Annotated in this window: 104 protein-coding genes, 5 tRNA genes, 1 pseudogene and 1 riboswitch (2 of these 111 cut by a window edge); of the genes and pseudogenes, 52 read left to right on the top strand and 58 right to left on the bottom strand. The window is 57.9% G+C overall.

The genetic code is table 11. The features are described from left to right. Positions 1-151, bottom strand: partial view of a serine-type D-Ala-D-Ala carboxypeptidase gene (gene dacC / locus BFV67_RS06665; RefSeq protein WP_008501207.1) — the 5' portion only. 1,055 nt of this gene lie to the left of the window's left edge; the window shows 151 of its 1,206 coding nt (coding positions 1-151); its start codon is at positions 149-151; its stop codon lies beyond the left edge, outside the window. 241 nt (positions 152-392) lie between these two features. Here dacC and BFV67_RS06660 point away from each other — a divergent pair, with 241 nt between their 5' ends. Beyond that, positions 393-1,019 (top strand): glutathione S-transferase family protein, encoded by a 627-nt coding sequence (locus BFV67_RS06660; protein ID WP_023326978.1) that lies wholly within the window; start codon positions 393-395, stop codon positions 1,017-1,019. Here BFV67_RS06660 and BFV67_RS06655 read toward each other — a convergent pair whose 3' ends face one another. Both BFV67_RS06655 and bssR read right to left on the bottom strand, forming a co-directional pair. Continuing rightward, positions 1,020-2,138: a PQQ-dependent sugar dehydrogenase gene (locus tag BFV67_RS06655; RefSeq protein WP_021240946.1), complete on the bottom strand. Its 1,119-nt coding sequence runs from the start codon at positions 2,136-2,138 to the stop codon at positions 1,020-1,022. It lies immediately after the preceding gene. Positions 2,139-2,244: 106 nt separating this feature from the next. Further along, the gene (bssR, locus tag BFV67_RS06650) at positions 2,245-2,628 is read right to left on the bottom strand and encodes a biofilm formation regulator BssR (protein WP_021240947.1); all 384 of its coding nucleotides are present in this window, start codon (positions 2,626-2,628) and stop codon (positions 2,245-2,247) included. Positions 2,629-2,844: 216 nt separating this feature from the next. On the opposite strand from bssR, the gene rimO reads away from it, so the two are divergent. Next, a complete protein-coding gene (rimO, locus tag BFV67_RS06645) occupies positions 2,845-4,170 on the top strand; it encodes a 30S ribosomal protein S12 methylthiotransferase RimO (RefSeq protein WP_008501203.1) in 1,326 nt (441 codons plus the stop codon). Between the two features lie 63 nt (positions 4,171-4,233). Here the strand turns inward: rimO and gsiD are convergent. The 5 genes and pseudogenes from gsiD to iaaA form a co-directional block, all read right to left on the bottom strand. After that, a pseudogene (gsiD, locus tag BFV67_RS06640) lies at positions 4,234-5,144 on the bottom strand (glutathione ABC transporter permease GsiD). A 1-nt stretch (position 5,145) separates the two neighbouring features. Continuing rightward, positions 5,146-6,066 (bottom strand): glutathione ABC transporter permease GsiC, encoded by a 921-nt coding sequence (gene gsiC / locus BFV67_RS06635; RefSeq protein ID WP_069598035.1) that lies wholly within the window; start codon positions 6,064-6,066, stop codon positions 5,146-5,148. Between the two features lie 5 nt (positions 6,067-6,071). Further along, on the bottom strand, positions 6,072-7,610 hold the full coding sequence (gene gsiB / locus BFV67_RS06630; protein ID WP_069598034.1) for a glutathione ABC transporter substrate-binding protein GsiB: 1,539 nt from the start codon (positions 7,608-7,610) through the stop codon (positions 6,072-6,074). 23 nt (positions 7,611-7,633) lie between these two features. Then, complete coding sequence (gene gsiA / locus BFV67_RS06625; protein WP_048961939.1) at positions 7,634-9,505, bottom strand: glutathione ABC transporter ATP-binding protein GsiA; 1,872 nt, start codon at positions 9,503-9,505, stop codon at positions 7,634-7,636. Between the two features lie 11 nt (positions 9,506-9,516). Next, on the bottom strand, positions 9,517-10,455 hold the full coding sequence (gene iaaA / locus BFV67_RS06620) for a beta-aspartyl-peptidase (protein ID WP_032622895.1): 939 nt from the start codon (positions 10,453-10,455) through the stop codon (positions 9,517-9,519). Positions 10,456-10,642: 187 nt separating this feature from the next. Here iaaA and moeA point away from each other — a divergent pair, with 187 nt between their 5' ends. Continuing rightward, a complete protein-coding gene (moeA, locus tag BFV67_RS06615) occupies positions 10,643-11,875 on the top strand; it encodes a molybdopterin molybdotransferase MoeA (RefSeq protein ID WP_063418322.1) in 1,233 nt (410 codons plus the stop codon). A gap of 1 nt (position 11,876) precedes the next feature. Beyond that, positions 11,877-12,629 carry a molybdopterin-synthase adenylyltransferase MoeB gene (gene moeB / locus BFV67_RS06610; protein ID WP_045417403.1) on the top strand — a complete coding sequence of 251 codons (753 nt, stop codon included), beginning with the start codon at positions 11,877-11,879 and terminating at the stop codon, positions 12,627-12,629. 85 nt (positions 12,630-12,714) lie between these two features. Here moeB and fsa read toward each other — a convergent pair whose 3' ends face one another. Further along, positions 12,715-13,377, bottom strand: coding sequence for a fructose-6-phosphate aldolase (gene fsa, locus BFV67_RS06605; protein ID WP_023326972.1), 663 nt, complete (start codon positions 13,375-13,377; stop codon positions 12,715-12,717). Positions 13,378-13,505: 128 nt separating this feature from the next. Between fsa and BFV67_RS06600 the strand changes: the two genes are divergently transcribed. The 4 genes from BFV67_RS06600 (at position 13,506) to BFV67_RS06585 (ending at position 19,232) form a co-directional block, all read left to right on the top strand. Further along, positions 13,506-14,405 (top strand): glycyl-radical enzyme activating protein, encoded by a 900-nt coding sequence (locus BFV67_RS06600; RefSeq protein WP_069598033.1) that lies wholly within the window; start codon positions 13,506-13,508, stop codon positions 14,403-14,405. A 4-nt stretch (positions 14,406-14,409) separates the two neighbouring features. Further along, positions 14,410-16,842: a formate C-acetyltransferase/glycerol dehydratase family glycyl radical enzyme gene (locus BFV67_RS06595; RefSeq protein WP_069598032.1), complete on the top strand. Its 2,433-nt coding sequence runs from the start codon at positions 14,410-14,412 to the stop codon at positions 16,840-16,842. A gap of 166 nt (positions 16,843-17,008) precedes the next feature. Then, positions 17,009-17,824, top strand: a complete 816-nt coding sequence (locus tag BFV67_RS06590; RefSeq protein ID WP_008501192.1) for a Cof-type HAD-IIB family hydrolase — start codon at positions 17,009-17,011, stop codon at positions 17,822-17,824. A 151-nt stretch (positions 17,825-17,975) separates the two neighbouring features. Beyond that, complete coding sequence (locus BFV67_RS06585) at positions 17,976-19,232, top strand: DUF1479 domain-containing protein (RefSeq protein WP_069598031.1); 1,257 nt, start codon at positions 17,976-17,978, stop codon at positions 19,230-19,232. Here the strand turns inward: BFV67_RS06585 and BFV67_RS06580 are convergent. Next, entirely contained in the window at positions 19,229-20,302 is a 1,074-nt protein-coding gene (locus tag BFV67_RS06580; protein WP_069598030.1) for a LacI family DNA-binding transcriptional regulator, read from the bottom strand. The genes BFV67_RS06585 and BFV67_RS06580 overlap by 4 nt on opposite strands. Positions 20,303-20,590: 288 nt before the next feature. Between BFV67_RS06580 and BFV67_RS06575 the strand changes: the two genes are divergently transcribed. Both BFV67_RS06575 and BFV67_RS06570 read left to right on the top strand, forming a co-directional pair. Next, positions 20,591-21,892, top strand: a complete 1,302-nt coding sequence (locus BFV67_RS06575; RefSeq protein ID WP_045909413.1) for an MFS transporter — start codon at positions 20,591-20,593, stop codon at positions 21,890-21,892. Between the two features lie 17 nt (positions 21,893-21,909). Beyond that, complete coding sequence (locus BFV67_RS06570) at positions 21,910-24,273, top strand: glycoside hydrolase family 31 protein (protein ID WP_069598029.1); 2,364 nt, start codon at positions 21,910-21,912, stop codon at positions 24,271-24,273. Positions 24,274-24,356: 83 nt separating this feature from the next. Here BFV67_RS06570 and BFV67_RS06565 read toward each other — a convergent pair whose 3' ends face one another. Continuing rightward, positions 24,357-25,952, bottom strand: a complete 1,596-nt coding sequence (locus BFV67_RS06565; protein WP_008501187.1) for an ABC-F family ATPase — start codon at positions 25,950-25,952, stop codon at positions 24,357-24,359. Positions 25,953-26,174: 222 nt separating this feature from the next. Between BFV67_RS06565 and ldtB the strand changes: the two genes are divergently transcribed. Next, on the top strand, positions 26,175-27,095 hold the full coding sequence (gene ldtB / locus BFV67_RS06560) for a L,D-transpeptidase (protein ID WP_044596939.1): 921 nt from the start codon (positions 26,175-26,177) through the stop codon (positions 27,093-27,095). Positions 27,096-27,136: 41 nt separating this feature from the next. Here ldtB and BFV67_RS06555 read toward each other — a convergent pair whose 3' ends face one another. From BFV67_RS06555 to BFV67_RS06545, 3 genes are read right to left on the bottom strand one after another with little or no spacing between them, the layout of a single operon-like run. Continuing rightward, positions 27,137-27,853, bottom strand: coding sequence for a GntR family transcriptional regulator (locus tag BFV67_RS06555; RefSeq protein ID WP_021240962.1), 717 nt, complete (start codon positions 27,851-27,853; stop codon positions 27,137-27,139). A gap of 15 nt (positions 27,854-27,868) precedes the next feature. Further along, positions 27,869-29,191: a PTS sugar transporter subunit IIC gene (locus BFV67_RS06550; protein ID WP_023292937.1), complete on the bottom strand. Its 1,323-nt coding sequence runs from the start codon at positions 29,189-29,191 to the stop codon at positions 27,869-27,871. Positions 29,192-29,242: 51 nt separating this feature from the next. Beyond that, positions 29,243-30,619 carry a glycoside hydrolase family 1 protein gene (locus tag BFV67_RS06545; RefSeq protein WP_069598028.1) on the bottom strand — a complete coding sequence of 459 codons (1,377 nt, stop codon included), beginning with the start codon at positions 30,617-30,619 and terminating at the stop codon, positions 29,243-29,245. A gap of 300 nt (positions 30,620-30,919) precedes the next feature. Between BFV67_RS06545 and BFV67_RS06540 the strand changes: the two genes are divergently transcribed. After that, the gene (locus BFV67_RS06540; protein WP_058654710.1) at positions 30,920-32,023 is read left to right on the top strand and encodes a succinylglutamate desuccinylase/aspartoacylase family protein; all 1,104 of its coding nucleotides are present in this window, start codon (positions 30,920-30,922) and stop codon (positions 32,021-32,023) included. A 114-nt stretch (positions 32,024-32,137) separates the two neighbouring features. On the opposite strand, the gene BFV67_RS06535 is transcribed toward BFV67_RS06540, so the two are convergent. The 6 genes from BFV67_RS06535 to mntR form a co-directional block, all read right to left on the bottom strand. Beyond that, a complete protein-coding gene (locus BFV67_RS06535) occupies positions 32,138-33,178 on the bottom strand; it encodes an aldo/keto reductase (RefSeq protein WP_069598027.1) in 1,041 nt (346 codons plus the stop codon). Between the two features lie 104 nt (positions 33,179-33,282). Next, positions 33,283-34,806, bottom strand: a complete 1,524-nt coding sequence (locus BFV67_RS06530) for an efflux transporter outer membrane subunit (protein WP_069598026.1) — start codon at positions 34,804-34,806, stop codon at positions 33,283-33,285. After that, positions 34,806-36,377 carry a DHA2 family efflux MFS transporter permease subunit gene (locus BFV67_RS06525; protein ID WP_069598025.1) on the bottom strand — a complete coding sequence of 524 codons (1,572 nt, stop codon included), beginning with the start codon at positions 36,375-36,377 and terminating at the stop codon, positions 34,806-34,808. Before BFV67_RS06525 ends, BFV67_RS06530 begins: the two co-directional genes overlap by 1 nt. After that, positions 36,374-37,468: an HlyD family secretion protein gene (locus tag BFV67_RS06520; RefSeq protein ID WP_021240968.1), complete on the bottom strand. Its 1,095-nt coding sequence runs from the start codon at positions 37,466-37,468 to the stop codon at positions 36,374-36,376. Before BFV67_RS06520 ends, BFV67_RS06525 begins: the two co-directional genes overlap by 4 nt. A 101-nt stretch (positions 37,469-37,569) precedes the next feature. After that, on the bottom strand, positions 37,570-38,679 hold the full coding sequence (locus BFV67_RS06515) for an anion transporter (RefSeq protein WP_021240969.1): 1,110 nt from the start codon (positions 38,677-38,679) through the stop codon (positions 37,570-37,572). Next, positions 38,676-39,149, bottom strand: coding sequence for a manganese-binding transcriptional regulator MntR (gene mntR / locus BFV67_RS06510; RefSeq protein ID WP_008501176.1), 474 nt, complete (start codon positions 39,147-39,149; stop codon positions 38,676-38,678). The genes BFV67_RS06515 and mntR overlap by 4 nt, the downstream gene beginning before the upstream one ends. Positions 39,150-39,332: 183 nt before the next feature. Between mntR and mntS the strand changes: the two genes are divergently transcribed. Together mntS and BFV67_RS06500 are read left to right on the top strand one after the other, a co-directional pair. After that, positions 39,333-39,461 carry a manganase accumulation protein MntS gene (mntS, locus tag BFV67_RS06505; RefSeq protein WP_008501175.1) on the top strand — a complete coding sequence of 43 codons (129 nt, stop codon included), beginning with the start codon at positions 39,333-39,335 and terminating at the stop codon, positions 39,459-39,461. 283 nt (positions 39,462-39,744) lie between these two features. Continuing rightward, complete coding sequence (locus tag BFV67_RS06500; RefSeq protein ID WP_069598024.1) at positions 39,745-41,328, top strand: phosphoethanolamine transferase; 1,584 nt, start codon at positions 39,745-39,747, stop codon at positions 41,326-41,328. A 159-nt stretch (positions 41,329-41,487) separates the two neighbouring features. On the opposite strand, the gene ompX is transcribed toward BFV67_RS06500, so the two are convergent. Then, a complete protein-coding gene (ompX, locus tag BFV67_RS06495; RefSeq protein WP_008501173.1) occupies positions 41,488-42,006 on the bottom strand; it encodes an outer membrane protein OmpX in 519 nt (172 codons plus the stop codon). Positions 42,007-42,359: 353 nt separating this feature from the next. Between ompX and rhtA the strand changes: the two genes are divergently transcribed. The 6 genes from rhtA to ybiO all read left to right on the top strand — a co-directional run bounded on the left by rhtA (position 42,360) and on the right by ybiO (position 48,966). Next, positions 42,360-43,247 (top strand): threonine/homoserine exporter RhtA, encoded by an 888-nt coding sequence (rhtA, locus tag BFV67_RS06490; RefSeq protein WP_021240972.1) that lies wholly within the window; start codon positions 42,360-42,362, stop codon positions 43,245-43,247. Positions 43,248-43,546: 299 nt separating this feature from the next. After that, the gene (gene dps / locus BFV67_RS06485) at positions 43,547-44,050 is read left to right on the top strand and encodes a DNA starvation/stationary phase protection protein Dps (protein WP_008501171.1); all 504 of its coding nucleotides are present in this window, start codon (positions 43,547-43,549) and stop codon (positions 44,048-44,050) included. A 362-nt stretch (positions 44,051-44,412) separates the two neighbouring features. Then, entirely contained in the window at positions 44,413-45,156 is a 744-nt protein-coding gene (glnH, locus tag BFV67_RS06480; protein ID WP_069598023.1) for a glutamine ABC transporter substrate-binding protein GlnH, read from the top strand. Positions 45,157-45,249: 93 nt separating this feature from the next. After that, positions 45,250-45,909 carry a glutamine ABC transporter permease GlnP gene (glnP, locus tag BFV67_RS06475; RefSeq protein WP_003858462.1) on the top strand — a complete coding sequence of 220 codons (660 nt, stop codon included), beginning with the start codon at positions 45,250-45,252 and terminating at the stop codon, positions 45,907-45,909. Further along, positions 45,906-46,628 (top strand): glutamine ABC transporter ATP-binding protein GlnQ, encoded by a 723-nt coding sequence (gene glnQ, locus BFV67_RS06470; RefSeq protein WP_008501169.1) that lies wholly within the window; start codon positions 45,906-45,908, stop codon positions 46,626-46,628. Before glnP ends, glnQ begins: the two co-directional genes overlap by 4 nt. A gap of 124 nt (positions 46,629-46,752) precedes the next feature. Beyond that, entirely contained in the window at positions 46,753-48,966 is a 2,214-nt protein-coding gene (ybiO, locus tag BFV67_RS06465; RefSeq protein ID WP_025912873.1) for a mechanosensitive channel protein, read from the top strand. Positions 48,967-49,014: 48 nt separating this feature from the next. Here the strand turns inward: ybiO and rlmF are convergent, their stop codons facing one another. Then, on the bottom strand, positions 49,015-49,926 hold the full coding sequence (gene rlmF / locus BFV67_RS06460; protein WP_039024388.1) for a 23S rRNA (adenine(1618)-N(6))-methyltransferase RlmF: 912 nt from the start codon (positions 49,924-49,926) through the stop codon (positions 49,015-49,017). Between the two features lie 243 nt (positions 49,927-50,169). Between rlmF and mcbA the strand changes: the two genes are divergently transcribed. From mcbA to ybiJ, 3 genes are all read left to right on the top strand, one after another. Next, a complete protein-coding gene (gene mcbA / locus BFV67_RS06450; RefSeq protein WP_021240977.1) occupies positions 50,170-50,436 on the top strand; it encodes a DUF1471 family periplasmic protein McbA in 267 nt (88 codons plus the stop codon). Positions 50,437-50,557: 121 nt separating this feature from the next. Beyond that, on the top strand, positions 50,558-50,824 hold the full coding sequence (locus tag BFV67_RS06445; RefSeq protein ID WP_023292949.1) for a DksA/TraR family C4-type zinc finger protein: 267 nt from the start codon (positions 50,558-50,560) through the stop codon (positions 50,822-50,824). A 285-nt stretch (positions 50,825-51,109) separates the two neighbouring features. Then, on the top strand, positions 51,110-51,370 hold the full coding sequence (gene ybiJ, locus BFV67_RS06440; protein WP_013097471.1) for a DUF1471 family protein YbiJ: 261 nt from the start codon (positions 51,110-51,112) through the stop codon (positions 51,368-51,370). Positions 51,371-51,488: 118 nt separating this feature from the next. Here ybiJ and ybiB read toward each other — a convergent pair whose 3' ends face one another. Then, complete coding sequence (ybiB, locus tag BFV67_RS06435; protein ID WP_069598022.1) at positions 51,489-52,451, bottom strand: DNA-binding protein YbiB; 963 nt, start codon at positions 52,449-52,451, stop codon at positions 51,489-51,491. Between the two features lie 256 nt (positions 52,452-52,707). Between ybiB and BFV67_RS06430 the strand changes: the two genes are divergently transcribed. From BFV67_RS06430 to BFV67_RS06410, 5 genes are all read left to right on the top strand, one after another. Then, entirely contained in the window at positions 52,708-53,244 is a 537-nt protein-coding gene (locus BFV67_RS06430; RefSeq protein ID WP_021240980.1) for a fimbrial protein, read from the top strand. Between the two features lie 69 nt (positions 53,245-53,313). Beyond that, positions 53,314-53,988, top strand: a complete 675-nt coding sequence (locus BFV67_RS06425) for a fimbrial biogenesis chaperone (RefSeq protein WP_008501161.1) — start codon at positions 53,314-53,316, stop codon at positions 53,986-53,988. A 26-nt stretch (positions 53,989-54,014) separates the two neighbouring features. After that, positions 54,015-56,558 carry a fimbria/pilus outer membrane usher protein gene (locus tag BFV67_RS06420; RefSeq protein ID WP_157888815.1) on the top strand — a complete coding sequence of 848 codons (2,544 nt, stop codon included), beginning with the start codon at positions 54,015-54,017 and terminating at the stop codon, positions 56,556-56,558. A gap of 22 nt (positions 56,559-56,580) precedes the next feature. After that, positions 56,581-57,570 (top strand): fimbrial protein, encoded by a 990-nt coding sequence (locus BFV67_RS06415; RefSeq protein ID WP_045336697.1) that lies wholly within the window; start codon positions 56,581-56,583, stop codon positions 57,568-57,570. A 5-nt stretch (positions 57,571-57,575) separates the two neighbouring features. After that, complete coding sequence (locus tag BFV67_RS06410; RefSeq protein WP_021240983.1) at positions 57,576-58,079, top strand: fimbrial protein; 504 nt, start codon at positions 57,576-57,578, stop codon at positions 58,077-58,079. Here the strand turns inward: BFV67_RS06410 and dinG are convergent. Continuing rightward, on the bottom strand, positions 58,066-60,243 hold the full coding sequence (gene dinG / locus BFV67_RS06405) for an ATP-dependent DNA helicase DinG (RefSeq protein ID WP_069598021.1): 2,178 nt from the start codon (positions 60,241-60,243) through the stop codon (positions 58,066-58,068). The two genes, BFV67_RS06410 and dinG, sit on opposite strands and share 14 nt — an antisense overlap. 97 nt (positions 60,244-60,340) lie before the next feature. Continuing rightward, entirely contained in the window at positions 60,341-61,720 is a 1,380-nt protein-coding gene (gene rhlE / locus BFV67_RS06400) for an ATP-dependent RNA helicase RhlE (RefSeq protein ID WP_069598020.1), read from the bottom strand. Between the two features lie 205 nt (positions 61,721-61,925). On the opposite strand from rhlE, the gene cecR reads away from it, so the two are divergent. Genes cecR through BFV67_RS06375 form a run of 5 tightly spaced genes read left to right on the top strand, consistent with a single transcriptional unit; the run spans position 61,926 to position 67,566 of the window. Continuing rightward, positions 61,926-62,603, top strand: coding sequence for a transcriptional regulator CecR (gene cecR / locus BFV67_RS06395; protein WP_069598019.1), 678 nt, complete (start codon positions 61,926-61,928; stop codon positions 62,601-62,603). Next, on the top strand, positions 62,600-63,595 hold the full coding sequence (gene hlyD, locus BFV67_RS06390) for a secretion protein HlyD (protein WP_069598018.1): 996 nt from the start codon (positions 62,600-62,602) through the stop codon (positions 63,593-63,595). Before cecR ends, hlyD begins: the two co-directional genes overlap by 4 nt. Continuing rightward, a complete protein-coding gene (locus BFV67_RS06385; RefSeq protein WP_069598017.1) occupies positions 63,588-65,327 on the top strand; it encodes an ATP-binding cassette domain-containing protein in 1,740 nt (579 codons plus the stop codon). Before hlyD ends, BFV67_RS06385 begins: the two co-directional genes overlap by 8 nt. Further along, positions 65,317-66,450, top strand: a complete 1,134-nt coding sequence (locus BFV67_RS06380; RefSeq protein ID WP_025912866.1) for an ABC transporter permease — start codon at positions 65,317-65,319, stop codon at positions 66,448-66,450. Before BFV67_RS06385 ends, BFV67_RS06380 begins: the two co-directional genes overlap by 11 nt. Positions 66,451-66,459: 9 nt before the next feature. After that, complete coding sequence (locus BFV67_RS06375) at positions 66,460-67,566, top strand: ABC transporter permease (protein WP_008501150.1); 1,107 nt, start codon at positions 66,460-66,462, stop codon at positions 67,564-67,566. On the opposite strand, the gene BFV67_RS06370 is transcribed toward BFV67_RS06375, so the two are convergent. Then, positions 67,528-67,938, bottom strand: a complete 411-nt coding sequence (locus tag BFV67_RS06370; protein WP_008501149.1) for a YbhQ family protein — start codon at positions 67,936-67,938, stop codon at positions 67,528-67,530. The genes BFV67_RS06375 and BFV67_RS06370 overlap by 39 nt on opposite strands. Positions 67,939-68,071: 133 nt before the next feature. Here BFV67_RS06370 and BFV67_RS06365 point away from each other — a divergent pair, with 133 nt between their 5' ends. From BFV67_RS06365 to BFV67_RS06355, 3 genes are read left to right on the top strand one after another with little or no spacing between them, the layout of a single operon-like run. Next, positions 68,072-68,833 (top strand): endonuclease/exonuclease/phosphatase family protein, encoded by a 762-nt coding sequence (locus tag BFV67_RS06365; protein ID WP_008501148.1) that lies wholly within the window; start codon positions 68,072-68,074, stop codon positions 68,831-68,833. Then, on the top strand, positions 68,830-70,068 hold the full coding sequence (clsB, locus tag BFV67_RS06360; RefSeq protein WP_023343620.1) for a cardiolipin synthase ClsB: 1,239 nt from the start codon (positions 68,830-68,832) through the stop codon (positions 70,066-70,068). Before BFV67_RS06365 ends, clsB begins: the two co-directional genes overlap by 4 nt. Continuing rightward, a complete protein-coding gene (locus BFV67_RS06355) occupies positions 70,068-71,030 on the top strand; it encodes a lysylphosphatidylglycerol synthase domain-containing protein (protein ID WP_069598016.1) in 963 nt (320 codons plus the stop codon). The genes clsB and BFV67_RS06355 overlap by 1 nt, the downstream gene beginning before the upstream one ends. A gap of 89 nt (positions 71,031-71,119) precedes the next feature. On the opposite strand, the gene BFV67_RS06350 is transcribed toward BFV67_RS06355, so the two are convergent. From BFV67_RS06350 to moaA, 6 genes are all read right to left on the bottom strand, one after another. Then, a complete protein-coding gene (locus tag BFV67_RS06350) occupies positions 71,120-71,827 on the bottom strand; it encodes a Bax inhibitor-1/YccA family protein (protein WP_008501145.1) in 708 nt (235 codons plus the stop codon). Between the two features lie 64 nt (positions 71,828-71,891). Next, entirely contained in the window at positions 71,892-72,344 is a 453-nt protein-coding gene (gene moaE, locus BFV67_RS06345; RefSeq protein ID WP_021240989.1) for a molybdopterin synthase catalytic subunit MoaE, read from the bottom strand. A 1-nt stretch (position 72,345) separates the two neighbouring features. After that, the gene (gene moaD / locus BFV67_RS06340; protein WP_069598015.1) at positions 72,346-72,591 is read right to left on the bottom strand and encodes a molybdopterin synthase sulfur carrier subunit; all 246 of its coding nucleotides are present in this window, start codon (positions 72,589-72,591) and stop codon (positions 72,346-72,348) included. Then, the gene (gene moaC, locus BFV67_RS06335) at positions 72,584-73,069 is read right to left on the bottom strand and encodes a cyclic pyranopterin monophosphate synthase MoaC (RefSeq protein ID WP_021240990.1); all 486 of its coding nucleotides are present in this window, start codon (positions 73,067-73,069) and stop codon (positions 72,584-72,586) included. The genes moaD and moaC overlap by 8 nt, the downstream gene beginning before the upstream one ends. Positions 73,070-73,072: 3 nt before the next feature. Further along, entirely contained in the window at positions 73,073-73,585 is a 513-nt protein-coding gene (gene moaB, locus BFV67_RS06330; RefSeq protein ID WP_021240991.1) for a molybdenum cofactor biosynthesis protein B, read from the bottom strand. A 24-nt stretch (positions 73,586-73,609) separates the two neighbouring features. Continuing rightward, complete coding sequence (gene moaA / locus BFV67_RS06325) at positions 73,610-74,599, bottom strand: GTP 3',8-cyclase MoaA (RefSeq protein ID WP_008501140.1); 990 nt, start codon at positions 74,597-74,599, stop codon at positions 73,610-73,612. Continuing rightward, positions 74,587-74,721: riboswitch (molybdenum cofactor riboswitch) on the bottom strand. (Overlaps the previous gene by 13 nt.) Positions 74,722-74,946: 225 nt before the next feature. Here moaA and yvcK point away from each other — a divergent pair. Beyond that, positions 74,947-75,855 (top strand): uridine diphosphate-N-acetylglucosamine-binding protein YvcK, encoded by a 909-nt coding sequence (yvcK, locus tag BFV67_RS06320; RefSeq protein WP_008501139.1) that lies wholly within the window; start codon positions 74,947-74,949, stop codon positions 75,853-75,855. An 89-nt stretch (positions 75,856-75,944) separates the two neighbouring features. On the opposite strand, the gene uvrB is transcribed toward yvcK, so the two are convergent. Continuing rightward, positions 75,945-77,960: an excinuclease ABC subunit UvrB gene (gene uvrB, locus BFV67_RS06315; protein WP_008501138.1), complete on the bottom strand. Its 2,016-nt coding sequence runs from the start codon at positions 77,958-77,960 to the stop codon at positions 75,945-75,947. 751 nt (positions 77,961-78,711) lie between these two features. Between uvrB and BFV67_RS06310 the strand changes: the two genes are divergently transcribed. Further along, on the top strand, positions 78,712-79,434 hold the full coding sequence (locus BFV67_RS06310) for an ABC transporter ATP-binding protein (protein ID WP_008501137.1): 723 nt from the start codon (positions 78,712-78,714) through the stop codon (positions 79,432-79,434). On the opposite strand, the gene bioD is transcribed toward BFV67_RS06310, so the two are convergent. Genes bioD through bioB form a run of 4 tightly spaced genes read right to left on the bottom strand, consistent with a single transcriptional unit; the run spans position 79,397 to position 83,024 of the window. Next, positions 79,397-80,098, bottom strand: a complete 702-nt coding sequence (gene bioD, locus BFV67_RS06305; RefSeq protein WP_063617879.1) for a dethiobiotin synthase — start codon at positions 80,096-80,098, stop codon at positions 79,397-79,399. The two genes, BFV67_RS06310 and bioD, sit on opposite strands and share 38 nt — an antisense overlap. Further along, positions 80,091-80,846, bottom strand: a complete 756-nt coding sequence (gene bioC / locus BFV67_RS06300; RefSeq protein WP_069598013.1) for a malonyl-ACP O-methyltransferase BioC — start codon at positions 80,844-80,846, stop codon at positions 80,091-80,093. The genes bioD and bioC overlap by 8 nt, the downstream gene beginning before the upstream one ends. Continuing rightward, the gene (gene bioF, locus BFV67_RS06295) at positions 80,830-81,987 is read right to left on the bottom strand and encodes an 8-amino-7-oxononanoate synthase (RefSeq protein WP_069598012.1); all 1,158 of its coding nucleotides are present in this window, start codon (positions 81,985-81,987) and stop codon (positions 80,830-80,832) included. Before bioF ends, bioC begins: the two co-directional genes overlap by 17 nt. After that, positions 81,984-83,024 carry a biotin synthase BioB gene (bioB, locus tag BFV67_RS06290; protein WP_008501133.1) on the bottom strand — a complete coding sequence of 347 codons (1,041 nt, stop codon included), beginning with the start codon at positions 83,022-83,024 and terminating at the stop codon, positions 81,984-81,986. The genes bioF and bioB overlap by 4 nt, the downstream gene beginning before the upstream one ends. Before the next feature lie 86 nt (positions 83,025-83,110). Between bioB and bioA the strand changes: the two genes are divergently transcribed. The 3 genes from bioA to BFV67_RS06275 all read left to right on the top strand — a co-directional run bounded on the left by bioA (position 83,111) and on the right by BFV67_RS06275 (position 86,232). Further along, entirely contained in the window at positions 83,111-84,400 is a 1,290-nt protein-coding gene (bioA, locus tag BFV67_RS06285; RefSeq protein ID WP_039265999.1) for an adenosylmethionine--8-amino-7-oxononanoate transaminase, read from the top strand. Positions 84,401-84,448: 48 nt separating this feature from the next. After that, positions 84,449-84,925 carry a kinase inhibitor gene (locus BFV67_RS06280; RefSeq protein ID WP_069598010.1) on the top strand — a complete coding sequence of 159 codons (477 nt, stop codon included), beginning with the start codon at positions 84,449-84,451 and terminating at the stop codon, positions 84,923-84,925. A 173-nt stretch (positions 84,926-85,098) separates the two neighbouring features. Then, the gene (locus tag BFV67_RS06275; RefSeq protein WP_235610607.1) at positions 85,099-86,232 is read left to right on the top strand and encodes an integrase core domain-containing protein; all 1,134 of its coding nucleotides are present in this window, start codon (positions 85,099-85,101) and stop codon (positions 86,230-86,232) included. A 75-nt stretch (positions 86,233-86,307) separates the two neighbouring features. Here BFV67_RS06275 and hutH read toward each other — a convergent pair whose 3' ends face one another. The 5 genes from hutH to hutI all read right to left on the bottom strand — a co-directional run bounded on the left by hutH (position 86,308) and on the right by hutI (position 92,552). Continuing rightward, positions 86,308-87,828: a histidine ammonia-lyase gene (hutH, locus tag BFV67_RS06270; RefSeq protein WP_023326936.1), complete on the bottom strand. Its 1,521-nt coding sequence runs from the start codon at positions 87,826-87,828 to the stop codon at positions 86,308-86,310. Continuing rightward, entirely contained in the window at positions 87,825-89,513 is a 1,689-nt protein-coding gene (gene hutU / locus BFV67_RS06265) for a urocanate hydratase (RefSeq protein ID WP_008501128.1), read from the bottom strand. Before hutU ends, hutH begins: the two co-directional genes overlap by 4 nt. A gap of 126 nt (positions 89,514-89,639) precedes the next feature. Continuing rightward, the gene (locus BFV67_RS06260; RefSeq protein WP_045417467.1) at positions 89,640-90,374 is read right to left on the bottom strand and encodes a histidine utilization repressor; all 735 of its coding nucleotides are present in this window, start codon (positions 90,372-90,374) and stop codon (positions 89,640-89,642) included. 19 nt (positions 90,375-90,393) lie between these two features. Next, complete coding sequence (hutG, locus tag BFV67_RS06255; RefSeq protein WP_069598009.1) at positions 90,394-91,332, bottom strand: formimidoylglutamase; 939 nt, start codon at positions 91,330-91,332, stop codon at positions 90,394-90,396. After that, positions 91,329-92,552 carry an imidazolonepropionase gene (gene hutI / locus BFV67_RS06250; protein ID WP_047748691.1) on the bottom strand — a complete coding sequence of 408 codons (1,224 nt, stop codon included), beginning with the start codon at positions 92,550-92,552 and terminating at the stop codon, positions 91,329-91,331. The genes hutG and hutI overlap by 4 nt, the downstream gene beginning before the upstream one ends. A gap of 224 nt (positions 92,553-92,776) precedes the next feature. On the opposite strand from hutI, the gene BFV67_RS06245 reads away from it, so the two are divergent. After that, positions 92,777-94,060: a putative acyl-CoA thioester hydrolase gene (locus BFV67_RS06245; protein WP_008501124.1), complete on the top strand. Its 1,284-nt coding sequence runs from the start codon at positions 92,777-92,779 to the stop codon at positions 94,058-94,060. 123 nt (positions 94,061-94,183) lie between these two features. On the opposite strand, the gene pgl is transcribed toward BFV67_RS06245, so the two are convergent. Next, complete coding sequence (gene pgl / locus BFV67_RS06240) at positions 94,184-95,179, bottom strand: 6-phosphogluconolactonase (protein WP_023292974.1); 996 nt, start codon at positions 95,177-95,179, stop codon at positions 94,184-94,186. 140 nt (positions 95,180-95,319) lie between these two features. Between pgl and BFV67_RS06235 the strand changes: the two genes are divergently transcribed. Then, positions 95,320-96,138: a pyridoxal phosphatase gene (locus BFV67_RS06235; RefSeq protein ID WP_008501122.1), complete on the top strand. Its 819-nt coding sequence runs from the start codon at positions 95,320-95,322 to the stop codon at positions 96,136-96,138. On the opposite strand, the gene modC is transcribed toward BFV67_RS06235, so the two are convergent. From modC to BFV67_RS06215, 4 genes are all read right to left on the bottom strand, one after another. Next, the gene (modC, locus tag BFV67_RS06230) at positions 96,139-97,197 is read right to left on the bottom strand and encodes a molybdenum ABC transporter ATP-binding protein ModC (RefSeq protein WP_008501121.1); all 1,059 of its coding nucleotides are present in this window, start codon (positions 97,195-97,197) and stop codon (positions 96,139-96,141) included. It lies immediately after the preceding gene. A 2-nt stretch (positions 97,198-97,199) separates the two neighbouring features. Then, positions 97,200-97,889 carry a molybdate ABC transporter permease subunit gene (gene modB / locus BFV67_RS06225; RefSeq protein WP_032656276.1) on the bottom strand — a complete coding sequence of 230 codons (690 nt, stop codon included), beginning with the start codon at positions 97,887-97,889 and terminating at the stop codon, positions 97,200-97,202. Continuing rightward, on the bottom strand, positions 97,889-98,662 hold the full coding sequence (gene modA / locus BFV67_RS06220) for a molybdate ABC transporter substrate-binding protein (protein WP_023326930.1): 774 nt from the start codon (positions 98,660-98,662) through the stop codon (positions 97,889-97,891). Before modA ends, modB begins: the two co-directional genes overlap by 1 nt. 178 nt (positions 98,663-98,840) lie before the next feature. Then, complete coding sequence (locus BFV67_RS06215; RefSeq protein WP_008501118.1) at positions 98,841-98,990, bottom strand: AcrZ family multidrug efflux pump-associated protein; 150 nt, start codon at positions 98,988-98,990, stop codon at positions 98,841-98,843. Positions 98,991-99,117: 127 nt separating this feature from the next. Here BFV67_RS06215 and modE point away from each other — a divergent pair, with 127 nt between their 5' ends. From modE to gpmA, 7 genes are all read left to right on the top strand, one after another. Beyond that, the gene (gene modE / locus BFV67_RS06210) at positions 99,118-99,906 is read left to right on the top strand and encodes a molybdenum-dependent transcriptional regulator (RefSeq protein ID WP_046092325.1); all 789 of its coding nucleotides are present in this window, start codon (positions 99,118-99,120) and stop codon (positions 99,904-99,906) included. A 67-nt stretch (positions 99,907-99,973) separates the two neighbouring features. Then, positions 99,974-101,446 (top strand): molybdate ABC transporter ATP-binding protein ModF, encoded by a 1,473-nt coding sequence (modF, locus tag BFV67_RS06205; RefSeq protein WP_069598008.1) that lies wholly within the window; start codon positions 99,974-99,976, stop codon positions 101,444-101,446. A gap of 201 nt (positions 101,447-101,647) precedes the next feature. Then, positions 101,648-102,664, top strand: a complete 1,017-nt coding sequence (gene galE / locus BFV67_RS06200; protein ID WP_008501115.1) for a UDP-glucose 4-epimerase GalE — start codon at positions 101,648-101,650, stop codon at positions 102,662-102,664. Between the two features lie 9 nt (positions 102,665-102,673). After that, a complete protein-coding gene (gene galT / locus BFV67_RS06195) occupies positions 102,674-103,720 on the top strand; it encodes a galactose-1-phosphate uridylyltransferase (protein WP_069598007.1) in 1,047 nt (348 codons plus the stop codon). Positions 103,721-103,723: 3 nt separating this feature from the next. Next, entirely contained in the window at positions 103,724-104,872 is a 1,149-nt protein-coding gene (gene galK, locus BFV67_RS06190) for a galactokinase (RefSeq protein WP_021241009.1), read from the top strand. After that, the gene (gene galM / locus BFV67_RS06185) at positions 104,866-105,906 is read left to right on the top strand and encodes a galactose-1-epimerase (RefSeq protein ID WP_021241010.1); all 1,041 of its coding nucleotides are present in this window, start codon (positions 104,866-104,868) and stop codon (positions 105,904-105,906) included. Before galK ends, galM begins: the two co-directional genes overlap by 7 nt. Before the next feature lie 206 nt (positions 105,907-106,112). Then, on the top strand, positions 106,113-106,865 hold the full coding sequence (gene gpmA, locus BFV67_RS06180) for a 2,3-diphosphoglycerate-dependent phosphoglycerate mutase (protein WP_008501111.1): 753 nt from the start codon (positions 106,113-106,115) through the stop codon (positions 106,863-106,865). A 61-nt stretch (positions 106,866-106,926) separates the two neighbouring features. On the opposite strand, the gene aroG is transcribed toward gpmA, so the two are convergent. After that, the gene (aroG, locus tag BFV67_RS06175; protein WP_008501110.1) at positions 106,927-107,979 is read right to left on the bottom strand and encodes a 3-deoxy-7-phosphoheptulonate synthase AroG; all 1,053 of its coding nucleotides are present in this window, start codon (positions 107,977-107,979) and stop codon (positions 106,927-106,929) included. A gap of 304 nt (positions 107,980-108,283) precedes the next feature. Between aroG and BFV67_RS06170 the strand changes: the two genes are divergently transcribed. Continuing rightward, on the top strand, positions 108,284-108,661 hold the full coding sequence (locus tag BFV67_RS06170; RefSeq protein ID WP_008501109.1) for a YbgS-like family protein: 378 nt from the start codon (positions 108,284-108,286) through the stop codon (positions 108,659-108,661). A 106-nt stretch (positions 108,662-108,767) separates the two neighbouring features. Beyond that, positions 108,768-109,700: a CDF family zinc transporter ZitB gene (gene zitB, locus BFV67_RS06165; protein WP_069598006.1), complete on the top strand. Its 933-nt coding sequence runs from the start codon at positions 108,768-108,770 to the stop codon at positions 109,698-109,700. Here the strand turns inward: zitB and pnuC are convergent. From pnuC to tolB, 10 genes are all read right to left on the bottom strand, one after another. After that, positions 109,697-110,416 (bottom strand): nicotinamide riboside transporter PnuC, encoded by a 720-nt coding sequence (gene pnuC, locus BFV67_RS06160; RefSeq protein ID WP_069598005.1) that lies wholly within the window; start codon positions 110,414-110,416, stop codon positions 109,697-109,699. The two genes, zitB and pnuC, sit on opposite strands and share 4 nt — an antisense overlap. Positions 110,417-110,437: 21 nt before the next feature. Further along, complete coding sequence (nadA, locus tag BFV67_RS06155) at positions 110,438-111,481, bottom strand: quinolinate synthase NadA (protein ID WP_069598004.1); 1,044 nt, start codon at positions 111,479-111,481, stop codon at positions 110,438-110,440. Positions 111,482-111,672: 191 nt separating this feature from the next. Next, positions 111,673-111,748 (bottom strand) — tRNA-Lys (locus tag BFV67_RS06150). A gap of 24 nt (positions 111,749-111,772) precedes the next feature. After that, a tRNA-Lys gene (locus BFV67_RS06145) sits at positions 111,773-111,848 on the bottom strand. Positions 111,849-111,895: 47 nt separating this feature from the next. After that, positions 111,896-111,971, bottom strand: a tRNA-Lys gene (locus tag BFV67_RS06140). 3 nt (positions 111,972-111,974) lie between these two features. Further along, positions 111,975-112,050: transfer RNA gene (locus BFV67_RS06135), tRNA-Val, on the bottom strand. 27 nt (positions 112,051-112,077) lie between these two features. Beyond that, positions 112,078-112,153 (bottom strand) — tRNA-Lys (locus BFV67_RS06130). A gap of 161 nt (positions 112,154-112,314) precedes the next feature. Continuing rightward, positions 112,315-113,112, bottom strand: coding sequence for a cell division protein CpoB (gene cpoB, locus BFV67_RS06125; protein ID WP_021241013.1), 798 nt, complete (start codon positions 113,110-113,112; stop codon positions 112,315-112,317). 9 nt (positions 113,113-113,121) lie between these two features. Continuing rightward, positions 113,122-113,643: a peptidoglycan-associated lipoprotein Pal gene (gene pal / locus BFV67_RS06120; protein ID WP_003858578.1), complete on the bottom strand. Its 522-nt coding sequence runs from the start codon at positions 113,641-113,643 to the stop codon at positions 113,122-113,124. 35 nt (positions 113,644-113,678) lie between these two features. Beyond that, a protein-coding gene (tolB, locus tag BFV67_RS06115) for a Tol-Pal system beta propeller repeat protein TolB (RefSeq protein ID WP_008501103.1) crosses the window boundary here: on the bottom strand, positions 113,679-114,642 show its 3' portion. It continues 329 nt past the right edge of the window; only the last 964 of its 1,293 coding nucleotides appear in the window; its start codon lies off the right edge, out of view — the gene reads right to left on this strand; the stop codon is at positions 113,679-113,681.

Here is a 114,642-nt window from a genome sequence, read left to right as displayed (position 1 = left end):
CGCTGGCGTAGTCCATCAGGATCCAGGCGCGCGCATCCACAGGCGGCGCTTCGGGCGCAGCCTGTTCAGCTGCGTAGAGCGTTGGTGCAAACAGGAAAAGAAGCGCAGAGCCTGCCGCCAGGCTGCGCAGAGAAGTCATTTTACGCGTCATAAATGCCACCCGAGTGTCCATTCAAAAATTACGTCACATCACCGTGTCGCAAGAAGCGATGAGTAATAGCGCACTAAAACCGTTAAAGAAACCCAACGAGGGTAAAGTTATTAAAGTTTATGCAATAACATTCAGATACGCTTTGATTAAGGCGATTTTTTTGTCTTCTGTTGCGTAATTGTTAGGTTTATCTCACCATGGCGAAAAGCTGATTCGGATTCACATCTCATCGGGAGTAAATATGATTACGCTGTGGGGCAGGAATAATTCGACCAACGTTAAGAAAGTGCTCTGGACGCTGGAAGAGCTGGATTTACCGTTCAATCAAATCATGGCAGGCATGGCGTTCGGCGTGAACAAGGAGGCCGACTATCTGGCCATGAACCCGAATGGCCTGGTGCCACTGCTGCGCGATGATGAAACGGACGCGACGCTTTGGGAGTCCAACACGATTGTGCGTTACCTCGCCGCCCAGTACGGTCAGGGCCGCCTTTGGGTAGAAAACCCGGCCCGCCGCGCCCAGGGCGAAAAGTGGATGGACTGGGCGAACCAGACGCTGTCCCCAACCCACCGCGTGATCCTGATGGGGCTTATCCGCACGCCGGAAGCGGAACGCGATTATCCCGCGATTCACGCCGCGCAGGATGCCTGCGAAAATCTGTTTGCGATGATGGATGACGAGCTGGCGAAGCACGCCTGGTTCTCCGGCGAGGCGTTCGGCACCGGCGATATCGCCGTGGCGCCGTTCGTCTGGAACCTGACCAACATGGGCCTGAAGTGGACGCCGCGCCCGCACCTGGAGCGCTGGCTTAAACAGCTGAGCGATCGCCCGGCGTACCGTAACGTCGTGATGATCCCGGTTACCTGATTACGCGCCGGACGGGCTGACTTTCAACAGCTGCCCGTCCGTCTCGTCGGTCAGGACATACAGATACCCATCCGGCCCCACCCGCACATCCCGAATACGCTGATCCCGGTCGCCCAGAATGCGCCCGTCCTCTGTCACCTTGTTACCCTCCACGCTCAGCACGATCACGTCCTTCTCCTTCAGCGCGCCGATAAACAGCTTGTTTTTCCACTGCGGGAAGACGTCGCTGTTGTAGAACGCCATGCCGCTTACCGCGGGTGAGACTTTCCAGACGAACAGCGGCTTCTCGGTGCCCTCAACGTGCTCGCCTTTGGCTTCCGGGATTTTCAAACCGCTGTAGTTAATGCCGTGCGTTGCCAGCGGCCAGCCGTAGTTCTTACCCTTCTCCGGGATATTGATCTCATCCCCGCCGCGCGGGCCGTGCTCGTTCAGCCACAGCGTGTCGCTCCAGGGGTTCATCGCCATCCCCTGCGGGTTGCGAATGCCGTAAGACCAGATTTCAGGTCGCGCACCGGGGGTATTCACAAAGGGGTTATCCGGCGGGACTTTTCCGTCTTCGGTGAGGCGCACCACTTTCCCCTGCAATTTATCCAGATCCTGCGCCGTGGGACGCTGGTTATTCTCGCCGAGTCCGATAAAGAGGGAGCCTTTGCCGTCGAACACCAGCCGTCCGCCGAAATGGTTACCGGTTGAGAGTTTCGGCATCTGGCGGAACGCCACCTGGAATCCCTCGATGCGGGAATAGTCGTCGCTCAGGCGGCCAAAGCCTACCGCCGTTCCGGCTTTGCCGTCATGCCCGGCCTCGGCGTAGCTCAGCCAGACGCGGCGCGACGTTTCAAAATCCGGCGCCAGCACCACATCCAACAATCCTCCCTGCCCGTTTGCCCAGACCTTCGGTACGCCGACAATCGGATCGGAGAGCCCTTTTCCGGCCTGCCAGCGTTTGAGCTGACCGCCCTTCAGGGTCACCAGCAGCCCGTTATTATCCGGCAGGAACGCCAGGGACCAGGGGTGATCGAGTCTGTTTTGCAGCACCTCGACCTTCACCGCCTCTGGCGCAGCAAGAAGTGAAAACGGAATGAATAACGCAGGCAGGAAAATCAGCGAGGATCGAGGCATAATGCGCTCCTTTATCGGCATATGGCATAAAGATTAGCCACTGCGTCCGGGCGCGTTACCACTTTTACAAAAGCTTAAGCAGAAGGGGGAGTTGCCTCCCCCGGGATCAGTGCTGTTCAAGCTGTTTGTGCTCGTTCAGGCACATGATGCATAGAGAGAGCGTTGTCAGGCAGTTTTCAAGCTTCTCCGCGTTTACGGCGATAAAATTCGGGCAGTCGTGGCGTCCGTTCATCAGACACACCCCTGCAATGGAGAGCACCTCGGCGGCGCGGCGCAGCGCGACTTCTTCACTTTCGCCGTAGTTCGCCTGCAGGGCCGGTGCTTTTTCACGCATGAAATTGCAAAGTTCAAACAGGTTATCACGCAGATGTTCGCTTTCGCTGACTGACATATACCCTTTTGCCTTCCTCAACTGCAGGTACGCGGCCAGGTCGATTCGGGCGTTGATCAGCTTGTTCAGCAGATCGCGTTTTAGTCTGTCAACGGTCATGCTCTTTCCTCCTCTGTCAGCCATTGTGCATAGTCAGGATAAGTACATTTTTTGTACAGTTTAATGCCTGGGATCAATTTTTATTAACTGATTAACATTATTTACAATGTTACAACCTCTGCCCGGCGCATCCGCCTTGCAAAGAGTGTATAAATCCCCCGCGATACGCTGTAAAATCCCGCCCTGATAACTCCATAATTGATGAATTTTTAACCTATGAGCAATGTTACGCACCAGCCGAAAATCGGCTTCGTCTCCCTGGGCTGCCCGAAAAACCTGGTGGATTCAGAACGCATCCTGACCGAACTGCGCACCGAGGGCTATGACGTGGTGCCAAGCTACGACAACGCCGATATGGTGATCGTTAACACCTGCGGGTTTATCGACAGCGCGGTCCAGGAGTCACTGGAAGCCATCGGTGAAGCGCTGACCGAAAACGGCAAAGTGATCGTGACCGGCTGTCTGGGCGCGAAAGAAGACCAGATCCGCGAAGTGCACCCGAAGGTGCTGGAGATTACCGGCCCGCACAGCTACGAGCAGGTGCTGCAACATGTTCATCACTACGTGCCAAAACCCAAGCACAACCCGTTCCTGAGCCTGGTGCCGGAACAGGGCGTGAAGCTGACGCCGCGCCACTACGCGTACCTGAAAATTTCCGAAGGCTGCAACCACCGCTGCACCTTCTGCATCATCCCGTCCATGCGTGGCGATCTGGTGAGCCGTCCAATCGGCGAAGTGCTGGCGGAAGCCAAACGTCTGGCCGATGCGGGCGTGAAGGAACTGCTGGTCATCTCCCAGGACACCTCAGCTTACGGCGTGGACGTTAAGCACCGCTCCGGTTTCCACAACGGCGAGCCGGTGAAAACCAGCATGGTCGGCCTGTGCGAGCAGCTGTCCAAACTCGGTATCTGGACGCGTCTGCACTACGTTTACCCGTACCCGCACGTTGACGACGTGATCCCACTGATGGCGGAAGGCAAAATTCTGCCGTACCTGGACATCCCGCTGCAGCATGCCAGCCCGCGTATCCTGAAGCTGATGAAACGTCCTGGCTCCGTTGACCGCCAGCTGGCGCGCATCAAACAGTGGCGTGAGATCTGCCCGGACCTGACCCTGCGCTCGACCTTCATCGTCGGCTTCCCGGGTGAAACCGAAGAAGATTTCCAGATGCTGCTCGACTTCCTGAAAGAAGCGCGTCTGGACCGCGTAGGCTGCTTCAAGTACAGCCCGGTGGAAGGCGCAACCGCCAACGAGCTGGCGGACCAGGTGCCGGAAGAGGTGAAAGAGGAGCGCTGGAACCGCTTCATGCAGCTTCAGCAGCAGATTTCTGCCGAACGTCTGCAGGAGAAAGTGGGCCGCGAGATCATGGTTATCATCGACGAAGTGGACGAAGAAGGCGCGATTGGCCGCAGCATGGCGGACGCCCCTGAAATCGACGGTGCGGTGTACCTGAATGGCGAAACCAACGTTAAGCCGGGTGATATTATTCGCGTGAAGGTTGAAAACGCGGATGAGTATGACCTGTGGGGTAGCCGGGTTTAATCTCCCCACTCCGCTTTTGTAGGCCGGGTAAGGCGTAGCCGCCACCCGGCACATTTCACTGCACTACCCCTTTATCCTCGGATCCAGCGCGTCGCGCAGCCCATCCCCCAGCAGGTTAAACGCCAGCACGGTCAGGAAAATCGCCAGACTCGGGAAGATCGCCACGTGTGGCGCAATCACCATATCGGCCCTCGCCTCGTTCAGCATCGCGCCCCACTCCGGTGTCGGAGGCTGTGCCCCAGCCCCAGAAACGACAGGCTGGCCGCCGAGATTATCGACACGCCGATACGCATGGTGAAGTAGACCACGATAGACGACACCGTCCCCGGCAGAATATGGCTGAAGAGAATTGTGGCGTCGCTGGCCCCCATACTGCGGGCCGACTCGATAAAGGTCTGCTGTTTCAGCACCAGCGTGTTGCCGCGCACCAGGCGGGCAAAGGCCGGAATCGAAAACACCGCGACCGCAATGATGACGTTGGCCATGCCGCTGCCCATGATCGCCACCACGGCAATCGCCAGCAGAATGCCGGGGAAGGCAAACAGCACGTCGCAGATGCGCATGATGATGCGGTCCCACCAGCCTTCGTAATAGCCGGCGACCAGCCCCAGCACGATCCCAATGGTCGCGCCGATCAGCACCGCAAACACCCCGGCGGCGAGCGAGATCTGCGCCCCCACCAGCACCCGGCTAAAGATATCCCGCCCGAGAGAGTCCACGCCGAACCAGTGGAGCATTGAGGGCCCGTCGTTCAGGCGGTCGTAGTCAAAATAGTTTTCCGCATCAAACGGCGCCACCCACGGCGCCACGATCGCCACCACGATCAGCAGCAGCACGAACAGCCCCGCGGTCATCGCGACCGGCTGACGGCGAAAGCGCCGCCAGAATTCAGACCACGGGGTGCGGATGTGGTCCGGTTTTAGCCCCGGCATGGCGTTTAATACGGCCTGACGCCGCCAGTTCAATAATCGCATCTTACTTATACCTGATGGCCGGGTTAATGGCGGCGTAGAGCACGTCCACCACGAGGTTGATAAGAATAAACTCCAGCGAGAAAAGCAGGACTTCCGCCTGAATCACCGGATAGTCGCGCATCTCGACGGAATCGACCAGCAGACGTCCCAGCCCCGGCCAGTTGAAGACCTTTTCCACCACGATAGAGCCGCCCAGCAGGAAGCCAAACTGCAGCCCCATCATCGTCACCACCGGGATCATCGCATTGCGGAACCCGTGCTTGAGGATGACCCACTTCTCGCTGACCCCTTTCGCCCGCGCGGTGCGAATATAATCTTCGCTCAGCACGTCAACGAACGAGGCGCGGGTAAAGCGGGCCATCACCGACGACACGGCAGCCCCCAGCGTCATTGAGGGCAGAATGTAATGCTTCCAGGTATCGGCCCCGACGGTGGGCAGCCAGCCCAGCTCAACGGAGAAGATCTGCATCAGCAGCATCCCCAGCGCGAACGCCGGGAAGGAGATGCCGGTCACCGCCAGCGCCATGCCGAGCTTGTCCGGCCAGCGGTTACGCCAGACGGACGCCACAATCCCGGCGCCAAGTCCGAACACCACGGCCCAGCTCATGCTGGCTATCGTTAACCAGAACGTGGGCATAAAGCGGGTGGCGATCTCTTCCGACACCGGACGACGCGACACCATCGAGATACCAAAGTCACCCTGCAGAACGTTGCCAATATAGTGCAGAAACTGCCTATACAGAGGCTGGTCAAGACCCAGCTGTTTACGCACCAGCTCAATGACCGTGGCATCCGCTTCGGGCCCGGCAACCAGACGCGCCGGATCGCCCGGCAGCATATGGACAAACAAAAACACCAGCACCGCCACAATCAGCAGCGTCGGGATAAGCCCCAGCAGGCGTTTACAAACATAGTTCAGCATGGGCGTTATTTTAAATCCGCATCGTCAAAGCTAAAGCCCGTATCCGGCATGATGTAGAACCCGGTCAACGCTTTGTTATGGGCTGACACCAGTTTCTCCACCACCAGCGGCACCCACGGCGACTCTTTCCAGATGATGTCCTGCGCGTCCTTGTAGAGGCGTGCTTTCTCCTCCGGTTTGGTGGTTTTCAGCGCATCGGCCAGGTCTTTGTCCACCTGCGGGTTGCTGTAGAACGCGGTATTGAACAGGGTTGGCGGCCAGTTCTGTGAGGCAAACAGCGGCGACAGCGCCCAGTCGGCTTCACCCGTCGAGGCCGACCAGCCGGTGTAGAACATCCTCACCCCGCTCTCTTTCTGCCCTTTCCCCTCGACCTCTGCCGCACGCTGTCCGGCATCCATGGCGGTAACCTGCGCCTTAATCCCCACCTGCGCCAGCTGCTGCTGGGTAAACTGCAGCACCTTCTGGGCGGTACTGTGGTTATGCGACGACCACAGCGTGGTGCTAAAGCCGTTCGGATAGCCCGCCTCTTTCAGCAGCTCGCGCGCTTTGGCCGGATCGTACGGCCACGGCTGATAGCTTTGCGCATACGCGATAGCCGGCGGCAGCACGCCGGTGGCCGGGGTGGCATAGCCCGCAAAAGCGACCTTCACCAGCGCCTGGCGGTTAATGGCATAGTTAATGGCTTCGCGCACCTTCGGATTATCGAACGGCTTTTGCGTGACGTTCATGCTGATGTAGCGCTGCATGATCGACGGGCTGGCGACCAGCTCCAGCTTGCTGTTTTTCTCCAGAATGGCGGCCTGCTCGTACGGGACCGGGAAGGCAAACTGCGCCTCGCCGGTTTGCAGCATCGCCGAACGGGTGTTGTTATCCACTACCGGACGCCAGGTGATGGTGTCCAGCTTCGGCAGCCCTTTCTGCCAGTATCCCGCGTATTTCTTCACCTTCACAAAATCGGTCTGATTCCAGGTGACCAGCTCGTACGGACCGGTACCCACCGGGTGGAAGCCGATCTCCTTGCCGTATTTCTTCAGTGCGGCAGGGGAAATCATCGCCGTCGCCGGGTGCGCCAGGATATTGATAAACGCGGAGAACGGCTCTTTCAGGGTGATTTTTACCGTCGCCGGGTCGACCACCTCGGTTTTGGCGATGTTTTTATAGAGGTTATAACGCTTGAGGCTGTTCTCAGGATTGCTGGCGCGATCCAGGTTTACCTTCACCGCGTCGGCAGTAAAGTCGGTGCCGTCCTGGAACTTCACCCCGGTTTTGAGCTTAATGGTGTACACCAGCCCGTCATCCGAAACGGTGTACCCCTCCGCCAGCACGTTTTTAAGCTTCATCTCTTTATCCAGGCCAAACAGGCCCTGGTAGAACGATTTCGCCACCGCCTGGGAGAGCGTGTCGTTAGCGTCATACGGATCCAGCGTGGTGAAGTTAGAGCCGACGGCGACCACCACATCTTTGGCAGCGAACGCGGGGGCAGCGGCCAGGGCTGCCGTCACGCTCGCGGCTAACAACCATCTACGCGCTACAAATGTAACCATTATGTTCTCCTGCCTGTTGAAAGTTATAACCGCGAAAAGGCATTGTCCTGACGCGGGGGAGCCACGAAATGACCCGGACCGACCTCACGCAGCGCCACGCGCTCCACGGCCTCGCCGCGTTTACGAATATTGCTCGGCATTTCATCCTGCAACAGCACGCGCTGGCCGTGACGATGCGCCGGATCGGCGACCGGGACCGCCGCGATGAGCTTGCGGGTGTACGGGTGCTGCGGGTTCTCAAATACCGCCCTTCGCGGCCCGATTTCCACGATTTGCCCCATAAACATCACCGCCACGCGATGGCTGATGCGCTCAACCACCGCCATGTCGTGCGAGATAAACAGGAAGGCGATCCCCATATCCCGCTGTAAATCCAGCAGCAGATTGATGATTTGCGCCCGGATAGAGACATCCAGCGCCGAGACGGATTCATCCGCAATCACCACTTTTGGGTTCAGCGCCAGCGCGCGGGCGATGCAGATACGCTGCCGCTGCCCGCCGGAAAACTCGTGCGGATAACGCCAGGCGTGTTCCGGCTTCAGGCCAACGCGCTCCAGCAGCCAGGCCACGCGACGCTGCGCCGCCTCGCCGTCGAGCAGGTTATGCACCCGCAGCGGCTCCATGATCGAATACCCCACCGTATGTCGCGGATCGAGGGAGGCATACGGATCCTGAAAAATAAACTGAATATCCCGCCGCACCGCCTGCAGCCTGCTGTCAGGAAGGGTATCAATGCGCTCGCCGTTAAAGGTAATGCTCCCCTCCTGCGCGTCCACCAGACGGAGCAACGCGCGCCCGGTCGTGGATTTACCGCAGCCGGACTCCCCTACCAGCGCCAGCGTTTCGCCCGGCCAAAGGTCGAAGCTGACGTTTTCCACCGCGTGCACTTCGCGCTTTACGCGGTTCAGTACGCCGCTGCGCAGCGGAAAACGCGTGACCAGATTGCGCACTTCCAGAATGGGCTTGCCCGGCACCACGGTGTCCTGCTCGCGTTCCTCCTCCTGCGGCTCAGACGCCTCCAGGGAAATCAACGGAAAACGACGCGGCAGATCGCTGCCGTTCATCGCCCCCAGGCGCGGAACCGCCGCCAGCAGCGCTTTGGTGTAAGGATGCGCGGGCGCGTGAAAAATCTGCTCGACCGGGCCGGTTTCCACCGCGCTGCCCTTGTGCATCACCAGCACCCGATCGGCGATATCGGCGACCACGCCCATATCGTGGGTGATGAAAATCACCCCCATCTCCATCTCCTGCTGCAACACCTTGATGAGCTGCAGGATCTGCGCCTGAATCGTCACGTCCAGCGCCGTCGTTGGTTCATCGGCAATTAGCACGGCTGGACGGCACGAGAGCGCCATGGCAATCATCACCCGCTGGCGCATGCCGCCGGAAAGCTGATGCGGATAGCGGCTCAGGATGGCCTGCGCCTCCGGAATGCGCACCAGCTCCAGCATCCGTCGGGCCTCGTTGAGCGCTTCATCACCGCTTAGCCCCTGATGCAGGCGGATGGACTCGGCGATTTGTTCCCCGACCGGGAAAACCGGGTTCAGGGAGGTCATCGGCTCCTGAAAGATCATCGCAATGTCCGCCCCGCGCACGCCCTGCATCTGCGAACCGCTCAACTCATTTAAATCAATGACCTGACGGTTACGGCGGCGCAGCAGCATTTTCTCGCTGCTGATTTGCCCGCCCGTCTGTTCCAGCAGGCGCATCAGCGCCAGCGCGGTGACCGATTTCCCGGAGCCGGATTCGCCAACAATCGCCAGCGTCTCGCCGCGCCTGAGCGTGAACGATAAATTCTGTACTGCGGGGATGAACTGCCGCTCTTCCTGAAACGCAATATTCAGCTGATGGACAGCCAGCACTTCGCGGTTGTCCAGCTCTTCACTGTGCGGCACGCGCTGCCCCCTTATTCACGATAGATCCCCGTGCTCGGCTCATCGCCGGCATAGCCCCAGGCGCGGTACATGCCTTCGCTGTTGAACGGCAGGGCCACGTTGCCCTCGCGATCCACCGCAATCAGCCCGCCGACGCCGCCCAGGGCAGGTAATTTCTCCATCACTACGCGCTCGCAGGCTTCGCTGAGGCTTAAGCCGCCGTAATCCATCAGCGCGGTAATGTCGTAGGCCGCGAGGGCGCGAATAAAGACTTCCCCGGTGCCGGTACACGACACCGCCGCCGTCGCGTTATTGGCATAGCAGCCGGCGCCCGGCAGCGGGCTGTCGCCCACGCGTCCGGGGAGCTTGTTGGTCATCCCGCCCGTGGAGGTTGCCGCCGCGAGGTTGCCCGCTTTGTCGAGCGCCACCGCGCCGACCGTGCCCATTTTGCTGCGCTCATCCAGCGGCGCAGTATGGTCAAGCTGCGTCATACCCGCCGAACGGGCGTCCAGCAGCTGCTGGTAGCGCGCCTCTGTGGAAAACAGATCGGGCGATACCGGCGCCATTCCGTGTTCGAAGGCAAACCTCTCTGCCCCCGCGCCCGTCAGCAGCACGTGCGGGCTCTCTTCCATCACCAGACGCGCGGCCAGCACCGGGTTACGCAGGTGGCTGACGCCTGCCACGGCCCCCGCTTTCAGGGAGATACCGTCCATGACGCAGGCATCCAGCTCGTGGGTTTCATCCCGGGTAAAGACCGAACCTATCCCCGCATTAAATAACGGGCACTCCTCCAGCAGGCGTACCGCCTCGGTGACCACGTCCAGCGCGCTCTCGCCCGCTTCCAGCATTTTCTGGCCCGTTTCGACAATGGCGTACAGCGCGTCGATGTAGCGCTTTTCCTGCTCAGGAGTGAGCTGTGCACGGGTGATTGCCCCGGCCCCGCCATGAATTGCGATTACCGCCTTAACCATTCGCATCACCCGTTAGCCTGTTTTGCGGCTTTTTCTATAAATATCATTATCGTCGACGAAACTTCAGATGATTTTTGAATATAGAAAGACGTAACAGTGATGTAAAGCGTACACCCTCCGGTCATACAGTTAGCCGCACTTTTCTGCCATAATGGACGCTTTCGTTGTTACTCCGCAGGAGCCCACCATGGATTTTACCGCCGGACTGATGCCGCTTGAGACGGCACTCACGCAGATGCTTGACCGAGTTTCCCCGCTGCATGACGTTGAGACGCTGCCCCTCGTGCGCTGTTTTGGCCGTATTGCCGCACGCGATATCGTCTCCCCGCTCAACGTGCCGGGGTTTGATAACTCCGCGATGGACGGTTACGCGGTACGCCTGGCGGATCTCCAGACGGGTAACGCCCTGCCGGTGGCGGGTAAAGCCTTTGCGGGTCAGCCGTTTAGCGGGGAATGGCCTGCAGGCACCTGCGTGCGCATCATGACCGGCGCGCCGGTTCCGGCTGGCTGCGACGCTGTCGTCATGCAGGAAGAGACCGAACAGACCGACGACGGGGTGCGTTTTACCGCCAGCGTCAAAGCGGGCCAGAACATCCGCCGCACGGGCGAAGACATCACCCTCGGCGCGACCGTTTTTGCCGCCGGGCAAAGGCTGACGGTGGCGGAGCTGCCGGTGCTGGCCTCGCTCGGCATCGCGGAAGTTGACGTTATCCGCAAAGTGCGCGTCGCCGTTTTCTCCACCGGCGACGAGCTGCAGCTTCCGGGCCAGCCGCTGCAGGACGGCCAGATTTACGACACCAACCGCCTGGCGGTACACCTGATGCTGGAGCAGCTGGGCTGCGAGGTGATTAACCTCGGCATCATTCCTGACGACCCGGAAAAACTGCGCGCGGCGTTTATCGAGGCGGATAAATCCGCCGACGTGGTCATCAGCTCCGGCGGCGTCTCCGTGGGCGAAGCGGATTACACCAAAACCCTGCTTGAAGAGCTGGGCGAAATCGCCTTCTGGAAGCTGGCGATCAAGCCGGGCAAACCGTTCGCGTTTGGCAAGCTTCCACACAGCTGGTTCTGCGGCCTGCCGGGTAACCCGGTCTCCGCCGCGCTGACCTTCTACCAGCTGGCGATCCCGCTGCTGGCGAAGCTTTCCGGCAACAAGGCCAGCCCGCTGCCGGAACGCCTGCGCGTGCGTGCCGCCACGCGGCTGAAAAAATCGCCGGGCCGTCTCGACTTCCAGCGCGGCATTCTGGCGCGCGGTGCGGACGGCGAGCTCGAAGTGAGCACCACCGGACATCAGGGCTCGCACATTTTCAGCTCCTTCAGTCTGGGCAACTGCTTCATCGTGCTGGAGCGCGAGCGCGGCAACGTGGAAGCCGGCGAATGGGTTGAGGTCGAGCGCTTTAACCACCTGTTCGGAGGCTGACATGACGGTGGAGCTGAGCGACCCGGAGATGATGCGCTACAACCGCCAGATTGTGCTGCGCGGGTTTGATTTCGAAGGTCAGGAAGCGCTCAAGGCGGCCAGCGTGCTGGTCGTCGGGCTGGGCGGGCTGGGCTGCGCCGCCGCGCAGTACCTTGCCGCGGCGGGCGCAGGAAGCATGACGCTGCTGGATTTCGATACCGTGTCGGTGTCCAACCTGCAGCGCCAGACGCTGCACAGCGACGCGACGGTGGGCCAGCCGAAAGTGGAATCCGCAAGGGCTGCGCTGGCGCGCATCAACCCCCACGTTCAGTTCACGCTGATTGACGCAATGCTGGATGACGACGCGCTCTCCGCGCAGATTGCCCGGCACGATCTGGTCCTGGACTGCACGGATAACGTCACCGTCCGTAATCAGCTCAACGCGGGCTGTTTTGCTCATAAAACGCCGCTGGTTTCCGGGGCGGCGATCCGCATGGAGGGGCAAATCAGCGTCTTCACGTACGCTGAGGGTGAACCCTGTTACCGCTGCCTGAGCCGTCTGTTTGGCGAGAATGCGCTGACCTGCGTTGAGGCGGGCGTGATGGCGCCGCTCGTCGGCGTGATTGGTTCACTGCAGGCAATGGAAGCGATCAAGGTGCTGACGAATTACGGCACGCCCGCCGCGGGGAAAATCGTGATGTATGACGCGATGACCTGCCAGTTCCGCGAGATGAAGCTGATGCGTAATCCGGGGTGTGAGGTGTGTAGTCAGTAAAAAGTCGGGTGGCGGCTTAGCCATACCCGACCTACAACGGCTCGAACGTAGGCCGGGTAAGCGTTAGCGCCACCCGGCAACCGCGTCAGATGGACGTCCGTCCAAACGCCCCCTGCCAGTCCTGCTCAAACTTCACGATCGCCGCATCCACCGCAGGGGAAGTAATAAACTGCTGCGCCACGTCCAGCGGCAGCGTGATGGACTCGCAGCCTGCCAGCAGGCAGTCCAGCGCCTGACGCGGGGTTTTAAAGCTCGCGGCCAGCACCTTTGACTGCGGCGCGTGCAGCGTCAGCAGCTGCTGTAATTCCACCACGGTCTGGATCCCGTCCCCGCCCTGCGCGTCCACGCGGTTAACGTAAGGGGCCACATACTCTGCCCCCGCCAGCGCGGAGAGCATCCCCTGCGCGGCACCGTAGACCGCCGTGCCCAGCGTCGGGATCCCTTCCGCTTTCAGCATCTTAATAGCCGCCAGCCCTTCCGCGGTCACCGGCACCTTCACCACCAGATCGTTAATGATGGCGCGCAGCTTGCGCGCGTCTTCCACCATCCCTTCGGCGGTGGTTGCCATTACCTGCGCAAACAGACGGCCCTTGCCGCCCAGCGCGTCGTGCAGCGCGGGCAGCAGTTCGTCGAGCGGCGTTTTACCGGCCGCCACAATGCTTGGGTTGGTGGTCACGCCCGCCAGCGGGAAGATTCGCGCCAGCTTTTTGACTGCCGCAACGTCAGATGTGTCGAGATAAAGTTCCATGATGTCACCCTCAAATTAGCCTGCACTTACCCTATCACGACAAAACCTGCTCAAGAGTTGACCTGCATCAAGATAACTTTCATTCGAAAGTAATTTAATCTTCATATGCAAGATGAGAGGCGGAAAACATGATCTTCAATATTCAGCGTTACTCTACCCACGACGGCCCCGGTATACGTACCGTGGTGTTCCTGAAAGGCTGCTCGCTGGGCTGTCGCTGGTGCCAGAACCCGGAAAGCCGCTCCCGCAGCCGGGACGTGCTGTTTGATGCGCGTCTGTGCCTGAACGGCTGCGACCTGTGCCAGCAGGCGGCACCGGGCTGCATCGAACGCGCGCTGAATGGCCTGGTCATCCACCGCGAAAAGCTGAGTGAAGAGACGCTTGATGCCCTCACCGACTGCTGCCCGACGCAGGCGCTGACCGTTTGCGGCGAAGAAAAGCAGGTCGAGGAGATCATGGCGACCGTACTGCGCGATAAACCCTTTTACGACCGCAGCGGCGGCGGGATCACCCTCTCCGGCGGCGAACCGTTTATGAACCCGGAGCTGGCGCACGCGCTGTTTAAAGCCAGCCACGACCAGGGTATCCACACCGCCGTCGAAACCTGCCTTCACGTGCCGTGGCACTATATCGAGCCGTCATTACCGTACGTCGATCTGTTCCTCGCCGACCTGAAGCATGTCGACGGAGACGTTTTCAAGCAGTGGACGGACGGTTCGGCTAAGCGCATCCTGGACAACCTGAAGCGCCTGGCCGCCGCCGGGAAAACGATCGCCATCCGCGTGCCGCTGATCCAGGGCTTCAACGCGGATGAAGCCTCCATCACCGCCATTACCAACTTCGCTGCCGATGAACTCGGCGTCGACGATATTCATTTTCTGCCGTATCACACGCTGGGCATGAACAAATACACCCTGCTCGGCCAACCCTACTCTGCCCCTGACAAACCGCTGGATAACCCTGCCCTGCTGGACTTCGCGCAGCAGTACGCCTGCCAGAAAGGGTTAACCGCGACCTTACGAGGATAAACCTATGACCACCCTGAATCTCAACACCCTCAGCGAGCGCATTAAGGCGCACAAAACGGCCCTGGTGCATATCGTGAAGCCGCCGGTCTGTACCGAGCGCGCCCAGCATTACACCGAAATGTACCAGCAGCACATGGACAAGCCGATCCCGGTGCGCCGCGCCCTGGCGCTGGCGCATCACCTGGCCGAGCGTACCATCTGGATCAAGCACGACGAGCTGATCATCGGGAACCAGGCAAGCGAAGTGCGCGCCGCGCCGATCTTCCCGGAATACACCGTCTCCTGGATTGAGAAAGAGATTGACGACCTGGCGGACCGTCCGGGCGCGGGCTTTGCGGTGAGCGAAGAGAACAAGCGCGTGCTGCATGAAATCTGCCCGTGGTGGCGCGGCCAGACGGTGCAGGACCGCTGCTACGGCATGTTCACCGACGAGCAGAAAGGCCTGCTGGAAACCGGCATCATCAAAGCCGAAGGCAACATGACCTCCGGCGACGCGCACCTGGCCGTTAACTTCCCGCTGGTGCTGGAGAAAGGTCTCGACGGCCTGCGCGCCAAAGTGGCCGAGCGCCGCTCACGCATCAACCTGACGGTATTGGAAGACCTGCACGGCGATCAGTTCCTGAAGGCAATTGATATCGTGCTGGAAGCGGTGAGCCTGCACATCAAACGCTTTGCCGACCTGGCGCGCGAAATGGCCGCGACCGAAACCCGCGTAAGCCGCCGCGACGAGCTGCTGGCAATGGCGGAAAACTGTGACGTAATCGCCCACGAGCCGCCAAAAACCTTCTGGCAGGCGCTGCAGCTGTGCTACTTCATTCAGCTGATCCTGCAGATTGAGTCCAACGGCCACTCCGTCTCCTTCGCGCGTATGGACCAGTATCTCTATCCGTACTACCGCCGCGACGTGGAGCTGAACCAGAGCCTGGATCGCGAACACGCCATCGAGCTGCTGCACAGCTGCTGGCTGAAATTGCTGGAAGTGAATAAGATCCGCTCCGGCTCGCACTCGAAGGCTTCCGCCGGTAGCCCGCTGTACCAGAACGTCACCATCGGCGGCCAGAAGCTGGTCAACGGTGAGCCGATGGACGCGGTGAACCCGCTCTCGTACGCGATTCTGGAATCCTGCGGCCGTCTGCGCTCCACCCAGCCGAACCTGAGCGTGCGCTACCACGCGGGCATGAGCAACGACTTCCTCGACGCCTGCGTGCAGGTGATCCGCTGCGGCTTCGGGATGCCGGCGTTCAACAACGATGAAATCGTCATTCCGGAATTCATCAAGCTCGGCGTTGAGCGCGACGACGCCTACGACTACGCGGCCATTGGCTGCATCGAAACCGCGGTGGGCGGCAAGTGGGGCTACCGCTGCACCGGCATGAGCTTCATCAACTTCGCCCGCGTGATGCTGGCCGCGCTGGAAGGCGGCCGCGACGCCACCAGCGGCAAGGTGTTCCTGCCGCAGGAGAAAGCCCTCTCTGCCGGTAACTTCGATAACTTCGAGGAGGTGATGGCGGCGTGGGATACCCAGATCCGCTACTACACCCGCAAATCCATCGAGATTGAGTACGTCGTGGACACTATGCTGGAGGAGAACGTCCACGATATTCTCTGCTCGGCGCTGGTGGACGACTGCATCGAGCGCGCGAAAAGCATCAAGCAGGGCGGCGCGAAGTATGACTGGGTGTCCGGCCTGCAGGTGGGCATCGCCAACCTCGGCAACAGCCTGGCGGCGGTGAAGAAGCTGGTGTTCGAACAGGGCACTATCGGTCAGCAGCAGCTGGCGGCGGCGCTGGCCGATGATTTCGATGGCCTGACCCACGAGCAGCTGCGTCAGCGCCTGATCAACGGCGCGCCGAAGTACGGCAACGACGACGACAGCGTGGATATGCTGCTGACCCGCGCCTATCAGACCTACATTGAAGAGCTGAAGCAGTACCATAACCCGCGCCACGGCCGCGGCCCGATTGGCGGTAACTACTACGCGGGCACCTCTTCCATCTCCGCGAACGTGCCGTTTGGCGCGGCGACGATGGCGACACCGGACGGACGTAAGGCGCATACCCCTCTGGCGGAAGGGGCCAGCCCGGCTTCGGGTACGGACCACCTCGGCCCGACGGCGGTAATTGGCTCGGTGGGCAAACTGCCGACGGAAGCGATTCTCGGCGGCGTGCTGCTGAACCAGAAGCTGAACCCGTCAACGCTGGAAAACGACAGCGATCGCCAGAAGCTGATGGTGCTGCTGCGCACCTTCTTCGAGGTGCATAAGGGCTGGCATATCCAGTACAACATCGTCTCGCGCGAAACGCTGCTGGAGGCGAAGAAACACCCGGACCAGTACCGCGACCTGGTAGTGCGCGTCGCGGGTTACTCGGCGTTCTTCACCGCCCTGTCGCCGGATGCGCAGGACGATATTATCGCCCGTACTGAGCATACGCTGTAAGAAAACGCCCGGTGGCGCTGCGCTTACCGGGCCTACAGAGTCTCCCCGTAGGCCGGGTAAGGCGAAGCCGCCACCCGGCTTTCTGACTTTCATTCGAAATTAAATTTGTGCTCCTCGTCACCTTGTTATTAGAATGTTTCAAAACGCAGTGACCCAGGAGCACAGTATGACCGTTAAAGTTATCGTCACCGATATGGACGGAACTTTCCTTGATGATGCCAAGCAGTACGATCGTGACCGCTTCCAGGCACAGTTTGAACAGCTTAAAGCCCGCGACATTGAATTTGTTGTCGCCAGCGGCAACCAGTATTACCAGCTCATCTCCTTCTTTCCGGAGCTTAAAGATCGGATCTCCTTCGTGGCGGAAAACGGCGCGCTGGTGTTCGATCGCGGCGAGCAGATTTTTCACGGCGAGCTGACCCGCCATGAATCACAGATCGTGATTGGCGAACTGCTGAAAGACAAAGGGCTGAACTTCGTGGCCTGCGGGCTGGAGAGCGCCTACGTCAGCGATAAAGCGCCAGACGCGTTCGTGGCGCTAATGTCAAAGCACTACCACCGCTTAAAGCGCATCAGCGATTACCGCGACATTGACGACGTGCTGTTTAAGTTCTCCCTGAACCTGCCGGACAGCGATATTCCTAATCTGGTGGATAAACTCCACGTCTCCCTGGACGGCATCATGAAGCCGGTCACCAGCGGCTTTGGCTTTGTCGATTTAATTATCCCCGGCCTGCACAAAGCGAACGGCATCAGCCGTCTGCTGAAGCGCTGGAAAATTTCTCCGCAAGAGTGCGTGGCGATTGGCGACAGCGGCAACGATGCCGAGATGCTGAAGCTGGTGAAATATTCCTTTGCTATGGGTAACGCGGCAGAGAGCATCAAAGAAATCAGCCGCTACAGCACCGATGACAACAACCATCACGGCGCGCTGAACGTCATTCAGGCCGTGCTCGACAACCATTCCCCGTTCGACGCCTGATCCTCTTCTCGCCGGAGCCCTGCTCCGGCACCCTCACTCATTTTCCCGTCCTGTGGCGCAGGTCAAGTTTTTAAACTTGCATTAACTTATTTTTAACTTAAAGTATCACTTGTAGACACTTTTACTTTCGAATGAAAGATGCGAGGCAGTTATGACCTTTACCAGTGAAACCTTGCCAGCGGATCACAAAGCGGCAATCCGTCAGTTGAAACGTGAGTTACGCGCGCAGATCGGTGACGTGCAGGCGGTGTTCAACAAGCTCAGCGACAGCATTGCCACCCGAGTGGCGGAAATTAACGCCCTTAAAAATAAAGGTGAATCCGTCTGGCCGGTGATTCCGCTTAACGATGTGAAAAACGGCACGATTACCGACGCACAGCGCGAGGCCGTTAAGCGCCGCGGCTGCGCGGTGATTAAAGGTCACTTCCCGCGCGAGCAGGCGCTGGCGTGGGATCAGTCGATGCTCGACTACCTCGATCTGAACAAGTTTGATGAGGTGTACAAAGGGCCAGGCGATAACTTCTTCGGCACCCTGAGCGCTTCCCGTCCGGAGATTTACCCGATCTACTGGTCGCAGGCGCAAATGCAGGCGCGCCAGAGCGAAGAAATGGCGCAGGTGCAGTCGTTCCTGAACCGCTTATGGACGTTCGAGAGCAACGGCAAGCAGTGGTTCGACCCGGACGTGAGCGTGATTTACCCGGATCGTATCCGCCGCCGTCCGCCGGGAACCACCTCGAAAGGGCTGGGCGCGCATACCGACTCCGGCGCGCTGGAGCGCTGGCTGCTGCCGGCATACCAGCAGGTTTTCGCCCGCGTGTTTGACGGCAACGTCGACAAGTACGACCCGTGGAACGCCGCGCACCGTACCGAAGTGGAAGAGTATACCGTCGATAACACCACCAAATGCTCGGTGTTCCGCACCTTCCAGGGCTGGACGGCGCTGTCGGACATGATCCCCGGCCAGGGGCTGCTGCACGTGGTGCCGATCCCGGAAGCAATGGCGTACATTCTGCTGCGTCCGCTGCTGGACGACGTGCCGGAAGACGAGTTGTGCGGCGTGGCGCCGGGGCGCGTGCTGCCGGTTTCCGAGAAGTGGCACCCGCTGCTTATCGAGGCGCTGACCAGCATTCCGGCGCTGGAGGCGGGTGATTCGGTGTGGTGGCACTGCGATGTGATCCACTCCGTCGCGCCGGTGGAAGATCAGCAGGGCTGGGGCAACGTGATGTACATCCCCGCCGCACCGATGTGCGAGAAAAACCTCGCCTATGCGAAGAAGGTCAAGGAAGCGCTGGAAACCGGCGCGTCGCCGGGAGACTTCCCGCGCGAGGATTATGAAAAAACCTGGCAGGACCGCTTTACCGTGAACGATCTCAACATCCACGGCAAACGCGCGCTGGGCATGGTCTAGCTGTCGTACAGCCCTTCCCGCTCCACGGCGGTGCGTCGTTTCCCCTGACGTATCCGCCGTACCGATTCCCGCACGGCCAGCGTGCCGTTCAGCAGCAATGTGCCTACCGGCGCGTCCAGGCGCATGAGCCGCTGCTGGAGCATGTGTACCGCTTCCGTTCCCAGCTCATCGCGGGGAACATGCACGGCCGTTAATGGAACATCCTGAATCGCCGCCAGGTTAAAGCCGTCGATGCTCATCACCGAGACGTCCTGCGGCACGCGCAGGCCGTGGTTTTGTAAGGCGCTGATGGTGCCCGCCGCCATAAAGTCGCCGCCAACCAGGAACGCCGTCGGCAGGTCTTTTCCCTGCTGCTGATTTAGCCAATCGCTCACCAGCTGCTCCGTCTCTCTGGCGCTGAAGCTCGGCACCACCAGCAGATCGCGCCTGTCGTTGAACGCCAGGTTGTGAGACTGCCACGCGTCGCGGATCCCCGACAGGCGCTGCTCCATGGTGTAGCGCCGCAGGCACAGCACGTTCATTACCTCCCGGTGCCCCATCTCGAACAGGTACTCCGCCGCCCGCTCGCCGATGGCGCGGTGATCCGGGGCGACGGCAGGCAGGCGCATGCGGCGGTCCCGGCAGTTAATCAGCATGCAGGGTTTGCCCACGTCTACCGCCAGATCGTGGATATGCGGATCGTCAATACCGAGAAGAATGGCCGCCTGGGTGTCCGGCTCGTTCATCCGCGTCAGAAACAGCTGGGCGTCGCTGTCGTTCTCCTCCAGCGCGCAGTAGCGCAACCGGACCTCGTGGGAGGCAAGTGCTTTGCTTACGCTCTGGATCACGCGGTAGTAAAAGATGTCGGACCGCTCGTCAAACGCCCGCTGAGGGGCAAAAACCACCAGGCTGTTAAGCAGCAGACGCCCTGCCGCCATGCCGTCCATTACCCCCAGCTCGCGCGCGCACGCCAGCACCTTTGCACGCGCTTTTTCGCTGGTATTCGCTTTCCCCGCCAGCACCCGCGAAACGGTGCTGATCGAGAGCTGCGTGCGGGCCGCGATTTCGGTGATTTTTAGCCTTTTGTCCATTTTGTGATCTGGCTCCATTTGCGAAATGAAAAAATTTTCATAGCGTGTTTGTCAGGCAATAACTGGCATGAATGCCATCATGCCAGAGTGTTTTCGTCGGTTATGAGAAATTTTGCACAAAATCCACTTTTGCCCACTCATTTTCTTCCTTAAGGTGAACTTGTCACACAGCTTCCATACTAGTTGTATAGCAACTTAAGCATTATAAGCGGATAGAAATCAAAGGCATAACAATCTGTGTGACACCTGAACCTCCGTCCCCTTACCGTCCGTCTTGTGGAGAGTAAAATGAGTCAGGACATCAATAACACCGTTGCGACAAGCAAAACCCGTCGCGTCATCAAGAACCTGCGCTGGTACGTGCTGGTGCTGTTTTTGCTGGGCGTCACCGTTAACTACATCACCCGAAATTCCTTAGGTATTCTCGCTCCGGAGCTAAAAGAGAGCCTCGGGATCACCACCGAGCAATACTCCTGGATCGTCGGCGCGTTTCAGATCGCCTATACCATTTTCCAGCCCCTGTGCGGCTGGCTGATTGACGTCATTGGCCTGAAGATTGGCTTTATGGTCTGCGCCGGGATCTGGGCGCTGATGTGTATCTTCCACGCGGGCGCCGGAAGCTGGCTGCACCTGGCGATTCTGCGCTTCTTTATGGGGGCTTCAGAGGCCGCCGCCACCCCGGCGAACGCCAAAACCATCGGCGAATGGTTCCCGAAATCAGAGCGTCCCGTTGCCGCCGGCTGGGCGGGCGTGGGCTTCTCCATCGGCGCAATGCTGGCTCCGCCTATCATCTACTTTGCTCACGCCTCGTTCGGCTGGCAGGGGGCGTTTATGTTTACCGGCGTGCTGGCGCTGCTGTGGGTGATCCTCTGGTGGGCGTTCTACCACAACCCCGAGCAGCACCCGAACCTGAGCAAGGACGAGCTGGCGTTTATCAAGCAGGATAACGAACCGCCTGCCGTCAAACTGCCCTTCCTGACCGCGCTGAAAACCGTCTCGAAGAACAAACGCTTCTACGGTATCGCCATCCCGGCCTTTATGGCGGAACCGGCCTGGGCGGTGCTGAGCTTCTGGGTGCCGCTGTATCTTGCCAAAGAGCACGGCATGGACCTGAAGCAGATTGCGATGTTTGCCTGGCTGCCGTTCCTCGCCGCCGACCTCGGCAGCGTGGCAAGCGGCTACCTGACGCGTCTGTACACCCGTCTGTTCGGCTGCTCCCGCGTGAACTCTGTCGTCGCCAGCTCCGTGACGGGCGCGTTCCTGATGATCTCGCTGGCCATCGTGGCCATTACCCGCGACCCGTATATCACCATCGTGCTGATCTCCATCGGCGGCTTCGGGCACCAGATCATCTCCTGCATGCTGAGCGCCCTGGTCGTGGAGTCGTTCGACAAAGGCCAGATGGCGACCGTCAACGGCATGCGCGGCTCGGCGGCGTGGATCGCCAGCTTCCTGTTCTCGCTGTTAATCGGTGTGACCGCCGACAAAATCGGCTTTAACCCGCTCTTTATCGCCATGGGCTTCTTTGACCTGATTGGCGCTCTCTTCCTGGTAGCATTTATTGCTGAACGTCGCGCCAAGCGCGCCTGATAGTGGATGTATTGCATATGAAAACCCTGAAAAACTGGACCGTTGATACGCAGTCGGCAAACCATCTTGAACTGCTGGTCGATAACCAGCACCGTCTGTGCCTGTATGTGCTGGAAGAGAACCTGTTCCGCGTGCTGATCAAACGCAAAGGCGAGCTGGCGCTGGACCGCACCTGGAGTATCGCCCCGGAACAAGACGTGCCGTGGGAAGGTCGCCGTCGTGACGATCTGAGCGGCTTCACCTGCCCGGCCTGGATGCTGACGCAGCAGGACGACACGTTAACCGTGGCAACCGAACAGCTGCGCGTCACCGTGCACCAGCCGCTGTGGCTGGAGTGGCACTACCGCAATGACGCGGGCGAGTGGCAGCCGCTGGTCAACGACCGCCCCACCAGCGCCTACCTGCTGAACGCCCACGGCGACGGCGTGGCGCACTACCTGAGCCGCCGCAAGGACGAGCGTTTCTACGGCCTGGGTGAGAAAGCGGGCGATCTGCAGCGCAACGGTAAACGCTACGAGATGCGCAACCTCGACGCGATGGGATACAACGCCGCCAGCACCGATCCGCTGTACAAGCACATTCCGTTCACCCTCACCCGCCGCGACGACGTGAGCTACGGCCTGTTCTACGACAACCTGAGCAGCTGCTGGCTGGATCTGGGTAACGAGATCGACAACTACCACACCGCCTATCGCCGCTGGCAGGCGGAAGCGGGCGATATCGACTACTACCTCTTTACCGGCAGACGCGTGCTGGACGTCACTAAAGCCTTTGTTCGCCTGACCGGAAAAACGCTGTTCGGACCGAAATGGAGCCTGGGCTACAGCGGCTCAACCATGCACTACACCGACGCGCCGGACGCGCAGAATCAGCTGATGAACTTTATTCGCCTGTGCGAAGAGCACGCCATTCCGTGCGACTCGTTCCAGCTTTCGTCTGGCTATACCTCCATCAACGACAAGCGCTACGTTTTCAACTGGAACTATGACAAGGTGCCGCAGCCGAAGGTGATGAGCCAGGCCTTCCACGACGCGGGAATGAAGCTTGCGGCGAACATCAAGCCGTGCCTGCTGCAGGACCATCCGCGCTACAGCGAAGTGGCGGAACGCGGGCTGTTCATTCGCGATTCAGAAACCGATGCACCCGAACGCTCCAGCTTCTGGGATGACGAAGGCTCACACCTCGACTTTACCAACCCGCAAACGGTGCAGTGGTGGCAGAACGGCGTCACCACGCAGCTGCTGGAGATGGGCATCGACTCCACCTGGAACGACAATAACGAATATGAAGTGTGGGACGGGGAAGCCCGCTGCTTTGGCTTCGGCAAGGAGATCGCCATCAAACATATTCGCCCGGTGATGCCGCTGCTGATGATGCGCGCCTCGCTGGAAGCGCAGCAGCGCTTTGCGCCGGAAAAGCGTCCGTATCTGATCTCCCGCTCCGGCTGCGCCGGGATGCAGCGCTACGTCCAGACCTGGAGCGGCGACAACCGCACCAACTGGGACACCCTGCGCTATAACATCCGCATGGGGCTGGGCATGAGCCTGTCCGGGCTGTTCAACGTCGGGCACGACGTCGGCGGTTTCTCCGGCGACAAGCCGGACGCCGAGCTGTTCGTGCGCTGGGTGCAGAACGGCGTGATGCACCCGCGCTTTACCATTCACTCGTGGAACGATGACCACACGGTGAACGAGCCGTGGATGTATCCGGGCGTCACGCCTGCCATTCGCGGCGCGATTGAGCTGCGCTACCGCCTGCTGCCGTATCTCTACACCCTGCTCTGGCAGGCGCACGCCGACGACGAGCCGATGCTGCGCCCGACCTTCCTCGACCACGAGCACGACGCGCAAACCTTCAAAGAGTGCGACGACTTCCTGCTGGGCCGCGACCTGCTGGTCGCCAGCGTCGTCGAAGCCGGGCAGCGCGAGCGCCGCGTCTGGCTGCCGGATAACGAAACGGGCTGGTACGATTTTTACACCCACGCGTGGTATGCGGGCGGACAATCCATCGCCCTGGATGCGCCGCTGGAAAAACTGCCGCTGCTGGTGCGCGCCGGGGCCGGTCTGCCGCTCAGCGAGCGCATCACGCATGTGAGTGCCGAAAAAGATACGACCCGCGAGCTGAAGCTGTTCCCGGTGAAAGGCGTGGGCACAACCACGGGGCTGCTGTTTGAAGACGACGGTGAAAGCTGGGGCTACCTGAACGGCAATGCGCTGTGGGTGGAATGGGAGATGGTGTGCGACGGCGCAACCATCAACCTGAAGGTGAACGCGCGCGGCGACTATTGTCCGGCATGGAAGGCGCTGAAGGTATCATTACCGGCGGGGGAAAAACGTACGCTGCGGGTGAACGGGGTTGAAAGGAGTGAGTGGGTGCTCTGAACATTGCCGGGTGGCGGCTTCGCCTTACCCGGCCTACAAAGTCACCCGTAGGCCCGGTAAGCGAAGCGCCACCGGGCTTTTTTTTAGCCGTCGATACCTTTGCTGCGCAGGTAATCTTCGTAGTTACCGGTGAAGTCCACCACGCGCTCTGGCGTAATCTCGATCACGCGGGTTGCCAGCGAGCTGACGAACTCACGGTCGTGAGAGACGAAGATCAGGGTGCCCTGATACATCTCCAGCGCCATGTTCAGCGATTCGATCGATTCCATGTCCAGGTGGTTAGTCGGTTCGTCCATCACCAGGATGTTTGGTTTTTCCATCATCAGCTTGCCGAACAGCATGCGGCCTTTCTCGCCACCGGAGAGCACTTTAGCAGGCTTTTTGATGTCGTCCTGGCTGAACAGCAGACGGCCCAGGATGCTGCGCACCGCCTGCTCGTCGTCGCCTTCCTGCTTCCACTGGCTCATCCAGTCGAAGACGGTGAGGTCATTTTCGAATTCGTACTCATGATCCTGCGCGTAGTAGCCAATCTGCGCGTTCTCGGACCATTTCACGGTGCCGTTGTCCGGCTGCAGTTCGCCGACCAGGGTTTTCAGCATGGTGGATTTACCCACGCCGTTGGCGCCCAGAATGGCAATCTTCTCGCCCACTTCCAGCAGCAGGTTGAAGTTTTTAAACAGCGGGCCTTCATCGAAGCCTTTGGTAAGGGCCTCCACTTCCAGCGCGTTACGGAACAGCTTCTTGTCCTGCTCGAAGCGGATGAACGGGTTCTGACGGCTGGAGGCTTTAACCTCTTCCAGCTTGATTTTGTCGATCTGACGCGCGCGCGAGGTCGCCTGACGCGACTTAGAGGCGTTAGCGCTGAAGCGGCTAACAAAGGACTGCAGGTCCGCAATCTGCGCTTTCTTCTTGGCATTGTCCGCCAGCAGACGCTCGCGCGCCTGGGTGGCCGCCGTCATGTATTCGTCGTAGTTGCCCGGATAGACGCGCAGCTCGCCGTAGTCCAGATCCGCCATGTGCGTACAGACCATGTTCAGGAAGTGACGGTCGTGCGAGATGATGATCATGGTGCTGTCGCGGTCGTTGAGCGTCTGCTCCAGCCAGCGGATGGTGTCGATGTCCAGGTTGTTCGTCGGTTCGTCGAGCAGCAGGATGTCCGGGTTAGAGAACAGCGCCTGAGCCAGCAGCACACGCAGCTTCCAGCCTGGCGCGACTTCGCTCATCGGGCCGTAATGCTGTTCAACCGGAATGCCGACGCCCAGCAGCAGCTCGCCCGCACGCGCTTCCGCAGAGTAACCGTCCATCTCGCCGTACTGCGTTTCCAGATCGGCCACCTTATAGCCATCTTCTTCGCTCATTTCGGCCAGCGCGTAGATGCGATCGCGCTCCTGCTTCACTTCCCACAGCTCCGCGTGCCCCATGATCACGGTGTCCAGCACGGTGAACTCTTCGAAGGCGAACTGATCCTGACGCAGCTTACCGATACGCTCGTTAGGGTCGAGCGAGACGTTGCCGAGGGTCGGCTCCAGATCGCCGCCAAGGATCTTCATGAAGGTGGATTTTCCGCTACCGTTGGCGCCAATCAGGCCGTAACGGTTGCCGCCGCCAAATTTGACGGAAATGTTTTCGAACAGCGGCTTACTGCCAAACTGCATAGTGACGTTGCTGGTAACTAACACGGGGAGATTCCTGCGAAAAGTGTGATAAACACGGCATTATGCCACAATTCCGAATTGAGATCCCGTGTTGCGGCAATCCACTAAACTTTAACAAAATCGAAAAAAATGTGATTTCGTACACATCTGAATTCCCTGTTAGCGGGAATGCACATATAATGCGCTCCCATCACAGATTCAGACTTATCAACTCATCGCCTGAATGGCTTAGATACCTCGCACAACATGAACATGAAATTAACAGCGCTTTTTGCGGCGGCGTTAGCCGTAGTAGGTTTTTGTAAGACCGCGTCTGCGGTGACGTATCCCCTGCCGACCGACGGAAGCCGTCTGGTGGGTCAAAACCAGGTGGTGACGGTGCCTGAGGGTAACTCTCAGCCGCTGGAGTATTTCGCCGCGCAGTACCAGCTGGGCCTGTCTAACATGCTGGAAGCGAACCCGGGCGTTGACCCGTATCTGCCAAAAGCAGGTACCGTGCTGAATATTCCTCAGCAGCTGATCCTGCCGGATACCGTTCATGAAGGTATCGTGATCAACAGCGCCGAAATGCGTCTGTATTACTACCCGAAAGGCACCAACACCGTTATCGTGCTGCCAATCGGTATCGGCCAGCTGGGTAAAGACACCCCGCTGAACTGGACCACCAAAGTTGAACGTAAGAAAGCGGGCCCAACCTGGACCCCAACCGCCAAAATGCACGCGGAATACATCGCTGCGGGCGAACCGCTGCCAGCCGTTGTGCCAGCCGGCCCGGATAACCCGATGGGTCTGTATGCCCTGTACATTGGTCGTCTGTACGCGATTCACGGCACCAACGCCAACTTCGGTATCGGTCTGCGCGTAAGCCACGGCTGCGTGCGTCTGCGTAACGACGATATCAAGTTCCTGTTCGAAAACGTGCCGGTCGGTACGCGCGTGCAGTTCATCAACGAACCGGTGAAAGCGACGTCTGAGCCAGACGGCAGCCGCTACATCGAAGTGCACAACCCGCTGTCCACCAGCGAAGACCAGATCAACAACAACGAGATCGTGCCGATTACGCTGAACAGCGCGGTGCAGTCCGTGACCTCTCAGCCTGACGTGGAAACCACCATCGTCGACCAGGCGATTCAGAACCGTTCCGGTATGCCGGTGCGTCTGAATTAATCACGCGCATTAAAAAAGCGGGCTTCAAGGCCCGCTTTTTTTTATCCGTTATTCACGATAACAATCCCGCCGTGGTCGTACCGATAGTGGCAGTGGGCATACTCCAGCGCGGTGCCGTCCTCCAGATAAATGACCTGCTCCACCTCCAGCACCGGATCGGTTTCCTCACAGACCAGATGCTCCCTGTCCAGCGCGCTGGGCTTAAGCGCCCGCACCACCCGATATGACCCCATAATTTTCAGCCCCAGGGTTTCCTGAACGTACTGAAACACCGAACCTTCAAGATGGCTTTTCGTCAGGCCCGGCACCAGATTCATCGGCATCACCGTGGAATCCAGCGACATGGGTTCGCCGTTTAATAAGCGCAGACGAATAAAGTCATAGACGGGCGCATCGGCGTTAATCATCAGCGACGCCTGCTCTTTTTCGTTCGGGAAGCGCAGTTCAAAATGCACCACCTGGCTGGTAACCGTGCCCAGATGTTCCCAGGTTTTGGTGGCACCGAAATAGTCGCTGCCGGAGAGATCCCACTGCGAGAGCTGGAGGAAGTTTTTGCGGATGAACGTCCCTTGCCCCTGGCGGGTGTAGACCAGCCCTTCGACGATCAGCTGACGCATCGCCTGCTGGATGGTCATCCGGCTGGTGCTGAACTCCGCCGCCAGCGCAAACTGGTCCGGGAGCGGTTCATTGGCGGCGTACTGCTGGCTGATAATGCGTTTCTTGATTTCCCGCGCTATGGTGATGTACTTCGCCGCCATCGTCCTTCCTTACAGTTAGTTTTCTATCCCGCTGTTTTTCAACGCCACTCGCTCGGCAATCTTGAGGAAAGGCAGGTAGAAGAATACACCAAATACAATGATTGCCAACTGCACTACCACCGCCCGCCAGTCCCCTGCCGTCGCCAGCCAGGCGCTGAGAATCGGCGGCGTGGTCCACGGGATCATCACCACGCAGCGCGACATGAATCCCAGCGTGGTACAAAGCCAGGCGAAGTAAATGCCGATGGCGGGCAACAGCACAAACGGGATCATTAGCGGCAGGTTAAAGACAATCGGCAGGCCGAAGATCACCGGCTCGTTGATGTTGAATAAGCCCGGCGCCAGCGACAGACGCGCTACCTGCTTCGCCGACTGCTGTCGGGAGAAGATAAAGATGGCGATCAGCAGCGAGATCGTGCTGCCGGTTCCGCCCACCATGCCAAACGTCGGCACGAAGATGTTGTTGATGATGTGCGGAATGGGCTGGCCGTTGGCGAAGGCCAGCATGTTCTCGTTGGTGTTGATCAGCAGAAACGGCTCCAGCACCACGCTGTTGACCACCGACTGATGGATACCGAGCGTGAACAGAAAGTTGCCGAAACTGTAGATGAAAATCGTCCCCGGCAGGCTGGTGTTGATCAGCCGCAGCGGCTGCTGGATAAAGGTGGTAATGAGATGGATCAGATCCGTGTGCAGCACGTTTGCCAGCACGGCCGCCAGCACCGCGAACAGGGAGAGCGTGAGGATCGTCGGGATCAGCGCGGTAAAGGATTTGCTGACCGCTGGGGGCACATTTTCCCCGAGCGATATGTGCAGCGCCTTCAGGCGCGAAATCGCGATAAACACTTCCGTTGAGAGCAGCCCAATCAGCACCCCGGCGAAAATCCCGGTGGAGCCGATATTGGCGAAGGTCAGCACCTGCGTGACGTTCACCGCAGCGTCGCTGCCAACGGGCGTAACCTGTAAGCGCATCGGCATCATGATGATAAAACTGCTGACGGCGATAACCACTGCCGAAACCGGGTTGTCGAAATCTTTGTTGCGCGCCAGTGACCAGGCGATCATCGGGGCCAGCAGCAGCGCGGCGATGTTAAGCGTGCCGTTGATAATCGCCTCGCCCCACACTTTGAAGTGTGCCAGCGTATCGCCGTGAAAAATCCACGGAAACACCACATTGTTCACCAGCACCGCCAGGCCAGCGAGGATGAAAATCGGCATCACCGTGGCGAAGGCGTCGCGCAGGGAGCGCAGGTGCACCTGGTTTGCCAGGCGCGCCGAGAACTCGACAAACTTATCGACAAAGGACTGCATATGCGGTGTGATTTTTGTTTCAGACATAGCGGATAGTTCCCATCAATCAGTCACAAAAACGGCCCGGCAGCGTACGGCTTACATCTCGCGTCCGTTGGTATGGATAACCTGTTTTAACCACGCGTAGCTCTTCTTCGGCACGCGCCTGAGGTCTTTCAGGTCGTGGTTTTCCCGGTTGACGTAGACCACGCCGTAGCGCTTACGCATGTCGCCCTGGGAGCTGAGAATGTCGATTAACCCCCAGCCGAGGTAGCCCATGACCTCTGCCCCATCCTCGAATATCGCCGCTTTCATCGCCTCGATGTGCGCCCGGTGGTAGTCGATGCGGTAGGTATCCTCGATGGGGTTGACGCCATCCCAGGACTCAATCACGCCAATGCCGTTTTCAATCGGGAACACCGGCATGCGCCAGTCGTTGGCGTAGCGGGTAATGATGGTGCGAAAACCGAGCGGGTCGATCTGCCAGTTCCACTCGGTGGCTTTCAGGTAGGGGTTATTTTTCTCGCCGTGCAGCAGGTAATAGTTGACCGGCGTGCCTTCCGGGATCGCATCGCTGTCCAGCGTTTTGCTGGCGTAGTAGCTAAAGGCCATATAGTCGTTTCTGGTGCGCGCCAGTAGCGCTAAATCTTCGGCGCGGTAGATATCACCAAAGCCTTCCTGCTCCACCACCGCCATCACCGCCGGGCTGTAGCCCTGCCCGGCAAAGACGCGCAGCAGGTTCTGGTTGAGGAACTCGTCATACTGCTGGGCGCAGAAGATATCGCGCGGTTTGCAGGTGGCCGGGTAAACCAGCTGGTGCGCCAGCATGCCGCCCATCAGCTGGCCCGGTTTTGTCTGGTGCAGGTATTCGGTCAACGCCATGTGCGCCACCATGGTGTGATGCTGCAGCTCGTACAGCTCGCGCAGGGTTTGATCGCCTTTCATGTAGCCGGAAATACGAAACGCTTCCGGCATATGGAAGATGTTCTGCTCGTTGAAGGTTAGCCAGTACTTCACGCGGTCGCCAAAGCAGTCGATCATCTTTTTACCGTAGCGGATAAAGGCGTCCATTACGCGGCGGTCATTAAAGCCGTTGTACTCCTGCGCCAGCGCCAGCGGCATATCGAAGTGGTAGAGGCAGATCATCGGCTCAATACCGCGGGCGATGAGATCGTCAATAAAGCGGTCGTAAAACGCGATGCCCTCGTCGTTGAACGCGCCGTCACCCTGCGGACAGACGCGGCTCCAGGAGATCTGGAAGCGGTAGCAGTTCATGCCCAGATCCTGCATCAGGTCGAAATCTTCCCGGTAGCGATGGTAGGAGTCGGTCGCCACTTTCCAGTCGGAGATGTTCTCCCCAGCCTCACGAATGTCGTACACCGACATCCCCTTCCCGCCCTCGTTCCAGGCCCCTTCCGTCTGCATGCTCGATACCGAGTTGCCCCATAAAAAGTTGGACGGCAGCTGATTGCTCATGTTTCCTCCCTATATGACTAGTCATTTAAAATTTCATGACTAGTCATATAGGCGAAGATGGCATGTCGATCAAAGTGGAGGATCGTTTTTTGTGAGGTAGGTTAGAAAGAAGACGCCGGGCAGGAAAAATGAATCGCGCAAACCCTGTTATTGAGGCCGGTGCGTTAGCCTATGCAAAATCACATTTCCCGATCGTGCCGCTGGCTGGCCTCATAAAATCACTATTAACTTAATGAGCACGAACCACGGCCCAGGCCGAAAAATAAAAATCTCAACCCTATCAAATGGAAAATGACGCTCATGAAGATATCTACTAGCCGTATCGCATTCGCTCTCAGCTTAGCGTTGCCATGCTCAATGACTCACGCGGCAACGGTGTATACGGGTGATAAGGTGCAGGGGGTGCCGGTTATCTCGACTCTGGATGTATCAGACCTGACAGCAGGACAACATCGCTTCATGTTCGAGGGGGTTGAGACAGGAACAGGACAGCGCTGGTATGTCCCCATCATGGTGGCAAAAGGCAAAACGGACGGGAAGAACGTTCTGCTGCAGGCGGGCGTCCACGGGGATGAGCTAAACGGAGTGCGCATCGTACAAAAAGTGATGGAACAACTGGACCCCGCAAAAATGAACGGCAGCGTTATTGGCATTATAGGTCCAAACCGTTCTGGACTTGAAAGGGTCTCCCGGACATGGTCCGTTTCAACCGATGGGGGCGAGACGATCGACTACAACCGCGTGCATCCAGGAAAAGAAACGGGTAACCCTGCCGAGCGTCAGGCATGGATGATGTGGAATAAGGTTTACAAGGGAAATGTCGACCTGGCGATTGACTATCACACCCAGTCTACCGGAACGGCTTATCCGCTGTTCATTTATGCCGACTACCGCAATGCGGATGCCCGGACGATTGCAGAACTTTTTCCGGCCGATCAAATTAAGAAAGATCCCGGCGAAGCCGGCTCAATGGAGACAACCTTTATTCAAAATGGTATCCCGGCGATAACGGCCGAGACGGGAGAGCCGAGGATTTACCAGCAGGATATGATTGCCAGGGGTGTAGAGGGTGCCCTCAATGTACTGATTCATTACAAGGTGATTGAAGGCAAAATCGGCGCAACCGCCATCAGCAATAAAACGTATATTGGTAATGCGATCAGTTCAATACGAGCGACCACGGGCGGGTTTGCGGAAGTTTTCGTTAAACCCGGCGACACGGTAAAAGCAGGACAAGAGGTCGCCCTGCAGCGAAATGCATTCGGTGATGTTGTCGCGAAGTATTCAGCAGAGCGGGACGGCAAAGTACTGTCAGTTGGAACAGATGTCGTGAGAGAACCCCGAGCCCTGCTGGTAAGAATCCTTGAGCAAAACCCAGCGGCAACCTGCAAAGACGGTTGCTGATTCCCACCACAGCCCATCGTTGAATCGGCAAAAGCGTGCTCAGTGAAATAAGCCGCTTTTGCCGATTTCTGTACCGATGGTCAAACAAATTTAAAAATTACCTGATGCGGAGTGTTACTGTTGCGCGAGCTGATTACGGCGATACTCCCCCTGACGCTCCAGCATCCAGCCCGGATACTCGCGCGGCAGCGCGCTCACCGCATCCAGCTGCTTAAGCTCGTCTTCGCTGAGGAGGATCCCGGTGGCGGCAATGTTGTCGTCCAGCTGCTCAACGCGTTTCGCGCCAATGATGACGCTGGTCACCGCCTTCTGGTGCAGCAGCCACGCCAGCGCGATTTGCGCGACAGAGACGCCCTTGCTTTCGGCAATCACGCGCATCACGTCCACGCAGTCAAAGGCGCGCTCTTTGTTCACCGGCGGGAAGTCAAACTCCAGACGGCGGCTACCGGCTTCGCTCTGCCCGTCGCGGCCATATTTTCCGCTCAGCAGGCCGCCCGCCAGCGGGCTCCAGACCATCAGCCCGACGCCTTCGCTCTGCATCATGGGGACCAGCTCGCGCTCAAGATCGCGTCCGGCGATGGTGTAATACGCCTGGAGGGATGCGAAGCGCGCCAGCCCGAGGCGCTCGGAAATACCCAGCGCTTTGGCAATCTGCCACGCCGCCCAGTTCGAGACGCCGATATAGCGCACGTGGCCGTGCTGCACCAGGTTATCCAGCGCATACAGCGTCTCTTCAATCGGCGTGGCCGGGTCGAAGCCGTGCAGTTGATAGAGATCGATATGATCCAGCTGCAGGCGGCGCAGGCTCTCCTTCACGCTGCTGATGATGTGATAGCGCGAGCTGCCGCGCGAGTTCACTCCTGCCGTTCCGGTTTCGCCGAACACTTTGGTGGCGACGACCACGTTCTCGCGCGGAACGTTCAGGTTTTTCAGCGCCTGCCCGAGGATCGCCTCCGAACGGCCTTCCGAGTAGACGTCGGCGGTGTCGATAAAGTTGATGCCCGCGTCCAGCGCGCGGCCCACCAGCTGCTCGGCTTCATTTTGCTGGAGCTGGCCAATCTTGCCCCACATGCCGCCTTCACCGCCGAACGTCATGGTGCCGAGGCAGAGTTCAGAAACGAACAGTCCGGTATTGCCCAGTTTTTGATAACGCATAACGCTTTCCTCGCATGTCGATTGGGTGTCTGTTAGTTATACCCGCCCCTCTGCCATCGCGAATGTGGCGTTCCTGTCCGTTTCTTGCCCAATCCTCTGAATATTTATCCGCGCGGGGCGTCGCCAAAGACGCTGTAGTCCGGCAGCTGCACCTGCTGATACGGCTCCCAGCCGCCGCCGAGCGCCTTGTAGAGCGCCACCAGATCGAGTGCGCTTTGCACCTGCGCCTGCGCGCGCTGCTGCTGGGCCTGCGCCAGCTGCCGCTGGGCGTCCAGCACGTCGATAAAGCTGGCGATCCCCTGCCGATAGCTGTCGCTCGCCAGGTCAAAGGCGTTTTGCAGGGCATCAATGGTTTTCGCCAGGCCCGCTTCACGCTGCTGGTCGGTGCGATAGCTCACCAGCGCATTTTCGACATCGCCGAGCGCGGTGAGCACCGTCTGCCGATAGTCCAGCACCGCGGCTCCCTGCTGCGCGCGCGCCACCTTCACGCTGGAAACCAGTCGACCGCCCTGGAAAATCGGAATGGAGACCTGCGGGCCAAAGCTGTAGAAGTGGCTGCTCCAGTCGGTCAGCCAGTTGGTTTCACTGTTGCGCAGGCCAAACTGCCCGGAGAGGGTAAAACTCGGGAACAGCTGGGCCACCGAGACGCCAATCTGCGCCGTGGCGGCATGAAGATTCGCCTCCGCTTCGCGCACGTCCGGACGGCGTCGCGCGAGCGCAGACGGAATGCCGGTTTGCACGATATCCGGCAATGCGGGCATCGGCTGCACGCTTTGTAACTCCGCATCGAGCGCACCCGGCGGCTTGCCAAGGAGAATTGCCAGACCGTTCATCGCCTGCCGCGCCTGCGCCTGGTACTGCGGCAGCTGCGCCTCCAGGTTACCCAGCTGTGCCCGCGCATTTTCTACATCCATCTGCGGGGAAAGCCCGCCCCGCTGGCGGCTTTCGGTCAGATCCAGCGTCTGCTGCGCGCTTTTAATCTGGGTGTTCAGCGTGGCGATAATACTCTGCGCCCCGCGCAGTTGGAGCCACGCGCGCGCCACTTCCGCCTCCAGCGACACCAGCGCGTCGTTACGCTGCTCGATAGCCGCTTTCTGCTGCGCCTCGGCGGCTTCCACCTGTCGGCGCACCTTGCCCCAGAGGTCAATTTCCCACTGGGCGTCGAAGCTGCCCTGGTAGAGGTTGATCGGCTGCGTCAGGGGGCCTAACGCGCCCCGCAGCTCAGGATCGACATTATCCAGCTGGTCATACACGCCGTGGGATTTCAGCTCCCCTTCCAGCCCGAGCTGCTGGCGCGTCGCCTGCAGATTGCCGTTCACCGACGGGTAAAACGCCCCGCCCGCCTGGTTAATCTGCTCGCGCGCGCCGGCGATGCGCAGCACCGTCTGCTGCAGCGTCAGGTTTCCGGCGATGGCGCGCTCAACCAGGCTGTCGAGCTGCGGCGAGCCGAAGGTCTTCCACCAGCGCGGGTTGGTCGCGGCGGAGGTCGTCTGCGATTTTACCCCGCTGTCGCCCTTATCGTTCCAGTGCGTCACGGCAGGCGGCGCGGGCGGCTGATAGTCCGGCCCGACGGCGCAGCCTGCCAGCAGCATCATTATCATCAGGGGGTGTAAACGTCTGTGTATCATCAATGTGCTCCTGCACTCCCCTCGCTCTTAACCGGCGAGAGCAACAAACAAAACGGAATCAATAGCAAGGCCACGGCGCTCAGAAGGGTGAAGACGTCGATGTAGGCCAAAAAGCGCGACTGCTCGATCATGGTCTGGTACAGGCGTCCGGTGGCAATCCCGGTGGGATCGCCCACCTGGGTCGTGAAGTTCTGGATCGCATGGGCGCTTTCGCGTATTGCCTGCTGAAACTGTTCGTTAAACGGCGAGGCGTGGTACGCAAGGTGCGCGCTATGCGCCTGAGACCGTTCGGTGATGGCCGCCGTCGACAGCGAGATCCCGACCGAGCCCGCGACGTTACGGAACATAGTGAACAGCGCCGCCGCGTCGGCATTCAGCCGTCTTGGAATCGAAATAAAGGCAATGGTGGTCAGGGGCACAAACAGGAACCCCAGCCCCAGCGACTGGGCGCTGCGGAACAGCACCAGGGTTTCAAAGTCGATATCCGGGGTCAGCGTGCGCGACCAGAAGAACGACACCGCCAGGCAGGTAAAGCCAAAGGCGATAATCCAGCGCGTCTGCACCACCGGCATCAGCTTCAGCACCAGCGGGATCGTTAATACAATCAGCACCGCCCCGGGCGACAGCACCAGCCCGGACCAGGTGGCGGTATAGCCTAAATCCTGCTGCGCCAGCTGGGGGATCACCACCGAACTGCCGTACAAAATCATCGCCATCCCCGCCATCAGCAGGCTGGAAATTGCAAAGTTGCGGTCCTTCATGCAGTGCAGATCCACCACCGGCTTTTTGGCATACACCAGCCAGTAAATGGCACCGATAATGCCGATTAGCGTTAACACCGCGAAGGTACGGATAAAGTTCGAGTAGAACCAGTCCTCATCTTCTCCCCGGTCAAGCATCACCTGCAGGCAGCCAAGCCCTAAAGCGATCAGGCCGATCCCCGTCCAGTCGATGGTCAGCTTCTCTTTAGACTTGCTCTCCCACGGCGGATCTTCCAGCAGCTGGTAGATCGCCAGCACCGTAACAATCCCCACCGGGATGTTGATAAAGAACACCCAGCGCCAGGAGTAGTTGTCGGTGATCCAGCCCCCCAGCGTCGGGCCGAGGACCGGTGCAACAATAATCGCGATGGAGGAAAGGCCGAACGCTTTGCCCCTGTCCTCCGGCTTGAAGTAGTCGAGCAGTACCGACTGCTGCGTGGGCTGCAGCCCGCCGCCAAAAAAGCCCTGCATCACGCGGAACAGGATGATCTGCCACAGCTCGGTGGCGATGCCGCAGAGGAACGAGCAGACGGTAAACATGACGATGCAGATCAGGAAGAACTGCTTGCGGCCAAATACCCGGCTCAGAAACGCCGAGATGGGCAGCACGATGCCGTTCGCGACCAGGTAGCTGGTTAATACCCAGGTGGATTCGTCATAGCTGGACGAGAGCGAACCTGCCACGTGGGGCAGCGCCACGTTCACGATGGTGGTGTCCAGAATTTCCATAAACACCGCCAGGGTGACGACAATCGCCACCGCCCACGGATTGCTGGCGGGCTTCCAGCTGTCGTGGCTGTGATCCGTCATTCCACCGTCACCTTCGGCGCGACCGACAGCCCCAGCGGCAGCGGTTTGTTCGGATCGAGCCCCTTATCAATCACGATTTTCACCGGCACGCGCTGCACAATTTTGACAAAGTTACCGGTGGCATTTTCAGCCGGGAAGGCGGAGAAGCGCGAGCCGCTGCCCTGCTGGATACTGTCAACGTGGCCCTCAAGCGCCATATCCGGCCACGCGTCGACCGACACGGTGACCTTATCGCCGGGCTTCATGCGCTCAAGCTGGGACTCTTTGAAGTTCGCCACCACCCACACGTTCGGCGAAACCAGCGAGAACAGCGCCGTTCCCGCCTGCACCAGCGTACCGGGCTGCACGTTGCGTTTGGTGACAAACCCGTCGAACGGGGCGCGGACTTCGGTGTAAGAGAGGTTCAGATTGGCCGTTTCCAGCTGCGCTTTGGCCTGTTCGACCTGACGCTCGCGCGCTTCAACGTTGGTTTCCTGCTGGCGGATTTGCAGCTGTACCTGCTCTGCCACTTCCAGCTGCGCCTGGGCGCTGGCCAGACCCGCCTGGGCGCTGCGCAGCTGTGCGTTCGCGGAATCAATACTTTGCTGGGTGGTCGCCCGCGGATCGACGCCGCGCTGGCGGCGATACTCCGCCTGCGCGTTCGCCAGATCGGCCTGCGCTTTCAGCACCTGCGCTTTGGCTTCGTCACGCTGGGCGGGATACTGCACTTTGGAGAGTGCGAGCTGCGCCTGGGCCTGGTGCAGCTGCGCGATAGCCAGCCCAAGCTGGGCCTGAGCCTGATCGCGCTGCGCGGTGGTATCCCGCGGATCGATGACCACCAGCAGATCGCCTTTTTTCACGCGCTGGTTATCGCGCACCCGCAGCTCGGTGACGTAGCCTGCCGTTTTCGGGGCAATCGTCACCACGTCGCCGTCGGTAAAGGCGTCGTCGGTCGTCTCTTCGTTACGGGTTAAAAACCACCAGACCAGCGCCACGACGACCATCACCACCACGACAATGCCGAGGATAATTAACGGTTTTTTGCCCGGGCGCTTACGCTCATTATTGTTTTTGTCCTGCTCGTCAGCAGGCGGATTTTGATCTTCAGCCATAGTTCAGCAACAGTCCTGTCAGTGAGCGGCATCACACTATGCCGTTCACTAAAGCTAGGACGTTGCTATACGTTTGCCAGGAAAAACTGACAAATTGCGCACTATATGAGAAGGAATATTCCGAAACCGATCGCCGCGGCCCAAACCAGCATCGGGATTGACCAGAGATGGAAGCGCCACCAGATGCGGCGATCGTTGGCCATGCGCAGGGCAATCAGGTTGGCCAGCGAGCCGGGCAGCAGCCCAAACCCGCCGATATTCACCGCCCAGGCCAGCAGCGTGTCCGGCGGAACATAGTTGAGCAGCAGAATGGTGGAAGGCACGTTGCTGATAAACTGCGACAGGCCAATCGCCGTCAGCCACAGTCCCGGCTGAGACAGCGTGCTGACGCTGTGGAGCACGTTTTGCAGCACCGGAAGCTGAATAAGCAGATGCACATCAATAAACATCACCATAAAGACCAGCAGCAGCGTCCAGTCCACGCTGACCAGCACGCGTCGCGCGAGGACGACAAAGCCCGCGGCGACAAGCAACACGCCCGCCACCTCATACTTCAGCTCCAGCGCGAACAGAAAGACGATGTATAACCCGAGGCAGCTCCAGACCAGACGCGGCTGCCACTGCGGGCCCGTGGTGCCGCTGTGGTACTGCAGTTTTTTATCCGGAAAGGCAAACCAGCAGACCGCCAGCAGCGACAGCATCATCACCAGCGCCAGCGGCGCCATCTGCCAGGTAAAAGCGGCGAACGATAGCCCGGAACGGCCCCAGAGGAGGATATTTTGCGGGTTACCGATGGGCGTTAACAGAGAACCGGCGTTAACGGCGAGCGCTTCGAAGATGATCAGCCGGCTTACCGGGATCTCGCAAAGCTTACGCAGCGTGAGGGTGAGGGGCACGATGATAAACAGCGCCACGTCGTTGGTCAGAAACGTCGACAGCACCGCGGCGGAAAACACCATAAACAGGGACAGCCTGCGCTCGGTGGCAAAGCGGCGCACCATTTTACGGCCCAGAACGTCAAAATAGCCGCTCAGCTCAACCCCTTTGGTGAGCATCATCAGGCCGCTCAGGGTAATGATGGTGCGCCAGTCAATGGCAGCGGGCCAGGCCTGCGGCGCAAACGGCACAAAGAGGCTTAACCCTGCGCCAATGAGTAATAAGAGATGGAAGAAACGATCGCGTGCCAGGGCCTGCAGTCCAGGGATTTTCATTCAGCGGAGGGACCATATTTAAGGGTAAATTCGCGAAACTTCACCAGCGTCTCTTCGCTGACGTGGTGTTCCATGCCTTCCGCATCCCGGCGGGCAATCTCCGGGCTGACGCCCAGCACCAGTAAAAAATTCTCGACAAGCTGGTGGCGCTCGCGGCTCTCCTGCGCGAGTTTCTCCCCTTCCGGCGTCAGAAAGACCCCGCGCCAGGGGATCATTTCAATTAGGCCCACGGAGGCGAGACGTTTTAACATTTTTGCGACAGTTGGCTGCGACACCCCCAGCCTGGCGGCCATATCGACCTGACGCGCTTCCCCGACCTCACGAATCAGATCGGAAATGAGTTCAACATAATCATCAATCAGTTCACGCCGGTGCGCTTCTCGGACCTGGCGAAAACCTTCGACATGCTCTTCAACATTCACCAGTTGCGTCGTTTTTTTAATGGTTGGCTTACCTGCGCGACGGTTCATTGTACTTCCTCAGTGGGGTGACGCTTCCAGCGCCCGGTATCGAGAGCGCACATTGTAAACCATCCCTCCACAAGCACAAAAAATTAACGAAATAGCCATAGCTATACAATATAGCCTGTGCTATATCTGTATGTAATGCAGTCACCCTTCACGGATCGAAGGGATCAAAAATCAGGAGGTCTTATGAACGAATTCAAGAGGTGCATGACCGTGTTTACCCACTCCCCCTTTAAAGTGCGCTTAATGCTGCTGAACATGCTGTGCGACATGTTTAACGGCAAACCGCATCAGGATGATAAACCTTCCCACTAAGCGGCGTTGCGGTACGCCGCTTCATTTTCCCGTCACAATCTCGCTCTAAACTGGCTCCCAGCCGCCTTATTCCCGATCTTTTTTACGGATTTGCAATCCCCTTCGCAAAACATCTGCTTAGCAACTGTTGATATTATTTAGCGCTCGCACTATCTTCTTGCAGCCCTGCACAATTTGCGGCTCGCTGAAGCGGACCCTCATTCCCTCTCCACGCACTGTCAGGCAGGTTATGACCCTTGACGCCAGGGTGAGCACATGGCGTTTTCATCCATGATAGTGACCTATGAATGTAACCCTGATAGATACCGTTGTGACCCGCAGCCGGGCCTTAAGCCCGTGGACGGGTTTTTACTTTTTGCAGTCATTACTGATTAACTTTGCGCTGGGTTATCCCTTTAGTCTGCTCTACGCGGTGGCCTTCACCTGCATTCTGCATGTGCTATGGCGCGCCGCCCCGCGCGCGCAAAAAGCGTTAATCGGCATCTGTTCACTGGTTGCTGCACTCTATTTCCCGTTTGGTCAGGCGTACGGCTCACCAAACTTTAATACCCTGCTGGCGCTGCACTCGACCAATATGGAAGAGTCGACGGAGATCCTGACGATCTTCCCGTGGTACAGCTACGTGGTCGGGCTCTTTATCTTCGCATTGGGCGTTATCGCCATCCGTCGTCAGCCGGGCGAGAAAAAATCCTGGGGTAAGATCGAAATACTCTGTCTGGTGTTCAGCGTTGCCGTGGCGTTTGTCGCCCCCATCCAGAACATTCCCTGGGACGGTAAGCTAAGACTTATTAACATCGGCTATCCGGTTTTCCGCTTCGTGAAAGACGTCGTTGTAAATAATAAAGAGGTTCTCGACGAACAGGCCCGCATGGCTGAGCTTTCCAATATGAAAGACACCTGGAACGTGCTGGCCGTGAAGCCGAAATATCACACCTATGTGGTGGTGATTGGCGAAAGCGCGCGTCGCGATGCAATGGGCGCGTTTGGCGGCCACTGGGACAACACCCCGTTTGCCAGTTCGGTCAAAGGCACCCTGTTTACCGATTATGTCGCGGCCAGCGGCTCAACGCAGAAATCGCTCGGCCTGACCCTTAACCGGGTAGTGGATGGCAAACCTCAGTATCAGGATAATTTCGTCACCCTGGCAAACCGCGCGGGTTTTCAGACGTGGTGGTTCTCTAATCAGGGGCAAATTGGCGAATACGATACGGCGATTGCCAGCATCGCCAAGCGGGCTGACGAAGTGCAGTTCCTGAAAAACGGCGACTTTGAAGCTGACAAAAACACCAAAGACGAAGCGCTGCTGAAAATGACGGCGCAGGTCTTCGCCACCCCGCGCACCCAGCCGCAGCTGATCGTCCTGCACCTCATGGGGTCGCACCCACAGGCCTGCGATCGGACAGGCGGAAAGTACGCGGAGTTTGTGCAGTCCAAAGAGACCTCCTGCTATCTCTACACCATGACGCAAACCGACGACCTGCTGAGCAAGCTGTACGATCAGTTGCGCAATACGGGCGACAGCTTCTCCATGGTCTATTTCTCGGATCATGGGCTGGCGTTTAAAGAGCGCGGTAAAGAGGTGCAATATCTGGCGCACGATGACAAGTTCCAGCAGAACTTCCAGGTGCCGTTTATGGTGCTGTCGAGTGACGATAAAACGCATCGCGTCATTAAAGCACGCCGTTCAGCAAATGATTTCCTGCAGTTTTTCTCGCAGTGGACGGGAATTACCGCCGGGCAGATAAAAAATGTTTATCCGTTTGTCTCTAACAAGAAAGCTCCCCCAGTGTACGTTACCAACTTCAAGTTACAGAAAGTTGACTACAACCATCTGGGTACGGATATTTTTGATATTAAGAATAAGTAATTGCCGTCTCGTGCGGACCGATGCCCTCACCCTGGCCCTCTCCCACGGGGAGAGGGAACCAACACTCAAAACGGCAACCTCAGGTTGCCGTTTTGCTTTTATCTTCGACAAAAAAAATCCGCCACAGTGGGCGGATTTTTTATTTAATCACCGAAGTGATTAGAAGCGGTAACCTACGCCCGCGATCCAGGTGCCAACGTCAACGTTGCGGATACGGCTCTGCTCATAGGAGAAGTCCAGAGCAACGTCCTGGATTGGGTTGAACTGCAGGCCTGCGCCATAGGAGAAGCCGTAGTCGCTGTTGCTTGCAGTGCGGTTCAGACCTTCGTTTTCGGTCTGCTGGAATTTACCGTAGCCAACACCTACAACACCGTAGATGCTTGCCCAGTCGTTCAGACGGTAAGCTGGACCAGCAGTGATACCGTAGTACTGGCCTTTGTTGTATGCGCCGTTTTCAGAACGATCTTTCTCGGTGTAGGTGAAAGAACCGATCACGCCCAGTGGGTTGTTATCCTGCTCGTAACGATACTTCAGGTTGAAACCGTTAGCTTTGTTCATCACGCCCTGATAGTCGCTCTGAGCGTAACCACCAGTAACAGTAGAAGTAGCAGCTACAGCGGTACCTGCGGAAACAGCCAGTACAGCGGCCAGTGCTGAAAGACATGCAATTTTTTTCATAACCACCTCAAATGTGATCCAAGTAAGTCCGTAAGTTTTAAATATATCAAAAAAATTTGCGAAACTCTTTGTGATTCGTGATGTCTAATGAAGCCTTTCCTGTAACAGAACGTTTCCAGCGTAAGCTATCTCTTTCAAATCACATGCAATTTTCACTACTAAATGCGCATAGTGCGCGTCTGCGCCGTTACATTCATCCAGATTATTCCTAATCTGACAGGCGATAAATCCACCAGCGCTTATCCATTTTACGGATTTCACCTGCTTTTTTTCAACAGCGCCTCAACCGTCGCCGCATATTTCCTTTACACTGCAACCTTTACCTCATTTGACATAAGCTGACAGGAGAAAGGATGCCTGGGTTATCCCGCACGTCGTCGGTCTGGTTGCCGGTTGCAGTCATACTGATTGCCATGTTGTCCATTCAAAGCGGCGCCTCGCTGGCAAAATCGCTTTTTCCACTGGTTGGCGCGCCCGGGGTGACCGCCCTGCGTATTGTTCTGGGCACGGCGATACTGGTGGTCATTTTTAAACCGTGGCGACTGCGCTTTAAAAAGGAGCAGCGTATACCGCTGCTGTTTTATGGACTCTCCCTGGGGGCGATGAACTACCTGTTCTACCTCTCCATCCAGACGATACCGCTGGGTATTGCCGTCGCGCTGGAGTTTACCGGCCCGCTGGCGGTGGCGCTGTTCTCCTCCCGACGTCCGGTCGATTTTATCTGGGTCGTGTTGGCCGTACTGGGCTTATGGTTCCTGCTGCCGCTGGGCCAGAGTGTTTCTGAGATTGACCTGACGGGCGCAGCGCTGGCGCTGGGCGCAGGTGCCTGCTGGGCTGTCTATATCCTCACCGGCCAGCGCGCAGGGGAAGAGCACGGACCGGCAACGGTGGCGCTGGGTTCCCTGATTGCGGCCATCGTGTTTGTGCCCATCGGCATGGCGCAGGCGACAGAATCGATCTGGCAATGGTCCGTCATGCCCATCGGGCTGGCGGTTGCGATTCTCTCTACCGCACTCCCCTACTCTCTGGAGATGATTGCCCTTACGCGTCTGCCGACGCGCATATTTGGCACCCTGATGAGCATGGAGCCTGCGCTTGCAGCCATTTCCGGGATGGTGTTTCTCGGTGAAACCCTGACATTGACCCAGACGCTGGCGCTCTGCTCGATTATCGCGGCATCAATGGGATCGACGCTCACCATGCGCCCCGAACCTAAAGTTGAGAAAGTGGATATCAACTAAGGCCATATATTCTGCATGGCTTCCGCGCCATGCAGAATAAAGGCCAAAAAGACAGTCGTTATAATTTCTTACACTCTGATTCCTGCCAGCGAAATATCCCTCTGCGCTGACTTCCTCATTCAGCAATTAAGATTGATCTGTATCAATTTAAAAATTATTCAATATTTTCAATACATTAATTTCTCAACCTCCTTCTCGCTATTAAACCGATAGGCACAGCCAAACCGCAGAGAAAAAATCCGGTGCTATACTTAGTTCCGTAATTACCTGGGACATAAACATCAAGAGGATATGAGATTATGAGTACCGCTAAACTGGTGAAAACGAAAGCGTCTAATCTGCTTTATACCCGTAACGATGTATCGGACAGCGACAAAAAAGCGACCATTGAGTTGCTGAATCGCCAGGTGATCCAGTTCATCGATCTTTCGCTGATCACCAAACAGGCCCACTGGAATATGCGCGGTGCAAACTTTATTGCCGTTCATGAAATGCTGGATGGCTTCCGCACAGCACTGGTTACCCACCTCGATACGATGGCTGAACGTGCCGTTCAGTTAGGCGGCGTGGCGCTGGGTACCACACAGGTGATCAACAGCAAAACCCCGCTGAAAAGCTATCCGCTGGATATCCATACCGTTCAGGATCACCTGAAAGAGCTGGCGGACCGCTACGCGATTGTGGCGAACGATGTGCGCAAAGCGATTAGCGAAGCGAAAGACGAAGATACCGCAGATATCTTCACCGCCGCGTCCCGCGATCTGGATCAGTTCCTGTGGTTCATCGAATCTAACATCGAATAATTCATACGAATTTTCTATCAAACCCTCGCCTGCCGGTGAGGGTTTTGCACATCTATGGTGCACGTTTTTTGCCTGAGAACGTGCAAAAGTGAAGAAATTGTAATAATCACCTCACACAACCGTTAACGGAAGATTGTTTTTTCGTCAGAATTTACGCTAAATATCTCCCCGTCAGTTGAGCCAAACGAGGCGCACCAAAACAGTGCTCCACTTTGGTGCAATAAAACCTCATTGCCCCATTTATTGTGCAATGCATGACATCATCCCCTTTGCAAAACAACAGCTTGTAAAGTTGGCACGATTTTTTCATTGTGCCACCTGTTCTCGCAGGGGATCGCCCCGTGGATATAAAAGGAAATGCTATGAAGTCTGTATTAAAAGTTTCACTGGCTGCACTTACCCTCGCTTTTGCGGTGTCCTCTCAGGCTGCCGACAAACTGGTTGTGGCGACCGACACGGCGTTCGTTCCGTTTGAATTCAAACAGGGTGATAAATACGTTGGTTTTGATGTGGATCTGTGGGCCGCAGTCGCAAAAGAACTCAAGCTGGATTATACCCTGAAGCCGATGGACTTCAGCGGCATCATCCCGGCACTGCAAACCAAGAACGTTGATCTGGCGCTGGCGGGTATCACCATTACCGACGAGCGTAAAAAAGCGATCGACTTCTCTGACGGCTACTACAAAAGCGGCCTGCTGGTGATGGTCAAAGCCGATAATAACGACGTAAAAAGCGTGAAAGATCTCGACGGCAAAGTGGTGGCAGTGAAGAGCGGCACCGGGTCAGTTGATTACTCGAAAGCGAATATCAAAACCAAAGACCTGCGCCAGTTCCCGAACATCGACAATGCGTACATGGAACTGGGTACCGGCCGCGCTGACGCAGTGCTGCACGACACGCCAAACATCCTTTACTTCATCAAAACCGCGGGCAACGGCAAGTTCAAATCTGTGGGCGAATCTCTGGAAGCTCAGCAGTACGGTATCGCCTTCCCGAAAGGCAGCGACGACCTGCGCACGAAAGTTAACGGCGCGCTGAAAACGCTGAAAGAGAACGGCACCTATAACGAAATCTACAAAAAATGGTTCGGTACCGAGCCTAAATAATTTCACCTGAATTCAGGTTTGTAACGCCCGGTGGCGCTGCCGCTTACCGGGCCTACGTTTTTCGTTTTTCACCACGGTATACAGGAATACATCATGCAGTTTGACTGGAGCGCCATCTGGCCTGCCATTCCACTCTTGCTTGAAGGCGCTAAAATGACCCTGTGGATTTCGGTCCTGGGTCTGGTTGGCGGGTTGATTATCGGTCTTGTCGCCGGTTTCGCCCGCACCTACGGTGGCTGGATTGCAAACCACATCGCACTGGTTTTCATCGAAGTGATCCGCGGCACCCCCATTGTCGTGCAGGTCATGTTCATCTACTTCGCCCTGCCTATGGCATTCACCGACCTGCGCATCGACCCGTTCAGCGCCGCCGTCGTCACCATTATGATCAACTCGGGCGCCTACATTGCGGAAATTACCCGCGGTGCGGTGCTGTCGATTCATAAAGGGTTCAGTGAAGCCGGTCTGGCATTAGGCCTTTCACGTCGCGAAACGATCCGCCACGTTATTCTGCCGCTGGCGCTGCGTCGCATGCTGCCACCGCTGGGTAACCAGTGGATCATCAGCATTAAAGATACGTCGCTGTTCATTGTTATCGGCGTGGCCGAACTGACCCGTCAGGGGCAGGAGATCATTGCTGGCAACTTCCGCGCGCTGGAAATCTGGAGTGCGGTGGCCGTTGTCTACCTGATCATTACTCTGGTTCTGAGCTTCGTTCTGCGTCGTCTTGAAAGAAGGATGAAAATCCTGTGATTGAATTTAAAAACGTTTCCAAGCACTTTGGCCCAACCCAGGTGCTGCACAATATCGATCTGAACATCAAACAGGGTGAAGTGGTGGTGATTATCGGGCCATCCGGCTCCGGTAAGTCGACCCTGCTGCGCTGCATCAACAAGCTGGAAGAGATCACCAGCGGCGACCTGATTGTCGACGGTCTGAAGGTGAATGACCCGAAAGTGGATGACCGTCTGATTCGTCAGGAAGCGGGCATGGTGTTCCAGCAGTTCTACCTGTTCCCGCACCTGACGGCGCTGGAGAACGTGATGTTTGGCCCGCTGCGCGTGCGCGGTGCCAACAAAGCGGCGGCAGAAGCGCTGGCGAAAGATCTGCTGGCGAAGGTCGGCCTCGCAGAACGCGCCCATCACTACCCTTCCGAGCTGTCCGGTGGTCAACAGCAGCGCGTGGCGATTGCCCGTGCGCTGGCGGTCAAACCGAAGCTGATGCTGTTTGATGAGCCTACGTCCGCACTCGACCCGGAGCTGCGTCACGAGGTGCTGAAGGTCATGCAGGATCTGGCGGAAGAAGGGATGACGATGGTTATCGTGACCCACGAAATCGGCTTCGCGGAGAAAGTGGCGTCCCGCCTGATCTTTATTGATAAAGGCCGTATCGCGGAAGACGGTAACCCGCAGGAGTTGATTGCGAACCCGCCGAGCCCGCGTTTGCAGGAGTTCCTGCAGCACGTCTCCTGATCCCTCGCGTTACGCTAAGCCGGGCCTGCCCGGCTTTTTTACGCCAGATTGTTCCCAAAAATCCCCCTCCGCGTCCCGACTTCTATACTTATCATTTTGTTCGACATTTTCACCGGAGGACGCCGTGCCGTGGATCCTGTTGCTGTTGATTAGCCTGTTTAGTGCGCCATCGTTCGCCGTCGCGATCCCCGGTGTGACCACCGGAACAACCGCCAGCCAGCAAAGTACGCCCCCGCCGGAACCGGATGTTGAACAGAAGAAAGCGGCTTACGGCGCGCTTGCCGACGTTCTTGAGAACGACACCTCCCGAAAGGAATTAATCGAGCAGTTGCGCAAAGCCGCCGCCACGCCGCCCCAGGAAACCGTTCCGACCCTCACCCCTCCGCAGGAGGAGGAGCAAAAAACGGTGCTGGAAAATGTCACCGACGTGAGCCGCCACTATGGGGAAGCGCTCTCCTCGCGCTTTGCCCAGCTCTACCGCAACCTGATTGGCTCACCGCATAAGCCGTTTAACCCACAAACGTTTACCGCCGCCGCCATGCAGTTCCTGATGCTGGCCGGTGCAGTCTTCCTTTTTTACTGGCTGGTGCGCCTGTGCGCGTGGCCGCTGTACCGCAAAATGGGGCAATGGGGACGCAGAAAGAATCAGCAGAAAAGCAGCTGGCTGCACCTCCCGCTGATGATCGCCTCAGCGTTTATCATCGATTTACTGCTGCTGGCGCTGACGCTGTTTTTAGGCCAGATGCTGGCTGACAGGCTGAACGCGGGTAACAAAACCATCGCCTTCCAGCAGTCGCTTTTCCTGAATGCCTTTGCCCTGATTGAGTTCTTCAAGGCGCTGCTGCGGTTACTCTTTTGCCCCCACGTGCCGGCGCTGCGTCCCTTCTCCATTCGGGACGAGAGCGCGACATACTGGGCGCTGCGCCTGAGCGTGCTCAGCGGGCTGATTGGCTACGGTCTGCTGGTTGCCGTGCCGATCATCTCCAACCAGGTGAACGTGCAGTTTGGCGCGCTGGCAAACGTCATTATCATGCTCTGCATTACCGTCTGGTCGCTGTACCTTATCTTCCACAATAAAAAGACCATCACTGAGAGCCTGCTGCATCTGGCCGATCGTTCCCTCTCGTTCTTCAGCCTGTTTATTCGCGCATTCGCCCTGGTGTGGCACTGGCTGGCAAGCGCCTACTTCATCGTATTGTGCTTCTTCTCGCTGTTCGACCCGGGAAACAGCCTGAAATTTATGATGGGGGCAACATTCAAAAGCCTGGCCATTATCGGCATCGCGGCATTTGTCTCGGGGCTGCTGTCGCGCTGGATCTCGAAAACCATCACCCTGTCGCCGCAGGTACAGCGTAATTACCCGGAACTGCAAAAACGGGTGAACGGCTGGATGTCGGTATCCCTCAAGGTGGCGCGCATTCTCACCGTCTGCGTGGCGATCATGCTGCTCCTTAACGCGTGGAGCCTGTTTGATTTCTGGAACTGGCTGCACAACGGCGCAGGTGAAAAAACGGTCGACATTCTGATTCGCATCGCGCTGATTTTGTTCTTCTCTGCCGTCGGCTGGACGCTGCTGGCGAGCCTCATCGAGAACCGTCTGGTATCAGATATTCACGGCAGGCCCCTGCCCAGCGCGCGGGCCCGCACCTTGCTGACGCTGTTCCGCAACGCGCTGGCGGTCATCATCAGTACCATCACCATCATGATTGTGCTGTCGGAAATCGGGGTGAATATCGCCCCGCTGCTGGCCGGTGCAGGTGCCCTGGGGCTGGCGATCTCCTTCGGGTCGCAAACGCTGGTGAAGGATATTATTACCGGCATCTTTATCCAGTTTGAGAACGGGATGAACACGGGCGATCTGGTGACCATCGGGCCGCTGACCGGCACGGTGGAGCGGATGTCGATTCGCTCGGTGGGCGTGCGTCAGGATACCGGGGCGTACCACATCATCCCCTGGTCTTCGATCACCACCTTTGCCAACTTTGTGCGCGGCATTGGTTCCGTGGTGGCGAACTACGATGTGGACCGTCATGAGGATGCCGATAAAGCGAAGCAGGCGCTGCGCGATGCGGTAGAAGAGCTGATGCAGATGGAGGATATTCGCGGGCTGGTGATTGGCGAGCCGTCATTTGCCGGCATTGTCGGGCTGACGAACACGGCCTTTACCCTGCGCGTGTCGTTCACCACCCAGCCGCTGAAGCAGTGGACGGTGCGCTTTGCGCTCGACAGCATGGTGAAAAAGCACTTCGATCTGGCGAACGTGCGGATGCCGGTACAGACGTATCAGGTCCTGCCGCCGCCCGCAGCGCCGCTCCCTCCGCAGGAGCCGACGCTGTAGCCGGGTTGCCGGATGGGGGCTTCGCCTGACCCGGCCTGCGACGCAGCGCTATTTGCGGCGTTTGTTATCGTCCATAAATGACCAGGCGATAAAGCGGCTTTGCTTCTGGCCCTGCGCCATCTCTTTTTTCACTACTTTCGCCGCGCCCGCTTCGGTGAGCGCGCGGTAAAGTGGCGGCAGGTTATCTCCGCGGGAAACCAGCGTCGTAAACCACTTCACCTGACGGCCAAACTGTTTGCTTTCCGCAATCATGCGCAGGATAAAGGCCACTTCGCCGCCTTCACACCACAGCTCCTGCTGCTGACCGCCGAAGTTCAGCGCGGCGTCTTCAGCCTGACCCAGGTTGCGGCGCTTGCGCTCGCTGCCCGCGCGGGCCGCTGCCGCCGAATCGTGGAACGGCGGGTTGCACATCGTGGCGTCATAGGTTTCATTTTTATGGATAATGCCGTTGAAGATTGAGGCGGCCTCTTTCTGACGACGCAGGCGAATGGCGCGGCTTAATCCCGGGTTCGCGTTGATAATCGCCTGGGCGCTGGCGAAGGCCTCGGCACCGATTTCGCTTCCGGTAAAGCGCCAGTGATACTCATGCGCGCCGATCAGCGGGTAAATCAGGTTCGCCCCGGTGCCGATATCCAGCACGGTCGCCTGCTGAGGAATAATGCCATCACGGTCTTCAGCCAGAAGATCGGCAAGGTGATGAAGGTAATCCGCGCGGCCCGGAACGGGTGGGCAGAGAAAGCCTTCCGGAATATCCCAGTTCGCCACACCGTAGTAATGTGCGAGCAGCGCTTTGTTCAACATTTTAACCGCCTGGGGGTCAGCAAAGTTGACCGAAGGTTCACCCGCGGGGGTCTGGACAATATAGTCCTTTAACGGCGGGCAGCTCAGGCATAACGCATTCATGTCGTAGCGGCTGCGGTGGCGGTTTCGTGGGTGCAATCCCGGCTTTTGGGAAGTCATGGCGTTCTCCTTTAAACAGCGGCGTAAGATACCCTTTGCTGGCCCAACGGTAAATCTTTCTCTGCGGCGCTGAAAAAGCCGCCATAAATCAAACACCTTTATGTCTATGATCTGTCAGCGCAATGTCAATTTTTATCGTTCAAAAAATAAGCAGATCATCATCAAATATTTGCGCTAAGTCACACTCGTCAGGCTTCTAAACTTAAGGGGAATCACCTGTTGTTTCCTCATGAGGATGTGATTATGAAAAAGTACCTGACCCTTGTTGTTATCGCCGCCGCCCTGACGACCGCGTCATTTTCTGCGATGGCCGTTCAGTCGCTGACCCAGAGTACCGACACCAGCCAGCTTCAGCCTGCAGGCACCGTCTCCGTAAGCCGCGCAAGTAACCTGGACGATCTGCAGAATAAACTGGCGGAAAAAGCCCGCCAGGAAGGTGCAAAAGGCTTCGTGGTGAATTCCGCTGGCGGAGATAACCATATGTACGGCACAGCGACCATCTATAAATAATCTGCCCCACCCCATGACTGCATCTGCCTGCCAGATGCAGTTTGCTCTCTTCCTCGCCTTGATTGTTCATTTTTTAACCCCACATTAAAAGCAGGGCATAACACCATTTCAGGAGGATGCTATGGCTTCCGGTTGGGCGAATGATGACGCCGTAAACGAACAGATCAACAGTACGATTGAAGATGCGGTTGCGCGCGCTCGCGGTGAAATCCCGCGCGGCGAAAGCCTGGAGGAGTGCGAAGAGTGTGGAGAACCGATCCCGGAGGCGCGGCGAAAAGCCATTCCAGGGGTAAGGTTATGCATCACCTGCCAGCAGAATAAAGATTCAAAAAATGCTTCACATTCAGGTTATAATCGCAGAGGTTCGAAAGACAGCCAGTTACGTTGACTTTCCTTTACCTAAGTTAACCGCCGGGGCGCTTACCTTTACGCTCACGATTTTTAGCGAACCGCGTAGCAAAATGTGCCCTTCATTTTTGTTCTGTAAAGCGCATCCACAAGAAGTGTAAAGCGCCACTTTGAATTTATTAGTAATCAATAAGTTATTTGTCATTCAATTTTTTTGATTGACCACGTCAATTCTCTTCGATTTTATCTCTCAAGAAAAAACGTGATACTCATCACATCGACGGAACATCGTCCCCTTAACAGAAACACCTGCGAGAGATTACTTATGAAAACCATCAAATATGCTGTAGCTGCTGTTGCCCTGTCCGCTCTGTCTTTCGGCGCTTTCGCCGTAGAGCCAGTCTCTTCTGCTCAGGCACAGAACATGAACAAAGTCGGTGTGGTGAGTGCTGATGGCGCGACCACCCTGGACGGTCTGGAAGCCAAACTGGCTGAGAAAGCGGCTGCTGCCGGTGCAAGCGGATACACCATTACCTCCGCTAACGGCAATAACAAGCTGAGCGGTACCGCGGTTATCTACAAATAATCGCCTGAATGAATGCTGTCCCCTCGCCAAACCCTCTGGTGAGCTGCTCCAACCCTCATTGACCCTGTTGTTTGTTACCCTTGCTTGCCCGTCCGCCACTGGACGGGCTTTTTTTTGCCTAAAACGCCGCGTCCACGCGTTTGAGACCGGCCTCGATCGTATCAACTTCCCCGGTTGCCAGCAGGCAGCAGGCCATCTGCAGCTTAATGGACTGCGGCACAGGCACGTTTCCGGCGAGGCACTGTTCAATCCAGTGCGCGGTGGTGTGCGGGTCTTTCGCTTCAGGGAGAATGACGTTCGTATTCTCTTCCCCGCGCGCCAGAACAGCGCGCGTACCGGCAGAATCGATCAGCATCAGCTGAGGGCAGCGGAGTGGATTGGCATACACCTCACCTTCTGTACCGTGCATCAGCAGCGCCCTGCCGCCAATCTCCTCAAAAAATTTCCCGACACGCCCCACGTATTCCGGGTGCGATACGCTGGAAAGGCGCAATGCGGCATCTTCTGCAAACGGCGTCGCCAGCTTCGCCAGGGTGTGGGCGCTGTTGCGCACGCCCATGCGCCAGCGCATATCCAGCTGCTTTTCCAGCGGCGGGCACAGGGCTCCGACGGGGATGTAAACCGGCTGATGGCCATCCAGCTTCGCCTGCGCCTGTCCTGCATGACGCGTTGGCTCAATCCCCAGCATGCCGAAAATGGTCTCCGTCAACACGCGGGTGGGATCTTCGCTGACCCCGTGAACCACCACCGGGAACCCCAGCTTATGCAGTAAGATCGCCAGCAGCGGAGTGAGGTTTGCCTGCTTGCGCGCGCCGTTATAGCTCGGGATGACAATCGGCATCGGTTTTGCCACCGGCGGCGTCAGGCGCAGCGTTTGCGCCTGCATCGCCTCGTAAAAACCGCGCATCTCCGCTTCGCCTTCGCCTTTGATACGCAGCGCAATCAGGATGCCGCCCATCTCCAGGTCAGGTACCTCGCCATCGAGCATTCGGGTATACAGGGCGCGAGCAGTTTCATGGTCCAGATCGCGGGCGTGGTTTTTGCCCCTGCCTACCTCTTTGATAATCTTGCGATAATCCACGACATCTCTCCTGAAAATATCCTTCTGGTAACAATATAGCCCTGTTAAACGTTCGGACGTTAGTTTTTTTCTACATCATCAACGTTCTGTTTTTAAGGATAAAAATGAAACTCAAGCATTATTTCAATTATTTGTGATTCCAGCAGAAGATTCTTAATGCACCATTATTTGTTTAAATAACCAGCGGAAAGTCATTAAGGGTCAACGGTGAAAACGTCCAGGCAACGCTCTCACCAGAAACATATCAGGATTTGTTATGAACAAGGTTGCTTTAGGTTTAATCATCGCCGCAGCGGTGGGATGTTCTGCATCCACGTTTGCGGCAACAAACGGTGAAGGTCAGATCAATTTCACCGGTGAAATTATCGATTCTGCTTGTCAGGTCGTGAATGGATTAAGTAATCCATTAAATGTTCAGCTGGGAAAAGTGTCTAAAACGGTATTTACCGGCGCTGGCTCTACCAGCACATTAACGAAGTTTGATATTCAGTTAACGAATTGTCCTGACACGGTCACCTCCGCAGCCATTAATTTCGGCGGTACGCCAGATGCGAATAACAACGCTACGCTGGCCTTAACGCCAGATAGCGATGCGGCGACCGGTGTGGCGATTCAGCTGGTTGATGCCTCAGAGCAGCCTGTCAGCCTGTATACGCCATCGCAGCAGTATCAATTAACCTCCGGTACGGCGGTTAACGATCTGGAATTTGGTGCCCGTTATATCCAAACCGGCGCTGCGATCACCGCAGGCCCTGCTAACTCTGTATCGACCTTCACCGTTATTTATAACTGATCTTATCAATCCTGAGATATTAATGCTTTTGCGGGCATTAATATCTCATCTATTTATTGAGAAATCTGTATGCGCCACGGTTATTTACTGAGCACGCTTTTACTGGTAGCCGCCACTGCACATGCGGGCGTCATTATTAATGGCACCCGTCTGGTCTACCAGGGAGATAAAAAGGAATCATCTCTTGGTCTTTCAAATCCAGATGCGACGGATTATCTGGTGCAGTCCTGGGTTGATTCCGGCGGCAAAAACCTGGCCAAAGCCCCGTTCCTCATCACCCCGCCGCTTTTCCGTCTGGATGCCAAAGAAGATAACGTTCTGCGCGTGGTACGTACGGGCGGAAATTTGCCTGAAGACAGGGAATCCCTGTACTGGTTGAATATTAAAGCGATCCCTTCCTCAAAGCAGGTGGAAGGCGTGAATACGCTGCAAATTGCGATTAATACCCGTATTAAATTGCTGTATCGCCCGTCTGCGGTAAAAGGCAGACCAGAAGACGTGGCCGATAAGCTTGAATGGCGTCGCGAAGGTAACGAGCTGGTGGTGAATAACCCCACGCCGTTTTATATGAATTTCCAGGCGGTCACCCTGAATGGTCAGAAAGTGACGAAAGCGACCTGGGCCGTTCCAAAAACAGAAACGCATTTTGCCATACCGGGTAATGTCAGAGGCTCGAACGTGACGTATTCCATTATTACTGATTACGGCAGCATCAGCCATACCTGGTCGAAATCCGTTCATTAATACTTTTCCCCGGTAATAAAATAATCATGTACAGCCATAAAAAGCCGTTCACCTGCCGATTTTCGTCATTGCTGGTCATTCTTTTTGGCCTGGCGATGGCGATCTTTACGCATCAGGTTATGGCTGATGATTATTTTAACCCTGCCCTGCTGGATATTGATAATCCCCAGCAGGGAAAAACCGATTTATCCGTCTATGAAAAAGGCCCAGGCCAGGCGCCGGGTAAATATCAGGTTACGGTGTTTATCAATAATAATAAAATTGATACCCGCGATGTCACCTTTACGCTGCAGAAAGACGATCAGGACAACAGCACGCTGCAACCTTGCTTTACCGTGGACGATTTAAAAAGCCTCGGGATCAAAACCCAAAAATATCCGCAGCTGAAAGCCAAAGGCCAGTGCGCCGATTTACACGCCATCCCTGCGGCATCCGCGACCTTCCGCGTTCGCAACCAGCAACTGCTGCTGAGCATTCCCCAGTCGGCGCTCGGTCAGGTGCCTCGCGGCTACATTGACCCAAAAGAGTTTGACGAAGGAATTAACGCGGGCCTGCTTAACTACAGTGCAAATGCCAGCCAAAGCCATGCGCGCCAGCCGGGTGAACAGGATAACAGCAGCCAGTACGTTAACCTGCGTCCGGGTTTGAACATTGGCGCATGGCGCATTCGCAACTATTCCACCTGGAATCGCAGCACCACGGGTAATGAGGAGGACCAAAAATTCACCTCCGTATATACCTACGCGCAACGCGATATTGTGGCGATGAAAAGCGACCTCACCGTCGGCCAGAGTTCCTCGCCTTCCGACGTTTTTGACAGCGTACCCTACACCGGCGTGGAGCTGAAATCCGATAACGACATGCTGCCGGACAGTGAAAAAGGCTACGCCCCCATTATTCGCGGCACCGCCCACAGTAACGCGCAGGTGGTGGTACGCCAGAACGGTTACATCATTTATCAGAACACGGTCGCCCCCGGCGCGTTCGAAATTAACGATCTCTACCCCACCGGCAGCAGCGGCGATCTCCAGGTCACCGTGAAAGAGACCGACGGCAGCGAAAGCCATTTCGTCGTGCCGTTTGCCTCCGTGCCGGTATTGCAGCGTGAAAAAAATCTGCGCTACAGCGTGACTGCCGGACGCTACCGTTCTTATGACAACGACGTCGAGAAGACCCCGTTTGCCCAGGGCAGCGCCATCTACGGTTTACCCTACGGTTTCACCGCCTACGGTGGCGTGCAGCAGAGCAGCCATTACCAGTCTCAGGCGGCTGGCGTCGGGAAAAACATGGGCGATTTAGGCGCCTTTTCCATTGACGTGACCCGCGCAAAGGCCCTGTTGAAAAAACAGCAGGCCAGCAAAGGCCAGTCGTGGCGCGTGCGCTATAGCAAAGACATCGCCCGGTCAGGCACCAACTTCTCGCTGGCCGGCTATCGCTACAACAGCAAAGGGTTTTACACCCTTGAAGACACCATGGAGTCATATACCCGCTCCGACGACTGGTCTGCACCGCAGCAGCGCCGCGCCCGAACCGAAGCCACCATCGACCAGACGCTGCCGGAAGGCTGGGGATCCGTCACCCTGAGCATGGTGAAAGAGACGTACTGGAGTCAGAGCCAGAACATGACCTCGATGAGCGTCAGCTACAACAATAGCTGGCACGGGGTGAGCTACAGCCTCAGCTACAGCATGAACAAAAACACCCAGGACAGCGATGAAGACGGTAACGAGGTGACAAACGACAACCAGTTCTCGCTGAGCGTCTCGGTGCCGCTGGACCGCTGGATGCATAACACCTGGGCCACCTACAACCTGAACAACACCAAAGACGGCACGACGCAGAACATCGGCCTGAACGGCACGGCGCTGAAAGAGGACAACCTGAACTGGAACATCCAGGAAGGGCTGAGCAGCACCGGCAGCGGTAACTCCACCAGCATCAACGCCGATTATAAAGCGACCTATGGTGAAGTGAGCGCAGGCGTCAGTCAGGATAAATATCAGCAGACCGTGAACGTCGGTTTGCAGGGCGGCGTGGTTGCCCATGCGAACGGAATAACCCTGAGCCAGCCGCTCGGTGACACCATCGCGCTGGTGAAAGCGCCGGGCACGCACGGAACCCATATCACAAACCAGACGGGCGTCGAGACCGACTTCCGCGGCTACACCGTCGTGCCGTTTGTTACCGCGTATCGCCACAACACCATCGCGCTGGATACCGAAACGCTACCGGACAACGCCGACGTCACCCACGCGGCGCAGATCGTGACGCCAACCCGCGGGGCCGTGGTGCGCGCCAGCTTTAACACCCGCGTGGGTAACCGCGTCCTGATGACGCTTACGCAAAAGGGTAAACCGCTGCCCTTCGGCGCAACGGTCACCACCGAGGATAAGGACAGCGAATTTATTGTCGGGAATGACGGCCAGACCTACCTCTCTGGTCTGCCGCAGCAAGGGCATCTCAACGTTTCCTGGGGACAGGGGGCGAACGAGCACTGCGTCGCTGACTATGCGCTAACGGATGAGAAAGAGAAAACCAGCATCATTAACGCTGCCGCGCAGTGTCACTGATCCACCGTTCAGGCTAACGATTATGCAAATGATTAAACAGTGCTTTTTCTTACTGGTTCTGGGAACCGCCGCGTTATTTATGCCGCATGCGAAGGCGACCTGTACTACGCCAGATCTGCCGAAAATGATCAACGTGGCCTCTATCTCCGTTCCCACGACGCTGGCCGTTGGCGAAACGATCCCAGGTACAGAGCAAACCGCCCATATCGCCGGTAATTGTGACAATGCGGAAGATAAGGGACTGGAAATTGTCTCTTGTTACTACGGCACAGGGGCTGAGATTCCAGGCCTGAAAGGTGTCTACGATTCGGGCGTTCCTGGGATCGGTGTGGCCCTGATGAACGATCAGGGGCAGCGCATCAGCGGAGCCGGAGGCGTTAACTGCATTTCCACAGGAACGCCGTTGGGTTATGTTTCCAGCGATGGCAAACAGACCTTTAATTTCGACGTTACGCTGGAGTTGGTCAAAACCAGCGATACCGTAGCGTCAGGCACGCTGAATCAAAGTCAGACCCGTTTTGGGATCGGGGTTTATCACCACGAAGGGCTGGGCGATCCCAACACCATCTCCTATGCAGGCAACGTTATTCTGAAAGAGGTCACCTGCTCCGTCCTGCCGAAAAACCTGACGGTCAATCTGGGGGATTTCCCGGTCAGCGACTTTATCAGCGTGGGGATGCTCTCTTCCCCGGCACGAAACTTTGACGTCACGGTGAACTGCAACAGCACCGTACAGCCTGAAGTGAAAATTACCAGCTCAAACGGCTATGAAACGGCCTTCGAAGGGGTGCTGAAACTCACGCAGCAGACCGGCGTCGCGACGGGCGTCGGTGTCCGAATGCTGTTCGACGACAATATTGCCACCTTTGATACCTACGTTAACACCCGAAGCGAAGCCATTGCCAACGAAACGCTGACCATACCGTTTGAGGTGCGCTACGAGCAGGTCAGCGACGTGGTCACTCCCGGTCCGGCCAACACCGTTGCCACCATCACGCTTGCTTATAAGTAACTGACATGAAGAAGATAATTGCGTTTCTGGCGCTGGGACTGATCGCCCAGGCACACGCCGAGGATATTCAGATCCAGATGACGGGCAACATTTACGCTAATACCTGCATCATCGACAGCGCCAGCCGGAACCTGACGGTGGATTTAGGTCAGGCGGCATCCGGTGATTTTAAAGACGTGGGCGATACCGGCCAGTGGAAAGACTTTTCCCTGTCAGTATCCCACTGCCCGCCAAGCCTCGCGCTTGCCACCGCCTACTTCTACGGCCAGGCGGACAGCACGCACCCCACTAAATTCGCCAATATCGGCAGCGCAAAGGGGCTGGCGCTGGAGCTGGCAGACCGGCAGGACAATATTCTCATCGCTCCGCAGGCGAGCTTTAACGCGGTGATTAATCAAAACGATCATACGGCCACCTTCCCACTCGCCGCACGCTACTACGCCACCTCCATGCCGGTGAGCGCAGGGACGTTCAGCAGCGTGGTGCAGGTGACCTTCACTTACCAGTAGGACCGCGCCCCTTAGCACGGATGCTTTTCCTGCGCCCGGCGGTCAGTGTTGCCGGGCGTTTTTTTACCTCGGGGACCTCTGGCTGTTCAATCGGAAAGATCGGCAGCGCGTTTAACAACCGTTGGCCGTAATTTTTAGTGAGCAGACGCTTGTCATAAATCACCACCTCCCCCCAGCAGCCGTGGCTACGGATCAGACGCCCGACCTGCTGAATAAGATTAAACGACGCCGCAGGTAAACTCTGCACCTCAAACGGATAACGGTTGAGGCTCTTCAGCCACTCGCCCTCGGTGATAACGACCGGGCTGTCGATGGGCGGGAAGGCAATTTTATGAATATGCACCTGCGTCAGGTAATCGCCCTTCAAATCCAGACCTTCCGCGAAGGACTGCAATCCTACCAGCACGCTGCGCTCGCCGTTATCGATGCGCTTGCGATGGGTTTCCACCAGCCGGTAACGGGGCTGGTCGCCCTGGACCAGCAGAAGCAGGCGCAGGTCGGTCACATGTTCCAGAAAACGCTGCATCGCCCGTCCGCTGGCAAACAGCACCAGCATACCAGGGTACTTTCTGCTCTCAACCTGTTCGCGGAAGTAGGCCGCCATCTCCGCAATGTGCTGCTCTTCGTTGTCGATAAGCGGCTCATACTTCATGCGCGGGATCACCAGCTTACCCTGCTCGCAGTGGTTAAACGGCGAATCCAGCGCGACAAAACGATCGCCCGCTTTCTCTTTCAGGCCGCTCATCTCCTGCAGCCGCGAGAAGCTGTTCAGGGAGCGCAGCGTGGCGGAGGTCACGACCACGTGCGGCACGCTGCGCCAGATGAGCTTTTCCAGCTGATCGGCCACGCGGATGCCCACGCAGTGGAAAAACAGGTGGACCTGGCCGTCGCGCACTTCACGCGTGGCCCATTTGGTGACCGGCGCGCCCGACGCCTGCGCCATCGAGGCCAGCCGCCAGAGCTTGCTCTGGGCTTCGAACATGCCGAGCGCACGGTTCATTTGCAGCAGAATGCGGTGCAGGCGAACAACGTCATGGGTGCCGGTTTTCTCGCTGAGATCGTTTAAGAACATCTCCGCCAGCCCGCGCAGCTTTTCCAGATGCTTCGCCAGCTGCTGGCAAATCTCCATCACCTCCTCCGGCAGTTCGCCCATCACAAAGCGGTGTTCCGCCTCCTGGGCTGCGGGAAGATAAAGATTCAGGATGTTGTTCAGAGACGAGATAAGGCTGTAAACCTCTTCGCAGTGATCGCTCAGACGCTCCGGCACCGCCAGCGGCGGCGTGGTTTTCGGGCGGAACTGCTCCATGCAGGTGGCGACAAGCTTGCAGAAGAGATCCAGCTGCAGGCGGAACCAGGGCGCGGTAATTTCTGCGCTCATCTCCAGCGCGTCGCGCGCCACGTCGGGCAGATGGTGGCCTTCGTCGAGCACCAGCAGCAGGTTTTTCGGCTCCGGCAGCACCGCTTCGCTCTCCAGCGCCGCCATCACCAGCGCGTGGTTAGCCACCACCACTTCGGCTTCCTGAATTTCGCGCCGCGCGACGAAGAACGGGCATTCGCGGTAGTAGTGACAGTTGCGGTTCAGACAGCTGGCCTTGTCGGTGCTGAGCCTGCGCCACAGATCGTCGCTGATGGCTTTATCGGTGTGATCGCGCAGGCCGTCCCATTTATAACCATCAAGATCGCCTTTCAGCGTTGCGCAGAGCTCCTGCTCGGCTTTGTTGTTGGGCGTGAGATCGTCGTCGAGGAACGCCAGCAGATCCTGTTGCGACGCCTCGCTGCTGGCAAGCCCTGCCAGGTTACGCGGGCAGACGTAGCGCCCGCGGCCAAAGGCGGCCGTAAACCGCAGGTCGGGGATGATTTTGCGCAGCAGCGGCAAATCTTTGCTGAAGATCTGGTCCTGCAAGGCCACGTTGGCGGTGCTGACCACCAGCGTTTTGTCCTCCTCCCGCGCGATGGCGATGCCGGGAATGAGATACGACAGGGTTTTCCCGACGCCGGTCGGGGCTTCAATCGCCAGATGTCGCCCGTCGTCCCCGGCGAGCGTTTTTGCCACGTCGGCAATCATCTGCCGCTGCGGCGCTCGGGGGATAAAATCGGGGATCTGCTGCTGTAGCGCCTTATACCAGGCGCCTATTTGCGCTTTCAGCGCCGCGGTTAAAGCCATTGGAAAACCTGAAATACTGTATAAACAGCCACTATTGTGGCACTTTCTCTTCGCTGCCGCAAAAAGAAAAGCCCGGCTTTACGACCGGGCTTCCAGATTACTGCGGGTTAGCAGGCTTGCGCGGGCGGCGTCGGCGCTGCCCTTCCCCTGCCGGCTTGCCTTCGCCGCTGCGCCACGGATTGTCACCGGCCGGTTTGCTGTCGTTGCCACGACGCGGCGGTTTGCCCGCTGACTTCGGCGCGCCGCCTTCGGCACGACGCGGCTGCTGGCCGCGACCACCGCCGCCCTGACCGCGACCGCCCTGACGACCGTTCTGAATCGGCTCGGCTTTGATCGACGGATCCACTTCATAACCTGGGGTTTCGATGCGCGGGATCTCTTTCTTCAGCAGGCGTTCGATGTCGCGCAGGAGCTTATGTTCATCCACGCACACCAGAGAGAGCGCTTCACCGGTGGCCGCCGCACGACCGGTACGGCCGATACGGTGCACGTAGTCTTCCGGCACGTTTGGCAGCTCGTAGTTCACCACGTGCGGCAGCTCTTCAATGTCGAGGCCACGGGCGGCGATGTCGGTCGCCACCAGCACGCGGATGTCGCCAGACTTGAAGTCCGCCAGCGCACGGGTACGCGCCCCCTGGCTCTTGTTGCCGTGGATCGCCGCGCTGCGGATGCCGTCTTTGTTCAGCTGTTCCGCCAGGTGGTTCGCGCCGTGCTTGGTGCGGGTAAAGACCAGCACCTGCTGCCAGTTACCCTGGCCGATCATCTGGGAGAGCAGTTCGCGCTTGCGCTTTTTATCCACAAAGTGAACGTGCTGCGTCACCTGCTCAGAGGCGGTGTTGCGGCGCGCCACCTCTACTTCCAGCGGGTTATGCAGCAGCTTTTCCGCCAGCGCCTTGATCTCGTCGGAGAAGGTCGCGGAGAAGAGCAGATTCTGACGACGCGGCGGCAGCTTGGCCAGCACGCGACGAATGTCGTGAATAAAGCCCATGTCGAGCATGCGGTCGGCTTCGTCCAGTACCAGAATTTCGATGTTATCCAGCTTCACCGCGTTCTGGTGTTCCAGATCCAGCAGACGGCCCGGCGTTGCCACCAGCACGTCCACGCCGCCGCGCAGCTTCATCATCTGCGGGTTGATGCTGACCCCGCCGAACACCACCAGCGAGCGAATGTTGAGATAGCGGCTGTAGTCACGCACGTTCTCACCAATCTGCGCGGCCAGCTCGCGGGTTGGGGTGAGGATCAGGGCACGAACCGGACGACGGCCTTTGGCGTGCGGCTGATTTTTTACCAGCAGTTCTAACAGCGGCAGCGTAAAGCCCGCGGTTTTACCGGTGCCGGTCTGGGCGCTGGCCATCAGGTCACGGCCCTGAAGAACGGCAGGAATAGCCTGCTGCTGGATTGGGGTTGGCTCAACGTAGCCCTGCTCTGCGATCGCGCGCAGAATTTCCGGGTTCAGGCCAAGGGAATCAAAAGACATAAAAACTCCGAACCGCCCCGACCATCACAGGTGTAGTTTTCAGGGAGATATAACAATTGAGAGGACAAAAACCACAATGTCGCGAAGGGGCGGAGTGTAGCAGCTTTTGTGACGTGGCGCATAAAATATCCCTCCGCGTTCCCTCGACGGGGATGCGAATCAGGCATAATCTTAATCAATCGATTGATTAATTTTTAATGCCGTCATGAATACAACACCCACAACAACCAAAGGTGAACAGGCCAAAAACCAGCTTATTGCCGCCGCGCTGGCGCAGTTTGGTGAGTACGGGCTGCACGCGACCACGCGCGATATCGCCGCGCTGGCCGGGCAAAACATTGCGGCGATTACCTACTATTTTGGCTCAAAAGAGGATTTATATCTCGCCTGCGCCGAGTGGATCGCCGATTTTATCGGCACGCAGTTTCACCCGCACGTTGAGGAGGCCACCGCGCTGCTCGGCCAGCCGTCGCCCGATCGCGAGGCCATCCGCCAGCTGATCCTCAATGCCTGCCACAACATGATCCGCGTGCTGACGCACGACGATACGCTCAACCTGAGCAAGTTTATCTCCCGCGAGCAGCTCTCCCCCACTGCCGCCTATCAGCGGGTACACGATCGGGTCATTGCCCCGATGCATACCCACCTGACCCGGCTGATCGCCGCCTATACCGGGCGGGATGCCAACGATACCGAGACAATTTTGCATACCCACGCCCTGCTGGGTGAAATCCTTGCCTTCCGTCTGGGCCGGGAAACCATCCTGTTACGCACCGGCTGGACACAATTTGATGAGGATAAAGCCGCGCAGATCGGTGAGGTGATCGCCTGTCATCTCGATCTGATCCTGCAAGGCTTAACGCAAAGGAGCCTGAAGTCATGAAAAAACCTGTCGCCATCATTCTGGTGGTCATTGTTTTGCTTGCCGCGGGCGTCGGTGGATGGCTGTGGTATCAGAGCCATCAGGATAAAGGCCTGACGCTGTACGGTAACGTGGATATTCGCACGGTGAACATGAGCTTCCGCGTCGGCGGACGTCTCGCCTCGCTGAACGTGGACGAAGGCGATGCCATTAAAACCGGGCAGACTCTGGGGATGCTGGACAAAGCGCCCTATGAGAACGCGCTGCTGCAGGCCAAAGCGGGCGTCTCCGTTGCGCAGGCACAGTATGACCTGATGCTGGCCGGCTATCGCGACGAAGAGATCGCCCAGGCCGCTGCCGCCGTCAAACAGGCACAGGCGGCCTATGACTACGCGCAGAACTTCTATGCCCGCCAGCAGGGGCTCTGGAAAAGCCGCACCATTTCCGCGAATGACCTGGAAAATGCGCGCTCCTCCCGCGACCAGGCGCAGGCAACCCTGAAGTCCGCGCAGGATAAATTAAGCCAGTACCACACCGGTAACCGCCCGCAGGATATCGCCCAGGCGAAAGCCAGCCTTGAACAGGCGCAGGCCCAGCTGGCGCAGGCAGAGCTGGATCTGCACGACACCACGCTCATCGCACCGTCTGACGGCACGCTGATGACCCGCGCCGTCGAGCCAGGCAGCATGCTCAGCGCCGGAAGCACCGTTTTAACCCTGTCGCTCACCCGTCCGGTGTGGGTGCGCGCCTACATTGATGAGCCCAATCTCGGCCAGATGCAGCCGGGCCGCGAGCTGCTGCTCTATACCGACGGTCGCCCGGACAAGCCGTATCACGGCAAGGTGGGCTTTGTCTCCCCTACCGCCGAATTCACGCCGAAAACGGTAGAAACGCCGGACCTGCGTACCGACCTGGTGTATCGCCTGCGCATCATCGTGACCGATGCGGACGACGCCCTGCGCCAGGGCATGCCCGTCACCGTAAAAGTGAACAGCGGGGAACGACATGAATGACGCGGTTATTCAGCTCAACAGTCTGGTTAAACGCTTTAAGGGGATGGATAAGCCTGCGGTCGCGCCGCTGAACTGCACCATCCGGAAAGGCTACGTGACCGGGCTGGTCGGTCCGGACGGCGCGGGGAAAACCACGCTGATGCGGATGCTGGCGGGGTTGCTGAAGCCGGATGAAGGATCGGCCCGCGTGCTGGGCCTGGATCCGATAAAAGACGACGGCCCGCTCCACGCCATGCTCGGCTATATGCCGCAGAAGTTTGGCCTGTATGAAGACCTGACGGTGATGGAAAACCTGAACCTGTACGCCGACCTGCGCAGCGTCACCGGAGAAACCCGGGAGAAAACCTTCGCCCGCCTGCTGGAATTTACCTCGCTCGGCCCGTTCACCGACCGGCTGGCGGGCAAGCTCTCCGGCGGGATGAAGCAGAAGCTGGGGCTGGCCTGCACGCTGGTGGGCGAGCCGAAGGTGCTGCTGCTGGACGAGCCCGGCGTGGGCGTAGACCCGATTTCCCGCCGCGAGCTGTGGCAGATGGTGCACGAGCTGGCGGGCGACGGGATGCTAATCCTCTGGAGCACCTCCTACCTCGACGAAGCGGAGCAGTGCCGGGACGTGCTGCTGATGAACGAAGGCGAGCTGCTCTATCAGGGCGAGCCGACGACGCTGACGCAGAGCATGGCCGGGCGCAGCTTCCTGCTGCACAGCCCGCAGGCGTCCAACCGCAGGCTGCTGCAGCGGGTGCTCAGGCTGCCGCAGGTCAGCGACGGGATGATTCAGGGCCGCTCGGTGCGGGTCATCCTCAAAAAAGAGGCCACCGTCGACGATATTCGCCGGGCGCCTGGAATGCCGACGATTGAGATGGAAGAGACGGCGCCGCGTTTTGAAGATGCGTTCATCGACCTGCTGGGCGGCGCGGGGACCTCCGAGTCGCCGCTTGGGGCGATCCTGCACACGGTGGAAGGTACGCCAGGCGAAACGGTGATCGAAGCCAAATCCCTCACCAAAAAATTCGGGGATTTCGCCGCCACTGACAACGTGAATTTTGCCGTGAAGCGCGGCGAGATTTTTGGTCTCCTCGGACCGAACGGCGCGGGAAAATCGACCACCTTTAAGATGATGTGCGGCCTGCTGGTGCCGACGTCCGGCAAGGCGCTGGTGCTGGATATGGATCTGAAGGTCAGCTCCGGCAAGGCGCGCCAGCACCTGGGCTATATGGCGCAGAAGTTCTCGCTGTACGGCAACCTGACGGTCGAGCAGAATCTGCGCTTTTTCTCCGGCGTGTACGGCCTGCGCGGGCGGGCGCAGAACGAGAAAATTCGCCGCATGAGCGACGCCTTCGGGTTAACGACGATTGCTTCCCACGCCACCGACGAACTGCCGCTCGGCTTTAAGCAGCGACTGGCACTGGCCTGCTCGCTGATGCACGAGCCGGATATTCTGTTTCTGGACGAGCCGACCTCCGGCGTTGATCCCATTACCCGCCGCGAGTTCTGGCTGCATATCAACAGCATGGTGGAAAAAGGGGTGACCGTGATGGTGACCACCCACTTCATGGACGAGGCGGAGTACTGCGACCGCATCGGGCTGGTGTATCGCGGCAAGCTGATTGCCCACGGCACGCCGGACGACCTGAAAAACCAGGCCGCCGACGATGAGGTCCCGGACCCGACCATGGAGCAGGCGTTTATCACCCTCATCCACGACTGGGATAAGGAGAATGCCCATGCGCAGTAACGCCCTTTCCTGGCGCCGGGTGCGCGCGCTGTGCGTTAAAGAGACGCGGCAGATCGTGCGCGATCCCAGCAGCTGGCTGATTGCGGTGGTGATCCCCCTGCTGCTGCTGTTTATCTTTGGCTACGGCATTAACCTGGACTCCAGCAAGCTGCGGGTCGGGATTTTACTCGAACAACAGAGCGAAGAGGCGCTGGACTTTACCCACGCCATGACCGGTTCGCCCTACATTGACGCCACCATCAGCGACAATCGTCAGGAGCTGATCCAGAAGATGCAGGCCGGGAAGATTCGCGGTCTGATCGTCATTCCGGTGGATTTTGCCGCCAACATGGCGCGGGCGAATACCGATGCGCCGATCCAGGTCATCACTGACGGCAGCGAGCCAAACACCGCGAACTTCGTGCAGGGCTACGCGGAGGGGATCTGGCAGCTCTGGCAGATGCAGCGCGCCGAAGACCGGGGTGAAGAATTTAAGCCACTTATCGACGTGCAGACGCGCTACTGGTTTAACCCCGCCGCCATCAGCCAGCACTTTATTATTCCGGGCGCGGTAACGATTATTATGACGGTGATCGGCGCGATTCTGACCTCGCTGGTCATCGCCCGCGAGTGGGAGCGCGGCACCATGGAGGCGCTGCTTTCCACCGAAGTGACGCGCGTCGAGCTGCTGCTGTGCAAGCTTATTCCCTACTACTTCCTCGGCATGCTGGCGATGCTGCTCTGCATGCTGGTGTCCGTCTTTATCCTCGGCGTGCCGTATCGCGGCTCGCTGATCGTGCTGTTCTTTATCACCAGCCTGTTTTTACTCAGCACGCTGGGGATGGGGCTGCTCATCTCCACCATCACCCGCAACCAGTTTAACGCCGCGCAGGTGGCGCTGAACGCCGCTTTCCTGCCGTCGATAATGCTCTCAGGGTTTATCTTCCAGATAGACAGCATGCCTGCCGTCATCCGCGCCGTGACCTACGTAATTCCGGCGCGCTACTTCGTGAGCACGCTGCAAAGCCTGTTCCTGGCGGGGAATATTCCGGTAGTGCTGATTATCAACACGCTGTTTTTAATGGCGTCGGCGGTGATGTTTATCGGGTTGACGTGGATGAAAACCAAACGGCGGTTAGATTAAGGAGCGCGCATGTTTCACCGTTTATGGACGTTAATACGCAAAGAGCTGCAATCCCTGCTGCGCGAGCCGCAAACCCGCGCCATTCTGGTGTTGCCGGTGCTGATCCAGGTTTTACTGTTCCCGTTTGCCGCCACCCTTGAGGTGACCAACGCCACCATTGCCATTTACAACGAAGACAACGGCAAACATTCCGTCGAGCTAACGCAGCGCTTTGCGCGTGCGAAGGCCTTTACCCACATCCTGCTGCTGAAAAGCCCGCAGGACATTCAGCCCACCATCGACACGCAAAAAGCGCTGCTGCTGGTGCGGTTCCCGGCGGATTTCTCCCGCAATCTGGATACCTTCCAGACCGCGCCGATGCAGCTGATCCTCGACGGGCGCAACTCCAACAGCGCCCAGATCGCGGCCAACTACCTCCAGCAGGTGGTTAAGGATTACCAGCAGGAGCTGATGGACGGCAAACCGAAGCCCAACAACAGCGAACTGGTGGTGCGCAACTGGTATAACCCGAATCTGGACTACAAGTGGTTTGTGGTGCCGTCGCTGATCGCCATGATCACCACCATCGGGGTGATGATCGTCACCTCCCTCTCCGTCGCCCGCGAGCGCGAACAGGGCACGCTGGATCAGCTGCTGGTCTCCCCGCTCGCCACCTGGCAAATTTTCGTCGGCAAAGCGGTGCCGGCGCTGATTGTCGCGACCTTCCAGGCCACCATCGTGCTGGGGGTGGGAATTTGGGCCTACCAGATCCCGTTCGCCGGGTCGCTGGCGCTGTTTTACTTCACGATGGTGATTTACGGACTGTCGCTGGTGGGGTTTGGGCTGCTGATTTCCGCACTCTGCTCGACGCAGCAGCAGGCGTTTATCGGGGTATTCGTCTTTATGATGCCCGCGATCCTGCTCTCCGGGTACGTCTCGCCGGTTGAGAATATGCCGGTGTGGCTCCAGGATCTGACGTGGATAAACCCGATACGCCACTTTACGGATATCACCAAGCAGATCTATCTGAAGGATGCGAGTCTGGATATTGTCTGGGGAAGTTTGTGGCCGCTACTGGTCATCGCGGCCACGACAGGCTCAGTGGCCTATGCGATGTTTAGACGCAACATCGCGTAGCTTTTTCTCTTTGGTCAGCAACGAGACCACCGCAGGCCCTGCGAGGATGGCCAGACCCGCCAGGGCCAGCAGCAGGTTGTTTTGCAGCACGCGTGACAGGAGCCACAGAACAATCATCGCCGCACCAAAGTACCAGGTGGTGGTGAGTTCTTCGAGCACGTCACCCACCTCGCGCCAGCGCGCGTCATGGTGGCGCTGTAAAAACAACATCGACAGCACGGTGACGCCGTAAAGGACGCATAGCCCCAGGCCAACACGTACCAGCGTGCCGCTCATCCAGCCCATCACCAGTACGGCCACGACCAGTAAATGCAACATTATCTGCCAGCAACTCAGGCCAGTTGCGACACGAACACGTTGTTGCCACTTCATGGCTTCTCTCCTGAAGGATTTTTCTCTGCTTAATCAGACTACCGCACTTTACGGAAAATTCCGTAACGCCGCATCTTTTTGTGACGACGACTACACTTTATTTTCATCGGGATAGTCACTCAGGAAGGAGCTTATGACGAAAAAAATGCAGCATTTCTCGCTTAAAGTGCTGACGATAAACATTCATAAGGGCTTCACAGCATTTAACCGCCGCTTCATTTTACCGGAGCTGCGCGACGCGGTGCGCACCGTCAGCGCGGATATTGTCTGCCTGCAGGAGGTGATGGGCGCACACGAAGTACATCCGCTTCACTTTGAGAACTGGCCCGACACGCCGCACTATGAATTTCTGGCCGACACCATGTGGAGCGATTACGCCTACGGCCGCAACGCGGTCTATCCTGAAGGTCATCACGGCAACGCGGTGCTGTCGCGTTATCCCATTGAACATTATGAAAACCGCGACGTTTCCGTCGGGGAGAGCGAAAAACGCGGCCTGCTCTACTGCCGCATTACCCCGCCCGACCTTGAGCTGCCCATCCACGTCGGCTGCGTTCATCTGGGCCTGCGCGAAGCCCATCGTCAGGCGCAGCTGAAAATGCTGGCCGAATGGGCCAACGCGCTGCCTGACGGTGAACCTGTTGTCGTGGCAGGCGATTTCAACGACTGGCGCCAGCGGGCAAACCATCCGTTGAAGGTGGATGCCGGGCTGGAGGAGATCTTCACCCGGGCGAACGGCAGGCCTGCGCGCACGTTCCCGGTCCGTTTCCCGCTGCTGCGGCTTGACCGCATCTACGTTAAAAATGCCCACGCCAGCAGCCCGACCGCCCTGGCGCTTCTCAACTGGCGGCATCTTTCCGACCATGCCCCGCTCAGCGCGGAGATCCACTTATGAAATGTTCCTGGCAGGAAGGCAACCGGATCACGCTGCTGGTCAACGGGGACGAGTATTACCCGGCCGTGTTTAAGGCAATTGATAACGCCCAGCAGAAAGTGATCCTCGAAACCTTTATCTGGTTCGAAGACAACGTCGGCAAGCAGCTGCACAGCGTGCTCCTGCGCGCCGCACAGCGCGGCGTCAAAATTGAAGTTCTGCTGGATGGCTACGGCTCGCCGGACCTCAGCGATGCGTTCGTCAATGAACTGACCGCCGCAGGCGTGGTATTCCGCTACTACGATCCCGGCCCTCGCCTGTTCGGCATGCGGACCAACCTTTTCCGCCGAATGCACCGCAAAATTGTGGTGGTGGATGAGACGGTAGCGTTTGTCGGCGGCATTAACTACTCGGCGGAACATATGTCCGACTACGGCCCGGAAGCGAAGCAGGATTACGCCATTCGCATTGAAGGCCCGGTGGTGCAGGATATCTTGCTGTTTGAGCTGGAGAACCTGCCGGGGAAAGAGGCCGTTCGCCGCTGGTGGCGACGCCGCCATCGCCCGGAAGAGAACCGGAAGCCCGGCGAAGCGCAGGCGCTTTTCGTCTGGCGCGACAACGGCGAGCACCGGGACGACATTGAACGTCACTATCTCAAGATGCTGGCCAACGCCAAGCGCGAAGTGATCATCGCCAACGCCTACTTTTTCCCGGGCTATCGCCTGCTGCATGCCATGCGCAATGCTGCAAGACGCGGCGTGCGCGTGAAGCTGATTGTCCAGGGCGAGCCGGATATGCCGATCGTCAAAGTCGGGGCGCGGCTGCTGTACAACTACCTGGTGAAGGGCGGCGTCCAGATCTACGAATACCGCCGTCGACCGCTGCACGGCAAAGTCGCGCTGATGGACGATCACTGGGCCACCGTGGGCTCCAGTAACCTCGATCCGCTGAGCCTGTCGCTTAACCTTGAAGCCAACCTGATCATTCACGACCGCCAGTTTAACCAGACCCTGCGGGATAACCTGCAGGCGTTGATCGTTAACGACTGCGTGCGCGTGGATGAGTCTATGGTTCCCAAACGCACCTGGTGGAACCTGGGCATCAGCGTGGTGGTGTTCCACTTCCTGCGGCATTTCCCGGCGATGGTCGGCTGGCTGCCGGCGCATACGCCGAAGCTGGCGCAGGTGGACCCGCCGGTACAACCCGAAATGGAAACCCAGGACCGCATAGAAGCGGAAGACGGAGGCAAACCCTGATGTCAAAATCGCATCCACGCTGGCGTCTGGCAAAAAAGATCCTCACCTGGGTATTCTTTATTGCCGTCGCGGTGCTGCTGGTGGTCTACGCGCAGAAAGTGGACTGGGAAGAGGTGTGGAAGGTCATCCGCAACTATAACCGGATGGTGCTGCTGGGCGCGACGGGGCTGGTTATCGTGAGCTACCTGATGTACGGCTGCTATGATCTGCTGGGTCGGGCCTACTGCGGCCACAAGCTGGCCAAACGTCAGGTGATGCTGGTGTCGTTTATCTGCTACGCCTTTAACCTGACGCTGAGCACCTGGGTCGGGGGGATTGGCATGCGCTATCGCCTCTACTCGCGGCTCGGCCTGCCGGGCGGGACCATCACGCGTATTTTTTCCCTGAGCATTACCACCAACTGGCTGGGCTATATCCTGCTCGGCGGGGTGATCTTCACCATCGGCATCGTGCAGCTGCCCGCGCACTGGTATATCGACGAGGCCACGCTGCGCATTCTGGGCATCGTGCTGCTGCTGATTATCGCCGTATATCTCTGGGCCTGCGCGTTTGCAAAGCGCCGCCATATGACCATCAAAGGGCAAAAGCTGGTCCTGCCCTCGTGGAAGTTTGCGGTGCTGCAGATGGCGGTCTCCAGCGCCAACTGGATGGCCATGGGGGCGATTATCTGGCTGCTGATTGGCGAGGACGTCAATTACTTCTTCGTGCTGGGCGTGCTGCTGGTGAGCAGCATTGCCGGGGTGATTGTGCACATTCCGGCGGGGATCGGCGTGCTGGAGGCGGTGTTTATTGCCCTGCTGGCCGGGGAGCATGTTTCTCAGGGAACGATTATCGCCGCCCTGCTGGCGTACAGGATGCTGTATTACTTCCTGCCGCTGGCGCTGGCAACGGTCTGCTATCTGGTGCTGGAAAGTCGGGCGAAAAAGCTGCGGGCGAAGAATGAGAGGATGCTAGCGAAGTGAATAAGTCGGGTGGCGGCTTCGCCTTACCCGACCTACGGTTCGCGATTCGCAGGACGGGTAAGGCGAAGCCGCCACCCGGCAAAGCAACCTTAGCGACGGTTACCTAAAATCCGCAGCAGCATCAGGAACAGGTTGATGAAGTCCAGATAGAGCGTCAGCGCGCCCAGAATCGAGTATTTGCGCAGGTTGGAACTGTCGCGCACGTCGATCTGCTCGCCGATGTTTTTCAGCTTCTGGGTGTCATAGGCCGTCAACCCGACGAAGAGCACCACCCCGATATAGGTCACGGCCCACATCAGCGCGTCGCTCTTAAGCCACAGGTTCACCAGCGATGCCAGCACAATCCCGATCAGCCCCATAAACAGCATGCTGCCGAAACCGCTCAGATCGCGCTTCGTGGTGTAGCCGTACAGGCTCATCGCGCCAAACATCCCGCCGGTGACCACGAAGGTGCTGGCGATGGAGGAGTAGGTGTAAACGATGAAAATACTGGAAAGCGTCAGCCCCGTTAGCGCCGAATAGAGCATAAACAGGGTCGTTGCCATGCCGGCACTTAGCTTATGCACCAGACCCGAAAGCACAAACACCAGCGCCAGCTGCGCAATAATCAGCCCAAAGAAGGTGATTTTGCTGGAGAAGATAAACATCATCAGCTCCGGTGTATTCGCCGCATACCACGCGATAAACGCGGTAAGCAGCAGGCCAACCGTCATCCAGCCGTACACCTGAGCCATATACGTCTGCAGGCCGCTACGGGTCTGCTGCACTATTGAATCGGAACGCGGAAATCGGTCCATGATTCACTCCTGATTAAGATTAAGTAGACACACTCTTTAAGAGTAACACATCCACGTAAACCGACTACCAACGGCTGGCGGCCTGTTTATCGCTGTCGCGAGATTCTACCCAGCGATCGCCTTCCGGCGTGGCTTCGCGCTTCCAGAACGGTGCTTTGGTTTTGAGGTAATCCATAATGAACTCCCCTGCCGCAAACGCGCTGCCGCGGTGCGCGCTGGTCACCCCGACAAAGACAATCTCCTCGCCGGGCCACATCTCGCCGATGCGGTGAATCACCGTGACGCGTCCGAGCGGCCAGCGGCCTCGCGCCTCGTCCACTATCTCCGCCAGCGATTTCTCCGTCATGCCGGGATAGTGCTCCAGCGTCAGCGCCTTCACGCTGTCACCGAGGTTGTGATTGCGCACTTTGCCGGTAAAGGTCACGACCGCACCGTCTTCGTCGCGTTCCGCCAGCCAGCTGTATTCTGTCCCTACGTTAAAGCGCTCAGGGCCAACCAGAATGCGGGTTTCACTCATATTAGCCCCCTGTGACCGGCGGGAAGAAGGCCACTTCATCGCCTTCCTTCAGCGGATGAATGAACTCCACCAGCGTCTGGTTAACGGCGGCCAGCAGCTTGCCTTCGTCGAGCGCCAGCGCCCAGCGGTCGCTCTGTGCCGCCAGATGCGCACGCAGGGCCGCAACGTTGTCAAAAGACGCATCCAGCGTCAGGCTGTCGGTATTCACCAGCTCGCGCACCTGCGCAAAAAAGAGCACCTTAATCATGGCTGTCCACCTTAAAATCTCCGGATTTGCCGCCGCTTTTTGCCAGCAGGCGAACCGGGCCAATCACCATGTCTTTCTGCACCGCCTTGCACATGTCGTAGATGGTCAGCGCGGCCACGGACGCTGCCGTCAGCGCCTCCATCTCCACGCCGGTTTTGCCGGTTAAGCGGCACAGCGATTCAATCCGCACGCGATTGTGCTCCGGCTGCGCCTGCAGGTTTACCTCCACCTTGCTCAGCATCAGCGGATGGCACAGCGGAATTAAGTCCCAGGTGCGCTTGGCGGCCTGAATACCGGCGATGCGCGCGGTGGCAAAGACGTCTCCCTTATGGTGGCTGCCGTCGATGATCATCGCCAGCGTTTCCGGCAGCATGGTGACGTACGCTTCGGCGCGCGCCTCGCGCACCGTTTCCGCTTTGGCGGAGACGTCCACCATATGCGCTTCGCCAGCGGCGTTAATGTGGGTCAGTTGTGACATAGCTTATTTCTTTAAATGGGGATGGAAATTACACGGACGGGTACGGGCATCCAGCTGCGGAGCGATGATGTTTTCCCACGCGGTGCGGCAGGCTTTGGTCGAGCCCGGCATGGCGAAAATCAGGGTGTTGTTCGCCACCCCGGCAACGGCGCGCGACTGCAGCGTGGAGGTGCCAATCTCTTCAAAGGAGAGCATGCGGAACACCTCGCCGAAGCCTTCCACCTCGCGGTCGAACAGCGGGAGCAGCGCTTCAGGCGCCTGATCGCCCGCGGTAAAGCCGGTGCCGCCGGTGATCAGCACCACCTGCACCTCATCGCTGGCGATCCACTGAGAGACCTGCGCGCGAATGGCGTAGCGGTTCTCCTTCACGATCGCTTTATCGACGATGTGATGTCCCGCGTCATGGGCCGCCTCGCGCAGCCAGTGGCCGGAGGTATCATCCTCTTCGCCACGGCGGTCGGAAACGGTAAGGATAGCAATGCGTGTCGGGATAAATTCTGCGCTTACCTGACTCATCTTCTGATTCCTTCTTAAGCCTGATTACCCGCCGATGTAAGACAGGTTCTGAGTAATGCCGGTATTGCCCTGATGCAGGAAGTGGGTCTGTTTTTTATGCGTCAGCGCTTCAGAAATGCGCGCTTCAAGCGCCTCCTGCTGGGCATCGTCTGCCAGCAGATCGCGCAGGTCCACGCCGCCGTCCCCGAACAGGCACAGGTGCAGCTTGCCGACGGAAGAGACGCGCAGGCGGTTACAGCTGGCGCAGAAGTCTTTCTCGTAAGGCATAATAAGCCCAATTTCGCCTTCGTAATCAGGATGGCAGAAGACCTGCGCCGGGCCGTCGCTGCGCTGGCGGATCTGGTGGATCCAGCCGCGTTTCAGCAGCGCGTCGCGCAGCACCATGCCGGAGATGTGATGACGGCGGAACAGCTCGCTGCCCTCGCCGGTTTCCATCAGCTCAATAAAGCGCAGCTGAATGGGGCGGGATTTGATCCAGGCGAGGAAGGTGTCCAGCTGATGGTGGTTGACGTCGCGCATCAGCACCGTATTGACTTTGACCTTCTCGAACCCGGCGCTGAACGCCGCGTCGATGCCGTCCATCACCTGGCGGAATTTATCCTGGCCGGTAATGGCGTGAAACTGGCGGGCGTCGAGACTGTCCACGCTGACGTTAATGGCGGTTAAGCCCGCATCGCGCCAGGTGGCCACGTCGCGCGCCATGCGGTAACCGTTGGTGGTCACGGCAATCTGGCGAATGCGGTCGTTTTCACGCACGGCAGCAATGATGTCCGGGAAATCACGGCGCAGAGAGGGTTCACCGCCGGTCAGACGCACTTTTTCGGTGCCGAGCTCAGAGAAGGCGCGCGTGACGCGGCGCACTTCATCCACGGAGAGAAAGCCGTTATTGGTGACGCTGCCCGGTTTGTAGCCGTCGGGCAGGCAGTAGGTGCAACGGAAGTTGCACACATCGGTAATCGACAGACGTAAGTAATAAAACTTACGCGCGAAAGCATCAGTAAGTTGTGAAGCCATGTACACCTTTCCAGATACGGGAGGCACAGTCATTTCTTTCTGTACCCTGGTGGCAAATTCGCCACGGCCAGAGCGCCATATCTTTCGACACAGGCACAAGGGCTAGAGTGTATGTTTTCAGTGTTGAAAACGTGGTTAAGGCGATAGTAGCGCGGAAAGTCTGACAGCGCCATTATCGCTTTTCGCTATATAATTATGTATATAGCGAATCAATCCTGCATTTTCGCTACAGAATACCTAAAAACTGCACTTTCACATTGATATACGTCATTTTGCTTCGGGTGAGGCATCGTCTTTTAGGGGTAGTTAGGTTACTGTTACGCGATCGAACGTGATAAGGAATACGTATGCGCAATCGCACTTTTGCGGATCTTGACCGAGTGGTCGCTCTTGGCGGAGGCCACGGCCTGGGCCGCGTTATGTCCTCTTTGTCGTCACTCGGCTCAAGGCTGACAGGGATAGTGACCACCACCGATAACGGCGGCTCAACCGGGCGGATCAGACGTGCCGAAGGCGGCATTGCCTGGGGCGATATGCGCAACTGCCTGAACCAGTTAATTACCGAGCCGAGCGTCGCGTCGGCGATGTTTGAGTACCGTTTTGGCGGCAATGGCGAACTTTCCGGACATAACCTCGGAAATCTGATGTTAAAGGCGCTGGATCACCTGAGCGTAAGGCCTCTCGAAGCCATCAATCTGATCCGTAACCTGCTCAAAGTGGACGCATTCCTGATCCCGATGTCTGAACAACCGGTCGATTTGATGGCCATCGACGCCGAAGGGCATGAAGTGTACGGCGAGGTGAATATTGACCAGCTTCTGCTGCCGCCCAAAGAGCTGATGACTTACCCGAGCGTGCCGGCGACGCGTGAAGCCGTAGAAGCAATTGGCGATGCGGATTTAATTCTGATCGGCCCGGGCAGCTTTTATACCAGCCTGATGCCGATCCTGCTGGTGAAAGAGCTGGCGCAGGCGCTGCGCCGCACCCCGGCGCCGATGGTCTACATCGGCAATTTAGGGCGTGAGCTGAGTCCGGCCGCGGCGAGCCTGTCGCTGGCGGACAAGCTCGACCTGATGGAGCAGTACGTCGGTAAGAAAATTATCGACGGTGTCGTGGTTGGGCCAAAAGTGGATGTGACAGGGATTGGCGATCGCGTGGTGGTGCAGGAGCCGCTGGAGGCCTCAGACATCAAGTACCGTCACGACCGCCACCTGCTGCGCGAGGCGCTGGAGAAAGCAATTCAGGCTTTGGGTTAACAAAAACCCCGGTGGCGCTGCGCTTACCGGGGTGACAAAAGACGCTAAACCTGTAGGCCCGGTAAGCGCAGCGCCACCGGGCAAAAAACTCACGATGCCGCGATAAACAGATCCCGCAGCTGATGAAGTTGGTCGCGGATCTGCGCCGCCTCTTCGAACTCCAGGTTCTGCGCGTGCTGCATCATCTGCCCTTCCAGCTCGTGGATCTTCTGCTGCAGCGCCTTCGGCGTCAGCACGACGGTATCTTCTTCCACCACTGAACGCGCCTTGCCGCGGCCTTTCGCTTTGGTTTTGGCAATGTTCTGGCCCAGCGCCAGAATATCCACCACCTTCTTGTTCAGCCCCTGCGGGGTAATGCCGTGTTCTTCGTTGTAGCGCTGCTGTTTCTCGCGGCGGCGCTCCGTCTCACCGATCGCTTTCGCCATCGACGGGGTAATTTTGTCACCGTACAGAATCGCTTTACCGTTGACGTTACGCGCGGCGCGGCCGATGGTCTGAATCAGCGAACGCTCGGAACGCAGGAAGCCCTCTTTATCCGCGTCCAGAATCGCCACCAGGGAGACTTCCGGCATATCCAGACCTTCCCGAAGCAGGTTAATCCCCACCAGCACGTCAAACTCGCCCAGACGCAGGTCGCGGATAATCTCCATGCGCTCCACGGTATCGATATCCGAGTGCAGATAACGCACCTTCTCGCCGTGCTCTTCGAGATACTCGGTCAGGTCTTCCGCCATACGCTTGGTGAGCGTGGTCACCAGCACGCGCTCGTTAATGGCGGAACGGGCGCGGATCTCAGAGAGCAGGTCGTCTACCTGCGTCGCCACCGGACGCACCTCGATAATCGGGTCCAGCAGCCCGGTCGGACGCACTACCTGGTCAACCACCTCATCGCCCGATTTTTCCAGCTCGTAGTTGCCCGGCGTGGCCGAGACGTAGATGGTTTGCGGCGCCAGCGCCTCAAACTCTTCAAACTTCATCGGACGGTTATCCAGCGCTGACGGCAGGCGGAATCCGTACTCCACCAGCGTCTCTTTACGCGCCCGGTCGCCGCGGTACATTCCGCCGATCTGCGGGATCGTGACGTGGGATTCGTCGATCACCAGCAAACCGTCTGCTGGCAGGTAATCAAACAGCGTCGGCGGCGGCTCGCCCGGCCCGCGCCCGGAGAGGAAGCGGGAGTAGTTTTCGATGCCGGAGCAGTAGCCCAGCTCGTTCATCATCTCCAGGTCGAACTGGGTACGCTGGCTGAGGCGCTGCTCTTCCAGCAGCTTATTGTTCGCCAGCAGCACCTTGCGGCGCTCGGCCAGCTCCACTTTGATCTCTTCCATCGCCTGCACGATACGCTCGCGCGGCGTCACGTAGTGTGTTTTCGGGTAGATGGTGAAGCGCTGGATCACTGACTCAACGTGTCCGGTCAGCGGGTCGAAGAGCGACAGGCGTTCGACCTCCTCGTCAAACAGCTCAACGCGCAGCGCCATATCGTCCGATTCCGCCGGGAAGATGTCGATCACTTCGCCGCGCACGCGGAACGTACCACGCTGGAAGGCCTGGTCGTTGCGGGTGTACTGCAGCTCCGCCAGACGACGCAAAATCGCGCGCTGGTCGATGATCATCCCCTGCGTCAGGTGCAGCATCATCTTGAGATAGAGATCCGGGTCGCCCAGGCCGTAAATCGCCGAAACAGAGGCCACCACAACCACATCGCGACGCTCCAGCAGCGCCTTAGTGGCCGACAGTCGCATCTGCTCAATGTGTTCGTTCACCGACGCATCTTTCTCGATGAAGGTATCAGAGCTCGGCACATAGGCTTCTGGCTGGTAGTAATCGTAGTAGGAGACGAAATACTCAACGGCGTTTTCCGGGAAGAACTCTTTCATCTCGCCGTAAAGCTGCGCCGCCAGGGTTTTGTTGGGCGCCAGCACCATCGTAGGGCGCTGGAGATCCGCAATCACGTTGGCAATGGTAAAGGTTTTACCCGAGCCGGTAACCCCGAGCAGCGTCTGGTGCGCCAGCCCATCTTCCAGCCCCTCTTCCAGACGACGGATCGCTTCAGGCTGATCGCCAGACGGACGGAAAGCAGAATTCAATTTGAACGGTTTACTCATGGGCGACAACCTGATGACGTTATAAGCGGCAGGTGAATAATTTTACTCCTTGTTGCCAGGAATGCCAGTAAAAAACACTGGATGAAAAACCAGTAGCATGTCAGGATATTTAGCATAGCGCCTGAATGATTAGCGCGATAGCGGCCAAAATTTGGACAGTGGCAACATAAAACACCAGTCAGGTCAGGTTATCCCCAGAACTTTTTCTTTTTTAACATTTGTCAAGCCAGGTAATGATAGTTTTATGGCAACGGGTGACACTTTCATGACGGGAATTGATTTTATCTAACCAATTAAAAAATAAAAGATATTTTCTAAAGCCGCGTTTCGCGTCAATTTGGGCGTAAGCCGCGTATTCTCTCGCTTATCGCGTGTTTTCTAACTCTAATGCACATGGTTATCCACAGGAATAGTGGATAACTGCTTCCAGCCCATACAGACTGGCGCTCTGCAAATTCCCGGATTTTCCCACGAGGCGGCAGCAAAAAATTTTTATAGCTCTTTTTTGCTGATTAACAGTCGCGTCATTCATAACCAACTGACGAGATCTTGCTCACATTTCCATCATTTCTGGCTCTGCACCACAACTCAACACCGTCGGCACCGTCGATGTGCAATCCCCCTTTTTATCCCCCGCGCTTCTGTGACTTATTCCTAAAAAAGACGCTTTTTTAATCACTTTCCGCTTTATGGCAGGGGTTTTGCAGTTTAACAACGAGCCACACCTACACACATTTTTAAGGAGAGAAAGATGTTGAGCCTGCGTGCAGTGAATCAGTTTTACGGAAGTCAACATACGCTATGGAATGTGGATTTAGATTTTCCGCAAGGGATGTGTACAGGCGTCGTTGGCCTGCCGGGGATGGGGAAAACCACCCTCATGAATTGCATCGCCGGGAAAGTGCCCGTCGAAAGCGGCAGCATCATCTGGTATGAGGCGGGCGCGCCGCCGCGCGATTTGCTCAATCCGCCGCCAGAACAGCGTTCCGGGCCGGGAATAGGCTATGTCTCGCAGGACAGGCGGATCTTCTCCCAGCTCACGATTGAGGAGAACCTGCATATCGCCATGCGGGCGACGGGGAAACCGAACCCGGAGGCGAAAAATGACGTTTACGACCTGTTCCCGGCGCTCTATGCCTTGCGACGAACCCGCGCCAACACGCTCTCTCCGGACGACCAGTATCAGCTGGCGCTGGCTAATGCGCTGGTGAACCGCCCTCACCTGCTGATCCTGGATGAACCGCTGCACGGCGCGGGGCACAGCGTTGCCCAGAAGCTGGTGCAGCTGCTGGGGCGCTTAAACCGGGAGTTAGGGATGACGGTGCTGTTAGCCGAGCAGCAGCTGTCGTTTATCCGCCGGGTGGCGGACCGTTTCTGTCTGCTCTATCGCGGGCGTAACGTGGCGCAGGGCCACGTTAACGAACTGGATGACGAGCTTATCGCTCACTGGATGTCGCGGGAAGCAAAACGCTGAGATCGAGATAACGTCCGGTTTCGGCATTTTCCGCGCCCTCAGCCAGCCAGGGAATTTCCCCGAGGCACGGCGCGGGCAGGACGCGCCTGAGCGTCGCCAGATACGCCTGATGGCGTTTACCCGGCGCAACCACGTCGTTGGCTATCCAGCCCGCAAGACGCAGCCCTGCCTGCTGTACGGCCTGTGCGGTCAACATGGCGTGATTGATGCAGCCCAGCTTGACGCCGACGACAAGAATGACCGGAAGCTGCTCGGCCTGCACCCAGTCAGCAAACGTCTGCGTGTCTGAAAGCGGCGTAAACCAGCCGCCGGCCCCTTCCACCAGCACCCAGTCGGCCTGATTTTCCAGCGTCCGCAGTCCGGCAGACAGCACGGCGAAATCAATCGGACGGCCTTCATCGGCGCTGATAATGTGCGGCGAGGTCGGTTCGGCAAAGGTGTACGGATTCACTGCAGAATAGGCGAGTTCACGCGTGCTGTTACGCTGGAGCGCCAGCGCGTCGGTGTTGCGTAACCCTTCCGCCGTCATCTCGCTGCCGGACGCCACGGGCTTATACCCGGCGGTGTTTTTCCCGAGCAGCCGTGCCGCCTGCAGCAATGCCGTGCTGGCAACCGTTTTGCCCACTTCTGTGTCCGTGCCGGTGACAAAATAACGTTCAGTCACGTTCGATAACCCCATGAAAAAGTTGATAGGAGAGCGGGAAATGCCCCCGCTGCTGCGGCCAGGCCAGCTCAAGGCGCTGCAGCTGACCCCGGGTAAGCGGTTTTTTCTCGCGTCCGGTATGCAGGTGCGTGGCGCCGATGCCCTTCAGCGAACGCATGGCGCTGAACGCATCGCTAAAATTGAGCGTGATGGTCTGCACCGTGCTGCGATAGCGCCAGCCTGCCAGCGCCTGCGTCACCTGCTCATGCGATAAAAACCGGTTAGCGTGCGGCTGTTCATCCACCGCTTTCCAGGCCTGATTCAGCTCCGGCAGCGAACTTTCCAGCAGGGTGGTAAAGGCCACCTTCCCGCCCGGCCGCGCCACGCGATAAAGCTCGCGCAGGGCCTGCGGCAGGCTGCTGCACCACTGAACCGCCAGATGGCTCCAGACCAGATCGAACTGCGCGTCCGCCAGCGGGATCGCCTCGATATCGGCCAGCAGATAACGATCTGCCGCCTGCCGCTGGCGTGCCTCTTCCAGCATCCGGGCTGAGAGATCGATAGCCGTCACCTGGCTTCCCGCCCCGCGCCAGTAGCGGCTGTTGCTGCCGGGACCACAGCCGGCGTCCAGCACCTGTGGAAAACCGTTCTCGCCAAGGGCGGCCAGAAGCCCCTGCGCGCTCAGACGCTGCAGCTCATCATGCTGCGTATAGCTCTGCGCGGCGCGGCCGAATGCCGCCGCGATGGCCTGCTTATTCACCGGCATCATGGAGCGCCTCCAGCAACGTCTCAATATCCTGTGCTTCATGCGCCGCCGTCAGGGTTAAGCGCAGCCGCGCCGTGCCCGGTGGTACGGTGGGCGGGCGAATAGCGGTCACCCACATGCCGCGCTGGCGCAGCGCCTGTGCCAGTGCCAGCGCGCGGCCGTTTTCACCGACAATCACCGGCTGAATAGCGCTCTGCGAATCGGTGCTGCGAAAGGGCAGCGCCGCGAGTCCCTGACGGAAGCGGGCGATATGCTCTGCCAGCCGCTGGCGACGCTCATCCCCTTCCGCGCTGCGTATCACCGCCAGCGACGCTGACAGCGCCACGGCCTGCGCCGGAGGCATGCTGGTGCTGTAAATCAGGTGTCGGGCAAACTGCAGCAGATAGTCGGCGACGGGTTCGCTGCACAGCACGGCGGCGCCGCTGACGCCAAAGCCTTTGCCGAAGGTGACAATCAGCAGCTCCGGCTTCACGTTTTGCTGGTATGCGCTCCCGCGCCCTTCGTCGCCCATCACGCCAGTGCCGTGGGCATCGTCCACCAGCAGCCAGGCATGCTGCCGCTTTGCGGCCTCGTGCAGCGCGGCAAGCGGCGCGCTGTCGCCGTCCATGCTGAACACCCCTTCCGTGACCGCCAGCTGTTGTCCGTCGCAGGGTTTATCCAGCAGCGCAGCAAGCTGCCCCGCATCGTTATGGGCAAAACGCCGCAGCTGCGCCGGGCTTAAATTTGCCGCCTCCAGCAGGGAGGCGTGGCTCAGGCGGTCGGCGACAATGCGATCGTCCTTGCCCATCAGGGCCGTGATGACCGCCTGGTTGGCGGCAAACCCAGAGATAAACAGCAGCGCGCGCGGGTAGCCCAGCCAGTCGGCAAGCGCCTCTTCCAGCGCCTGATGCGCCGTGGTGTATCCGCTGACGTGTCCCGATCCGCCGCTGCCCACGCCAAACCGCTCCGCGCCCTGCTGCCAGGCGCGGATAATGGCCGGATGCTGGCTCAGCCCGAGATAGTCGTTGCTGGAGAAATTGCAGAACTGCTGGCCTTCACGGGTAAGAAAACGGCCCGCGCCGTTTTCCACCACCCTGCGAACGCGAAATGCCTCTGCCGCCCGACGCTCGTCGAGCGCAGAGTTGATACGTGCCTGCCAGGTCATACGGCTGCCGCGTTGTAGAACTGGTCGGTGTCGGCGTTAAAAATCTGCTGCTCCAGCTGCTGCTGTTGCTCGTTATCGCCCGTCAGCACCTCGGTCTGGTGCGGGTTCAGCCCCAGCTTGCGGAACAGCTGAACGTCTTTGTCCTCTTCCGGGTTCGGCGTGGTCAGCAGCTTGCAGCCGTAGAAGATGGAGTTGGCCCCGGCCATAAAGCACATCGCCTGGGTCTGCTCGTTCATCTGCTCGCGGCCCGCTGAGAGGCGAACGTAAGACGTTGGCATCATGATGCGCGCCACCGCGATGGTGCGGATAAAATCAAACGCATCCACGTCCTCGTTATCCGCCAGCGGCGTACCCTTGACCTTCACCAGCATGTTGATCGGCACGCTTTCCGGCGGGGTCGGCAGGTTCGCCAGCTGCAGCAGCAGGCCCGCGCGGTCTTTCACCGTCTCGCCTAAGCCCACGATGCCGCCGGAGCAGACCTTGATCCCCGCGTCACGCACTTTATCCAGCGTATCCAGACGCTCCTGGTAGGTACGCGTGGTGATGATGTTGCCGTAAAATTCCGGCGAGGTGTCGAGGTTGTGGTTGTAGTAATCCAGCCCCGCCGCCGAGAGGCGCTGCGCCTGCTCCTCGTTGAGCGTGCCGAGCGTCATACAGGCTTCGAGGCCCATCTCCTTCACGCCCTTCACCATCTGCTCCAGATACGGCATGTCGCGATCGTGCGGGTTCTTCCACGCCGCGCCCATGCAGAAGCGGGTCGAGCCGGCGTTTTTCGCCTTGCGCGCGGAGTCGAGGACCTGCTCGACCTCCATCAGGCGCTCTGACTCCAGGCCGGTTTTGTAGCGCGCGCTCTGCGGGCAATATTTGCAGTCTTCGGGGCAGGCGCCGGTCTTGATCGACAGCAGCGTGCTGACCTGAACATGGCGGGGATCGAAGTGCTGACGATGCACCTGTTGGGCTTCGAACATCAGCTCAAGGAAAGGTTTGTTGAATAATTCAGTAACTTGCGACATCGTCCAGCGTGCGTGGTGAGCCATCGGGCTTCTCCAAAGGGTTTTGTTAATTTTCGGTTCGGTTTATACTCGTAAACCTAAAACTTTTCAAAATGGTTTACAAGTCGATTATGACCCAGGACGATCTCGCCTTCGACAAGCAGCATATCTGGCACCCTTACACCTCCACCACCCGCCCCCTTCCCGTCTATCCGGTGGCCTCCGCCCACGGCTGCGAGCTGCACCTCGCCAGCGGCGAGCGGCTCGTTGACGGGATGTCCTCCTGGTGGGCGGCCATTCACGGGTACAACCACCCGCGCCTGAACGCGGCGATGAAGACGCAGATTGACCAGATGTCGCACGTGATGTTTGGCGGGATCACCCATCAGCCCGCGGTGGATTTATGCCGCCGTCTGGTGGCGATGACGCCTGACTCGCTGGAGTGCGTGTTCCTGGCGGATTCCGGCTCCGTGGCGGTGGAAGTGGCGATGAAAATGGCGCTGCAGTACTGGCACGCCAAAGGCGAAGCGCGCCAGCGTTTCCTCACCTTCCGCAACGGCTATCACGGGGATACCTTCGGGGCGATGTCGGTCTGCGATCCGGACAACTCCATGCACAGCCTGTGGAAGGGGTATCTGCCGGAAAACCTGTTTGCCCCTGCCCCACAGAGCCGCTTCGACGGCGAGTGGAACGAGATGGACATGGTCGGCTTCGCGCGGCTGATGGCGGCGCATCGCCATGAGATCGCCGCCGTCATTCTTGAGCCGATCGTGCAGGGCGCGGGCGGAATGCGGATGTACCATCCGGAATGGCTGAGGCGTATTCGCAAGATGTGCGACCGCGAGGGCATTCTGCTGATTGCCGATGAGATCGCCACCGGCTTTGGCCGCACCGGCAAGCTGTTTGCCTGCGAACATGCGGGCATTGCGCCGGATATTCTGTGCCTCGGTAAAGCGTTGACCGGCGGCACCATGACGCTCTCCGCCACGCTCACGACCCGCCAGGTGGCCGACACCATCAGCGACGGTGAAGCCGGCTGCTTTATGCACGGCCCGACGTTTATGGGTAACCCGCTGGCCTGCGCCGTGGCGAGTGAAAGCCTTGCGATTCTGGAGAGCGGCGAGTGGCAGACGCAGGTTGCGGCGATAGAAGCGCAGCTGAAAGCGGAATTGAGCGCCGCCTCGGGCGCGAATTTCGTGGCGGACGTGCGCGTGCTGGGCGCCATTGGGGTGATTGAAACCACCCATCCGGTGAATATGGCGGCGCTGCAGCGCTTCTTCGTGGACCAGGGCGTGTGGGTCCGGCCTTTCGGCAAGCTTATCTATCTGATGCCGCCGTACAGCATCACGCCAGAGCAGCTTCGAAAATTAACCGACGCGGTTGTAACAGCCGTTAACATTCCCGCGCATTTCACGATTTAACCCAATGCATTACACTTGCTGAACGAGCGATCAACGAGGGTAAACCGTATGAAAATCATCAGTAAAGATCTGCGCGACGGCGAAAAGCTGCCGGAACGGCACGTTTTCAACGGCATGGGGTATCAGGGCGATAACATCTCCCCGCACCTGGCGTGGGACGAGGTTCCGGCAGGCACCAAAAGCTTTGTCGTGACATGCTATGACCCGGATGCGCCAACCGGTTCCGGATGGTGGCACTGGATCGTGGCGAACCTGCCTGCCGACACGCGCGTGCTGCCGCAGGGTTCCGGTTCAGGCCTGGTTGCCCTGCCTGAAGGTGCCATTCAGACGCGTACTGACTTTGGTAAAGCGGGCTACGGCGGCGCGGCGCCGCCAAAAGGGGAAACCCACCGCTATATCTTCACGGTGCACGCGCTGGACGTGGAGAGAATTGAGGTCGATGAAGGCGCGAGCGGCGCGATGGTCGGGTTTAACGTGCATTTCCATTCCCTGGGGAGCGCGTCGATTACGGCGATGTATTCGTAAAAAAAGCCGGGTGGCGGCTACGCCTTACCCGGCCTGGATTTCGTACTCGTAGGCCCGGTAAGCGCAGGGTATGAACCGGAAACATGGGTAACACTTTAGACCGGATACATGGGTAACAGTTATAACTGGCATAGAAGAGGAGACTCGCTATGCCCTGGACTGAGACCCGACCTATGCAACGCCTTGATTTTATCCGTGCCTGCCATGCAGGTACGGACTCCTTCTCCGCTCTTTGCCGTCTTTTTGGTATCAGCCGCAAAACCGGCTACAAATGGCTTCAGCGTTTTGACCCTTCTGACCTGTCCTCTCTCTCTGACCGGTCGCGCGCACCATGCTCTCACTCCCGGACGGTTCCTGATGAGGTCGTCGGACACCTGACTGCCCTGCGTCAGAAACACCCTGACTGGGGCCCGAAAAAACTGCGGATGTGGCTCCTCAATCATCACGTCGATTTTACCGTTCCTGCTGCCAGCACTGTCGGCGATATCCTCAAGCGTGAAGGCCTGGTACCTGACAGAAAGAGAAAGCGCAGAACGCCGGGGAATCGCCGGCCCCTGACCAGCATCAGTGAAAACAATCAGGTCTGGAGCGCTGATTTTAAAGGCAAGTTCAGGCTGCTGAGCAGAGAGTACTGTCATCCCTTTACCCTGACCGACAACCACAGCCGGTATCTGCTGAGCTGCCGTGGAACGGACCGTGAGAGCGAGCCCTTCGTCAGGCACTGTCTGACGGAGGCGTTCCTGGAGTACGGTCTGCCGGACGTTCTGAGAACCGATAATGGTCAGCCCTTCGCAGGGACGGGTATCGCCGGGTTAAGTCGCCTTGCCGTCTGGCTGATAAAGCTGGGCGTCAGACCGGAGCGTATCCGGCGGGGCCATCCCGAAGAGAACGGGCGGCACGAACGCATGCACCGTTCCCTGAAAAGTGCGCTGGCGCAGGGGAACACCTTCATGACGATGGAAGAACAACAGCGGTGGTTCAGTGACTACCGGGAAGAATTTAACTACGAAAGACCGCATGAAGCCCTGGCGGGTGCAACGCCCGGAACGGTGTGGCACCCCTCGAAGCGACAGTGGGATGGCCGTGTTCCTGACTATGCCTATCCGTCAGGAGGAACGGTCTACAGGGTGAAATCGAGGGGGACACTCTATATGGGGAAAAAGGGGACGGTGTTCCTGAGTGAAGCGCTGACTGATGAGTACATCATGCTGGAAGAACAGGATGATGGCCTGGAGGCCATCATCTTCAACGGAATAACGCTTGCGTACTACGACCGAAAAACCCAGAGTGTGGTGCGGATAGACTAAAAGTGTTACCTATGTTCCCGGTCTGATCTGTCACCTATGTATCCGGTCATACAGCAGCGCCACCGGGCAAAAAAATCACAGCACCGAAGGTAACAGCCCCACCAGCCGCCCTTCTTCCAGAAGCTGCATCGCCTTATCAATATCCGGGGCAAAGAAGCGGTCATCATCGTAATGCGTGACGTGCTCGCGCAGCACCTGGCGCGCCTGCTCCAGCAGCGGGCTGGATTTAAGCCCTTCACGCAGATCGATACCCTGACTTGCCGCCAGCCATTCCACCGCCAGCACGCCGCGGGTGTTGGAGGCCATCTCCCACAGACGACGCCCGGCAGCCGGTGCCATCGAAACGTGATCTTCCTGGTTTGCAGACGTTGGCAGGCTGTCCACGCTGTGCGGGTGCGACAGCGCCTTGTTCTCGCTTGCCAGCGCTGCGGCCGTCACCTGAGCAATCATAAAGCCCGAGTTGACCCCGCCGTTACGCACCAGGAACGGTGGCAGCTGGGACATGTGTTTATCCATCATCAGCGCGATGCGGCGCTCGGACAACGCGCCGACTTCGGCAATCGCCAGCGCGATATTATCCGCCGCCATTGCCACAGGCTCGGCGTGGAAGTTGCCCCCGGAGACCACCTCGTTTTCCTGGGCGAACACCAGCGGGTTATCGGACACCGCGTTGGCCTCCACCAGCAGCACCTCCGCCGCCTGGCGCAGCTGCGTCAGGCACGCGCCCATCACCTGCGGCTGGCAGCGCAGGGAATACGGATCCTGCACCTTCTCACAGTTGTGGTGTGACTCCGCGATCTCGCTGGTGTCGGTAAGCACGTGACGGTACATCGCGGCGGCATCAATCTGTCCCCGCTGACCGCGCACCTCGTGGATGCGGGCATCGAACGGGCGACGCGAGCCCAGCACCGCTTCGGTGGTCAGCGCACCGCACACCACCGCCGAGGCAAACAGATCTTCCGCTTCAAACAGGCCGCGCAGCGCGAAGGCGGTCGATGCCTGGGTACCGTTCAGCAACGCCAGCCCCTCTTTCGCCGCCAGCGTGATCGGCGTTAAGCCGGCTTTTTTCAGCGCCTCTTTCGCAGGCAGCCACTCGCCCTGCCAGCGCGCTTTGCCTTCGCCCAGCAGCAGCAGCGACATGTGCGCCAGCGGCGCGAGATCGCCGGAGGCACCGACGGAGCCCTTCGCCGGGATCCACGGATAGACCTCCGCATTAACCAGCGCCATCAGCGCCTGGATCACGCTCAGGCGGATGCCGGAGAAACCGCGCGCCAGGCTGTTGATTTTGAGCACCATCATCAGACGGACAATCTCATCGTCAAGCGGCTGACCGACGCCCGCCGCGTGCGACAGCACCAGCGAACGCTGCAGGTTTTCCAGATCGTGCGTCGCGATGCGGGTCTGCGCCAGCAGCCCAAAGCCGGTATTAATCCCGTAAGCCGTGCGCCCTTCGGCAACGATGGCTTCAACGCAGGCCACGCTGTCGTTAATGGCGGCGTGGGCGCTTTCATCCAGCGAAAGGGTGACCGGCTGACGCCAGACGTTACGCAGCTGTTTGAGCGTCAGTGAGCCGGGAGTGAGTGTTAACGCGTTCATTCATGCTTTCCTTGTGTGGCAGGGATCATCGGCAGGTTAAGGCCCTGCTCTTTGGCACAGTCAATGGCAATCTCGTAACCCGCATCCGCGTGACGCATCACGCCGGTGGCCGGGTCGTTGTGGAGCACGCGAGCGATACGCGCGGCGGCTTCATCGGTACCGTCGCAGACGATGACCATCCCGGAATGCTGGGAGAAGCCCATTCCCACGCCGCCGCCGTGGTGCAGCGACACCCAGGTCGCGCCGCTGGCGGTGTTGAGCAGGGCGTTCAGCAATGGCCAGTCGGAGACCGCGTCCGAGCCGTCGCGCATGGCTTCGGTTTCGCGGTTCGGGCTGGCGACGGAGCCGGAGTCCAGGTGGTCTCGGCCGATGACGATCGGCGCGGAAACTTCACCGCTGCGCACCATTTCGTTAAAGGCGAGGCCCAGTTTTTGACGCCACTCCAGCCCTACCCAGCAGATACGCGCCGGCAGGCCCTGGAAGTTAATGCGCTCGCGGGCCATGTCCAGCCAGTGGTGCAGGTGTTCGTCATCGGCGACAATCTCCTTCACTTTGGCGTCGGTTTTGTATATATCCTCCGGGTCACCGGACAGGGCAACCCAGCGGAACGGTCCGATGCCGCGGCAGAACAGCGGGCGGATATAGGCCGGGACGAAGCCCGGGAAGTCGAAGGCGTTACTCACGCCCATCTCTTTCGCCATCTGGCGGATGTTGTTGCCGTAGTCAAAGGTCGGAATGCCCATCTGGCTGAAGGCCAGCATCGCGGAGACGTGTTCCGCCATGGCGCGTTTCGCGGCAAGCACCGTGCCTTCCGGGTCGATCTCCGCTTTTTGCTGATAGTCTTCCCACGACCAGCCTTTTGGCAGGTAGCCGTGCAGCGGGTCATGGGCGCTGGTCTGGTCGGTGACCAGATCCGGGCGCACGCCGCGGGCAACGAGTTCAGGAAGAATGTCCGCCGCGTTGCCGCACAGGGCAATCGACACCGCTTTGCCTTCGGACGTGTATTTTTTGATGCGCGCCAGCGCGTCATCGAGATTCTCGGCCTGTTCGTCGACGTAACGGGTGCGCAGACGGAAATCAATGCGGCTCTGCTGGCACTCAATGTTCAGCGAGCACGCGCCGGCCAGCGTGGCGGCCAGCGGCTGCGCGCCGCCCATCCCGCCAAGACCGGCGGTCAATACCCAGCGGCCTTTCAGCGAGCCGTTGTAGTGCTGGCGACCGGCCTCCACGAAGGTTTCGTAGGTGCCCTGCACGATCCCCTGGCTGCCGATGTAGATCCAGCTCCCGGCGGTCATCTGGCCATACATCGCCAGCCCTTTCGCGTCGAGTTCGTTGAAGTGTTCCCAGGTGGCCCAGTGCGGCACGAGGTTAGAGTTGGCGATCAGCACGCGCGGGGCATTTTTGTGGGTTTTAAACACGCCAACCGGCTTGCCGGACTGCACCAGCAGGGTTTCGTCGTTTTCGAGTTCGGTCAGTGCCTTAACAATGGCGTCATAGCATTCCCAGTTGCGCGCGGCGCGGCCAATGCCGCCGTAGACCACCAGCTCGTGGGGGTTTTCCGCCACCTCAGGATCAAGGTTGTTCATCAACATGCGCAGCGGGGCTTCGGTGAGCCAGCTTTTGGCAGTAAGGGTGGTGCCGCGCGCGGCGCGGACGTCCTGCTGGCGGTATTTACCTGACGACATTGTGTGCTCCTATACGGGACAGATGATGCATTTAGATATACTTGTATAGACAAGCACGCACAAGGTCAGATTTAACAAAAAAGATACAATTTTGTTATATTGCGTTAGCGATCACGCTTATAAAACTTATGACATAAAGTGGCCCTGCAGCCGGTAACGGTTCCCCGGGAAAAGCAGCCGGGCATGTGACACGATGTGCGATGAGGACCAGGTTCGACGGCGGATCAGCAGGCACGGGTCGTGCTCTTTAATGCGCAGCCGTTCGCACTCCTGCGGCGTGGCGCGCACGGCTTCCACAATGTGCTCCCCTTCCGTCAGCGGTGCGACGAGCGAGAGATAGGCATGCGGCGTGGTCTGGGTGTAATCCTGGTTCAGATAGTCCGGTATCCGTTCAGCGTTCACGCAGCGATCCTCAATCTGCACCGGAATGTCGTTTTCGAAATGGACCATCACGGAGTGGAAGATGCGGCTGCCCTCTTTGACGTTCAGCTCTACCGCCTGCTCGGCGCTGGCCTGGGTCTCTTCGAGCACCAGCACCTCACAGCGGTGCTGATGATTACGCGCGGCAATCTCGTCCGCAATGCTGCGGATTTCAAACAGGGCGGACTGCCCTTTCGGCTCCGCCACAAACGTCCCGACGCCCTGCAGGCGCACCAGAAGCCCTTCGTCGGTCAGCTCGCGCAGCGCCCGGTTGACGGTCATCCGGCTAAAGCCAAACTGCGCCACCAGATCGGCCTCCGAGGGAATGCGGTCGTGCGGCCGCCAGACGCCGGTGGCGATTTTTTCGCTGATCGCCTGCTTCACCTTTTCGTAGAAAGGCGCGGGAGGGCTCGACGGCGGCAGGGGTGAGCGTGAAAACATCGTGACTCCTTGAATAGTGTTATGCCCACCAGTGAGCAATTTGCCAGGCCAGACGGGCGGCAAGCTTTGCGCCCTGCCCGTCCCGATCGAACTGCGGGTTAAACTCTACCAGATCGGCGGCCTGTAGCTTACCGCTACGGCAGATTTGTTCGATAACGGGGAGGAGATCCAGTGCCGGTATGCCTAACGCAGCCGGAGCGGAAACGGCAGGCATTTCGCTGGCGGGCAGGACGTCCAGATCGATTGTCAGGTAGACGCGATCGGCCTGGGCCAGCACCTTTTCCAGCGCGGATAGCGCATCGCGCCTGAAATGGAGATCCTCCACCAGCGTGACGTTCAGGCGTTCAGCCTCATCCCACAGCGCCTGCGTGTTCGCCGCCCGGCTCACGCCAAAGCAGGCGTACTGAAATGCCCGCCCGCGCTCATCGCAGTAGTGCGCCAGCTGGCGAAACGGCGTGCCGGACGTCGCCCGGTCGGCCTTGCGCAGATCGAGATGGGCATCCAGGTTGATAATGACCACCCGCTCGTTCGGAAAGGCGTCCAGCACGCCGCGACCGTGCGCCCACGCGGTTTCGTGTCCGCCGCCAAAGACCAGCGTGCGCATCCCGGAGCGCTGGCAGGCTGTCACGGCATCGCTTAACGCCTGCTGTGCCGCTTCCAGCTCGCCACCTTCAACGTAAACCGACCCCATATCCGCCAGCCGCTCGTGCCCCAGATGGCTTGCCATATTTGCCAGCGCCTTGCGCAGCACATCAGGCGCCTGCGCGGCACCGGGCCTGCCCTGATTGCGTTTTACCCCTGCATCACATTCAAAGCCTATCAGCGCAATGCCGGATGCCAGCGGCGTGAACGCCCCCTGCTGCCGTATCGTCTGGAAAATGCGCGTTGCGTTGCTGGCCTCGGCGCTGTCGTCGCGCCCCTGCCAGACCGTTTCGGCGACGGGCCGCCATAACCTCATACTGCCTCCCCACGGAAAATACGTTGATACAGCGGATTGCGTCCCGGCTCGTAGACCATCTCTACCGGATGGTGAGCATCCCAGACGATAAAATCAGCGACAAACCCGGCCCGCAGCTGTCCGTGGGTTTCCCCGCGGCCCAGCGCCTGCGCGGCATGGCGCGTGACGCCAGCCCAGGCTTCCTCGGGCGTCAGGCCAAACTGGACGCAGGCCATGTTCATCGCCAGGTGCAGGCTGGCAAACGGGCTGGTACCGGGGTTATAGTCGGTGGCGACCGCCATTGGCACGCCGTGTTTTCTGAGCTGTTCCACCGGCGGACGCTGGCGCTCCTGCAGAAAATAGAACGCGCCGGGCAGCAGAACCGCCACCGTGCCGCTTTGCGCCATCGCCTGAACGCCTGCGTCGTCAAGATATTCGATATGATCGGCTGAGCGTCCTTTATACCGGCTGACCAATGCCGCACCGCCCTGATTCGACAGCTGCTCGACGTGCCCTTTCACCGGAATACCGAGCGCGGTCGCCGCCTTGAAGAGGCGCTCGGTTTGCGACGGGGTAAAGCCGACGTTTTCACAGAACACGTCGACAGCTTCAAACAACTCTTTTTGCCACAGCGTGGGCAATATTTGCTCGCAGACCAGCGTGAGGTAGGCATCCGGATCCTGTCGGTATTCCGGCGGAACGGCATGGGCCGCCAGCAGCGTTGGGCTGATATCGATCGGATTATTGAGGCTCAGCTGGCGTGCGACCTGCAGCATTTTCTCTTCGGCCTCGGCGTTGAGGCCGTATCCCGATTTGATTTCAACCGTGGTGACGCCTTCATTTATCAGACGCTGAAGCCGCTGCTGTGCCAGATTAAGCAGGGTTTCGGGTGAACTGCTGCGCGTCGCCGTCACGGTCGCGTTAATCCCGCCCCCCTGGGCGCTGATGGTTTGATAAGAGACACCGTTCAGACGCTGCTCCCACTCCGCCGCGCGATCGCCGCCAAACACCAGGTGGGTATGGCAGTCAATCAGGCCCGGGGTGACCAGACGACCCTGAAGATCGACACAGTGAGTGTGTCCGGCCGGAATGTCAGATTCAGGGATCACGGCCAGGATAGTTTGACCCCGTATAACCAGGGCGTGTTGATCTTTCAGTCCATAGGGCGCACGGACGTCCGGCGCCATCGTAGCCAGTCGCGCATTTCGCCATATCACATCGTCAGGATGAATCTGCTGCATGGGCTTTCCACTTGTCATGGGTTGTATAGACATTTATTTTCATCTGTTGTCTGCTGTCAACCGACTTTGCGGAAAATGTTATTTATTTGTGATCACTTACCCGCCGCTCCAGGGCTAAAAATGCAACTTTTACCCTTTTTATCTTCCCGTTTCGCTCAACTTAGTATAAAAAAGCAGGCTATTTCGTCTATCCCGTAAAGACTTGCATACCCAGGAGCTTCACCTTGAACATTTCCAGGATTTCCCGTCTGGCGTTAGCGCTCGCCTTTGGCGTGACCTTATCCGCATGCAGTTCAACCCCACCGGATCAGCGCCCTTCTGAGCAGGTCGCGCCCGGTACCGCCTCCCGCCCGATTTTGTCCGCTGATGAAGCGAAGAACTTCGACCGTGCGCACTACTTCTCGTCGATGGATCCTAACGCTGCGCCGTGGACCCCGTCTTCGATTAACCTGCCGAAACAGCCTGACTTCGTGGTTGGCCCGGCAGGTGCGCAGGGCGTAACGCATACCTCTATTCAGGCTGCGGTTGATGCTGCCATCACGAAACACAGCGCGTCTCGCCAGTACATCGCGATCCTGCCAGGCGAATATGAAGGCACCGTGTATGTTCCGGCTGCACCGGGCAGCATTACGCTTTACGGTCTGGGCGAAAAAGCAATCGACGTAAAAATTGGCCTGGCGATCGATTCTGAAATCGACAGCAACACCTGGCGTCACCTGGTGAACCCGGCCGGTAAATATATGCCGGGCAAACCGGCGTGGTACATGTTTGATAACTGCCAGAGCAAGCGTTCCGCCACGGTTGGCGTGATGTGCTCAGCGGTGTTCTGGTCTCAGAATAACGGTCTGCAGCTGCAGAACCTGACCATCCAGAATACCCTGGGCGACAGCGTTGACGCCGGTAACCACCAGGCGGTCGCGCTGCGCAGCGATGGCGATAAGGTTCAGATTAACAACGTGAACATTCTGGGTCGTCAGAACACCTTCTTCGTGACCAACAGCGGCGTGCAGAACACCCTGCAGAATAACCGTCTGACCCGTACGCTGGTAACCAACAGCTACGTTGAAGGTGACGTGGATCTGGTGTCCGGCCGCGGCGCGGTGGTATTTGATAACACCGATTTCCGCGTGGTGAACTCACGTACCCAGCAGGAAGGTTACGTGTTTGCTCCGGCAACCCCGTCGAACCTCTTCTTCGGCTTCCTGGCCGTGAACAGCCGCTTTAACGCTGCCGGTGACGGCGTGGCGCAGCTGGGACGCTCCCTGGACGTGGACGCGGCGACCAACGGTCAGGTGGTGATCCGCGACAGCGTGATCAACGAAGGCTTCAACATGGCGAAGCCGTGGGCGGATGCGGCGATCTCTAAACGTCCGTTCTCCGGCAATACCGGTGCGGTGGACGATAAAGGGAACGTGCAGCGCAACCTGAACGACGCTAACTTCAACCGCATGTGGGAGTACAACAACCGCGGTCTGGGTAGCAAAGTGGTTGCTGAGCCGAAGCAGTAAGCTGTCCTTTTGCCGGGTGGCGGCTTTGCCTTACCCGGCCTACAGGTTATGTAAGCCCGGTAAACGCACTGCCACCGGGCATAAAAAAACCTCGCATTCGCGAGGTTTTTTGTTTTAAGCCGCTTAGTGAGCGTTAACCACCACCCACATCGGCCCCTGGCCTACGGCGTAGCGCCCTTTCTCTTCCAGCAGCCCCTGCTCGCCTTTAATTTCATACAGCGCGATGTGGTGGGATTTCTGCCCCGCCGCAATCAGGTATTTGCCGCTGTGATCGATATTAAAGCCGCGCGGCTGGGTTTCCGTCGGCTGGAAGCCTTCAATCGCCAGCACGCTGCCGTCTTCGGAAACGCTAAACACGGTGATCAGGCTGGAGGTGCGGTCACAGGCGTACAGATGACGGCCATTTGGCGTAATGTGAATATCCGCCGCCCAGCGGGTGTCGGAGAAATCAGACGGCATCATATCCAGCGTCTGCACGCACTCAATCTGACCGTTTGGATCTTTCAGCTCCCATACGTCCACGGAGCTGTTCAGTTCGTTGACTACGTAGGCGTACTGCTGGTTCGGATGGAAGACCATATGACGCGGGCCTGCACCTTCGACCGTCGTGACTTCAGCTGGATTCTGCGCCACCAGGTGACCATCGTCGCTCAGGGTGAACAGGCAGATACGATCCTGCTTCAGGGCAGGCACCCACAGCGTGCGGTTATCCGGAGAGATATTCGCCGAGTGGCAGCCTTCCAGCCCTTCCACCACATCCACGGTTTCGACCGGAATGCCATCTTCCAGACGCGTTACGCTGACGCAGCCCGCATTATACGAGCCGCTGAAGACAAAGTTGCCTTTACGATCGGTTGAGATATGGGTTGGACTGCCCGGCAGCGGCGCTTCGGCAGTGTACGTCAGCGCGCCGTCGTCCGGAGAGATGCGATAGGCCAGCACGCGAAACTCCGGGCGCACACCCACGTACAAGAAACGTTTATCCGGGCTGATGACCATCGGCTGTACCTGGCCTGGCACATCAACAACCTGAACCAGCGTGAGTGTCCCTTCGGTATTTAAGCGCCAGACGTGGATCTGCTGGCTTTCAGGACTGGCGGTATAAACGGTTTGTTTCATGAATATTCACTCCTCACTGCGCATGAAAGTAATTAACTTTTGACGGTGAATGCTGAATTGTCGACAGGAATTTTGAAGCATTCGCCTCTCGGTGTACCATCCCATCAAAACGTAAATTCAATATTAACCCGGGAAAACAGATGACCTCGCGTGTGATTGCTCTGGATTTAGACGGTACCTTACTGACGCCGCAAAAAACCCTTCTCCCCTCTTCTCTGGAAGCGCTTAAACGCGCGCAGGAAGCGGGATATCAACTCCTTATCGTAACGGGTCGACATCACGTAGCCATTCACCCTTTTTATCAGGCACTGGCGTTAGATACACCTGCAATTTGTTGTAATGGCACTTATTTGTATGATTATCAGGCAAAAAAGGTTTTAGCCTCCGACCCGCTGCCGGTTCCCCAGGCGCTGCAACTGATTGATCTGCTGGATGAGCATGCCATTCACGGCCTGATGTATGTGGATAACGCAATGGTCTACGAGCGCCCTACCGGCCACGTGGTGCGCACCAGCAACTGGGCGTTGTCCCTGCCTGAAGCGCAGCGTCCGGTCTTTACCCAGGTATCCTCCCTGCGTCAGGCAGCCCAGGACGTTGAGGCTATCTGGAAATTCGCCCTGACGGATGAAGACACGACCAAACTGAATACCTTCGCGAAGCACGTCGAGGAAACGCTGGGGCTGGAGTGCGAATGGTCCTGGCACGATCAGGTAGATATTGCCCGCAAAGGCAACAGCAAAGGCAAGCGTCTGACGCAGTATGTGGAATCACAGGGCTGGTCAATGCAGGACGCGATCGCCTTCGGCGACAACTACAACGACATCAGCATGCTGGAAGCCGTCGGTACGGGCGTGGCGATGGGCAATGCCGACGACGCGGTAAAAGCGCGCGCTAACGTGGTGATTGGCGACAACACCACCGACAGCATCGCGCAGTATATTTATACCCACCTGCTGTAATCAGGCGGTGATCGAGACGCTCTTAATTTGCGCGTAAAGCCACAGGCCGGGTTTGATCCCTAACTCATCCCTGGCCCACGGGCTGATGCGCGCCCAGAGCGTCCGGCTTCCCACCTCGAGCTTCACTTCCACCTGGCCGTTATCATCAAAACACTCCGCGACTTTGGCGCGCAGAATATTTCGAATACTGGTTTGCAGCGGCGGCTGCAGCACCAGCGAGACGTCTGATGCCTGAATACGAATACGCAGCGCGGACTGCAACGGCTTGTCGATCTTATTGACCCACAGGTGCTGATCGCCCAGCGCCAGCGCCGTCATCGCGTAGTGCGGATGGTGTTCCAGCACGCTCACCTTCAGGATGCTGCTCTGCTGTTCCCGGGGCAGCCACGGGTGCATGACGCTGCTGCCCCAGACCTCTTCCAGGTTGCCGAAGGCCTTGACGCTGCCCTCTTCCAGCACCAGCACTTTGTCGGCCAGATGGAGGATCTCATCCAGCGAATGGCTGACGTAGAGCATCGGAATATTAATTTCTCGCGTCAGGCGCTGCAGGTAGGGCAGGAGCTCACGTTTGCGCGGAATATCCAGCGAGGCCAGCGGTTCGTCGAGCAGCAGCAGTTCGGGCGCGGTCAGCAACGCGCGGCCAATGGCTACGCGCTGTTTTTCTCCGCCGGAAAGCGACGAGGGCAGTCTGTCGAGCAGTGGCTCAATGCCTAAAAGCGTCACCAGCTTATCAAACTGTCCGGCCATGCTTTTTGCCATGCCGTAACGCAGGTTGCCGCGCACGCTGTAGTGCGGGAATAAGCGCGCGTCCTGGAAAACATAGCCGATGCGGCGTTTATCCGGCGTGAGATAAACCTTGTTCTCCACGTCGTTTAAGACGCGGTTATTCAATACAATCCGTCCTGACTGCGGGCGCGTCAGGCCGCTGATGGCATTTATCAGCGACGTTTTTCCCGCCCCCGAGACGCCGAAGATGGCAGTGATACCGCTTGCAGGCAGCGTCTCGTTAAGCGTCAGGGTATGGTTTCCCAGCGTCTGGGTGAAATTCAGTTCCAGCATGCTTATTTCCCCATCCGCTCGCGGCTCAGCCGCGCCAGCCATTCCGACACCAGCAGCGATACCAGGGCTAATACGATTGAAATGATACACAGCCGCGCCGCCGCGGCCTCTCCGCCCGGCGTTTGAATCAGGGTATACATGGCCGACGGAATCGTTCGCGTCTCGCCTGGGATGTTCGAGACGAAGGTGATGGTCGCGCCAAACTCGCCCAGCGAGCGGGCGAAGGCCAGTACCGTCCCGACAATAATGCCGGGTAACGTCAGGGGAAGCGTGATGGTGAAAAAGACGCGCCAGCGCCCGGCACCCAGCGTACGGGCCGCCTGTTCAAGCTTCATGTCCACGCCTTCCAGCGCGAGGCGGATCGCCCTCACCATCAGCGGGAATGACATTACCGCCGCCGCCAGCACCGCACCGCGCCAGCTAAACGCAAAGGTCAGTCCAAACCAGTCGTAAAGTTTTTCGCCAATAAAACCGCGTCGCCCCATAGAAATTAACAGCAGATAACCGACCACCACGGGCGGCAACACGAGCGGAAGATGAAGCACGCTGTCGAGCAGCGCTTTGCCGGGAAACCGACAGCGAACCAGTAGCCAGGCAAAGAACATCCCAAAGGGCAAACTCAGCGCAACCGCCAGGGAAGAGACTTTAAGGCTCAGCAGAACAGCCTGCCATTCAGGATCGGTCAATATCATCAGTGAGTCGTAAATCCGTAACGTTTAAAGATCGCGGACGCCTCCGGCCCCTTCAGATAATCGCGGAAGGCCGTCACGGTCGCATTTTTATGTCCATCAACAATCGCAACAGGATATTCCACTTTCTTGTGGGAGTCTTCCGGGAACGTTGCCACCACTTTCACACCCTTACTGGCAACGGCATCAGAGCCATACACAATGCCCAGCGGGGCTTCGTTGCGTTCCACCAGCGCCAGCGCGCCGCGGACATCTTCCGCCGGGGCCAGCTTCGGTGACAATGTCTCCCATGCGCCCAATTTTTGCAGCGCTTCTTTGGCGTAGATCCCGGCCGGAACGTGCTCCGGATCGCCCACCGCCAGACGCCCGCCGTTCAGCAGGCTTATCCAGTGGGTCTCTTTGTTGATGGTGAAGTCAGCCTGGGCGCTGGCTTTTGGCGCCACGACAACCAGGCTATTCCCCAGCAGCGTTTCGCGGGTTGCCGCATCAATCGCTTTCTTCTCCACCGCGTAATCCATCCACTTCTGGTCAGCCGAGATGAACAGATCCGCCGGCGCGCCCGCTTCTATCTGGCGCGCCAGCGTCGAGGAAGAGGCAAACGAGGAGACCACCTCGACGTTTTTCTCTTTTTTATACGCCGCCGCGATATCCTGCAGCGCGTTAGTCAGCGACGCCGCCGCAAAGACCGTGATTTTACCCTCATCCGCCAGCGCGTGTCCGGTAAGGGAAAGCGTCAACGTTGCCCCTGCAAAAAGGCGTACCCATGAACGTGCCATCTGTAACTCCTGTGAGTAGCGTTATATACACATTAATATAACGGTAACGTCAGGGAGATCCCAGCGTTTAATCGTACCGCTGAAGAGGTAAACCGGCGTAGTGCGTTAAAGAGTATCGGCGAAAACGGGAAAATCTTGAGAGCAAAACGCCCGGACAAGCCGGGCGTTTTGGGGGGAATCAATGCTGCTTTTTAGCCTGGTCTCTGTGACCAATGTTCGAAAAGACGTTGAACACTTCACCCAGGCCGTAGATGGCACCGAGGATGATGGCCATCACTACTGGTACCATGATCACGGCGAATACCAGACTTTTCAACAACTCTAACATGGTTTTCTCCAGATATTGTGAACAGCTTATTCTACCCTTTCAACTGAGAAAAACATCCCCTTTTGTGCGGTACCCTTTGCGCCCTGCACCATTTGGGTCACAATACCCTTTTTGCCAGGACACTGTTATGCAGGCCGAAATTCTCCTCACACTCCGACTTCAGCAAAAGCTTTTCGCCGATCCGCGACGTATCGCCCTGCTTAAACAAATAGAACAAACGGGCTCGATTAGCCAGGGGGCGAAAAACGCGGGCATCAGCTACAAAAGTGCCTGGGACGCCATCAACGACATGAACACCCTGAGCGAACAGCCGCTGGTGGACAGAGCCACGGGCGGCAAAGGCGGCGGCGGTGCAATCGTGACGCGTTATGGCCAGCGTCTTATTCAGCTTTACGATCTGCTGGCCCAGATTCAGCAAAAAGCGTTCGATGCGTTAAGCGATGACGATAACGTTCCGCTGGACAGTCTGCTGGCCGCCATTTCCCGCTTCTCGCTACAAACCAGCGCCCGCAACCAGTGGTTTGGTACGGTGACGGCGCGCGACAATCTGCAGATACAGCAGCATATTGAGATCCTGCTTGCCGATGGCACCACCCGTCTGAAGGCCGCCATAACGGCACAAAGCGCGGAACGTCTTGAACTGGATGAAGGGAAAGAGGTGCTGGTGCTCCTGAAGGCGCCGTGGGTCAGTATTACACGCGATCCCGACGCGGCAAAGACAGCAGATAACCAGCTGCAGGGCACCATCAGCCATATCGAACGCGGCCAGACGCAGTGCGAAGTGCAGATGACCCTGGCAGATGGACAGCCGCTTTGCGCGACCATACCGCTCAGCGAGTCGGACAACGTAGAAGAAGGTGCTGCCGTCACCGCGTATTTCAACGCGGACCGGGTGATTATCGCCACTTTGTGCTGAGCACATTGACAATCGTACCGACAGTGCGTATCCCTGATATCTGGTGCTGCAAAAACAGGGATAAACCATGTCATCATTGCATATTTCGCAAGGCACGTTTCGTCTTAGCGATACCCGAACGCTGACAATTGCTGATTTGACGCTACGCGCGGGTGAAAGCTGGGCGTTTGTCGGCACAAACGGCAGCGGTAAATCCGCGCTGGCCCGCGCGCTGGCCGGAGAGCTCAACCTCCTCAAGGGCGAATACCAGAGCGACTTTACGCGCCTGACGCGCCTGTCGTTTGAACAACTGCAAAAGCTGGTCAGCGACGAGTGGCAGCGCAACAACACCGATTTGCTCAGCCCTGGCGAAGAGGATACCGGCCGTACGACGGCGGAAATTATTCAGGATGAAGTGAAGGATCCCGCCCGCTGCCAGCGCCTGGCAGAACAGTTCGGTATCACCCCTCTGCTGAACCGGCGCTTTAAATACCTTTCGACCGGCGAGACGCGAAAAACGCTGCTTTGTCAGGCGCTGATGAGCGAACCTGAACTGCTTATTCTGGACGAACCGTTCGACGGTCTTGACGTGCAGTCCCGGGCGCAGCTGGCGTCTCTGCTGGCGTCGCTTAATCAGGAGGGATATACCCTTGTGCTGGTGCTTAACCGTTTTGATGAAATTCCGGAATTTATCCAGCACGCGGGCGTCCTGGCCGACTGTAACCTGACAGAGACCGGCGAAAAAACCGCGCTGCTTAAGCAGGCGCTGATTGCCCAGCTCGCGCACAGCGAACAGCTCGACGGTATTACCCTTCCGGAACCCGACGCCCCGTCGGCGCGCCACGCGCTTGATCCCCACCAGCCGCGCATCGTGCTGCGCGATGGGGTGGTCTCTTATGACGATCGCCCGATCCTTAATCACCTCAACTGGACGGTCAATCCAGGCGAGCACTGGCAGATTGTTGGCCCCAACGGCGCGGGAAAATCCACGCTGCTGAGCCTGATTACCGGCGATCATCCGCAGGGCTACAGCAACGACCTCACGCTGTTCGGTCGGCGTCGCGGCAGCGGCGAAACCATCTGGGATATCAAAAAACATATCGGCTATGTCAGCAGCAGCCTGCATCTGGATTACCGGGTCAGTACCACGGTACGCAACGTGATCCTCTCCGGGTATTTTGACTCCATCGGCATTTATCAGGCGGTGTCGGACAAACAGCACAAGCTGGCCCAGCAGTGGCTGGACATTCTGGGCATGGACAACCGGGTGGCTGACGCGCCGTTTCATAGTCTTTCGTGGGGGCAGCAGCGTCTGGCGCTGATCGTTCGCGCGCTGGTGAAACACCCTACGCTGCTGATCCTCGACGAACCGCTGCAGGGACTCGACCCGTTGAACCGCCAGCTTATCCGCCGCTTTGTGGATGTCCTGATTAGCGAAGGTGAAACGCAGCTGCTGTTCGTTTCACATCATGCCGAAGATGCCCCCTCCTGCATCACCCACCGCCTGGAGTTTGTTCCGGACGGTGAGCACTATTACTATCGGCAAAGCAAAATCGATTAATCCCCGGAGGGCACCACCCTCCGTTTTTCAGATAACCTGCACTAATACATTGCTATCCCGTTGATCTACAATGCCTCACGGTAGCTGAAAATCGGATTTTAAAAACAGTGTAAACGATTCCACTATTTTATCCCATGTCACACTTTTCGCGTCTCTGTTATGCTATGGTTATTACATACCATAAGCCCAATGGAGCGAAATATGCGAGTTCTGGTAACAGGTGGTAGCGGTTACATCGGTAGTCATACCTGCGTGCAGCTGCTGCAAAACGGCCATGACGTCATCATTCTCGACAACCTGTGCAACAGTAAGCGCAGCGTGCTGCCTGTGATTGAACGTCTTGGCGGTAAACACCCGACGTTCGTGGAAGGCGACATCCGTAACGAAGCGCTGATGACCGAGATCCTTCACGACCACGCCATTGAAGCGGTGATCCACTTCGCGGGTCTGAAAGCGGTCGGTGAATCCGTTGCTAAGCCGCTGGAGTATTACGATAACAACGTCAACGGCACCCTGCGTCTCATCTCCGCCATGCGTGCGGCCAACGTCAAAAACTTCATCTTTAGCTCTTCCGCCACCGTCTACGGCGATCAGCCTAAAATCCCTTACGTTGAAAGCTTCCCGACCGGGACGCCGCAGAGCCCGTACGGCAAAAGCAAGCTGATGGTGGAGCAGATCCTGACCGACCTGCAAAAAGCCCAGCCGGAGTGGAGCATCGCGCTGCTGCGCTACTTCAACCCGGTCGGTGCGCATCCGTCTGGCGATATGGGGGAAGATCCGCAGGGCATTCCGAACAACCTGATGCCGTATATCGCCCAGGTGGCCGTAGGCCGCCGCGAGTCGCTGGCGATTTTTGGCAATGACTACCCGACCGAAGACGGCACCGGCGTGCGCGACTATATCCACGTGATGGATCTGGCCGACGGCCACGTTGCGGCCATGCAGCAGCTGGCGGATAAACCGGGCGTGCATATTTACAACCTCGGCGCCGGGGTCGGCAGCAGCGTGCTGGACGTGGTTAACGCCTTCAGCAAAGCCTGCGGCAAGCCGGTGAACTACCACTTCGCACCGCGTCGTGAGGGCGATCTGCCTGCTTACTGGGCCGACGCCACCAAAGCCGACAAAGAGCTTAACTGGCGTGTCACGCGCACGCTTGATGAAATGGCACAGGATACCTGGCACTGGCAGTCACGCCACCCGCAAGGCTATCCGGACTAAGGATCCGTCATGACGCAATTTAATCCCGTCGATCATCCGCATCGTCGTTTTAACCCGTTAAGCGGGCAATGGATTTTAGTTTCTCCGCATCGCGCCAAGCGCCCCTGGCAGGGGGCGCAGGAGACGCCTGCAAAACAGACGCTGCCGCAGCACGACCCGGACTGCTTCCTCTGTCCGGGCAACACGCGCGTCACCGGGGATAAAAACCCGGACTACAAAGGCACCTTCGTGTTTACCAACGATTTTGCCGCCCTGATGACCGACACGCCGGACGCGCCGGAAAGCCACGATCCGCTGATGCGCTGTGAAAGCGCGCGCGGTACCAGCCGCGTGATCTGCTTCTCCCCCGATCACAGCAAAACGCTGCCGGAGCTGAGCGTTGAGGCACTGAAAGAGGTGGTCAGCACCTGGCAGGCGCAAACCGCCGAGCTGGGTCAAACTTACCCATGGGTGCAGGTGTTTGAAAATAAAGGTGCGGCCATGGGCTGCTCTAACCCGCACCCGCACGGCCAGGTCTGGGCGAACAGCTTCCTGCCTAACGAAGCCGAGCGTGAAGACCGCCTGCAAAAAGCGTATTACGCGGAAAACGGCTCGCCGATGCTGGTGGATTACGCGCAGCGTGAGCTGGCCGACGGCAGCCGTACCGTGGTGGAGACCGAACACTGGCTGGCCGTCGTGCCTTACTGGGCCGCCTGGCCGTTTGAGACGCTGCTGCTGCCGAAAGCGCACGTGCAGCGCATCACCGAACTCAGCGACGCGCAGCGCGACGACCTTGGCCTGGCGCTGAAAAAGCTGACCAGCCGTTACGACAACCTGTTCCAGTGCTCCTTCCCGTACTCCATGGGCTGGCACGGCGCACCGTTTAACGGCGAAGAGAATCAGCACTGGCAGCTGCATGCCCATTTCTATCCGCCGCTGCTGCGCTCTGCGACGGTGCGTAAATTTATGGTGGGCTACGAAATGCTGGCGGAAACCCAGCGTGACCTGACGGCGGAACAGGCGGCTGAACGTCTGCGTGCCGTTAGCGACGTCCACTATCGCGAATCAGGAGTCTAAAAGATGAGTCTGAAAGATAAAACACAATCCCTGTTTGCTGAGAAATTTGGCTACCCTGCCACCCACGTAATTCAGGCACCTGGCCGCGTCAACCTGATTGGTGAACACACCGACTACAACGACGGCTTTGTGCTGCCGTGCGCTATCGATTACCAGACGGTCATCAGCTGCGCGAAGCGCGACGATCGCCAGGTTCGCGTGATTGCGGCGGATTACGGTAATGAAACGGACGCGTTTTCCCTCGATGCCCCGATTGTGACGCACGACAGCCAGCAGTGGTCTAACTACGTGCGCGGCGTGGTGAAGCATCTGCAGAAGCGTAATAAAAACTTCGGCGGCGCCGATTTGGTCATCAGCGGCAACGTGCCGCAGGGGGCGGGCTTAAGCTCCTCTGCGTCTCTGGAGGTCGCCGTGGGCACCGTGTTCCAGCAGCTCTATCATTTACCGCTGGATGGCGCACAAATCGCCCTGAATGGTCAGGAAGCGGAAAACCAGTTCGTGGGCTGCAACTGCGGCATCATGGACCAGCTGATCTCCGCGCTGGGCAAAAAAGAGCACGCGCTGCTGATCGACTGCCGCTCGCTGGGCACCAAAGCCGTACCCCTGCCAAAAGGCGCGGCTGTCGTGATCGTCAACAGCAACTTTAAACGCACGCTGGTGGGCAGCGAGTATAACACTCGCCGCGAGCAGTGCGAAACCGGCGCCCGCTTCTTCCAGCAGCCCGCCCTGCGCGACGTCACGCTCAATGAATTTAACAAAGTGGCGCACGAGCTGGACCCGATTGTCGCCAAACGCGTTCGTCACGTGCTGACGGAGAATGCCCGTACCGTTGAAGCCGCGTCCGCGCTGGCGAAAGGTGACCTGAAACGCATGGGTGAACTGATGGCGGAATCTCACGCCTCCATGCGCGATGATTTTGAAATCACCGTGCCGCAGATCGACACCCTGGTGGAGATCGTCAAAGCGGTCATTGGCGACAAAGGCGGCGTGCGCATGACGGGCGGCGGTTTTGGCGGCTGCATCGTTGCGCTGGTGCCTGAGGAGCTGGTCCCTGCTGTACAGGACGCCGTGGCGAAGCAGTACGAAGCAAAAACAGGTATCAAAGAAACCTTCTATGTTTGCAAAGCATCACAAGGAGCCGGACAGTGCTAAACGAAACACCTACCCTCGCACCGGATGGTCTGCCGTATCGCCTGTTAACCCTGCGCAATCGCGCGGGGATGGTGGTTACGCTCATGGACTGGGGTGCAACCCTTCTTTCAGCACGCGTACCGATGCCGGACGGCAGCGTGCGCGAAACCCTGCTCGGCTGCGCATCGCCCGAGCAGTATGTTAATCAGTCTGCCTATCTGGGCGCATCCGTAGGGCGCTATGCGAACCGCATCGCGAAGAGCCGTTTTGAACTCGACGGCGTGCAGTACACCCTGCTTCCAAGCCAGGGTGAGAACCAGCTGCACGGCGGCCCGGACGGGTTTGATAAACGCCGCTGGAAGATTGTTCGTCAAAACGACGGCGAAGTGCTGTTCTCGCTGGATTCGCAGGACGGCGATCAGGGCTTCCCGGGTAACCTTATCGCCTCCGCGCGCTTTACATTGACCGATGACAACCGTATCGCCATTGAATACCGTGCGACGGTCGACAAGCCGTGTCCGGTTAACCTGACCAATCACGCGTACTTTAATCTGGACGGTAACCAGTGCGACGTGCGGAACCACAAGCTTCAGATCCTGGCGGATGCGTATCTGCCGGTTGATGAGATGGGCATTCCGTACCAGGGCCTCAAAGACGTGAGCGGCACCAGCTTTGACTTCCGCAGCGCGAAATCCATCGCCCAGGATTTCCTGAGCGATGACGACCAGCGCAAGGTGAAAGGCTACGACCACGCGTTCCTGCTGCAGGCTAAAGGCGATGTGAAACAACCTGCCGCACAGGTCTGGTCCACCGATGAGAAGCTGCAGATGACGGTTTATACCACCGCTCCTGCCCTGCAGTTCTACTCAGGTAACTATCTCGGCGGCACGACGGCGCGCGAACACGAAGAGTACAGCGACTGGCAAGGCCTGGCGCTGGAGAGCGAGTTCCTGCCGGACAGCCCGAATCATCCGGAATGGCCGCAGCCGGACTGCGTGCTGCGCCCGGGTGAAGAGTACGTTAGCGTGACGGAATATCATTTTATTCCACATTAATATTCAGCCCTCCCTCCGGAGGGCTTTTTTCTGTGCGTCTTGCTGAAAATAGCGCCGATCGCAGACAAAATCATAACCCTGGATTCACAAGCATCTTACACTCAGAGACTATTTTCGCTATGGTTAGGGTTAAGCGTTGCTGCTGGCACGGCCACGGCAATATAATGAGAATTGTTATCATTCTAAAAATGCTTGAGGAGTAAGAGATGGCTATTACTAAGCTGGTTCTGGTGCGTCACGGCGAAAGCCAGTGGAACAACGAAAACCGCTTTACCGGTTGGTACGACGTTGATCTGTCCGAGAAAGGCGTAAGCGAAGCAAAAGCAGCAGGTAAACTGCTGAAGGAAGAAGGCTTCAGCTTTGATTTTGCTTACACCTCTGTGCTGAAACGTGCCATCCATACCCTGTGGAACGTGCTGGACGAACTGGACCAGGCCTGGCTGCCGGTTGAGAAATCCTGGAAACTGAACGAGCGTCACTACGGTGCGCTGCAGGGCCTGAACAAAGCGGAAACCGCTGAGAAATACGGTGACGAGCAGGTTAAACAGTGGCGTCGCGGCTTCGCGGTCACCCCGCCAGAGCTGACCAAAGATGACGAGCGCTACCCGGGCCACGACCCGCGTTACGCGAAACTGACCGACGCTGAGCTGCCAACCACCGAGAGCCTGGCGCTGACCATCGACCGCGTTGTGCCTTACTGGAACGAAACCATTCTGCCACGTCTGAAAAGCGGCGAGCGCGTGATTATCGCCGCTCACGGTAACTCCCTGCGTGCGCTGGTGAAATACCTGGACAACATGGGTGAAGACGAAATTCTCGAACTGAACATCCCAACTGGCGTACCGCTGGTGTATGAGTTCGACGAAAACTTCAAGCCAATCAAACACTACTACCTGGGTAACGCGGACGAAATCGCAGCGAAAGCGGCGGCCGTTGCGAACCAGGGTAAAGCGAAGTAATTTTCGCTGACCATAAAAAAAGCGCGGAACCGTCCGCGCTTTTTTATTTGAGCCGTCAGAATTAACCGCGACGCGCTTTCACCGCATTCGCCAGCTGGCGCAGGATGGCGTCGGTGTCATCCCAGCCGATGCAGGCATCGGTCACGCTCTTGCCGTACACCAGCGGCTCGCTGCCTTCCAGGTTCTGGTTACCTTCAACCAGATGGCTTTCGATCATCACCCCAATTACCGCCTTCTCACCGCCGGCAATCTGCTGACAGACGTCTGCGCCCACTTCCATCTGCTTTTTAAACTGCTTGCTGGAGTTGGCGTGGCTGAAATCGATCATCACCTGCGGTGGCAGCCCGGCTTTTTCCAGCCCGACTTTGACTTCGGCCACATGCTTTGCGCTGTAGTTCGGCTCTTTGCCGCCGCGCAGAATGATATGGCAGTCACCGTTACCGCTGGTGTTAACGATGGCGGAGTGGCCCCATTTGGTCACGGACAGGAAGCAGTGCGGTGCGCCCGCTGCGTTGATGGCGTCGATAGCCACCTTAATGGTGCCGTCAGTGCCGTTTTTGAAGCCCACCGGACAAGAGAGACCGGACGCCAGCTCGCGGTGAACCTGAGATTCAGTAGTGCGGGCACCAATTGCCCCCCAGCTCATCAGGTCTGCCAGATACTGGGGCGTAATCATATCCAGGAATTCACCGGCCGCAGGCAGCCCGCTGTCGTTAATCTCCAGCAGCAGCTTGCGCGCAATGCGCAGACCGTCGTTAATCTGGAAGCTGTTATCCATGTGCGGATCGTTAATCAGCCCTTTCCAGCCAACGGTGGTGCGCGGTTTTTCAAAATAGACGCGCATCACGATTTCCAGCTCATCCTTCAGCTCTTCACGCAGGGTGAGCAGACGGGCTGCGTATTCTTTCGCGGCAGCAGGATCGTGGATAGAGCATGGGCCAATCACCACCAGAAGACGATCGTCATTACCTTTCAGGATCTTATGGATCGCTTTACGAGCATGAGAAACCGTGTTTGCGGCATTTTCAGTGGCGGGGAATTTCTCAAGGAGTGCTACAGGAGGTAATAACTCATTGATCTCTTTAATACGTAAATCGTCGTTCTGATAATTCATCTTCGTTCCAGCTCTGCCATATCTTTAGTAATGAAAGCAATCCTTTCAATCTATCTTGTCGCTCAGGAAGTGTAAACACGGTTTTACACTTCACGCAGATAATTCCTGGAATTCGCCTAAAAATCGCCACAAAATAGCGAAAAACGAGATCTAACCTAAGCTTTTTAACTGTAACAACCATTTTTACACGCTTAAACGCGATTCCCGACTGACGTAAGTCCGTATGGCGGAATCTTTCGCCTCTGAAAAAGATGCACTGTTGGAAAAAGTTATCCAGCGTAACGACAAGAACAGGAGCACCATGATGAAAATGACAAAACTGGCAACCCTCTTCCTGACCGCCACCCTCACCCTGGCCAGCGGTAGCGTTCTTGCGGCCGAAACGGGCTCATCGGGTAACGGTGATGCAAACGCGGCTGCGTCAGCAGGCCAGGTCGCCCCTGATGCCAAACAGAACGTCGCCCCGAACAATGTCGATAATAGTCAGATCAATAATGGAAACACTAACACCGGCGGCACCATGCTGCACCCCAACGGTACCGACTCCGGCACCATGAATCATGACAGCATGAGCAAAGATGAAGTTCATAAGAACTCCATGTGTAAAGATGGCAAATGTCCCGACCCGAATGACAAAGTGGGGGATGATGCCAATACCAAAACAGATGGTACGACTCAGTAACCGGCTGTGAAATTAATGATAAAAGGAGAGCTAAGGCTCTCCTTTCTTTTTGAGTAACCTATTAAAAACGCTACACTAAAAACGATAACGAATCAGGAAAGATAACATGGCACACACACATTCCCACGCCGCCGGCGACGACAACGCTAAACGATTGCTGCTGGCCTTCGGCGTCACCGCAACCTTCATGATTATTGAGGTCATCGGCGGTCTGGTCTCCGGCTCTCTGGCGCTACTGGCTGACGCCGGGCATATGCTTACCGATGCAGCGGCGCTACTTTTCGCCCTTCTGGCCGTCCAGTTTGCCCGTCGTCCCCCCAATACACGCCATACCTTCGGCTGGCTGAGGCTGACGACCCTTGCCGCCTTTGTTAACGCGATTGCCCTGGTGGTCATTACCATTCTTATCGTCTGGGAGGCCATTCAGCGCTTCAGACATCCTCAGCCGATTGCCGGGGCGACAATGATGGTGATTGCCGTGGCAGGGCTGGTGGCGAATATCCTGGCCTTCTGGATTTTGCACCGCGGCAGCGAGGAAAAGAACCTCAACGTGCGCGCGGCGGCTCTGCATGTGCTGGGGGATTTGCTCGGTTCAGTCGGGGCAATTGTCGCCGCGCTGGTGATCCTCTATACCGGCTGGACGCCTGTCGATCCGATTCTGTCCGTGCTGGTGTCGTGTCTGGTCTTGCGCAGCGCCTGGCGGCTGCTGAAGGAGAGCGTGAATGAACTGCTTGAAGGGGCTCCGGCATCCATGGACATCGACGAGCTGAAGCGCAGCCTGCGCCGTACTGTTCCGGAAGTCCGCAATGTCCACCACGTGCACGTCTGGCTGGTGGGGGAGAAACCGGTCATGACGCTTCATGTCCAGGTGATCCCGCCTCACGACCACGATGCGCTGCTCGATCGCATCCAGCACTTCCTGGAACATCACTACGACATTAGCCATGCCACCGTTCAGATGGAGTATCAGCCCTGTAGCGGACCGGACTGCCACCTTAACGAGGCGCAGTCCGGTCATTCACATCATCATGACCACTAGCTGGAAAGCGCGCGAGAGCCTCGCTCACGCGCGCTGTTAATCCACATCCGGCTACCGTTCAGCGAGATGAAGGTCAGCAACAGATATTCCAGCGACATGGCATAGACGCCCTGCAGGGCGAAGATCGCCACGCTGATAACGTTGATGATGACCCACAGCAGCCAGTTCTCAACGTATTTACGGGTCATCAGAATCATCGCTGCAATCGACAGCACCATCATGCAGGAATCCCAGAACGGGAAAGCATCCGGCTGGAGTTCTGGCATCGTCACGTTCAGGCCGATGCCGGACATGACCGAAACGGCAATGCGGGTCAGGAACGCAAATACCGGATTGATGAAGACGGTCATTAAGCCAATGGCCACCACGCAGGCGACAAACCAGGCGATGGCTTTCGGCAAGGGCAGCCAGCGAATCTGCAGCTCTGCCTCCTGCTGGCTGTTCTGACGCGACCACGCATACCAGCCGTAAATATTGGCGGCGAAGAAGAACAGCTGCAAAAGCAGGCTGGCGTACAGCTGGATCTGGAAGAAAATAATCGCAAACAGCGTGACGTTAATCAGCCCGAACGCATAATTGCTGATCTTCTCAAGGCTTGCCAGCCAGATACACAATAGTCCCGCCAGCGTACCAACGGCCTCAATCCATGACAGGTCATAGCCACCTGCACCAATCGGTATATGAACCAGAATGTTCTGTGTGCTAAAAAAATCCATCTTTTCCCCGGGCGTAGTGAATTAAGTACGTAGTGTAGCCGCAAAATCCAGCATGCGGTTAAGCGGAATTAACGCGCCTTCACGCAGGGCAGCATCCACGTGGATTTCATGCGCCGCACCACCGGTTTCTAACCCTTCGGCAATCGCTTTCAGGCCGTTCATCGCCATCCACGGGCAATGCGCACAGCTGCGGCACGTTGCCCCCTCGCCTGCGGTAGGCGCTTCGAGAAGCTCTTTCTCCGGCACGGCCTGCTGCATCTTGTAGAAGATACCGCGATCGGTCGCCACGATAAGCTGCTTGTGAGGCAACGTTCTGGCCGCGTTAATAAGCTGGCTGGTTGAACCCACCGCATCCGCCATGCCGACAATCGACTGCGGAGATTCAGGGTGCACAAGAATGGCGGCGTCAGGATAAAGCGCCTTCATGCGCGCCAGCGCCTGCGTCTTGAACTCATCATGAACGATACAGGCGCCCTGCCAGCAGAGTACGTCAGCCCCCGTCTGCTTCTGAACATAGTTGCCGAGATGGCGATCAGGCGCCCATATAATTTTCTCCCCCTGGCTGTCCAGATGTTCAATCAGCTCAACGGCGATGCTTGACGTGACCACCCAGTCTGCCCGCGCTTTCACTGCTGCCGACGTGTTCGCGTAAACCACCACGGTCCGGTCAGGGTGGGCATCACAGAAGGCCGTGAATTCGTCAATTGGACAGCCGAGATCCAGGGAACACTCCGCGTTAAGCGTGGGCATCAGAATGGTTTTTTCCGGGCTCAGGATCTTTGCCGTTTCGCCCATAAAACGCACGCCGGCCACCAGCAGCGTGGAAGCGGGATGCCGTGCACCGAAGCGCGCCATCTCCAGTGAGTCAGAAATGCAGCCCCCGGTCTCTTCCGCCAGCTGCTGAATTTCCGGGTCGGTGTAGTAATGGGCCACCATCACCGCGTCGCGCTCTTTAAGAAGACGTTTAATCTTCTCGCGGTAGAACTGCTTATCGTCCTGGCTCAGCGGGACAGGCTTAGGCGGAAACGGATAGATTGCGGCTTCAGGATCAAACATCACACTCATTATGGCTTCTCGTTTTACGGGCTTAACAATATTGCCTTTCATTTGCCTGACATAGCAAAACGCGTGGCAATTGTGTTTTGTATACTAAACAAGATAGCGAATCTGGCGTGAAAAGTCACCGGGAATAGATGGGCGGAGCATTTGTTGTACCGCAGATAGCAAAAAGGCGCCTTTAGGGCGCCTTTCTACACTGGTGGGTCGTGCAGGATTCGAACCTGCGACCAATTGATTAAAAGTCAACTGCTCTACCAACTGAGCTAACGACCCCTTGCGGGATTTTTTTCTTCGAAGTGGTGGGTCGTGCAGGATTCGAACCTGCGACCAATTGATTAAAAGTCAACTGCTCTACCAACTGAGCTAACGACCCATTCGGGTGCTGACTTCGAAGATTTTTACTCGGTACCACCTTAAAAGTGGTGGGTCGTGCAGGATTCGAACCTGCGACCAATTGATTAAAAGTCAACTGCTCTACCAACTGAGCTAACGACCCGAGTGGTGGGTGATGACGGGCTCGAACCGCCGACCCCCTCCGTGTAAAGGAGATGCTCTACCAACTGAGCTAATCACCCACTCTGTACTGCCGGAACTGCGTTAAGTGGTGGGTCGTGCAGGATTCGAACCTGCGACCAATTGATTAAAAGTCAACTGCTCTACCAACTGAGCTAACGACCCACTTTTATGCTGCTTTCACGTTGTTTGATATCCCGTGGCAACGGCGGCATATATTACTGATTTAAGAATTCTGCGCAACAAAAATTTCGATGAAGATCACTTAACTGCTTAGTAATCATGCTGCACGACCAGAAATAACGCGATTTCTGGTCATGCTATAATCATCCCATCGAATTCAGACGTTTTTGCGCCTGCTTAGCACCTTCGGTACCCGGGAATTTTGCGACCACCTGCTGATAAACCGCTTTGGCTTTCGCCGTGTCGCCTTTGTCCTGCATGATCACGCCAACCTTATACATCGCATCTGGCGCTTTCGGCGATTTTGGGTAATTTTTCACCACTGAGGCAAAATAAAACGCCGCATCGTCCTTTTTACCCTTGTTGTAATTCAACTGACCGAGCCAGTAATTGGCATTTGGCTGATAAGTGGAATCAGGGTATTTCTTAACAAAGCTCTGAAACGCAGCAATCGCGTCATCCTGACGAGATTGATCCTGCACCAGGGCAATGGCCGCATTGTAGTCCGTATTCGCGTCACCGCTCTGTACAGGCGCGCCTGTTGAGGCAGACGTATCAGCAGATGGCGCTGGCGTAGACGTCGCCGCACCGCTCTGATCGCCTGCGGCTGGTTGCGCTGCTGCACCACCACCGCTGCTCAGGCTATCTATCTGCAACAAGATTTGCTTCTGACGTTCCACAACCTGATTAAGCTGATACTGGCTTTCCTGAATCTGACCGCGGAGAGAGTCAATATCATTCTGGTTATCGGAAAGTTGTTGCTGGAGTTGGGTTAAAAGCTGGCTGTGAGCGTTAGAAATACGCTCGAGTTGAGTGACCCGGTCTTCTACCGAGCCTGAGCCGACACTACTGATTGGTGCCTGAGCAAAAGCGGCCCAGGGGGCCGCTATTCCAACCAGTAACGACAGACTCAACAGATGATGTCTGAAGTTACTGCTCATGCAATTCTCTTAGTAAACCAGTACGGCACGACGGTTTTTGGAGTAAGCCGCTTCGTCGTGACCCAGTACTGCAGGTTTTTCTTTACCGTAAGAAACGATGGAGATCTGGTCAGCAGAAACGCCTTTACCCTGCAGATACATTTTAACAGCGTTAGCACGACGTTCACCCAGGGAGATGTTGTACTCTGGGGTACCACGTTCGTCCGCGTGACCTTCTACGGTGACTTTGTAAGATGGGTTGCTACGCAGGAAGTTAGCGTGCGCATCCAGCATCGCAGCGAAGTCAGAACGGATGTCGTATTTATCCAGATCGAAGTAAACGATGTTGTTCTGCTGCAGCTGCTGCATCTGAAGACGCGCCTGCTCTTCAGAAGACATGTTGCCATTGCCGTTCGCGTCCATACCGGTGCCGGCACCCATCATGCCTTCGCCGCTCTGGTCATTGCTGGCGTTCTTGTTAGAAGAACACGCTGCGATTGCCATTACAGGCAGAGCGATCATCAGCCCCTTCAGCACTTTGTTCAGTTGCATTTCTATGATTCCTTTAGTAATCAATTAATTATTATTTACAGATACGGCGACCAGGCAGGTGATTTTACCTGTCCATCAGTTGCCGGAATACGCGCTTTGAAACGCCCATCTGTAGAAACCAGATTCAGCACAGATCCCATCCCCTGAGAAGAGCTGTAGATTACCATAGTGCCGTTAGGTGCCAGACTTGGCGTTTCATCCAGGAACGTTGACGACAGAACTTGCACGCCACCCGCTACCAGATCTTGTTTGGCAATGTGCTGCTGCCCGCCGTTGGAGCTGACCATTACCATAAATTTACCGTCGCTGCTCACGTCTGAGTTCTGGTTCTGAGAACCTTCCCAGGTAATACGCTGCGGAGCACCGCCGTTAATATTGACTTTGTAGATTTGTGGACGGCCGGCCTGGTCAGAGGTAAACGCCAGGTTTTGACTGTCCGGGAACCATGAAGGTTCGGTGTTGTTGCTGCGACCGTCGGTCACCTGACGGATCTGGCCAGAGCCAATGTCCATCACGTACAGGTTCAGGCTACCGGTTTTAGACAAGGCAAACGCCAGTTTAGAGCCGTCTGGAGAGAACGAAGGCGCACCGTTGTGACGTGGGAAAGACGCCACCTGACGAACCGCACCGTTTGCCAGCGTCTGGATAACCAGCGCAGAACGGCCGCTTTCGAAGGTCACATACGCCAGCTTAGAACCGTCCGGAGACCAGGCTGGAGACATCAGTGGCTGCGAAGAGCGTTTCACCAGGAACTGGTTGTAGCCATCGTAATCAGATACGCGCAGCTCATACGGGAATTGACCACCGTTGGTCTGCACCACGTACGCGATACGGGTACGGAACGCACCTTTAATGCCGGTCAGTTTTTCAAATACCGCATCGCTGGCAGCGTGTGCCGCGTAGCGCAGGTACTGCTTAGTGACCTTGTAAGAGTTCTGGGCCAGAACGGTACCTGGTGCACCGCCGGTATCCACCAGCTGCCAGGCCACGTTGTAAGAA

This window comes from Enterobacter roggenkampii (assembly GCF_001729805.1).
Lineage (GTDB): Bacteria > Pseudomonadota > Gammaproteobacteria > Enterobacterales > Enterobacteriaceae > Enterobacter > Enterobacter roggenkampii.
Note: the sequence above shows the minus strand (reverse complement) of the source record. Positions and strands in the feature narration are given on the sequence as shown.

What these genes read in the sequence shown, in the direction of transcription:
- BFV67_RS06310 (WP_008501137.1), top strand. Translation starts at nt 78,712, where the DNA reads ATGTTGAGCCTGCGTGCAGTGAATCAGTTTTACGGAAGTCAACATACG.
- BFV67_RS06420 (WP_157888815.1), top strand. Translation starts at nt 54,015, where the DNA reads ATGTACAGCCATAAAAAGCCGTTCACCTGCCGATTTTCGTCATTGCTG.
- fsa (WP_023326972.1), bottom strand. Translation starts at nt 13,377, where the DNA reads ATGGAACTTTATCTCGACACATCTGACGTTGCGGCAGTCAAAAAGCTG.
- BFV67_RS06585 (WP_069598031.1), top strand. Translation starts at nt 17,976, where the DNA reads ATGACCTTTACCAGTGAAACCTTGCCAGCGGATCACAAAGCGGCAATC.
- BFV67_RS06550 (WP_023292937.1), bottom strand. Translation starts at nt 29,191, where the DNA reads ATGTCTGAAACAAAAATCACACCGCATATGCAGTCCTTTGTCGATAAG.
- BFV67_RS06355 (WP_069598016.1), top strand. Translation starts at nt 70,068, where the DNA reads ATGTCAAAATCGCATCCACGCTGGCGTCTGGCAAAAAAGATCCTCACC.
- modE (WP_046092325.1), top strand. Translation starts at nt 99,118, where the DNA reads ATGCAGGCCGAAATTCTCCTCACACTCCGACTTCAGCAAAAGCTTTTC.
- bioF (WP_069598012.1), bottom strand. Translation starts at nt 81,987, where the DNA reads ATGACCTGGCAGGCACGTATCAACTCTGCGCTCGACGAGCGTCGGGCG.
- dps (WP_008501171.1), top strand. Translation starts at nt 43,547, where the DNA reads ATGAGTACCGCTAAACTGGTGAAAACGAAAGCGTCTAATCTGCTTTAT.
- rlmF (WP_039024388.1), bottom strand. Translation starts at nt 49,926, where the DNA reads ATGACTTCCCAAAAGCCGGGATTGCACCCACGAAACCGCCACCGCAGC.
- rhtA (WP_021240972.1), top strand. Translation starts at nt 42,360, where the DNA reads ATGCCTGGGTTATCCCGCACGTCGTCGGTCTGGTTGCCGGTTGCAGTC.
- BFV67_RS06275 (WP_235610607.1), top strand. Translation starts at nt 85,099, where the DNA reads ATGCAACGCCTTGATTTTATCCGTGCCTGCCATGCAGGTACGGACTCC.
- BFV67_RS06375 (WP_008501150.1), top strand. Translation starts at nt 66,460, where the DNA reads ATGTTTCACCGTTTATGGACGTTAATACGCAAAGAGCTGCAATCCCTG.
- pgl (WP_023292974.1), bottom strand. Translation starts at nt 95,179, where the DNA reads ATGAAACAAACCGTTTATACCGCCAGTCCTGAAAGCCAGCAGATCCAC.
- BFV67_RS06580 (WP_069598030.1), bottom strand. Translation starts at nt 20,302, where the DNA reads ATGGACAAAAGGCTAAAAATCACCGAAATCGCGGCCCGCACGCAGCTC.
- mntR (WP_008501176.1), bottom strand. Translation starts at nt 39,149, where the DNA reads ATGAACCGTCGCGCAGGTAAGCCAACCATTAAAAAAACGACGCAACTG.
- hlyD (WP_069598018.1), top strand. Translation starts at nt 62,600, where the DNA reads ATGAAAAAACCTGTCGCCATCATTCTGGTGGTCATTGTTTTGCTTGCC.
- hutU (WP_008501128.1), bottom strand. Translation starts at nt 89,513, where the DNA reads ATGTCGTCAGGTAAATACCGCCAGCAGGACGTCCGCGCCGCGCGCGGC.
- BFV67_RS06215 (WP_008501118.1), bottom strand. Translation starts at nt 98,990, where the DNA reads ATGTTAGAGTTGTTGAAAAGTCTGGTATTCGCCGTGATCATGGTACCA.
- galE (WP_008501115.1), top strand. Translation starts at nt 101,648, where the DNA reads ATGCGAGTTCTGGTAACAGGTGGTAGCGGTTACATCGGTAGTCATACC.
- ompX (WP_008501173.1), bottom strand. Translation starts at nt 42,006, where the DNA reads ATGAAAAAAATTGCATGTCTTTCAGCACTGGCCGCTGTACTGGCTGTT.
- BFV67_RS06235 (WP_008501122.1), top strand. Translation starts at nt 95,320, where the DNA reads ATGACCTCGCGTGTGATTGCTCTGGATTTAGACGGTACCTTACTGACG.
- cpoB (WP_021241013.1), bottom strand. Translation starts at nt 113,112, where the DNA reads ATGAGCAGTAACTTCAGACATCATCTGTTGAGTCTGTCGTTACTGGTT.
- pnuC (WP_069598005.1), bottom strand. Translation starts at nt 110,416, where the DNA reads ATGGATTTTTTTAGCACACAGAACATTCTGGTTCATATACCGATTGGT.
- modB (WP_032656276.1), bottom strand. Translation starts at nt 97,889, where the DNA reads ATGATATTGACCGATCCTGAATGGCAGGCTGTTCTGCTGAGCCTTAAA.
- BFV67_RS06365 (WP_008501148.1), top strand. Translation starts at nt 68,072, where the DNA reads ATGACGAAAAAAATGCAGCATTTCTCGCTTAAAGTGCTGACGATAAAC.
- nadA (WP_069598004.1), bottom strand. Translation starts at nt 111,481, where the DNA reads ATGAGTGTGATGTTTGATCCTGAAGCCGCAATCTATCCGTTTCCGCCT.
- bioA (WP_039265999.1), top strand. Translation starts at nt 83,111, where the DNA reads ATGACCCAGGACGATCTCGCCTTCGACAAGCAGCATATCTGGCACCCT.
- glnP (WP_003858462.1), top strand. Translation starts at nt 45,250, where the DNA reads ATGCAGTTTGACTGGAGCGCCATCTGGCCTGCCATTCCACTCTTGCTT.
- dinG (WP_069598021.1), bottom strand. Translation starts at nt 60,243, where the DNA reads ATGGCTTTAACCGCGGCGCTGAAAGCGCAAATAGGCGCCTGGTATAAG.
- BFV67_RS06445 (WP_023292949.1), top strand. Translation starts at nt 50,558, where the DNA reads ATGGCTTCCGGTTGGGCGAATGATGACGCCGTAAACGAACAGATCAAC.
- clsB (WP_023343620.1), top strand. Translation starts at nt 68,830, where the DNA reads ATGAAATGTTCCTGGCAGGAAGGCAACCGGATCACGCTGCTGGTCAAC.
- gsiC (WP_069598035.1), bottom strand. Translation starts at nt 6,066, where the DNA reads ATGCTGAACTATGTTTGTAAACGCCTGCTGGGGCTTATCCCGACGCTG.
- moaA (WP_008501140.1), bottom strand. Translation starts at nt 74,599, where the DNA reads ATGGCTTCACAACTTACTGATGCTTTCGCGCGTAAGTTTTATTACTTA.
- BFV67_RS06575 (WP_045909413.1), top strand. Translation starts at nt 20,591, where the DNA reads ATGAGTCAGGACATCAATAACACCGTTGCGACAAGCAAAACCCGTCGC.
- BFV67_RS06540 (WP_058654710.1), top strand. Translation starts at nt 30,920, where the DNA reads ATGAAGATATCTACTAGCCGTATCGCATTCGCTCTCAGCTTAGCGTTG.
- modA (WP_023326930.1), bottom strand. Translation starts at nt 98,662, where the DNA reads ATGGCACGTTCATGGGTACGCCTTTTTGCAGGGGCAACGTTGACGCTT.
- iaaA (WP_032622895.1), bottom strand. Translation starts at nt 10,455, where the DNA reads ATGGTTAAGGCGGTAATCGCAATTCATGGCGGGGCCGGGGCAATCACC.
- cecR (WP_069598019.1), top strand. Translation starts at nt 61,926, where the DNA reads ATGAATACAACACCCACAACAACCAAAGGTGAACAGGCCAAAAACCAG.
- yvcK (WP_008501139.1), top strand. Translation starts at nt 74,947, where the DNA reads ATGCGCAATCGCACTTTTGCGGATCTTGACCGAGTGGTCGCTCTTGGC.
- bssR (WP_021240947.1), bottom strand. Translation starts at nt 2,628, where the DNA reads ATGACCGTTGACAGACTAAAACGCGATCTGCTGAACAAGCTGATCAAC.
- moaD (WP_069598015.1), bottom strand. Translation starts at nt 72,591, where the DNA reads ATGATTAAGGTGCTCTTTTTTGCGCAGGTGCGCGAGCTGGTGAATACC.
- pal (WP_003858578.1), bottom strand. Translation starts at nt 113,643, where the DNA reads ATGCAACTGAACAAAGTGCTGAAGGGGCTGATGATCGCTCTGCCTGTA.
- BFV67_RS06535 (WP_069598027.1), bottom strand. Translation starts at nt 33,178, where the DNA reads ATGCGTTATCAAAAACTGGGCAATACCGGACTGTTCGTTTCTGAACTC.
- glnH (WP_069598023.1), top strand. Translation starts at nt 44,413, where the DNA reads ATGAAGTCTGTATTAAAAGTTTCACTGGCTGCACTTACCCTCGCTTTT.
- BFV67_RS06260 (WP_045417467.1), bottom strand. Translation starts at nt 90,374, where the DNA reads ATGTTTTCACGCTCACCCCTGCCGCCGTCGAGCCCTCCCGCGCCTTTC.
- moaB (WP_021240991.1), bottom strand. Translation starts at nt 73,585, where the DNA reads ATGAGTCAGGTAAGCGCAGAATTTATCCCGACACGCATTGCTATCCTT.
- BFV67_RS06350 (WP_008501145.1), bottom strand. Translation starts at nt 71,827, where the DNA reads ATGGACCGATTTCCGCGTTCCGATTCAATAGTGCAGCAGACCCGTAGC.
- BFV67_RS06655 (WP_021240946.1), bottom strand. Translation starts at nt 2,138, where the DNA reads ATGCCTCGATCCTCGCTGATTTTCCTGCCTGCGTTATTCATTCCGTTT.
- modF (WP_069598008.1), top strand. Translation starts at nt 99,974, where the DNA reads ATGTCATCATTGCATATTTCGCAAGGCACGTTTCGTCTTAGCGATACC.
- BFV67_RS06595 (WP_069598032.1), top strand. Translation starts at nt 14,410, where the DNA reads ATGACCACCCTGAATCTCAACACCCTCAGCGAGCGCATTAAGGCGCAC.
- BFV67_RS06515 (WP_021240969.1), bottom strand. Translation starts at nt 38,679, where the DNA reads ATGAAAATCCCTGGACTGCAGGCCCTGGCACGCGATCGTTTCTTCCAT.
- mcbA (WP_021240977.1), top strand. Translation starts at nt 50,170, where the DNA reads ATGAAAAAGTACCTGACCCTTGTTGTTATCGCCGCCGCCCTGACGACC.
- BFV67_RS06545 (WP_069598028.1), bottom strand. Translation starts at nt 30,619, where the DNA reads ATGAGCAATCAGCTGCCGTCCAACTTTTTATGGGGCAACTCGGTATCG.
- gpmA (WP_008501111.1), top strand. Translation starts at nt 106,113, where the DNA reads ATGGCTATTACTAAGCTGGTTCTGGTGCGTCACGGCGAAAGCCAGTGG.
- galT (WP_069598007.1), top strand. Translation starts at nt 102,674, where the DNA reads ATGACGCAATTTAATCCCGTCGATCATCCGCATCGTCGTTTTAACCCG.
- BFV67_RS06500 (WP_069598024.1), top strand. Translation starts at nt 39,745, where the DNA reads ATGAATGTAACCCTGATAGATACCGTTGTGACCCGCAGCCGGGCCTTA.
- moaC (WP_021240990.1), bottom strand. Translation starts at nt 73,069, where the DNA reads ATGTCACAACTGACCCACATTAACGCCGCTGGCGAAGCGCATATGGTG.
- modC (WP_008501121.1), bottom strand. Translation starts at nt 97,197, where the DNA reads ATGCTGGAACTGAATTTCACCCAGACGCTGGGAAACCATACCCTGACG.
- moeA (WP_063418322.1), top strand. Translation starts at nt 10,643, where the DNA reads ATGGATTTTACCGCCGGACTGATGCCGCTTGAGACGGCACTCACGCAG.
- BFV67_RS06280 (WP_069598010.1), top strand. Translation starts at nt 84,449, where the DNA reads ATGAAAATCATCAGTAAAGATCTGCGCGACGGCGAAAAGCTGCCGGAA.
- BFV67_RS06425 (WP_008501161.1), top strand. Translation starts at nt 53,314, where the DNA reads ATGCGCCACGGTTATTTACTGAGCACGCTTTTACTGGTAGCCGCCACT.
- moaE (WP_021240989.1), bottom strand. Translation starts at nt 72,344, where the DNA reads ATGAGTGAAACCCGCATTCTGGTTGGCCCTGAGCGCTTTAACGTAGGG.
- BFV67_RS06530 (WP_069598026.1), bottom strand. Translation starts at nt 34,806, where the DNA reads ATGATACACAGACGTTTACACCCCCTGATGATAATGATGCTGCTGGCA.
- BFV67_RS06370 (WP_008501149.1), bottom strand. Translation starts at nt 67,938, where the DNA reads ATGAAGTGGCAACAACGTGTTCGTGTCGCAACTGGCCTGAGTTGCTGG.
- BFV67_RS06410 (WP_021240983.1), top strand. Translation starts at nt 57,576, where the DNA reads ATGAAGAAGATAATTGCGTTTCTGGCGCTGGGACTGATCGCCCAGGCA.
- zitB (WP_069598006.1), top strand. Translation starts at nt 108,768, where the DNA reads ATGGCACACACACATTCCCACGCCGCCGGCGACGACAACGCTAAACGA.
- ybiJ (WP_013097471.1), top strand. Translation starts at nt 51,110, where the DNA reads ATGAAAACCATCAAATATGCTGTAGCTGCTGTTGCCCTGTCCGCTCTG.
- BFV67_RS06380 (WP_025912866.1), top strand. Translation starts at nt 65,317, where the DNA reads ATGCGCAGTAACGCCCTTTCCTGGCGCCGGGTGCGCGCGCTGTGCGTT.
- ldtB (WP_044596939.1), top strand. Translation starts at nt 26,175, where the DNA reads ATGAACATGAAATTAACAGCGCTTTTTGCGGCGGCGTTAGCCGTAGTA.
- bioB (WP_008501133.1), bottom strand. Translation starts at nt 83,024, where the DNA reads ATGGCTCACCACGCACGCTGGACGATGTCGCAAGTTACTGAATTATTC.
- BFV67_RS06385 (WP_069598017.1), top strand. Translation starts at nt 63,588, where the DNA reads ATGAATGACGCGGTTATTCAGCTCAACAGTCTGGTTAAACGCTTTAAG.
- rimO (WP_008501203.1), top strand. Translation starts at nt 2,845, where the DNA reads ATGAGCAATGTTACGCACCAGCCGAAAATCGGCTTCGTCTCCCTGGGC.
- rhlE (WP_069598020.1), bottom strand. Translation starts at nt 61,720, where the DNA reads ATGTCTTTTGATTCCCTTGGCCTGAACCCGGAAATTCTGCGCGCGATC.
- gsiB (WP_069598034.1), bottom strand. Translation starts at nt 7,610, where the DNA reads ATGGTTACATTTGTAGCGCGTAGATGGTTGTTAGCCGCGAGCGTGACG.
- moeB (WP_045417403.1), top strand. Translation starts at nt 11,877, where the DNA reads ATGACGGTGGAGCTGAGCGACCCGGAGATGATGCGCTACAACCGCCAG.
- BFV67_RS06520 (WP_021240968.1), bottom strand. Translation starts at nt 37,468, where the DNA reads ATGGCTGAAGATCAAAATCCGCCTGCTGACGAGCAGGACAAAAACAAT.
- BFV67_RS06525 (WP_069598025.1), bottom strand. Translation starts at nt 36,377, where the DNA reads ATGACGGATCACAGCCACGACAGCTGGAAGCCCGCCAGCAATCCGTGG.
- BFV67_RS06555 (WP_021240962.1), bottom strand. Translation starts at nt 27,853, where the DNA reads ATGGCGGCGAAGTACATCACCATAGCGCGGGAAATCAAGAAACGCATT.
- BFV67_RS06430 (WP_021240980.1), top strand. Translation starts at nt 52,708, where the DNA reads ATGAACAAGGTTGCTTTAGGTTTAATCATCGCCGCAGCGGTGGGATGT.
- hutH (WP_023326936.1), bottom strand. Translation starts at nt 87,828, where the DNA reads ATGAACGCGTTAACACTCACTCCCGGCTCACTGACGCTCAAACAGCTG.
- bioC (WP_069598013.1), bottom strand. Translation starts at nt 80,846, where the DNA reads ATGATGCCGGTGAATAAGCAGGCCATCGCGGCGGCATTCGGCCGCGCC.
- galK (WP_021241009.1), top strand. Translation starts at nt 103,724, where the DNA reads ATGAGTCTGAAAGATAAAACACAATCCCTGTTTGCTGAGAAATTTGGC.
- BFV67_RS06600 (WP_069598033.1), top strand. Translation starts at nt 13,506, where the DNA reads ATGATCTTCAATATTCAGCGTTACTCTACCCACGACGGCCCCGGTATA.
- BFV67_RS06590 (WP_008501192.1), top strand. Translation starts at nt 17,009, where the DNA reads ATGACCGTTAAAGTTATCGTCACCGATATGGACGGAACTTTCCTTGAT.
- BFV67_RS06170 (WP_008501109.1), top strand. Translation starts at nt 108,284, where the DNA reads ATGAAAATGACAAAACTGGCAACCCTCTTCCTGACCGCCACCCTCACC.
- BFV67_RS06415 (WP_045336697.1), top strand. Translation starts at nt 56,581, where the DNA reads ATGCAAATGATTAAACAGTGCTTTTTCTTACTGGTTCTGGGAACCGCC.
- mntS (WP_008501175.1), top strand. Translation starts at nt 39,333, where the DNA reads ATGAACGAATTCAAGAGGTGCATGACCGTGTTTACCCACTCCCCCTTT.
- aroG (WP_008501110.1), bottom strand. Translation starts at nt 107,979, where the DNA reads ATGAATTATCAGAACGACGATTTACGTATTAAAGAGATCAATGAGTTA.
- BFV67_RS06660 (WP_023326978.1), top strand. Translation starts at nt 393, where the DNA reads ATGATTACGCTGTGGGGCAGGAATAATTCGACCAACGTTAAGAAAGTG.
- uvrB (WP_008501138.1), bottom strand. Translation starts at nt 77,960, where the DNA reads ATGAGTAAACCGTTCAAATTGAATTCTGCTTTCCGTCCGTCTGGCGAT.
- hutI (WP_047748691.1), bottom strand. Translation starts at nt 92,552, where the DNA reads ATGCAGCAGATTCATCCTGACGATGTGATATGGCGAAATGCGCGACTG.
- BFV67_RS06570 (WP_069598029.1), top strand. Translation starts at nt 21,910, where the DNA reads ATGAAAACCCTGAAAAACTGGACCGTTGATACGCAGTCGGCAAACCAT.
- hutG (WP_069598009.1), bottom strand. Translation starts at nt 91,332, where the DNA reads ATGAGGTTATGGCGGCCCGTCGCCGAAACGGTCTGGCAGGGGCGCGAC.